The 111441-nt window shown below is 54.3% G+C and carries 112 protein-coding genes and 2 tRNA genes (2 of these 114 only partly in view); 72 read left to right on the forward strand and 42 right to left on the reverse strand.

Going from position 1 to position 111441, the window contains the following annotated elements; all coding sequences use genetic code 11:
- From Q3Y58_RS02150 to Q3Y58_RS02175, 6 genes are all read left to right on the forward strand, one after another.
- Positions 1-499: the 3' portion of an aldose epimerase family protein gene (locus Q3Y58_RS02150; RefSeq protein WP_319620804.1), read on the forward strand. It extends 446 nt beyond the left edge of the window; only the last 499 of its 945 coding nucleotides appear in the window; its start codon lies beyond the left edge, outside the window; its stop codon occupies positions 497-499.
- A gap of 59 nt (positions 500-558) precedes the next feature.
- Complete coding sequence (locus Q3Y58_RS02155) at positions 559-1593, forward strand: histone deacetylase family protein (RefSeq protein WP_319620805.1); 1035 nt, start codon at positions 559-561, stop codon at positions 1591-1593.
- Positions 1594-1690: 97 nt separating this feature from the next.
- Positions 1691-2197 (forward strand): DUF805 domain-containing protein, encoded by a 507-nt coding sequence (locus Q3Y58_RS02160; RefSeq protein ID WP_319620806.1) that lies wholly within the window; start codon positions 1691-1693, stop codon positions 2195-2197.
- Positions 2198-2286: 89 nt separating this feature from the next.
- Positions 2287-3456, forward strand: a complete 1170-nt coding sequence (dapE, locus tag Q3Y58_RS02165) for a succinyl-diaminopimelate desuccinylase (RefSeq protein WP_319620807.1) — start codon at positions 2287-2289, stop codon at positions 3454-3456.
- 28 nt (positions 3457-3484) lie between these two features.
- On the forward strand, positions 3485-4078 hold the full coding sequence (locus Q3Y58_RS02170; protein ID WP_319620808.1) for a hypothetical protein: 594 nt from the start codon (positions 3485-3487) through the stop codon (positions 4076-4078).
- Between the two features lie 92 nt (positions 4079-4170).
- Positions 4171-4998 (forward strand): DUF2189 domain-containing protein, encoded by an 828-nt coding sequence (locus Q3Y58_RS02175; RefSeq protein WP_319620809.1) that lies wholly within the window; start codon positions 4171-4173, stop codon positions 4996-4998.
- Here Q3Y58_RS02175 and truA read toward each other — a convergent pair.
- From truA to def, 5 genes are all read right to left on the reverse strand, one after another.
- A complete protein-coding gene (gene truA / locus Q3Y58_RS02180; protein ID WP_319620810.1) occupies positions 4995-5819 on the reverse strand; it encodes a tRNA pseudouridine(38-40) synthase TruA in 825 nt (274 codons plus the stop codon). The genes Q3Y58_RS02175 and truA overlap by 4 nt on opposite strands.
- Positions 5820-5964: 145 nt before the next feature.
- Positions 5965-6504, reverse strand: coding sequence for a GNAT family N-acetyltransferase (locus Q3Y58_RS02185; protein ID WP_319620811.1), 540 nt, complete (start codon positions 6502-6504; stop codon positions 5965-5967).
- Positions 6501-6842 (reverse strand): MazG-like family protein, encoded by a 342-nt coding sequence (locus Q3Y58_RS02190; RefSeq protein ID WP_319620812.1) that lies wholly within the window; start codon positions 6840-6842, stop codon positions 6501-6503. The genes Q3Y58_RS02185 and Q3Y58_RS02190 overlap by 4 nt, the downstream gene beginning before the upstream one ends.
- Positions 6843-6866: 24 nt before the next feature.
- Entirely contained in the window at positions 6867-7808 is a 942-nt protein-coding gene (gene fmt / locus Q3Y58_RS02195; RefSeq protein ID WP_319620813.1) for a methionyl-tRNA formyltransferase, read from the reverse strand.
- 168 nt (positions 7809-7976) lie between these two features.
- The gene (gene def / locus Q3Y58_RS02200) at positions 7977-8501 is read right to left on the reverse strand and encodes a peptide deformylase (RefSeq protein WP_319620918.1); all 525 of its coding nucleotides are present in this window, start codon (positions 8499-8501) and stop codon (positions 7977-7979) included.
- A 159-nt stretch (positions 8502-8660) separates the two neighbouring features.
- Between def and Q3Y58_RS02205 the strand changes: the two genes are divergently transcribed.
- The 14 genes from Q3Y58_RS02205 (at position 8661) to Q3Y58_RS02270 (ending at position 22180) form a co-directional block, all read left to right on the forward strand.
- A complete protein-coding gene (locus Q3Y58_RS02205; protein WP_274218218.1) occupies positions 8661-9410 on the forward strand; it encodes an SDR family oxidoreductase in 750 nt (249 codons plus the stop codon).
- A gap of 99 nt (positions 9411-9509) precedes the next feature.
- Positions 9510-10721 (forward strand): DNA recombination protein RmuC, encoded by a 1212-nt coding sequence (locus tag Q3Y58_RS02210; RefSeq protein WP_319620814.1) that lies wholly within the window; start codon positions 9510-9512, stop codon positions 10719-10721.
- 105 nt (positions 10722-10826) lie between these two features.
- Positions 10827-11252 carry a VOC family protein gene (locus Q3Y58_RS02215; protein WP_319620815.1) on the forward strand — a complete coding sequence of 142 codons (426 nt, stop codon included), beginning with the start codon at positions 10827-10829 and terminating at the stop codon, positions 11250-11252.
- 11 nt (positions 11253-11263) lie between these two features.
- On the forward strand, positions 11264-12256 hold the full coding sequence (locus Q3Y58_RS02220; RefSeq protein ID WP_319620816.1) for a carbon-nitrogen hydrolase family protein: 993 nt from the start codon (positions 11264-11266) through the stop codon (positions 12254-12256).
- Positions 12257-12288: 32 nt separating this feature from the next.
- A complete protein-coding gene (locus Q3Y58_RS02225; RefSeq protein WP_319620817.1) occupies positions 12289-13233 on the forward strand; it encodes a 2-hydroxyacid dehydrogenase in 945 nt (314 codons plus the stop codon).
- A gap of 88 nt (positions 13234-13321) precedes the next feature.
- A complete protein-coding gene (locus Q3Y58_RS02230) occupies positions 13322-13540 on the forward strand; it encodes a Flp family type IVb pilin (RefSeq protein ID WP_319620818.1) in 219 nt (72 codons plus the stop codon).
- Positions 13541-13644: 104 nt separating this feature from the next.
- Positions 13645-14166: an A24 family peptidase gene (locus Q3Y58_RS02235; RefSeq protein WP_274218225.1), complete on the forward strand. Its 522-nt coding sequence runs from the start codon at positions 13645-13647 to the stop codon at positions 14164-14166.
- A gap of 211 nt (positions 14167-14377) precedes the next feature.
- Entirely contained in the window at positions 14378-15154 is a 777-nt protein-coding gene (cpaB, locus tag Q3Y58_RS02240; RefSeq protein ID WP_319620819.1) for a Flp pilus assembly protein CpaB, read from the forward strand.
- Between the two features lie 4 nt (positions 15155-15158).
- Positions 15159-16607 (forward strand): type II and III secretion system protein family protein, encoded by a 1449-nt coding sequence (locus Q3Y58_RS02245; RefSeq protein WP_319620820.1) that lies wholly within the window; start codon positions 15159-15161, stop codon positions 16605-16607.
- An 11-nt stretch (positions 16608-16618) separates the two neighbouring features.
- Positions 16619-17353, forward strand: coding sequence for a CpaD family pilus assembly protein (locus tag Q3Y58_RS02250; protein ID WP_319620821.1), 735 nt, complete (start codon positions 16619-16621; stop codon positions 17351-17353).
- A 12-nt stretch (positions 17354-17365) separates the two neighbouring features.
- The gene (locus Q3Y58_RS02255) at positions 17366-18655 is read left to right on the forward strand and encodes an AAA family ATPase (protein ID WP_274218229.1); all 1290 of its coding nucleotides are present in this window, start codon (positions 17366-17368) and stop codon (positions 18653-18655) included.
- A 22-nt stretch (positions 18656-18677) separates the two neighbouring features.
- Positions 18678-20186: a CpaF family protein gene (locus tag Q3Y58_RS02260; RefSeq protein WP_274218230.1), complete on the forward strand. Its 1509-nt coding sequence runs from the start codon at positions 18678-18680 to the stop codon at positions 20184-20186.
- Positions 20179-21195, forward strand: coding sequence for a type II secretion system F family protein (locus Q3Y58_RS02265; protein WP_319620822.1), 1017 nt, complete (start codon positions 20179-20181; stop codon positions 21193-21195). The genes Q3Y58_RS02260 and Q3Y58_RS02265 overlap by 8 nt, the downstream gene beginning before the upstream one ends.
- A gap of 10 nt (positions 21196-21205) precedes the next feature.
- Positions 21206-22180 carry a type II secretion system F family protein gene (locus tag Q3Y58_RS02270; RefSeq protein WP_274218232.1) on the forward strand — a complete coding sequence of 325 codons (975 nt, stop codon included), beginning with the start codon at positions 21206-21208 and terminating at the stop codon, positions 22178-22180.
- Here the strand turns inward: Q3Y58_RS02270 and Q3Y58_RS02275 are convergent.
- Positions 22177-22983, reverse strand: a complete 807-nt coding sequence (locus Q3Y58_RS02275; protein ID WP_319620823.1) for a tetratricopeptide repeat protein — start codon at positions 22981-22983, stop codon at positions 22177-22179. The two genes, Q3Y58_RS02270 and Q3Y58_RS02275, sit on opposite strands and share 4 nt — an antisense overlap.
- A 220-nt stretch (positions 22984-23203) precedes the next feature.
- Between Q3Y58_RS02275 and Q3Y58_RS02280 the strand changes: the two genes are divergently transcribed.
- The 9 genes from Q3Y58_RS02280 to Q3Y58_RS02320 all read left to right on the forward strand — a co-directional run bounded on the left by Q3Y58_RS02280 (position 23204) and on the right by Q3Y58_RS02320 (position 31470).
- Positions 23204-24589: a leucyl aminopeptidase family protein gene (locus tag Q3Y58_RS02280; protein ID WP_319620824.1), complete on the forward strand. Its 1386-nt coding sequence runs from the start codon at positions 23204-23206 to the stop codon at positions 24587-24589.
- Between the two features lie 112 nt (positions 24590-24701).
- Positions 24702-25052, forward strand: a complete 351-nt coding sequence (locus Q3Y58_RS02285; RefSeq protein WP_274218235.1) for a MarR family transcriptional regulator — start codon at positions 24702-24704, stop codon at positions 25050-25052.
- A gap of 24 nt (positions 25053-25076) precedes the next feature.
- A complete protein-coding gene (locus Q3Y58_RS02290) occupies positions 25077-25952 on the forward strand; it encodes a C40 family peptidase (RefSeq protein ID WP_319620825.1) in 876 nt (291 codons plus the stop codon).
- Positions 25953-26033: 81 nt separating this feature from the next.
- Entirely contained in the window at positions 26034-26534 is a 501-nt protein-coding gene (locus Q3Y58_RS02295) for a pilus assembly protein N-terminal domain-containing protein (RefSeq protein ID WP_319620826.1), read from the forward strand.
- Positions 26535-26563: 29 nt separating this feature from the next.
- Positions 26564-27112: a TadE/TadG family type IV pilus assembly protein gene (locus tag Q3Y58_RS02300; RefSeq protein ID WP_319620827.1), complete on the forward strand. Its 549-nt coding sequence runs from the start codon at positions 26564-26566 to the stop codon at positions 27110-27112.
- Between the two features lie 23 nt (positions 27113-27135).
- Positions 27136-27753, forward strand: a complete 618-nt coding sequence (locus tag Q3Y58_RS02305) for a TadE/TadG family type IV pilus assembly protein (RefSeq protein ID WP_319620829.1) — start codon at positions 27136-27138, stop codon at positions 27751-27753.
- A gap of 257 nt (positions 27754-28010) precedes the next feature.
- Positions 28011-29429, forward strand: coding sequence for a bifunctional enoyl-CoA hydratase/phosphate acetyltransferase (locus Q3Y58_RS02310; protein ID WP_274218240.1), 1419 nt, complete (start codon positions 28011-28013; stop codon positions 29427-29429).
- Positions 29429-30613, forward strand: coding sequence for an acetate/propionate family kinase (locus Q3Y58_RS02315; protein WP_274218241.1), 1185 nt, complete (start codon positions 29429-29431; stop codon positions 30611-30613). Before Q3Y58_RS02310 ends, Q3Y58_RS02315 begins: the two co-directional genes overlap by 1 nt.
- Before the next feature lie 239 nt (positions 30614-30852).
- Positions 30853-31470 carry an HAD family hydrolase gene (locus Q3Y58_RS02320; RefSeq protein WP_319620831.1) on the forward strand — a complete coding sequence of 206 codons (618 nt, stop codon included), beginning with the start codon at positions 30853-30855 and terminating at the stop codon, positions 31468-31470.
- A gap of 12 nt (positions 31471-31482) precedes the next feature.
- On the opposite strand, the gene Q3Y58_RS02325 is transcribed toward Q3Y58_RS02320, so the two are convergent.
- Positions 31483-31953 (reverse strand): DUF4265 domain-containing protein, encoded by a 471-nt coding sequence (locus Q3Y58_RS02325; RefSeq protein WP_319620832.1) that lies wholly within the window; start codon positions 31951-31953, stop codon positions 31483-31485.
- Positions 31954-32162: 209 nt separating this feature from the next.
- Between Q3Y58_RS02325 and Q3Y58_RS02330 the strand changes: the two genes are divergently transcribed.
- Positions 32163-32459 carry a hypothetical protein gene (locus Q3Y58_RS02330; RefSeq protein ID WP_274218244.1) on the forward strand — a complete coding sequence of 99 codons (297 nt, stop codon included), beginning with the start codon at positions 32163-32165 and terminating at the stop codon, positions 32457-32459.
- Between the two features lie 48 nt (positions 32460-32507).
- On the opposite strand, the gene dapD is transcribed toward Q3Y58_RS02330, so the two are convergent.
- The 10 genes from dapD to rpmH form a co-directional block, all read right to left on the reverse strand.
- The gene (gene dapD / locus Q3Y58_RS02335; RefSeq protein WP_274218245.1) at positions 32508-33359 is read right to left on the reverse strand and encodes a 2,3,4,5-tetrahydropyridine-2,6-dicarboxylate N-succinyltransferase; all 852 of its coding nucleotides are present in this window, start codon (positions 33357-33359) and stop codon (positions 32508-32510) included.
- Positions 33360-33473: 114 nt separating this feature from the next.
- A complete protein-coding gene (locus Q3Y58_RS02340; RefSeq protein WP_274218246.1) occupies positions 33474-34367 on the reverse strand; it encodes a LysR substrate-binding domain-containing protein in 894 nt (297 codons plus the stop codon).
- Between the two features lie 172 nt (positions 34368-34539).
- Entirely contained in the window at positions 34540-35265 is a 726-nt protein-coding gene (locus Q3Y58_RS02345; RefSeq protein ID WP_319620833.1) for a pyrimidine 5'-nucleotidase, read from the reverse strand.
- A gap of 92 nt (positions 35266-35357) precedes the next feature.
- A complete protein-coding gene (gene argB / locus Q3Y58_RS02350; protein ID WP_413697775.1) occupies positions 35358-36188 on the reverse strand; it encodes an acetylglutamate kinase in 831 nt (276 codons plus the stop codon).
- 197 nt (positions 36189-36385) lie between these two features.
- On the reverse strand, positions 36386-37267 hold the full coding sequence (locus Q3Y58_RS02355; protein WP_319620834.1) for an EAL domain-containing protein: 882 nt from the start codon (positions 37265-37267) through the stop codon (positions 36386-36388).
- A gap of 305 nt (positions 37268-37572) precedes the next feature.
- A complete protein-coding gene (gene yihA, locus Q3Y58_RS02360; protein ID WP_274218250.1) occupies positions 37573-38220 on the reverse strand; it encodes a ribosome biogenesis GTP-binding protein YihA/YsxC in 648 nt (215 codons plus the stop codon).
- Between the two features lie 60 nt (positions 38221-38280).
- Positions 38281-38919, reverse strand: coding sequence for a CatB-related O-acetyltransferase (locus Q3Y58_RS02365; RefSeq protein WP_319620835.1), 639 nt, complete (start codon positions 38917-38919; stop codon positions 38281-38283).
- A gap of 211 nt (positions 38920-39130) precedes the next feature.
- Complete coding sequence (gene yidC, locus Q3Y58_RS02370) at positions 39131-40939, reverse strand: membrane protein insertase YidC (RefSeq protein WP_319620836.1); 1809 nt, start codon at positions 40937-40939, stop codon at positions 39131-39133.
- On the reverse strand, positions 40929-41372 hold the full coding sequence (gene rnpA / locus Q3Y58_RS02375) for a ribonuclease P protein component (RefSeq protein WP_319620837.1): 444 nt from the start codon (positions 41370-41372) through the stop codon (positions 40929-40931). Before rnpA ends, yidC begins: the two co-directional genes overlap by 11 nt.
- A 67-nt stretch (positions 41373-41439) precedes the next feature.
- Positions 41440-41574 (reverse strand): 50S ribosomal protein L34, encoded by a 135-nt coding sequence (gene rpmH, locus Q3Y58_RS02380; protein ID WP_274218254.1) that lies wholly within the window; start codon positions 41572-41574, stop codon positions 41440-41442.
- 375 nt (positions 41575-41949) lie between these two features.
- Here rpmH and Q3Y58_RS02385 point away from each other — a divergent pair, with 375 nt between their 5' ends.
- The 6 genes from Q3Y58_RS02385 (at position 41950) to Q3Y58_RS02410 (ending at position 47040) form a co-directional block, all read left to right on the forward strand.
- Positions 41950-42783, forward strand: coding sequence for a TVP38/TMEM64 family protein (locus Q3Y58_RS02385; RefSeq protein ID WP_319620838.1), 834 nt, complete (start codon positions 41950-41952; stop codon positions 42781-42783).
- 59 nt (positions 42784-42842) lie between these two features.
- Entirely contained in the window at positions 42843-44276 is a 1434-nt protein-coding gene (locus Q3Y58_RS02390) for a dihydrolipoyl dehydrogenase family protein (RefSeq protein WP_319620839.1), read from the forward strand.
- An 82-nt stretch (positions 44277-44358) separates the two neighbouring features.
- A complete protein-coding gene (locus Q3Y58_RS02395; protein WP_319620840.1) occupies positions 44359-45885 on the forward strand; it encodes a sensor histidine kinase in 1527 nt (508 codons plus the stop codon).
- Positions 45886-46089: 204 nt separating this feature from the next.
- Positions 46090-46166: transfer RNA gene (locus Q3Y58_RS02400), tRNA-Arg, on the forward strand.
- Positions 46167-46252: 86 nt separating this feature from the next.
- Positions 46253-46329: transfer RNA gene (locus tag Q3Y58_RS02405), tRNA-Arg, on the forward strand.
- Between the two features lie 120 nt (positions 46330-46449).
- Positions 46450-47040 carry a nitroreductase family protein gene (locus tag Q3Y58_RS02410; protein ID WP_319620841.1) on the forward strand — a complete coding sequence of 197 codons (591 nt, stop codon included), beginning with the start codon at positions 46450-46452 and terminating at the stop codon, positions 47038-47040.
- Positions 47041-47044: 4 nt separating this feature from the next.
- Here Q3Y58_RS02410 and mog read toward each other — a convergent pair whose 3' ends face one another.
- On the reverse strand, positions 47045-47569 hold the full coding sequence (mog, locus tag Q3Y58_RS02415; RefSeq protein WP_319620842.1) for a molybdopterin adenylyltransferase: 525 nt from the start codon (positions 47567-47569) through the stop codon (positions 47045-47047).
- Between the two features lie 174 nt (positions 47570-47743).
- Here mog and Q3Y58_RS02420 point away from each other — a divergent pair, with 174 nt between their 5' ends.
- The 7 genes from Q3Y58_RS02420 to Q3Y58_RS02450 all read left to right on the forward strand — a co-directional run bounded on the left by Q3Y58_RS02420 (position 47744) and on the right by Q3Y58_RS02450 (position 52469).
- Positions 47744-48256, forward strand: a complete 513-nt coding sequence (locus Q3Y58_RS02420; protein WP_319620843.1) for a glutamate synthase-related protein — start codon at positions 47744-47746, stop codon at positions 48254-48256.
- Entirely contained in the window at positions 48243-48464 is a 222-nt protein-coding gene (locus tag Q3Y58_RS02425) for a hypothetical protein (RefSeq protein WP_274218261.1), read from the forward strand. Before Q3Y58_RS02420 ends, Q3Y58_RS02425 begins: the two co-directional genes overlap by 14 nt.
- Before the next feature lie 2 nt (positions 48465-48466).
- Complete coding sequence (locus Q3Y58_RS02430) at positions 48467-48634, forward strand: hypothetical protein (protein WP_319620844.1); 168 nt, start codon at positions 48467-48469, stop codon at positions 48632-48634.
- On the forward strand, positions 48631-49704 hold the full coding sequence (locus Q3Y58_RS02435; protein ID WP_319620845.1) for a Rieske (2Fe-2S) protein: 1074 nt from the start codon (positions 48631-48633) through the stop codon (positions 49702-49704). Before Q3Y58_RS02430 ends, Q3Y58_RS02435 begins: the two co-directional genes overlap by 4 nt.
- A complete protein-coding gene (locus Q3Y58_RS02440; RefSeq protein ID WP_319620847.1) occupies positions 49685-50464 on the forward strand; it encodes a hypothetical protein in 780 nt (259 codons plus the stop codon). The genes Q3Y58_RS02435 and Q3Y58_RS02440 overlap by 20 nt, the downstream gene beginning before the upstream one ends.
- A gap of 112 nt (positions 50465-50576) precedes the next feature.
- Positions 50577-51125, forward strand: a complete 549-nt coding sequence (locus Q3Y58_RS02445) for a heme NO-binding domain-containing protein (protein ID WP_319620848.1) — start codon at positions 50577-50579, stop codon at positions 51123-51125.
- Positions 51126-51131: 6 nt separating this feature from the next.
- Entirely contained in the window at positions 51132-52469 is a 1338-nt protein-coding gene (locus tag Q3Y58_RS02450) for an ATP-binding protein (protein WP_319620849.1), read from the forward strand.
- A 14-nt stretch (positions 52470-52483) separates the two neighbouring features.
- On the opposite strand, the gene Q3Y58_RS02455 is transcribed toward Q3Y58_RS02450, so the two are convergent.
- Entirely contained in the window at positions 52484-52945 is a 462-nt protein-coding gene (locus Q3Y58_RS02455) for an NUDIX hydrolase (RefSeq protein ID WP_274218267.1), read from the reverse strand.
- Positions 52946-53312: 367 nt separating this feature from the next.
- Between Q3Y58_RS02455 and kynU the strand changes: the two genes are divergently transcribed.
- The 6 genes from kynU to Q3Y58_RS02485 all read left to right on the forward strand — a co-directional run bounded on the left by kynU (position 53313) and on the right by Q3Y58_RS02485 (position 59403).
- Positions 53313-54518 (forward strand): kynureninase, encoded by a 1206-nt coding sequence (gene kynU, locus Q3Y58_RS02460; protein WP_319620850.1) that lies wholly within the window; start codon positions 53313-53315, stop codon positions 54516-54518.
- Between the two features lie 251 nt (positions 54519-54769).
- Complete coding sequence (locus Q3Y58_RS02465) at positions 54770-55543, forward strand: ABC transporter ATP-binding protein (RefSeq protein ID WP_319620851.1); 774 nt, start codon at positions 54770-54772, stop codon at positions 55541-55543.
- The gene (locus Q3Y58_RS02470) at positions 55543-56265 is read left to right on the forward strand and encodes an ABC transporter ATP-binding protein (RefSeq protein WP_319620853.1); all 723 of its coding nucleotides are present in this window, start codon (positions 55543-55545) and stop codon (positions 56263-56265) included. Before Q3Y58_RS02465 ends, Q3Y58_RS02470 begins: the two co-directional genes overlap by 1 nt.
- Before the next feature lie 4 nt (positions 56266-56269).
- Positions 56270-57142, forward strand: coding sequence for a branched-chain amino acid ABC transporter permease (locus Q3Y58_RS02475; RefSeq protein ID WP_319620854.1), 873 nt, complete (start codon positions 56270-56272; stop codon positions 57140-57142).
- An 11-nt stretch (positions 57143-57153) separates the two neighbouring features.
- The gene (locus tag Q3Y58_RS02480; protein WP_319620855.1) at positions 57154-58143 is read left to right on the forward strand and encodes a branched-chain amino acid ABC transporter permease; all 990 of its coding nucleotides are present in this window, start codon (positions 57154-57156) and stop codon (positions 58141-58143) included.
- A 57-nt stretch (positions 58144-58200) separates the two neighbouring features.
- Complete coding sequence (locus Q3Y58_RS02485) at positions 58201-59403, forward strand: ABC transporter substrate-binding protein (protein WP_319620856.1); 1203 nt, start codon at positions 58201-58203, stop codon at positions 59401-59403.
- A 62-nt stretch (positions 59404-59465) separates the two neighbouring features.
- On the opposite strand, the gene hemP is transcribed toward Q3Y58_RS02485, so the two are convergent.
- Complete coding sequence (hemP, locus tag Q3Y58_RS02490; protein WP_274218274.1) at positions 59466-59624, reverse strand: hemin uptake protein HemP; 159 nt, start codon at positions 59622-59624, stop codon at positions 59466-59468.
- A 406-nt stretch (positions 59625-60030) separates the two neighbouring features.
- Here hemP and Q3Y58_RS02495 point away from each other — a divergent pair, with 406 nt between their 5' ends.
- The 4 genes from Q3Y58_RS02495 to Q3Y58_RS02510 are packed head-to-tail and all read left to right on the forward strand — an operon-like array spanning position 60031 to position 62707.
- The gene (locus tag Q3Y58_RS02495) at positions 60031-60747 is read left to right on the forward strand and encodes a MotA/TolQ/ExbB proton channel family protein (protein WP_319620858.1); all 717 of its coding nucleotides are present in this window, start codon (positions 60031-60033) and stop codon (positions 60745-60747) included.
- Positions 60748-61155 carry an ExbD/TolR family protein gene (locus tag Q3Y58_RS02500; protein ID WP_319620859.1) on the forward strand — a complete coding sequence of 136 codons (408 nt, stop codon included), beginning with the start codon at positions 60748-60750 and terminating at the stop codon, positions 61153-61155.
- Positions 61152-61544, forward strand: coding sequence for an ExbD/TolR family protein (locus Q3Y58_RS02505; RefSeq protein WP_319620861.1), 393 nt, complete (start codon positions 61152-61154; stop codon positions 61542-61544). Before Q3Y58_RS02500 ends, Q3Y58_RS02505 begins: the two co-directional genes overlap by 4 nt.
- Positions 61541-62707: an energy transducer TonB gene (locus tag Q3Y58_RS02510; protein ID WP_319620862.1), complete on the forward strand. Its 1167-nt coding sequence runs from the start codon at positions 61541-61543 to the stop codon at positions 62705-62707. The genes Q3Y58_RS02505 and Q3Y58_RS02510 overlap by 4 nt, the downstream gene beginning before the upstream one ends.
- A gap of 18 nt (positions 62708-62725) precedes the next feature.
- On the opposite strand, the gene rirA is transcribed toward Q3Y58_RS02510, so the two are convergent.
- Both rirA and zigA read right to left on the reverse strand, forming a co-directional pair.
- Positions 62726-63196 (reverse strand): iron-responsive transcriptional regulator RirA, encoded by a 471-nt coding sequence (gene rirA, locus Q3Y58_RS02515; protein ID WP_274220232.1) that lies wholly within the window; start codon positions 63194-63196, stop codon positions 62726-62728.
- Between the two features lie 209 nt (positions 63197-63405).
- Complete coding sequence (zigA, locus tag Q3Y58_RS02520; RefSeq protein ID WP_319620864.1) at positions 63406-64614, reverse strand: zinc metallochaperone GTPase ZigA; 1209 nt, start codon at positions 64612-64614, stop codon at positions 63406-63408.
- Between the two features lie 230 nt (positions 64615-64844).
- Between zigA and Q3Y58_RS02525 the strand changes: the two genes are divergently transcribed.
- From Q3Y58_RS02525 to Q3Y58_RS02535, 3 genes are all read left to right on the forward strand, one after another.
- Positions 64845-65738 (forward strand): aldo/keto reductase, encoded by an 894-nt coding sequence (locus Q3Y58_RS02525; RefSeq protein WP_319620866.1) that lies wholly within the window; start codon positions 64845-64847, stop codon positions 65736-65738.
- Positions 65739-66113: 375 nt separating this feature from the next.
- The gene (locus Q3Y58_RS02530) at positions 66114-67499 is read left to right on the forward strand and encodes a cytochrome ubiquinol oxidase subunit I (protein ID WP_319620868.1); all 1386 of its coding nucleotides are present in this window, start codon (positions 66114-66116) and stop codon (positions 67497-67499) included.
- 8 nt (positions 67500-67507) lie between these two features.
- A complete protein-coding gene (locus Q3Y58_RS02535; RefSeq protein ID WP_319620919.1) occupies positions 67508-68515 on the forward strand; it encodes a cytochrome d ubiquinol oxidase subunit II in 1008 nt (335 codons plus the stop codon).
- Between the two features lie 62 nt (positions 68516-68577).
- Here Q3Y58_RS02535 and Q3Y58_RS02540 read toward each other — a convergent pair whose 3' ends face one another.
- The 9 genes from Q3Y58_RS02540 to Q3Y58_RS02580 form a co-directional block, all read right to left on the reverse strand.
- The gene (locus Q3Y58_RS02540) at positions 68578-68910 is read right to left on the reverse strand and encodes a GYD domain-containing protein (protein WP_319620869.1); all 333 of its coding nucleotides are present in this window, start codon (positions 68908-68910) and stop codon (positions 68578-68580) included.
- Positions 68910-69344 carry an OsmC family protein gene (locus tag Q3Y58_RS02545; protein WP_319620870.1) on the reverse strand — a complete coding sequence of 145 codons (435 nt, stop codon included), beginning with the start codon at positions 69342-69344 and terminating at the stop codon, positions 68910-68912. The genes Q3Y58_RS02540 and Q3Y58_RS02545 overlap by 1 nt, the downstream gene beginning before the upstream one ends.
- A gap of 18 nt (positions 69345-69362) precedes the next feature.
- Complete coding sequence (locus tag Q3Y58_RS02550) at positions 69363-70652, reverse strand: TRAP transporter large permease (RefSeq protein WP_274220238.1); 1290 nt, start codon at positions 70650-70652, stop codon at positions 69363-69365.
- A gap of 31 nt (positions 70653-70683) precedes the next feature.
- Positions 70684-71199, reverse strand: coding sequence for a TRAP transporter small permease (locus Q3Y58_RS02555; protein WP_274220239.1), 516 nt, complete (start codon positions 71197-71199; stop codon positions 70684-70686).
- A gap of 25 nt (positions 71200-71224) precedes the next feature.
- Entirely contained in the window at positions 71225-72232 is a 1008-nt protein-coding gene (gene dctP / locus Q3Y58_RS02560) for a TRAP transporter substrate-binding protein DctP (protein ID WP_274220240.1), read from the reverse strand.
- Positions 72233-72512: 280 nt separating this feature from the next.
- On the reverse strand, positions 72513-73691 hold the full coding sequence (locus Q3Y58_RS02565) for a BaiN/RdsA family NAD(P)/FAD-dependent oxidoreductase (RefSeq protein WP_319620871.1): 1179 nt from the start codon (positions 73689-73691) through the stop codon (positions 72513-72515).
- Between the two features lie 109 nt (positions 73692-73800).
- Positions 73801-74889: a TRAP transporter substrate-binding protein gene (locus tag Q3Y58_RS02570; RefSeq protein WP_319620873.1), complete on the reverse strand. Its 1089-nt coding sequence runs from the start codon at positions 74887-74889 to the stop codon at positions 73801-73803.
- A 91-nt stretch (positions 74890-74980) separates the two neighbouring features.
- On the reverse strand, positions 74981-75559 hold the full coding sequence (locus Q3Y58_RS02575) for a TetR/AcrR family transcriptional regulator (RefSeq protein ID WP_274220243.1): 579 nt from the start codon (positions 75557-75559) through the stop codon (positions 74981-74983).
- Positions 75560-76156: 597 nt separating this feature from the next.
- Positions 76157-77365, reverse strand: a complete 1209-nt coding sequence (locus Q3Y58_RS02580; protein ID WP_319620874.1) for a TIGR03862 family flavoprotein — start codon at positions 77363-77365, stop codon at positions 76157-76159.
- 500 nt (positions 77366-77865) lie between these two features.
- Here Q3Y58_RS02580 and Q3Y58_RS02585 point away from each other — a divergent pair, with 500 nt between their 5' ends.
- Positions 77866-78870 carry a crotonase/enoyl-CoA hydratase family protein gene (locus tag Q3Y58_RS02585; protein ID WP_319620875.1) on the forward strand — a complete coding sequence of 335 codons (1005 nt, stop codon included), beginning with the start codon at positions 77866-77868 and terminating at the stop codon, positions 78868-78870.
- A 9-nt stretch (positions 78871-78879) separates the two neighbouring features.
- Here Q3Y58_RS02585 and Q3Y58_RS02590 read toward each other — a convergent pair whose 3' ends face one another.
- Together Q3Y58_RS02590 and Q3Y58_RS02595 are read right to left on the reverse strand one after the other, a co-directional pair.
- Entirely contained in the window at positions 78880-81483 is a 2604-nt protein-coding gene (locus tag Q3Y58_RS02590) for a hybrid sensor histidine kinase/response regulator (RefSeq protein ID WP_319620876.1), read from the reverse strand.
- A gap of 23 nt (positions 81484-81506) precedes the next feature.
- On the reverse strand, positions 81507-83657 hold the full coding sequence (locus Q3Y58_RS02595; RefSeq protein ID WP_274220247.1) for a GGDEF/EAL domain-containing response regulator: 2151 nt from the start codon (positions 83655-83657) through the stop codon (positions 81507-81509).
- Between the two features lie 446 nt (positions 83658-84103).
- On the opposite strand from Q3Y58_RS02595, the gene Q3Y58_RS02600 reads away from it, so the two are divergent.
- Entirely contained in the window at positions 84104-85156 is a 1053-nt protein-coding gene (locus Q3Y58_RS02600; RefSeq protein ID WP_319620877.1) for a glycosyltransferase family 4 protein, read from the forward strand.
- Here the strand turns inward: Q3Y58_RS02600 and Q3Y58_RS02605 are convergent.
- The 7 genes from Q3Y58_RS02605 to Q3Y58_RS02635 all read right to left on the reverse strand — a co-directional run bounded on the left by Q3Y58_RS02605 (position 85137) and on the right by Q3Y58_RS02635 (position 93030).
- Entirely contained in the window at positions 85137-86081 is a 945-nt protein-coding gene (locus Q3Y58_RS02605; protein ID WP_319620878.1) for a glycosyltransferase family 2 protein, read from the reverse strand. The two genes, Q3Y58_RS02600 and Q3Y58_RS02605, sit on opposite strands and share 20 nt — an antisense overlap.
- A complete protein-coding gene (locus tag Q3Y58_RS02610) occupies positions 85966-86868 on the reverse strand; it encodes a glycosyltransferase family 2 protein (RefSeq protein WP_319620879.1) in 903 nt (300 codons plus the stop codon). The genes Q3Y58_RS02605 and Q3Y58_RS02610 overlap by 116 nt, the downstream gene beginning before the upstream one ends.
- A gap of 156 nt (positions 86869-87024) precedes the next feature.
- Positions 87025-88161 carry an ABC transporter ATP-binding protein gene (locus Q3Y58_RS02615; RefSeq protein ID WP_319620880.1) on the reverse strand — a complete coding sequence of 379 codons (1137 nt, stop codon included), beginning with the start codon at positions 88159-88161 and terminating at the stop codon, positions 87025-87027.
- Positions 88162-88179: 18 nt separating this feature from the next.
- On the reverse strand, positions 88180-89844 hold the full coding sequence (locus Q3Y58_RS02620; RefSeq protein WP_319620881.1) for an alpha-glucosidase family protein: 1665 nt from the start codon (positions 89842-89844) through the stop codon (positions 88180-88182).
- Positions 89845-89848: 4 nt separating this feature from the next.
- A complete protein-coding gene (locus Q3Y58_RS02625) occupies positions 89849-90688 on the reverse strand; it encodes a carbohydrate ABC transporter permease (RefSeq protein ID WP_274220253.1) in 840 nt (279 codons plus the stop codon).
- A complete protein-coding gene (locus Q3Y58_RS02630; RefSeq protein ID WP_274220254.1) occupies positions 90688-91650 on the reverse strand; it encodes a carbohydrate ABC transporter permease in 963 nt (320 codons plus the stop codon). The genes Q3Y58_RS02625 and Q3Y58_RS02630 overlap by 1 nt, the downstream gene beginning before the upstream one ends.
- Before the next feature lie 114 nt (positions 91651-91764).
- Positions 91765-93030 carry an ABC transporter substrate-binding protein gene (locus Q3Y58_RS02635; RefSeq protein WP_319620886.1) on the reverse strand — a complete coding sequence of 422 codons (1266 nt, stop codon included), beginning with the start codon at positions 93028-93030 and terminating at the stop codon, positions 91765-91767.
- 497 nt (positions 93031-93527) lie between these two features.
- Between Q3Y58_RS02635 and Q3Y58_RS02640 the strand changes: the two genes are divergently transcribed.
- The 9 genes from Q3Y58_RS02640 (at position 93528) to Q3Y58_RS02680 (ending at position 103399) form a co-directional block, all read left to right on the forward strand.
- On the forward strand, positions 93528-94547 hold the full coding sequence (locus Q3Y58_RS02640; protein ID WP_319620888.1) for a LacI family DNA-binding transcriptional regulator: 1020 nt from the start codon (positions 93528-93530) through the stop codon (positions 94545-94547).
- Positions 94548-94826: 279 nt separating this feature from the next.
- Entirely contained in the window at positions 94827-95993 is a 1167-nt protein-coding gene (locus tag Q3Y58_RS02645; protein WP_319620889.1) for an acetyl-CoA acetyltransferase, read from the forward strand.
- 298 nt (positions 95994-96291) lie between these two features.
- Entirely contained in the window at positions 96292-97755 is a 1464-nt protein-coding gene (cysG, locus tag Q3Y58_RS02650) for a siroheme synthase CysG (protein ID WP_319620890.1), read from the forward strand.
- Positions 97756-97766: 11 nt separating this feature from the next.
- On the forward strand, positions 97767-98072 hold the full coding sequence (locus Q3Y58_RS02655; protein ID WP_319620892.1) for a DUF2849 domain-containing protein: 306 nt from the start codon (positions 97767-97769) through the stop codon (positions 98070-98072).
- 12 nt (positions 98073-98084) lie between these two features.
- On the forward strand, positions 98085-99743 hold the full coding sequence (locus Q3Y58_RS02660) for a nitrite/sulfite reductase (protein WP_319620893.1): 1659 nt from the start codon (positions 98085-98087) through the stop codon (positions 99741-99743).
- Positions 99730-100488 carry a phosphoadenylyl-sulfate reductase gene (locus Q3Y58_RS02665; RefSeq protein ID WP_319620894.1) on the forward strand — a complete coding sequence of 253 codons (759 nt, stop codon included), beginning with the start codon at positions 99730-99732 and terminating at the stop codon, positions 100486-100488. The genes Q3Y58_RS02660 and Q3Y58_RS02665 overlap by 14 nt, the downstream gene beginning before the upstream one ends.
- Positions 100489-100495: 7 nt before the next feature.
- Positions 100496-101011 (forward strand): DUF934 domain-containing protein, encoded by a 516-nt coding sequence (locus Q3Y58_RS02670; protein WP_274220262.1) that lies wholly within the window; start codon positions 100496-100498, stop codon positions 101009-101011.
- A 140-nt stretch (positions 101012-101151) separates the two neighbouring features.
- Positions 101152-102627, forward strand: a complete 1476-nt coding sequence (locus Q3Y58_RS02675) for an aldehyde dehydrogenase family protein (protein WP_319620895.1) — start codon at positions 101152-101154, stop codon at positions 102625-102627.
- Between the two features lie 19 nt (positions 102628-102646).
- The gene (locus Q3Y58_RS02680; protein ID WP_319620897.1) at positions 102647-103399 is read left to right on the forward strand and encodes an SDR family oxidoreductase; all 753 of its coding nucleotides are present in this window, start codon (positions 102647-102649) and stop codon (positions 103397-103399) included.
- Positions 103400-103406: 7 nt separating this feature from the next.
- Here Q3Y58_RS02680 and Q3Y58_RS02685 read toward each other — a convergent pair whose 3' ends face one another.
- Entirely contained in the window at positions 103407-104669 is a 1263-nt protein-coding gene (locus Q3Y58_RS02685; protein ID WP_319620898.1) for a diguanylate cyclase, read from the reverse strand.
- Between the two features lie 264 nt (positions 104670-104933).
- A complete protein-coding gene (locus Q3Y58_RS02690) occupies positions 104934-106334 on the reverse strand; it encodes a glutamine synthetase family protein (protein ID WP_274220266.1) in 1401 nt (466 codons plus the stop codon).
- 472 nt (positions 106335-106806) lie between these two features.
- Between Q3Y58_RS02690 and Q3Y58_RS02695 the strand changes: the two genes are divergently transcribed.
- The 5 genes from Q3Y58_RS02695 to Q3Y58_RS02715 all read left to right on the forward strand — a co-directional run.
- Positions 106807-107877: a polyamine ABC transporter substrate-binding protein gene (locus Q3Y58_RS02695; RefSeq protein WP_319620920.1), complete on the forward strand. Its 1071-nt coding sequence runs from the start codon at positions 106807-106809 to the stop codon at positions 107875-107877.
- A gap of 232 nt (positions 107878-108109) precedes the next feature.
- A complete protein-coding gene (locus Q3Y58_RS02700) occupies positions 108110-109201 on the forward strand; it encodes a polyamine ABC transporter substrate-binding protein (RefSeq protein ID WP_319620899.1) in 1092 nt (363 codons plus the stop codon).
- Positions 109202-109310: 109 nt separating this feature from the next.
- Positions 109311-110462, forward strand: a complete 1152-nt coding sequence (locus tag Q3Y58_RS02705) for an ABC transporter ATP-binding protein (protein ID WP_274220269.1) — start codon at positions 109311-109313, stop codon at positions 110460-110462.
- A gap of 14 nt (positions 110463-110476) precedes the next feature.
- On the forward strand, positions 110477-111406 hold the full coding sequence (locus Q3Y58_RS02710) for an ABC transporter permease subunit (RefSeq protein WP_319620900.1): 930 nt from the start codon (positions 110477-110479) through the stop codon (positions 111404-111406).
- A protein-coding gene (locus tag Q3Y58_RS02715) for an ABC transporter permease (protein WP_274220271.1) crosses the window boundary here: on the forward strand, positions 111406-111441 show its 5' portion. Its footprint extends 792 nt past the window's final position; only the first 36 of its 828 coding nucleotides appear in the window; its start codon is at positions 111406-111408; its stop codon lies beyond the right edge, outside the window. Before Q3Y58_RS02710 ends, Q3Y58_RS02715 begins: the two co-directional genes overlap by 1 nt.

Genomic DNA, 111441 nt, shown 5'->3' on the forward strand with positions numbered 1-111441 from the left:
CTTTAATCCGCGTTTTCATGGTGTTTTCAACCTCAACCCTGACAACGAACTCAGTGCTCACGAAATCTCCATCCCGGCCTGTGGCTACACCTCCCTGTCATCTGGGCGGGTTCCATTTATTCAAATCTCTGATGTAGCTGGCACGCCGTATGATCTGAGGGACATCCATAAAATGCGCCCTCACAGAGCAACGCAGTTGAACGCCAATTACTACATGCGTCTGAACCGCTTGCAGGTGCCGGAACTGTCCGCCGTGGTGCATGAGGAAACAACTGGAACCAAAATGGAAGTCTGGTCTACGGAGCCCGGCCTGTTCTACGAAGAAGGGCGCGAGGTTTTCGAAGGATCTAAAGGTAATGCTCTGTCGCGATGCACACGTCAGGGGTTTTCCATTGAACCTCAGGGTTGGCCGGAAGGTACTGAGAAGCATGATTTTTCCAATGTAATTCTCAGACCCGGTGAGATATACAAGCAAAGAACCGAGTTCAGATTTTCATAAGGCTGCTTCAGAGCGATGACCGGCTCGCCGGGGTGGCTGGTCATTAGTGGGAGCCCGATTTGAAGACAATTTTTTCTCCGGACCAAATGCTCCATGCGCCGCGCTTCGAGGTTTCTGACGGTAAGCTCGAGCCCGCAAAGGAAATTCCCTCGCGCGCGCAAATGGTGGTGGACCGTTTGAAGGCCGTATCTTTTGGTGAGATCCGCGAGCCCGACGCGTTCAGCCTGGACCCGATTTTGAAGGTACACGCGGCGGACTATATCGAGTTCCTGAGCGACTTCTGGTCCATGTGGCAAGCCGAAGGCCGCACCGAAGAAGAAGCATTTCCATTTGTTTGGCCAGTACGACAATTGCGGGCCGATATTGTCCCTGACCAGATTGATGGCAAGTTAGGCTTTTATTCCTTCGATGCCGGCACGCCGATCGGCCCATACACTTGGACCTCTGTCCGCAAAAGCGCTGAAACGGCTCTTACTGGTGCAAAAATGATATCCGGCGGCGAAAAGAGTGCTTTTGCCTTGTGCCGCCCGCCCGGGCACCACGCCCACCATCGTTTTTTCGGTGGTTACTGTTTCGTCAACAACGCAGCCGTCGCAGCTCAGTACTTACGGGACAACGGAGCGCAAAAAGTATCGGTGCTCGACGTGGATTATCACCATGGCAATGGCACGCAAGCGCTGTTCTATGACCGCCAAGACGTGCAGTTTCTTTCAATCCACGCAGACCCCAAGGTCGAGTTCCCCTATTTCCTCGGATATGCAGATGAAATTGGCGTTGGGCGAGGTGAAGGCTTCAACCACAACTATCCTTTGCCTCATGGAACGCCTTGGGACGCGTGGTCGGACGCATTGAACACCGCATGTTCCAAGATCGAGGCTTATGGGCCAGACGTGCTGGTGGTGTCGCTCGGCATGGATACCTATGAGAAGGACCCAATTTCACAGTTCAAGCTGAAGACCGACGAGTTCAATCGGATCGGCGAGAGATTGGCTCAACTGAAACTGCCGTGTTTGTTTGTCATGGAAGGTGGATATGCGGTTGAGGACCTCGGCATCAACTGTGTGAATGTGCTTACCGGCTTCGAGCAGGGCTAACGCGTTGGAGGCAAAGGCAAATGCCCGCGGGTGGGGGCGAATGTTTCTTAGGCTAACCTATTGAAAAATGCCGCAAAATGCTGCGTTTCTTTAATTCATGCCTCTTGAATACCATGGGCAGAGCGCGTACATCACCACCCATGGTGATCCAACAGTAAGTGAAGTGGCAATGGCGAAGGCGGCAGGCCGGAAACTGGGAATTCTTTGGCTTTTTTTCAGCCCGGTTGGGCGCGTGTCTCGAGAGCCGTTCTGGCTGGCGATGGCGCTCATGTGGTGCGTTATGTTTCTCGCGTTTTATGTCAGCGCGGGCACAGTGCTCAATCAGGCAGACGCTCAGACACCAACAGCTGATCTGATCAATATGGTCATGGCCTCCAACGGCATGTTGCCGATCATGGTGATGCTCTCCAAATGGTTTGAGGTGGCTTTGGTTGTAAAGCGCCTGCATGACCGTGGATGGAGTGGGCTGTTCGCGCTGCTGGTGTTTTTGCCGCTGCTCAGCATTCCCGTAGTGCTGTTCGTGGGCTTGCAACCAAGCCAGCCCGGCGCCAACCGATTTGGCCCGAGACCAAACAGTGTGCCGGAGCGCAAGGGCTCAACATAGGCAAGCATACTGTGGCAGTTGAGAATTGTTCATTCTGACCAGTGAACTATAGATTGACCGCGGGTAGGGCTGGGTCTACATGAAGGCGTATGACTGAACAGTTTTCCCCAGCGGTTGAAATCTGCCGCGACCTTATCCGTTGTCCCTCTGTAACGCCTGCTGAAGCTGGTGCATTGCAAGTTCTTGAAGACTTGCTGAAGCCTGCGGGTTTCGAAGTGCACCGCCCAGTATTTTCGCAGGAAGGTACTCCTGACGTCGAGAACCTGTTTGCAACCATTGGCAGCGGTAAACCGCATTTCGTGTTTGCCGGTCACACGGATGTTGTGCCGGTTGGGGATGAAGCTGCTTGGTCCCATGGCCCGTTTGAGGGGGCGATTGTTGATGGCATGCTCCATGGTCGTGGCACTGCAGATATGAAGGGTGGCGTTGCTGCCTTCGCTGCAGCTGCACTGGCCTATGTAAAGGCTCATCCGGAAGGCATTCCCGGTCAAATCTCATTCCTCATAACGGGTGATGAAGAAGGCCCTGCCATCAACGGCACCGTGAAGCTGCTGGAGTGGGCCAAAGAACAGGGGTATGAGTTCGATGCGTGTATCGTGGGCGAACCGACCAATCCGGACGCGCTGGGAGATGCCATAAAAGTTGGCCGCCGTGGTTCGCTTTCAGGGGCAATCACCGTTCGCGGCGTGCAAGGTCATGTGGCCTACCAGCATCTTGCGGAGAACCCGATCCCCGGCATGCTCAAGTTGCTGAGCGCACTTGCCAACATAGAGCTGGATCGTGGTAACGAGCGCTTCCAGCCTTCCAATCTCGAAATCACAAGCGTTGATGTCGGCAATGCTGCTTCCAACATTATTCCGGCCAAGGTGGAAGCAAAGTTTAACGTCCGTTTCAATGACATCTGGTCTGTAGCGAGCTTGCAAACCCACCTGCAAGACTTGCTGAAAGAAGCGGCTCCGCGTGGGCTGGACTGGGAACTGCAGTTCAAGCAAGACAATAGCGATAGTTTCCTCACACATGATACGGCTCTGATTGAGAAGCTGTCCTCCTCGGTTGAGGCGGTTACGGGGCGTCGTCCGGAGCTTTCGACAGGTGGCGGTACTTCTGACGCAAGGTTCATCAAAAACTACTGCGCTGTGGTCGAATTCGGTTTGGTAGGCAAGACCATGCACAAGGTGGATGAGCAAGTGGCCGTGAATGATCTGGAAGAGCTGGCCGTGATCTATGGCCGGTTCCTCAATGACTACTTCGCATCCTGATTTTAGAACGCCTTAGGGGGTTTGCTGCATGTTGCCATCACTGACTGAAGTCAGACACTCTGTCCAAGGCTCCTGGCTGCTGGTTAAAGGCCGCTCTGAGGGGATGAGCTATTTCGACTTGTCGGCTGATGGCTTCTGGCGCTCGTTCACGGTATTGCTGTACGTATTGCCGTTTTACATGCTTGGCAACGTAACAGAGGCTCAGCTCGGAAAAGAGCTGGGCGAGCCTTTATCGGCCAGTGGCGGCGGCTTGTTGCCGCTGCCAAAGCTTTTCACATTGGTGTTGGATTGGGTCGGCTTTCCAATCATCCTCGCGTTTCTGGCCTCCCTATTGGCCGTTCGAAATACCTACGGCGCCTATGTGACCGCGCGCAACTGGACGACCCTGGTGGTCGTGATCCCCCATGCGGCTCTGAACCTTCTCTATTTGGCGGGTGTTCTGAATGCCGACATGCTGCTGACACTTAGCCTGTTCGTGGTGGGTTGGGTTCTCTGGGTCCATTTTACTGTGGCGCGTATTGCGCTTTCAGTAGGGGCGGGCTTGGCAATTGGCCTTGTGGTCCTAGACTTTATTCTGAGCCTGTTTATCGTGCAGATTGTCGACCAACTATTTTCCTTGTGACTAAATAACTAAGAAACTTACCTTAAGTAAGCTGGAAAATGGCCTCGTTTAACGGCACTCTATGTTTGGGAGAAACGTAGAGGGAGTTAAAAATGGTCAGAGATCATATTGGCCAGGCGACGCATCTGGACGATGCCGCTGAGCGACAAATACCAGTCGTTAACAAGATCGAGATAGCCGATATTGTTGATGCGCTCAAGTTGGGTATGAAAGACTTCAGAAGGCAACCGCTCTACGGTTTGTTTTTTGGTTGTTTTTTTGCCATTGGCGGCAACGTCATCGTGCTGATGAGCTTCTTCTACAATCAAAGCCACTTGAGTTATCCGCTCGCCGTTGGTTTCTGGCTGATCGGCCCCTTCATTGCCGTAGGCCTTTACGAAGTCTCCCGGCGTCTTGAGAAGAATGAAGAACTGTCATGGCGCGGTGTACTGGGCATCATGTGGGACCAACATCGCCGAGAGCTTGCCTGGATGGCTTTTGTAGTCATCTTCATTCTGCTCATGTGGATGTTTGAAGTGCGGCTTTTGCTGGCGCTTTTCTTGGGCTTCAGCGGTTTTTCGACCTTCGGAGAGTTCTTGCAAGTAATGTTCACAACGCCCCAGGGTTTCATGTTCCTTGTGGTCGGAAATGTTGTGGGGGCGTTGATCTCCCTGATCCTGTTCTCACTAACAGTGGTGTCATTTCCCCTGTTGCTGGACCGCAATTACGATTTCATCACCGCCATGATTACGAGCGTTAAAGTGGTGCTCGCAAGCCCCGTTGTCATGATCGGTTGGGGGTGGGCCATCACGCTCATTCTGCTGGCATCAATGGCCCCAGCGTTCATCGGTTTGATCGTGACATTGCCAATACTGGGTCATACCACTTGGCACCTCTATCGAAAGGCTGTTCGGTTCGAGGACAAGCCTAAACTGAACTAGGCTTTTTCTTCAGAAGCAGGAGTGGCGCTTGCAGTAAGGCTAGCCTGATACTCGGCCAGCGATGCAGCGTCCTCCGCTGGAGACCGGTAGTCAACTTGAGTGAGGTAAAGGCCTTCCGCTACGGCGACAGGACCGCAGGCTTTACGGTCACGTGCCTCAAGGGCCTGTGTTACATCTTCCTTTGTCCATCGCCCTTCGCCAACCAGTTTTAGCGTACCCACCATGGAGCGCACCTGATTGTGCAAGAACGAGCGGGACGAGCATTCAAGAAATACGTTTTCTTCTCGGCGGTACACCGCCATGCGTTCCATGGTTTTCCATGGGCTCTTGGCCTGACAGCGCGTATGGCGGAAGGTGGTGAAGTCGTGATGGCCAACGAGCACTTGCGCTGCCTCATGCATGGCGTCTGCATCCAGCTCAGGCTTCACATGCCACGCCAAGCCTTTGTCGTAGGTCAAAGGGTAAGGCCGGTTCACAATGCGGTAGCGGTAGTAACGGCGTATTGCTGAGAAGCGGGCGTCAAACCCCACGCCGGTTTTTTCGCAGGCAAGTATGGCAACAGGGTCCGGCTGCGCATGAAAGTTCAGCGCATTCATGACTGTTTCCGCCGGCCAGTCTTTCTCAAGGTCCAGATGCGCCACCTGACCGGTAGCATGGACACCTGAATCTGTGCGCCCCGCTCCGCCAATGGTCACCGTTTCACCACAGAAAGACTTGATGGCCCGCTCGATTACACCTTGAACAGTCGGTCCATTGTCCTGCCGTTGCCAACCAACGAAAGGGCGTCCGTCATATTCAACTGTAATCTTGTAGCGAGGCATGAGTGCTGGTGAACCGTTTTTGTATTTTCAGTAGGAGCGCGTTTTTGATTGAGGCCTGTTACCCTCAATCGTGCGCGAGCGCAACCCGCTGTGCAGACTGAGCCGAGTAGTTCCCATTGGTGTAGGCGCTATAGCGCAGCTTTGGCTAACCAAGCTTTTGAAAAGGTGTTGCGTAGCTGACTTCAATTGGCAAGCCATCGCGCCCTTGAGCTGTCAAAGGCAGCGCCATGAACACTGGACCTGCGAATGGCCCGCTGACTTTCTTGGCCACCTCAGCATCAAACCCGAAGCGTGGGTAGTAGTTCGGATCTCCCAGAACGAGAACCAGATCTTCTCCCATCCCTTGCAGGTCATCAATGCTCTCGCGAATGAGATAGGCACCGATCCCGCGACCTTGAATGCCAGGTTTCACGCAGACAGGTGCGAGACAGGTGATGTTGAGGCGATGACCAGGACCGGCACCTGTCACGCGCGAATAGGCCACGTGAGCGACGATTTCGCCAGACGGGTCAACGGCAACTTTCTCAACGACAAGCATCCCACAGTTACGCAAGTCGTCGACAAGATCTGCTTCCAGATCCCGCTTGAAGCACTTTTCAACGAGCGCGCGAACAGCGCTGTGATCCTCTGGCTGAACGGTGCGCAGCGTTGCAACGTGCTCGGAACTAAAAGGTGCGTCGGTCATGTCCTGTCTTTCTGCAGTGTTGCTTCCCATTTTGCGCACTTTAGCGCAATCAGCCGTTCCAGCTCAGATAAAAACTGGGCCTCGGATTCACAAGTGTGCGCGAGTATCGCCAGTGAGACAATGAGCGCATCAACGCTTTCTTCGCGCACATCCGAGGTATCCAGCGACTTGTATTCAGTGCCGGGAGCCTTGGTGGCACTCAGGACCGCTTGGGCAACCTCGCCAACTTCTTCGCTCAGCTTCAGCGTGCGTTCCTGAAGCGTTTTGGGATCGCGTTGGGTGATCGCAAAGATGCGTTGCAGAGCGGGCCTCCAAGCCTGCTGGCTGTCCAAGGTCATGCTGGTCTCCCAAAAAGCACCGTGTCAGACCAGAGGCACTGCTGTATCCAAATGGCCGCCACGCAGAAACTCCTCTGCGCTCATGCTTTTCTTGCCAGCGCGCTGAAGCAAGGCAAGTTTTACGGCACCCTCAGCGCAGGCGACAATAAACTCATCTCCTTCAGCCTTTAAGATCGTGCCAGGCGTCCCTGAACCTTCTGCAGCAGAGGAGCGCAGAACCTTCACACGCTCTTTCTTTGTGCCGAAAGTCATTTCAGTCCACGCCCCTGGGAAAGGTGAGAGGCCGCGAATGTGATTATGAACTTCCGCAGCTGGCTTCCCCCAGTCAATGCGGGTTTCCGCCTTGTCGATCTTAGAGGCGTAAGTGACGCCTTCCTCGCTCTGAACGGTCTCGGTTAGCCCGCCGCGGGACAACGCAGAAAGTGCGCGTACCATCACATCACCGCACAATGGAGACAGGCGATCATGGAGCTCGCCCGTTGTCATGTCTGGGGTAATGGCGATGCTCTCGCTCATGCAGACGGGGCCAGTATCAAGACCAGCTTCCATCTTCATCACCTGTACGCCTGTTTCCGTGTCACCAGCCATAATGGCGCGGTTGATCGGGGCCGCGCCGCGCCAACGTGGCAGCAAGGAAGCATGGCCGTTCAGGCAGCCGTATTCTGGTGCTTCAAGAATGGCCTTCGGAAGGATCAGTCCATAGGCCACAACCACTGCAACGTCCGCTTGATGCGAGCGAAAAAACTCTTGTTCTTCAGCGCTCTTGAGGGACGTGGGTGTGTAGACCGGAATGCCAAGGCTTTCCGCAGCTTCATGTACAGCGGTCTTGTGCAGTTCCATGCCGCGCCCAGCCTTTCGTGGCGGCTGGCTGTAGCACGCGACCACGTCCCACCCTTGCCCGACGATGTCCATCAGGGTTGGAACTGAAAACTCCGGGGTGCCCATGAAAACGATACGAAGTGACATGATGATCCTGATCTCGGCTGAATGGATGTTGCAGCACTCTTATAAGCATATGCCGTTCAAGGGAACCAATCAGACCTATGAATTTGGAAGAGTACCCAAAAACGGCAACAAACAAAAATGGCGCCCGAAGGCGCCACACTGCTCGTGCTTGGATTTCAAATAGGTTCTCTAGGCCCGCATTTTCGCAGCTTTTTGAAACTTCTTCATGATGCGGTCCCGCTTGAGACGTGACAAGTAATCAATGAAGAGCACACCATCGAGGTGATCCAGCTCGTGCTGAATGCACGTTGCAAGCAAACCGTCAGCTTCCAGTTCGCAGGCTTCACCATCCCGGTTCAGGTAGCTTACTTTGATGGCTACTGGACGCTGAACTTCCTCGTAAATCTCCGGGATAGACAAACAGCCTTCCTGGTATGGCGCTGTTTCCTCTGAGCTCCAAGTGATCTCCGGATTGATAAAGACACGAGGTTCTTTCTTGTCTTCTTCACCCTCGCCACGCTCTGCAACATCAACCACAAAGATGCGCTTTAGCACACCAATCTGGCTGGCTGCCAAGCCAATACCCGGCGCAGCATACATGGTCTCCAGCATGTCATCGGCAAGCTGGCGAATTTCGTCGTTTACCTCCGTGATCGGGAGGCACTTTTGGCGCAGAACTGCGTCTGGCAGGATTACAATCTCGCGTGTCGTCATAGCTTTCAGATATGGGATTACCTTGCCCACGTCAACGAGACATTTGGAGGTGCTCAGCGGATAAATCTTCCTTCCAAGCATGGACATGCACCATATGGTTGACGCACACTGCCGCGGCCCGAAGGGCCCCCAATCAATAATACAGGAGGAAAGATACAAATGTCTTTAGGATCTGTCGTCATTACGGGTGCAAGTCGGGGAATCGGCGCCGCCACGGCCGTTCTTGCGGCAAAGCGTGGATTTAGTGTGTGTGTGAATTACACATCCAATGAAGAGGCTGCTGACCAAGTACTTGCTAAAGTAACCGAAAATGGCGGCATGGCCATAAAGGTTCAAGCGGATGTGAGCCGCGAAGATGAAGTTGCCCGCATGTTCGATCGGTGCGAGCAAGAGCTGGGCCATCTCAGCGGGCTGGTAAACTCCGCCGGTATCATGAGCCCGAACATGCGGCTGGAAACCATGGACTTCGCACGGCTTGAGCGCGTGTTCCGCATCAACGTGCTGGGTTCAATTCTGTGCGCCAAGGAAGCTGTGCGGCGCATGTCGCGTACCAACGGCGGCCACGGTGGTGCGATTGTGAACCTCAGCTCAGTTGCCTCTCAGCACGGAGCCCCCGGAGAAAACGTGGACTATGCAGCCAGCAAGGGCGCCATTGATTCCTTCACCAAGGGCCTCGCCAAGGAAGTGGCGGCAGATGGCATCCGTGTAAACTGTGTGCGTCCGGGCCTAACGGCTACCGAGCTGCACGAAAGCACCGGTGATCCAGAGCGCATTGTGAACCTGGCGCCGTATGTTCCCATCAAGCGCGTGGCGGAACCCCATGAGATTGCAGAGGCCATCATGTGGTTCCTGTCAGATCAATCCTCATACTGTGTTGGTGCAATTCTCGATGTATCTGGCGGTCGCTAGGCGTCTCGCCAGCTTGAAGGCGCTCTGAGCTGTGCGCGAGCGAGGGCTTGCCGAGATCAGTGAATGGTTCTTGCGTCAGAATCGTTCTATGTTTGTTTCATGTCGCAAGAACCACTCATTACTCTTGGATCCCTCAGTTTCTCGTTGCAGCAAGCCGTTGCCATACTTGTGTTTTTCGCTGGAATGGTGACGCTCTGGTTTGGTGTTCGCATGCGCCAAAATGCGCGGACTGCTGAAAGACAAAGAGCTTTGGCAGAGCGCCGGGCCGAAGAGATGGAGCACATGATGTCTCAGCTGGCCAAGAGCCAGTCTGAGATGACCGGCCGCATGCAAACGATGGCGGAGATCTTCGGTTCTCGGCAATCGGATCTCCTGCGCGTTGTGAACGAGCGGCTTGAGGGCGTCGGCAAATCGCTGGGCTCGTCAATGATGCAGTCCACAAAGCATACGCACGACAGCTTGCGCGCTGTGCATGAGCGGCTGGCAACTTTGGATCAGGCCCAAAAATCCATGGGAGTTTTGGCTGGCGAGGTGGTGAACCTGCGACAGGTACTCTCTGACAAGCAGTCGCGAGGTGCGTTCGGACAGGGGCGGATGGAAGCCATTATCGAGGATGCGTTGGCTCCGTCAAACTATGCCTTTCAGGCGGTGCTGAGCAACAACTCGCGACCTGATTGCCTTATCCATATGCCTTCAGGCGCGCCGCCACTGGTTGTAGACGCCAAGTTTCCATTGGAAGCTTTTGAGGCCATGCGGTCCGCAGAAACTGAGGATGAAAAGAAACAGGCAGCGACGCGTTTCCGTAGGGACATTGCACGGCACATTGACGACATCAGCAGTAAGTATCTGCTAAATGGCGAAACGCAGGAAACCGCTCTCATGTTTGTTCCCTCCGAGAGCGTCTTTGCGCACATTTATGAGCATTTCGAAGACCTCGTCCAACGTGCCTATCGGGCCCGTGTGGTGATTGTTTCTCCCTCGCTCCTGATGCTGTCGGTCCAGGTCGTGCAATCCGTCCTGCGAGATGCACGCATGCGTGAGCAGGCCCACGTCATTCAAAAAGAAGTGGCGCATCTGATGGAAGATGTAGCGCGGCTAACGGAACGAACGGGAAAGCTGCAAAGCCACTTCAGCCAAACGGCCCGCGACCTTGAACAGATCCAGACGTCCAGCGGCAAGATACAGCGCAGAGGGCAACGCATCGTTGATTTGGGATTGGGTGCTGAGCACCATGAGGGGACAGGGCAGCCCGGGCCGCGCCAAACAGCACTCGAAGATGACGAGCTGCCGCCGCTCTTTTCCGGTCGCTAAACCTCAGGTGCGACGAGTTTTTTCTTAACCGCATAATGCAATTAGCTGCTGACGGCTTGGCCATCTAACGGGTAGGGTATTACCCATAGTTGAGAGGAGATTCTCATGCGCCGGCCATTTCATCTTGCATTTCCAGTTACCGATTTGGACAGTACGAAGCGTTTTTACCACGATGTGCTGGGTTGCACCGTGGGTCGTGAAAGTCCCGGCAAATGGGTGGACTTCGACCTTTTTGGGCATCAAATGTCCGCGCATCTGCGGCCTCAATCCTTCGCGTTGAATGCGGGCTCTGGTGCGGTTGATGGAGATGCTGTGCCCATTCCCCATTTTGGCGTTGTTTTGACCATGGAACAATGGCACGCGCTTGCGGAGCGACTGAAGCAGTTTCCCGAGGTGAGCTGGATCCTTAAGCCAAAGGTACGCTTCCAAGGAGAGCCGGGCGAACAGGGTACATTCTTCATTTCCGACCCATCTGGCAACGCTCTTGAGTTCAAAGGCTTTCAGAGCGACGAACAGATATTCGCAGTTTGAAGGGCTTGGCTATGAAACTCGTAGAAGCAACTGGAACGGTCCTCTCTCCCAACAAGCAAGAACACCTCAAGGTTGGCATAGCGCAAATTGCGCCCATCTGGTTGAACCGGGCGGAGACGCTGGACAAAGTGATCGACTGCATAGATCAGGCGGCTGAGCAGGCATGTAAGCTGGTGGTGTTCGGCGAAGCAATGGTGCCGGGCTATCCATTTTGGCTTGAGCGCACTGATGGTGCGCGGTTCAATGATGCCAAGCAAAAAGCGTTGTATGCACACTATGTCGATCAAAGCGTCACCATCGAGAGAGGAGATCTGGATGGTGTTTGCGAAGCAGCCAAGGCGGGCGACATGGCTGTGTATCTCGGTGTGATGGAGCGGGCACCGGATCGAAGCGGACATAGCCTCTATTGCTCTTTGGTTTACATAAACAATCAGGGCGAAATCGGGTCCGTTCACCGAAAGCTCCAGCCGACCTATGAAGAACGCTTGGCATGGGCGCCCGGAGACGGCCACGGTCTGCGCGTTCACGAGCTTGAACCGTTCAAGGTGGGTGGTTTGAACTGCTTTGAAAACTGGATGCCGTTATCCCGTGCAGCGCTTTATGCGCAAGGCGAAGACCTGCATGTGGCGGTGTGGCCAGGAGGGCTTCACAACACGGAAGACACGACTCGTTTCATTGCCAAGGAAAGCCGCAGCTACGTCCTTTCGGCGTCCGGGCTGATGCGCCCAGAAGATTGTCCGGAGAAAACGCCCGCACGCGATGAAATCCTCTCTGAAGGCGAGCCTTATCTGGCTAACGGGGGGTCTTGTATTGCCGCACCGGATGGCAGCTGGGTTGTGCCGCCGCAAGTGGGCGATGAGGTGCTGATCACCGCCGTTCTGGACCACTCTCTGGTTCGAGGTGAGCGGCAGAATTTTGATCCAGCTGGCCACTACAGCCGCCCGGATGTGACACGGCTCCATGTCAATCGAAAGCGGCAAGCGCTGGCCGAGTTCGAAGACTGATCAGATTTTGTACTAGGAACAGGGATTGGTGAATGACGTTAGTCATAGCAGTGCGGAACTTTAATGCAGAAGAATGGGCAGAGCGCATGAGAAAGCGTCTGCCAGGTAAAGAAGTCGTCATCTGGCAAGAAGGTGCGGTCCTCCCTGAAGATGTTGCGTATGTGCTGGCTTGGAAGCCGGAAGAAGCTGTTTTTGAAACGATCAAAACGCCGAAAGCCATCTTCTCGCTTGGGGCTGGTGTCGACCATCTGATGAAACTCGATAACCTTCCAGAGGCTCCAGTCGTGCGCATCGTTGATCCTGATCTCACAGCACGAATGACTGAATGGGTGGTGTTGCAAGTGCTTTTGCACCATCGAAGTCATCTGACATATGATGCGCAGCAAGCAGACCGGCTTTGGAAGGGGCATCGCCAACCTGCCGCGAAGCACGTTCGTGTCGGCTTGCTCGGGCTTGGTGAGCTGGGCGGAGATGCAGCACGTGCTTTGTCCCGTCTCGGATTTAAAGTCTCAGGATGGTCGCGAAGGTCAAAAGTCATTGAGGGCGTAAAGTCCTATGCGGGCGAGGAGCGTCTTGATGCCTTCCTTGCGAATACAGATATCCTTGTGAATCTCCTGCCCCACACAACGGCAACAACCGGGCTGGTAGACGGAGAACTCCTCTCAAAACTTGCGCCGGACGGCGCGCTGGGCGGGCCGGTCTACATCAACGCGGGTCGCGGTGCCACGCAGGTTGAAGCTGACATTGCAAAGATGTTGCAGGAGGGAACGTTGAAAGGCGCGAGTCTGGATGTGTTTGCCGACGAACCCTTGGCAACGGAAAGCCCCCTATGGGACGCGCCGGGATGCGTGATCACGCCTCATGTGGCCGCTGAAAGTGACCCAGAAGCTCTGTCAGATTACATAGCAGAGCAGATAAAGGCATTCGAAGCCGGAAGACCGCTTCAAAATGTGGTGGACCCAAGAACCGGTTATTAGCCAAAGTGGAACGTTTCTGCTTTTGTCTGAGGCAGATTTACACCTTCGAAAATTCTCTGGCCCATGCTTCACGCTAAAAAGGTGCGGTATGGGCCAACGTTTCTCCAGATTCCTTGCAGCAAATTCCGGCGCAACCTCAGTCGAATATGGATTGATAGGCGGTATCGTCGCGTTGGCCATGATAACGATCTGTGGCCTCAATCAGGTCTATGCGCCCGCAGCACCTGAGAATGAGCAAGTTCAAAGCACTACGGCAGACGGTATTGATGCCATGTTGATGCCGACCCAATCACGGGCAACCGAGTGAGAGCCATTAGCAGGATTAACCAGTTTAAAGTGGCGGACGTTAATTCGATCTTTGCAATTTTATCCAATAAGCGATTGGAGATGCTTTCGGCTCCGGTGGATTCTATGCTTGCTACAGCGCTTCTTGTTTTCTTTCCTTTCATTATGATTTATGCCGCCATCAGTGATCTCTTCACGATGACCATCCCCAACTACATTTCCCTGGCCTTGATAGCAGGCTTTGCTGTTCTGGCTCCGCTTGCCGGCATGTCATTCGAAACCGTGGGTATTCACTTCGCAACGGCACTCATTGTGCTTGGTGCGGGCTTCGGTCTGTTCGCGCTTGGTGTGATGGGAGGCGGGGACGCGAAATTTGCGGCCTGCGTTGCCTTGTGGCTTGGTTTTTCGGTCGCGTCCGTTGAGTTTTTGCTGCTTATGGCGATTTACGGCGGTGTGCTGACAATCGCAGTTCTGCTCTTCAGAAGCTTCCCGGTCCTGCCGCTTTTCATGGAAAAGCAAACTTGGATCTCACGGTTGCACAACAAGAAGACGGGCGTGCCATATGGAATCGCAATCGCATTTGCGGCTTTGCAGGTCTACGGCACAAGTGCGTGGTTTGATCAGATCGCCGCACTGTCTGCTCTCTAATCCAATCCACTCTGTTTGTTAACAGAAAGTAAATTCCTCAAAACGCATGTGGCTTACATGTGTTGGTGGAGTTGTTTTATGGTTTTCTGAAATCTTGGCTGCACCAATTCCAAATAAATACTAGTCACAATTAACCATGTCTTGACCATTTTGCAGCAGGTTAAGGTTAACCAATTGCGAAATTTCCCTGATCGAGAGGGCTGGTCTCAAAATGAATATGGCGCGAGTTGTTGTTCTTGGTATCGCGTTGGGAGCGGGCTTGATTGCGTCCATGCTTGTCTTGAGCATGACGTCTTCAGAGCCACCGGCTCCTGTCGTTGTAGAAGCTGAGCCAATTGAAACTGGCGAGATACTTGTTGCGACAGCCGACTTGCAGCTGGGCCAACGTATAGCCTCCGAAAACATTGAGTGGGTCAAATGGCCGGAAGAGGCGATCGCTGATGGCGCTATTCGACGCGAAGCGCGCCCGGAAGCGGCGTCGGAGCTGGTTGGGCAAATCACGCGATCCGCGATTTTTGCCGGAGAGCCTATTCGCTCAGAGCGGATCATTGACACCGATAGCGGGTTCCTTTCCGCAATTCTGCCGAAAGGAAAGCGTGCGGTCGCAGTCTCCGTGGACGCGGTCAACACCGCGGGCGGTTTCATTCTTCCCGGTGACAAGGTGGACCTCATCCTGACGCGCTCCACTGAAGGCGCGGATGGGTATCTCAGCGAAACCATTCTGGAGAATATTCGCGTTCTGGCGATCGACACGACCACCGAAGGCGAGCGTGATGATAAGGCAATGACGCCGGATAACACAGCGACCTTGGAGCTTTCGCCCTATCAGGCAGAAATTGTCACGCGGGCGCAGCAGGCTGGAACCTTGTCACTCGCGCTGCGCAGTGCACGTGACGTTTATGGCGAGGGCGAGGAACCGCCCCAAAAACGTGGTGCCATTAATTTCGTGAAGTTTGGTGTTTCCTCCCAATCTTCCAGCGGGCAGTAGTCACATGAATCATTTGATTAAAAAGTTTCCTGCAATCGACCGCGTCAAAGTCGCCGCTGCTAAATTCGGGTTGGTGCTGATCTGCGCGATGCTGGTTTTAACTGGCACCCAAGGTGGTGCAAGCTTTGCGCAAACGGCGTTTCCCGCAGAAGTTAATATTGATGTGGCAGCAGCCCACCAGACACAGCGCTTGGCTGTTGGCTTGGGCCGGTCCGTCATCCTGAACTCCAGCGAAGAGGTTCGAGACGTCCTCGTCTCCAATCCAGGTATTGCCGACGCTGTCGTGCGAACCAACAAGAAGATCTACGTGTTCGGTAACGATGTTGGGCAGGCAACTCTGGTGCTTTTCGGTTCTGGTGGTCGGCAGATCGCGTCCTTCAAGATTCGGGTCGAGCAGGATGCCTCCGACCTTGCAAGCTTGATTGATCGCCTGTTGCCCAACTCGGACATTGAAGTTGAAATGCTGAATGGGACAGTTGTTTTGTCCGGCTTGGCTGTATCTGCTCAAGACGCCCAGATGGCGGCAGATATCGCATCAAAATTCGTCTCAGATGACGACAAGCTTGTTTCCGCGATCAACGTTGCTGAACGAGATCAGGTTCAGCTCAAAGTGACCGTTGCAGAAGTAGAGCGCAGTGTGGTCAAGCAGTTGGGCGTTAACCTGACAGCGAGTGTCTCCTCCGGGAACTTTGGCGCCGGTTTCAACTCGCAGCCCGGCTTTAACGTAAATCCATCTGTAGTAAATCAATCCACTACAATCGGGTCTTTCATTTCCGGTGATGCGAGCGTCACCGCCCAAGTCCGTGCCTTGCAGAAAGACGGCGTTGCCAAAACACTGGCGGAGCCCACACTTGTTGCTGTGTCTGGCGAAAACGCAAGCTTCCTTGCTGGTGGTGAGTTCCCAATTCCAGTGGCCTATGACGACAACGAGGTAAGCTTGGAGTTTAAGCCCTACGGTGTCGGGTTGGACTTCACGCCGGTTGTTTTGTCCGAAGGTCGTATCCGTCTTCGGGTTAAGACCGAGGTGAGCGAGCTGTCAAATGAAGGTGCAGTGAGCATTACGGGCGGCATTGCCGTCTCGGCGCTGAAGGTGCGCCGTGCCGAGTCTACTGTGGAGCTGCCATCAGGTGGCACGCTGGTCATGGCAGGCTTGCTGAAAGAGGATTACGCGCAGGAGATTGATGGAGTTCCCGGCCTCAGAGCACTGCCGATCTTGGGGACACTCTTCAAGAGCCGTGACTTCCGCAACCAGCAGACCGAACTTGTTGTGTTTGTAACGCCCTATGTGGTCCGGCCTGTGGCGAGCGCAAAACTGTCACGTCCTACTGACAATCTCGTGCAGCCGGATGATAGCTCGACGATTTTCCTCAATCAACTCAATCGCATCTACAACAACCGAGAGGTGCCCCTCAAAGGCAGCTACCACGGTGACATTGGCTACATTTACGAGTAGGGGTCGGAGAGATGAGTTTCAATAGACAGAGACGAGATGGCTCCAACCTGAGTTCCATGGCGACACGACTTAGTGTAGTTGGCTTGGTGTCGGCGTTGCTTGTTGGCTGCCAGAGCGCGCAGCCGCAACAGCCAGTCTCACTCGCTGATTTTGACTATCGTCAGAAGCACCCAATAATTTTGACAGAGGCCTCCGAGAACTTCGACATCCCGTTGGGCGGGAATACCCGCAACATCAACCGACAACTCAGTTCCACGATTATGGCTTTCGGCCAACAAGCGAAGGCTGAGGGAAATGGGTACGTTGAGGTGCTTGTGCCTTCGGGTTCGGCTAATGAGGCGGCTGCAAAAGCAGTCACCCCGCAAATCCGTAGCGCCTTAAAAATGGGTGGGGTTGAACCCTCTCGGATTGTGACAAGGGCCTACCCGGTAGATGACAGCTATGCTTCAGCCCCAATCCGGTTGTCCTTTGCGCGCACCAAAGCAGTGGTTCCTCACAAATGCGGCGAGTGGCCGGAAAACCTGGTCGGAGATATGGAGAACACCACACCCGACAACTTCGGCTGCTCCTATCAAGCGAACCTGGCCGCCATGATTGATAACCCCGCCGATCTGGTGCAGCCGCGGGCTGAGACACCAGTTGATGTCCAGCAGCGTCGCGACATGTTCGGCAAGTATCGCACCGGACAGCAAACTCCCTCTCAGTACAAAGAGGGCGTAGGCGCACAAGTTAGCGAAAGTCTCTAAAAAGGCAACGCAATGAACAGTAATGCATCAGATCAGCTGCATATGTCAGAGGTTGGTTCAACTCCGGCGTTTGAGCCAAACCAAAGCTACGAAACTGCCGCAGTTCCTCGCGTGTCAATCGCCGCGTTTTGTGAAACCGAGGCGGCTTATGAAACGCTGATAAAAGCGTCCTCCGATCGGCGGATGTCCAAAGCGCACACCAGTGTAAATCAAGGCTCCTTGTCGGAATGCGTTGCGTTGTATGAGAACGCACCAACACCGAACCTGTTGATCATTGAAACGACGCTGGACGGCCAAGCGCTGCTTCGCGAGCTGGATACGCTTGCAGATGTGTGTGATCCTGGCACGCGTGTCATGGTGATAGGTCAAATCAACGATGTGGAACTTTATCGCGCGTTGATGGCCCGTGGCATAAGTGAATATCTGCTCGGCCCCATAGGCATCCACCAGCTCATCGCGACAATCAGCGGCTTTTATGCAGAACCCGGAGCCGAACCCCTCGGTAAGACGATTGCTGTTATCGGAGCCAAAGGTGGCTGTGGAGCGTCCACCATCGCCCACAATCTGTCTTGGGTTATTTCCAAGCGGCTCGAAACGGATGTTGCACTTGCAGATTGTGATTTGCCGTTTGGGACTGCGGGTCTGGATTTCAATCAAGACCCGCTTCAAGGAATGTGGGAGGCCGTTTCCGCGCCAGAGCGTCTCGATCAGACGTTTCTTGATCGCTTGCTTTCCAAGTGCAATGAACGGCTAAGTTTCCTTGCTGCACCTGCTTCACTGGACAAGCCCTACGACTTCTCAGAGGAGCATTTCGATCAGCTTGTCGAGACCATGCGATCCAGCACGCCCACCGTGGTATTGGACCTTCCGCACACCTGGAACGCTTGGGTTCGGCACCTGCTGGAAACCGTGGATATCGTGATTGTTGTCGCCGAGCCGGATCTCGCAAATCTGCGCAATGCAAAGAACTTGGTGGATGCGCTGGTGCAGCTTCGACCAAATGACATTCGTCCGTATCTGGTTCTGAACAAGGTGACTATTCCAAAACGCCCGGAGATCAAGCCAGACGAGTTCAGCAAAGCTTTGGATGTTCAAAACCTTGCATCTATTCCGTTTGATCCGGGCCTGTTCGGCACAGCTTCCAATAACGGACAAATGATCGGCGAGTTCGATCAAAAACACGCAGTTGGCGGCCTGTTTGAAGACATGGCACGGGTTGTGACGGGCAGGGGAGAAGTTGGAAGAAAAAAGCAATCTGCCCTGTCTTCAATTTTCTCCAAACTCAAGAAATCCAAAGCCTAGGCAGTGTAGGGAGCGCGTATAAATGTTCGGACGCCGCGGTAACAATGGTGATCAGCCTCGTAAAGCACCGTCACAGATGTCGGGCGCACCCGAGGCCGCGCCCAGTGTGACCCCAAGTCCGACTGTTGCGCCGCCAAAGCCTGCGTATGCAGCTCCACAAGCTTCTCCGGCAAAAGTTGAGCCAGTCAAGAAGCCTGAGCCAACCCCAGAGCCGCCGAAGCAGAACAGCTCCAGAAGATCGCCCGAGTATTACGCGACCAAGTCTTCCATCTTCAACGCGTTGGTTGAGGCCATTGACCTTTCGCAGCTGTCGCGGCTTGGTCCGGAAGACGCACGCGATGAGATCCGGGATGTCGTGAACGACATTATCGCGCTAAAAAACGTGGTTATGTCGATCTCCGAGCAGGAAGATTTGCTGGATGACATTTGTAATGATGTCTTGGGTTACGGGCCTTTGGAACCGTTGCTGGCTCGGGATGATATTGCAGATATCATGGTCAATGGCGCGGAAACCGTCTTTATCGAAACCAATGGTATGGTTGAGAAAACGGGCATTCAGTTTCGCGACAACAAGCAGTTGATGAACATCTGTCAGCGCATCGTGTCACAGGTTGGGCGGCGTGTTGATGAATCCAGCCCGATCTGTGATGCGCGCTTGCCAGATGGGTCACGCGTCAATGTCATCGCTCCGCCATTGTCGCTTGATGGGCCATCTCTCACAATTCGTAAGTTCAAAAAAGACAAGCTTACTCTCGACCAGCTTGTTCAGTTTGGATCGATTTCGCCTGAAGGCGCCCGGCTTCTGGAGATTATTGGGCGCGTCAGGTGTAACGTTATCATTTCCGGCGGTACCGGTTCGGGTAAGACAACGCTTCTTAACTGTTTGACGCGCTATATCGACAGCACTGAGCGCATTATCACCTGCGAAGATAGTGCGGAACTCCAGCTGCAACAGCCTCACGTGGTTCGTCTGGAAACACGCCCTCCCAACCTGGAAGGTGAAGGGCAGATCACGATGACGGATCTGGTAAAGAACTGTCTTCGTATGCGCCCTGAACGCATCATTGTTGGTGAGGTCCGTGGCCCAGAGGTATTCGACCTGCTGCAGGCCATGAACACAGGCCACGATGGGTCGATGGGTACGATCCACTCCAACTCCCCGCGCGAATGCTTGAAGCGTATGGAATCCATGATCGCTATGGGGGGGTATACACTCCCCGCACGCACTGTCCGCGAGATGATCGTCGGGTCCGTTGATGTCATCGTGCAGGCGGCGCGTTTGCGCGATGGTTCACGTCGCATTACGCACGTCACAGAAGTCGTGGGCATGGAAGGGGATGTGATTACGACCCAAGACATCTTTGTCTACGACATTCTCGGTGAAGACGCCAATGGCAGGATCGCGGGACGCCATCGTTCTACTGGCATCGGCCGACCACAGCTATGGGAGCGTGCGCGCTACTTCAACGAAGAGCAGCGTCTCGCCCAGTGTCTTGATGCCTCAGATGTGGGAGAGGCAATGAATGGCTGACCTTCTGGCTCAACCCGCAGTATTTGGTTTCACAATCGCCTTGTTGGTGACTTTAGCTGTCGGCGGGGTGCTTTATGTCGTGCTGCTCCCGTTGTTTGGGAGCGAAAAACGCAAAGAGCAGCGGTTAAAAAGCGTCATGTCGACAGATGGACGTTCTGCTGTCGCGGCACAGGCCAAGGTCGAGGGAGCTCAGCGGCGCAAGTCCATTCAGGATCAGCTAAAGGTTCACGAAGAGAAACTGCAGCAGAAGAAAAAGAACGCGAACAAGCCAGCGTTTAGCGACTGGATGGCTCAGGCTGGGCTGAGCCTCAGCAAGAAGAAGTTTTACATCTACAGTATCGTGTTTGGCCTAGGTCTCTCCGCATTCACCTATATGTTGGGGCAGAGCCTTCTTGTGGTCTTGGCTTTGGGTTTTATCGGCACGTTTGGTATGCCTCGCTGGTACATTGGATTTTTGCGGAAACGCCGCTTGCGCATGTTTCTAGATGAGTTTCCTAATGCCGTGGATGTAATTGTGCGCGGCGTAAAAGCCGGCTTGCCTCTTGGAGATTGCATTCGATTGGTTGCAGCCGAAGGTCAGGAACCGGTGAAAACGGAGTTTGGGCGGATGGTTGATGCCCAGCAGCTGGGAGTGCCGATTTCTGAAGCGGTTCACGGTTTGGCCAAGCGCGTGCCAGTAGCTGAAGCAAATTTCTTCGCTATCGTGATCACGATCCAGTCTCAGGCCGGTGGCGGTTTATCTGAGGCATTGGGCAATCTCTCTAAGGTGCTCAGAGAACGAAAAGCCCTCAAAGGGAAAATCAAGACCATGAGCGCAGAGGCCAAATCATCGGCTGCAATCATCGGTTCGCTTCCGTTGTTTGTCAGTGGGGCAATCTTTCTGCTCAGTCCGGACTATATCAAAATTCTTTTCAATACTTTCGCGGGAAACGTCATTCTCGCTGGTAGTTTGTTCTGGATGCTTGTCGGTGTTCTTGTCATGCGCAACATGATCAATTTCGAGGCTTAGGAGCAAGCAAGTGTCACTTCATTCGTTACTCAATCAGGAAACGTTGATTGCACTTTGTGTGGCGGTTGCAGTTGCTGGCACGATTATCACCATTGCATTGCCTTTATTGGAGCGCGATCACCTGAAGTCCCGCATGAAAACCGTCGCGCTCGAGCGCGAAAACATTCGGGCGAAAGAACGTGCGCGGCTGGCGGCAGAAAAAGAAGCCCAGCGAGCAAACATACGAAACAAGCCGAAGCAAAACGTCAAAGACTTTGTCGACAAGTACAACTTGCGAGAACTTCTGTCGAACGAGCAAACCTCCGCAAAGCTGAAGATGGCCGGCTTTCGAGGAACAGGACCACTCTATACATTTCTGTTCATGCGCATTGTTATGCCAATCGTGCTCGCTTTGGCGTCTCTATTGTATACGTTGGTTCTTTTGGGCGGTTCGCTAAGCTCAATGATGGGACTGGGCATATCCGCTGCAATCGGAGCCATCGGCTTTTATGCGCCAAACATCTATGTTCAAAACAAAATATCAAAACGCCAAACATCAATCCGCAAAGCTTGGCCAGACGCACTGGATTTGATGCTGATCTGCGTTGAATCAGGCATGTCAATTGAAGCGGCCTTCAAACGTGTATCCGAAGAAATTGGCATTCAATCCATCGAGCTGTCAGAAGAGCTGGCCCTCGCCAATGCGGAGTTGTCGTTTCTTCAGGATCGGTCCGTCGCCTACAACAACTTGGCGGAGCGAACGGGCTTGGACGGCGTGAAAAACGTGGTATTGGCCCTCAATCAGGCGGAAAAATACGGTACGTCGCTTGGCTTTGCCTTGCGCGTCATGGCGGATGAAAATCGGCTTCAGCGCATGCAAGCAGCCGAGAAAAAAGCCGCGTCATTGCCGCCAAAGCTCACAGTTCCGATGATTGTGTTTTTCTTGCCAGTGCTCTTTTTTGTGATCATGGGGCCTGCAGTGATACAGGTACTTGATACTTTCTAGCCGGACTGGCGGCTCGAAATGCGCTGTTGGAGCATCGATTGCAGATAGGCGATGTTGGCTTCTGCCTGTTTTGGATCAAGCTCTGCTTCAGCCACTGATCGTGCTTGGTCGAATTTGCCCTGCAATCCCATGGCAAGAGCCAGGTTTTGGCGCACACGACTGGTGGCATTTGGGTGGTTCATGGCCAGCTTCAATGCCTGCTCAGCAGCGGGAAGTTCGTCCGTCAGGATGTATGACATGCCAAGATTGTTCAACACACTGGGCTCATTGGGGACGATTGTGAGGGCCTGTTTATAGTGCTCCCGCGCTTGTTGTGGTTGGCCCAGCTGATCATAGATCGCGCCTTTGGCGGACAGCATGCGCCAGTCCGGATTGGTGGGATCAATGGCGTTGTCCAGAACACCCAAGGCTTCTTGAAGCTTTCCGTTTTCCGCCAGCACTTTTCCGTAGGCAGAGGCGACAGTCGGATCCCCGCTGTTATCAATAACAGCTTTCCGTAGGATCGCTTCCGCCTGCCCGCCTTGATTGTTAATGCGAAGCGCCGCCGCATAGTTCATAGCGGACTGCTTGTCTTTGGGGTTTCGCTTGTAGCTATTGCCCCAATAAGACAAAGCACGTTCCAGTTCAGGAGACCCAGCAGCAAGGCTTTTCGTCGAGTGACTGGCTGCAACCGGCCCGCTCCGTGTCGTATTGCAACCACCCAAAAGCGCAAGGCTAACAACGGCTACAGCCAGCGCGCAGCCAAACTTCACCTTTGAAGATGCACTCTTGGTGCGTGCTGTCGAAAGTGGCTGCGCCATCATGTTCGCCCCTGAATTCAAGATTGTGAGAACTGCAGATAATTAGTGAAGCATTAACCCTAATTAGCGGTTAACACCCCGGAGAAGCGTTGCTCATATGAGGGTAATACAGGGTGTGCCTTGCTTCGATCTTGCTACGGTCGGCGCAGAGCGATAGGTTCTGGCAAACCCTCCATTCCATGGCCCGTTATGCGGTCAAATCTTTCAATTCAGGAGTAAGAAAGTGCAGAACGCCATATTGCCTCCCAGTGCAAATGACGACACCGTTGCAGTCGTTGCCGTTTCAACGGTCCAGCTTGCAGACCGGGTAAAGCAGCTAGGTGATGGTGCCGAAGATTGGGTTGCTCTAAACGGCTTCAACGCAGCAGAGGGGATGTTGTGTTTGGTTCCCAGCACGCAGGGCAGAAAAGCCGTCCTGTTACTGGGCTTGGGTGACGCGGAACCGAATGCCATGCACCTTGGTGCCTCAGTGGCTCGGAATGCCCCAGTGGCAACATACGAGCTGGAGAGTGGGATTGAAGACGCGGTCAGCTTTGCACTTGGCTTTGCTCTGGCGTCCTATCGCTTTTCCAGCTACCAGCAGAACAAGAAACCTGCATCACAGCTCAAGGTTTCAGAGGGTAGTGTTCAGGAGGCCCTTGCGCCGATTCTGAGCGGAGTGCAGATCGCCCGTGACCTGATCAACGCGCCTGCCAATGATATGGGTCCAGCGGAGCTTGCGGACGAAGCGAAGGTACTGTTCACCAACCACGGCGGCAGTATTGAAGTAACTGAGGGCAAGCAACTGGAAGAGGGCTTTCCGCTGATCCACGCCGTGGGCAAGGCGAGTGATCGGGCTCCCCGTCTCATAGACGCTCGATGGGGCGATGAAAGTCATCCAAAAGTTACGCTTGTTGGCAAGGGCGTCGTGTTTGATAGCGGAGGCCTGAACATCAAGCCAGCCAACGGCATGTTGCTCATGAAGAAAGACATGGGCGGAGCAGCCAACGTATTGGGGCTGGCGGCAATGATCATGGCGGCCAAACTGCCAATCAGGCTAAGGGTTCTTATCCCAGCTGTAGAGAACGCGATTTCGGGCAGTAGCTTCCGACCATCAGATGTGTTGCGCAGTCGCAAAGGACTCACGGTAGAGGTCGGCAACACGGATGCAGAAGGGCGCTTGGTTCTGGCCGATGCGTTGACTTATGCAGATGATGAAAAACCTGAACTCTTGATCGACATGGCCACATTGACCGGAGCTGCCCGTGTTGCGCTTGGGCCAGATCTGCCTCCGTATTATACGGATGATGAAGAACTGGCGGAGACGATTGCGGTTCATGGTGAAGCGGTTCAGGACCCTCTATGGCGTATGCCGCTATGGAAGCCCTATCGCGAGTACATTGGGTCGAAGACGGCAGACATTTGCAACATGAACACCATTGGATCGGGGTTCGCGGGATCCATGACCGCAGCTCTGTTCCTTCAGGAGTTTGTCGAGAACAGCGAGTCCTGGGTACATTTCGATATCTATGGCTGGACGCCGATGGAGAAAGACATCAAGGCCCAAGGTGGTGAAGCTCAGGGCATTCGTGCGCTCTTTGACATGCTGCAGGCCCGTTTCAGCCAATAGAAACAACATTGTGGTGTGAAGCCGGTTGTTGAACCGGCTTCATTTTGCAATAACGGTTCCGAAACGAGTCAATCTTAAGGTTTCGCTCTGGAATCAAACAGGGATCGTTAGCATGCCAGTAGAGATGCGCCCTTCGCATGCGCTGAGATTGTGGCAAGACGTTACGCTTTCGCTGGTGCGCAACGAGGGCGAGGACTTGTCTGCGCGGCAGATGGCCGTGCTTTTGAGTGTGTACATGGAGCCGCCGCCGCATACTGTTAGAGGTCTTGCGGACAAGCTGGGGGTGACCAAACCCGCAATCACCCGTGCACTGGATACTTTGGGGCAAAAGAAGTTACTGTCTCGGCGCCGCGATGAAGCAGATCGAAGAAACGTGATCATCACAAGGACCTTGGAAGGCGCGCTCTATCTTGAAAAGCTGGGTGATCTGGTTGTCGAGAAAGCCGCAGCCTTGCCGAGATGAAGAAACAATATTCGGATAGGTGCCATGACCCAATTTGATCGCCGTCTCCATCCCGTTCGTCCGGATCTCGCCGCTCGTGCATATGAGGGGAAATGCAGTGCAGACCGGTTTGTAGATGGTCGCCGTATGGCGATTGCAGCCGACATTGTTCCTCTTCGCGGCGAGCCTTCAGAGCTTGCTGGCATCGATACAGAGCTCCTCTACGGCGAAACTTTCACCGTTTTTGATGAAAGGGGCGGCTGGTCTTGGGGGCAGAACGACACCGATGGATATGTTGGTTGGCTTCCGACGGAGACCTTGGGTGCCCACTTCAAGCCGACACATCGCGTGAAAATGCTTCGCACCTATCGGTATCCTGAGGCAGAGCTAAAGCGCCCTCCAAAGGGTCTGATTTCTCTGGGGGCACTGGTTCACGTAGTGCGCCATGCGGAGACCAGAGGTCTGACCTATGCCGAGTTGGCGGATGGCAGCTATGTTGTTGCCGAGCATCTTGCACCCTTGGAACATCGTGTTGAGGATTGGGTAGCAACGGCAGAGGCCATGCTGGGAACGCCCTATTTGTGGGGTGGCCGCTCAACCATGGGCACCGATTGCTCCGGACTTGTTCAGCTTAGCACGCAGTCCGGTGGCTATCAGTTGCGACGCGATGCCGATATGCAAGAGGCGACAGCGGGAGAAGCCTTGTCATTGGAAGATGGCCTGCCCGCGTTGCAGCGAGGCGACTTGCTGTTTTGGAAGGGCCATGTTGGACTTATGTCTGACCCGGAAACTCTCTTGCATGCCAATGGTTACACGATGACAGTTGCCTATGAGCCGCTCAACGTTGCGTTGGAACGGATCGCAAAGAATGAGTTTGGCGCGCTGACTGCTGTTAGGCGCTTGCAAGCCCCCGCTACCTAGAAGGCGGCGTCGCCTGACGTTAGCGGTTCCTTCACTAAATACCTAATAGAATACACGGGATTTTAGGTTCGTGAGGGATCCATGCATCTCGAAGAGTTTGTAAAGCGTCTGTTTTCTGCGCTCGTGATTCCTGCCGCGCTAGCGGTGGGGAGTCTTTCCGTTTCCTCTGCTGTGTCTGCAAAAGAGGTCTCCGTCTATCTTGATCAGGCGAAGGTTTTTCGGATTGACGAACCTGCCTCCACGATAATTCTCGGGAACCCCGCCATCGCGGACGTTACTCTCCATGACCGCATGACGATTGTTGTCACAGGCAAGTCCAGTGGGGTCACAAATATCATCGTGCTCAACGAAGACTCCGAGCCGATCGTGGATGACCAGATTGTTGTTCGGGCCGCAGTTGAAGAGGTTGTTTCCGTTCAAAGAAACGCCATTCGCTCAAGCTACTCGTGCAAACCGGACTGTGATCCCGTTGTCAGACTTGGCGATGGCAAAGACCATTTCGATGAGTACACCAAGCAGATTGAAGCAAGAAATACACTTGGTAAAGGTGGCTCGCTTCCACAGGATGCTCCTCAGGAGTAAAAGTGAACGGCACCTGAGAGGGGCGTCTTATGGTAGCGCGGGCATTGGTTGGGTTTCTGTATCAGGTCGTGCGGTTCAAGCGTGCGAAAGATGGCGTGACAGCAGTTGAGTTCGCGTTGATTGCGGTGCCGCTGTTCATGATAATTTTTGCGATTGTAGAGCTTGGCTTGTTGTTCTTTGCAGAACAGGCGTTAAACAACGCCACGATGAATGCAGCCCGCATGATCCGAACCGGCCAAGCCCAAACAATGGATATAGGGGCGGATGACTTCAGGAACATGATCTGTGATGGGACCGCTGGGCTGTTGTGTAGCAAGCCGGAGCAGCTTCACATTGATGTTCGGACCTACGACTCATTCGCAAAGATCTCGGAAACGCCTCCTCTTATTGATCCAGATGACAAGACGTTTACGCCGCCGAGCAACTTCCAGATGGGGTCAAGTTCATCGGTGGTTATGGTGCGCGTCATCTATGAATGGCCGATGCTGACAAACTGGATGCAGGATGCTTTTCAGGACACCGCTGATGGTGATCGCCTGTTGGTCTCTACGGTGATTTTCAAGAATGAGCCGTTTTAAAGCAATTCCTCGGGAGCCTTTCGATGTTTAAGAGCCTCACGCATCTCCCAGCCATGTTCGCAAGGTTCCTGCGCGATCGTTCAGCAGTTGCGGCACTGGAATTTGCGATCGTGTTTCCATTCTTGCTGTTTCTCTTCGTCGCTATGACGGAAATGACCACATCGCTGAACTACGATCGCAAGGTGGACCAGGTGTCCATCACTCTGGCTGACCTTATTGCCCGTGAGAGCACCCTTACAGCAAGGCAGCTTGAGGACTTGTTCTTAGCCGCAGAACAGCTGATGAAACCGTTCGATGGGAACGGTATGAGAATTGAAGTCGGTGTCGTTAAGTTCGTGGGCACGAACCTCGATCCGGCAGTGGTCTGGAGTGTCGGTAAAACACTTGGCGAAGACACCAATCTTGATCAACAACCTTGGCCCGTTGGGCAGGCACCATCGGGTATAGATATTCCCGACGAGCTCGCCAGTTCTTCCAGCAACCTGATTGTGACGAAAACCAAGTTTGACTATCGCTTTTTGACTGGAACCTTGCTGCATCGGCTCAGCTCAGGCGACTCGTTAAGCGCCGGTAAAATGGAGTTGGGCGGTCTGTATTTCACCCGATCAAGGCAGTCAAATACAGTCGATTTTGAGCGCTGAGATACGTAACATTCCGGTAGGGCAGATTGGTCGAGTGTGGCATAATCCCGCAGAGCGGGAATTAAAAGCAAAAATCAGTTTGTAAATGACAAGGATCAATGGCAGGGCTACCCAAAAAGTAGAATAAGACTTCCAAGCCCGGCGATATGTATACACTCGAGTGCCGAATTCTAGAGATGAAAACGTGACGTCAATTCCTCCCCTGACGGAGCGTTGAGACTCTTCAGAATGAAGCACCTCACAACCAAGAGGCCCCAATGGCAACTAACCGGACATACGACCAAATTCAGGTTGGCGATACTGCAACCCGTTCTCGTATTTGTACAGCAAATGACCTTTTCGTCTTTGCTCATGCTTCCGGCAATATCAACCCTCTGCACCTGCCAAACGCTGAGTGGGAAGGTGAGAAGACCGGTGAAGGTCCATCCGCTCCATTCATGTGGGGTGGCACGCTGATTTCTGCAGTAATTGGCAACGTACTTCCTGGCCCAGGTACCGTTTACCGCGACCAGACGCTGAAGTTCCACAGCAAGGTCAAGGTTGATCAGGTTCTGGATGTTACAGTGACTGTTCTGGAAAAAATGCCAGAGCGCCACGTGCGTCTGTCCACTGTTGTAAAGCTTGACGATGGTACACTCGTTGCTGAAGGTGAGGCTGTCGTTATCGCGCCTGACAACACCATCAGCTACGATCCTGAAAAGCTGCCAAGCCTTCTGATGAAGCGCCATCAGCACTTTGACCGTCTGGTTGCCCTTGCAAAGCAGCTGCCAGCAATTCCAACCTCTGTTGTTTGCCCTGACGATGCAAACTCTTTGGGTGGTACTGTCCTCGCAGCTGAAGCTGGTCTTATCGTGCCGATCCTGTGCGGTCCCGCTGCACGTATTCAGGCTGCTGCTGAGAAGATCGGCGTTGATATCTCCAGCTACGAACTCATCGACTGTGAAGATGAAAACGCTTCTGCTTCACGCGCTGTTGCGCTGGTTCACGAAGGCCGCGTTCGCTCTGTAATGAAGGGCCACCTTCACACGGACGACCTGCTGCGCCATGTGGTGAAGCGCGAAGGTGGTCTGCGCACCAAGCGCCGCATCTCTCACGCTTTCGTAATGGATGTTCCAGGCCGCTCCACACCGGTTATCATTTCCGATGCTGCAATCAACATTGCACCGGATCTGCCAACCAAGGTGGACATCACGCAAAACGCCATCAACGTTGCGCGTTCCATCGGTATCGAACCTCCAAAGGTTGGTATTCTCTCCGCTCTGGAAACCGTAAACCCAGCAATCCCATCCACCATCGACGCAGCTGTGCTGTCCAAGATGGCTGACCGCGGTCAGATCAAGGGTGGTATCGTTGACGGTCCTTTGGCGATGGATAACGCTATCGATCTCGAAGCTGCACGCACCAAGGGCATCGATTCTCTCGTTGCTGGTCGCGCAGAAGTTCTCATCGTGCCGAACCTGGAAGCAGGTAACATGATCGCGAAAGAACTGACCTTCGTTGCTCATGCAGAAACAGCCGGCCTCGTCGTGGGTGCGCGCGTACCAGTGATCCTGACCAGCCGTGCCGACAACGATCGTGCACGTCTCGTTTCCTGTGCTCTGGCAAGCATGTACGACTACTACAACCTGAACAAGGTTGCATTTACCGGCGAAAAATCTGCTGAGGCTGCTGAATAATGACAATTGAAACAATTCTCGTACTGAATGCTGGTTCTTCCTCCATCAAGTTCCAGCTGTTCCAGGGGGACGAGTCTGTCCTGTCTGGTCAGATCGACGGTTTGGGTGCCTCCGCATGGGTTAAAGGCAAGACCGCTGAGGGCAAGGTTCTGATGGACCGCGCTCTGTCTGAAGAAGAAGCCAAGAACCACAACACTGCACTGCAGGTGATTCTGGCACTTCTGAAAGAGTTTGACGCAAACCTGGAAGTGGATGCCATTGGCCACCGCGTGGTTCATGGTTCTGCAAAGTACTCTGCGCCTGTGCTGGTTACCGACGAAGTTGGGAAGGAAATGGAAACCTTCAGCAACCTCGCACCACTGCACAACCCGCACAACCTTGCAGGTATCGACGGCGCAAAGGCAGCCTTCCCAGGCAAGCCAAACGTCGCGTGCTTTGACACAGCATTCCATCGTACGCAGGAATTCAAGAACGAAGCATACGCCATTCCTCTCAAATACTATGAGGAAGGCATCCGTCGCTACGGCATGCATGGCCAGTCTTTCCATTACATTTCTGAGGAGCTTCACAACGTTGCCCCAGAAGTTGCTAACGGCAAGATTGTTGTTGCCCACCTTGGCAATGGTGCCTCTATGTGTGCCATCGAAAATGGCAAGTGCGTGACCACCACCATGGGCTTTACCCCTCTGGATGGTCTTGCAATGGGTACCCGTAGTGGTCTGATTGATCCGGGCGTCATCTTCTATCTGGTTGAACAGAAGGGAATGACGGTTCAGGAAGTTGCCCACATGCTGAACAAAGAGTCCGGCATGAAGGGTCTTTCCGGGATCTCTCAGGATATGCGTGACCTTGAGCAGTCTGATAGCCCAGACGCACAGCGCGCTCTCGAGTACTACGACAACCGCGTAAAGCGTGAGCTTGGCGCTCTGGTTGCTGTAATGGGTGGCCTTGATGCGATCGTCTTCACCGGCGGCATCGGCGAGAACTCCAGCAAGACACGTTCCGGCGTGTGTAAGGGTCTGGAATTCCTTGGCGTTGAACTGGACGAAGAAGCGAACAAGGCACGTGCGAAGGAAGCAATCACCATCTCCAAGCCGGGTTCCCGCGTGAAGGTCATGGCAATTCCGACGAACGAAGAAGCCATGATTGCGCGTCAGACACGCGACATCTGCGAAGCTCTCTAAGCCGCAGTTGAATGCACTTTAGGAAAAGCCGCTCTCAGATGAGGGCGGCTTTTTTGTTTTGCGCTACAAAATTGGCTGGTAGTTGGTCTTTGACATGCTATCGCCATTGAGGCTGTGTAGCCTGTGAAAATGCAGCCTCTGCGCGAACAATGATGAGCCTGAAAACGGCTGCATAGTGCCATGGCGGAACCGATCTGGTTCCGACTGTTCTTCAATCAGCTATTCCTGTAGGCGTGTTCATGGTTTCACAGATCAATGCTGTTGTTTTTGATATTGGCAATGTGCTTATTCGCTGGGATCCAAACAATCTGTATCGCAAGTTGATACCTGAGGATGCCGCACGGGAACACTTCCTTTCAACCGTTTGCACGATGGATTGGAACATCGAGCAAGACCGGGGACGATCGTGGTCGGATGCGTTGGACGAGCGTATTGCCGCCTTTCCGCACCATGAAGAGCATATTCGTGCCTACTATGAACGCTGGGAAGAGATGTTGGACGGTCAAATTGACGGAACAGTTCAGCTTCTTGAAGAGCTTAAAGCTAGCGGCGCGCCTCTTTACGCAATAACGAACTTCTCTTCCGAGAAGTTTGAAGTTGCAAAGCAGCTGTTTCCGTTTCTGGCTACATCCTTTCTGGACACCGTTGTCTCTGCAGATGAAGGGCTGATCAAGCCTGATCGGCAGATCTATCAGACCCTGATACAGCGGAACGGGCTACAGCCGGAAAGCCTCGTCTTTATAGACGATAGCTACAAAAATGTCTTGGGGGCGCAAGCCGTTGGCATGCAAGCCCTCCACTTTGAAGGTGCAGAGAAGCTGCGCTCTGACCTGAAGATGCTTGGGCTGAGGTGGTAAGGCCGAGTTCCGTTACTTCGCGGCTGACTGTGGGTGGCCGATGTGGCCTTCCTCATAGGTCCAGATGCCGCGTTCATGGCCTTCATCCAGAATGGAAAGAACTTTTTCCAGCGTGACGTTCGGCGGCACATCCACGCTGAACAGTGGAATGTCGCCCTCTACGTCCTCACAGGTGCAACCAAGACGCTCAAGTTTGAGCCACTGTTGCTGGAACTCAGTTGGCGTCACGCTCTCCTCCACCAGAATGCGGAAGGTCGAGTGTCCGGAATGCTTTAGCACCTTTGAAAAAACGAGGCCACGTTTGCTGTGAACTGCGGCAACCTCGTCCCCGTTGCTGACGCCCTTGGCCAGAAATGGTGTGTTTTCAAGCCGATATCTGTTGCTGCCCAGTTCAGTGACGAACAATGTCTCTCGTACCAACCCATGCCAGTCATCTGGGTTGAGCTTGATTTCCATTTTTGTAATGGGATGATTGTTCTTCATGAGTAAGCGAGATCCGGCGCAAAGTGTTTTAGTGTGGCGGCACTATAACTGTGGGAAACTGCAGTGCAATACGCAGCATGAAATTCTGAAGAATTTCAGGTTCAAAGTAACAACTTGTTTGCCCCTTGGAAGCAAACACTTTCACCCTCCAAGTCATCAAGCGTCCTTATGATACCGCGCAAAAGCGATGGGTATTGAGAGGAGGTCGCATGGCCAATTTGAGTTGCACCATCAACGGACAGCAGGCTGACGCCATTGAAGAGGTGTGGCTGACCCCGCAAGAAGGTCATTCAATCATCTGGACAAGGTTTGGCATCACAAGCTTCGGATCGACAGCAAACATTGCTGCAGGCAGCTACGATGTTTTCGTAAGGCTTCGGGATCGCGAGCCCCAAAACGTCACCAGCATCACCATTCCCATTGGTGAGCAGGAAAGCGCGCAGGCGGACAATATTGGTGCGTACTTCGAGCCGGGTTCTTTTAGCATTACCTATCCGGCAAACTAGAAAGCCGGAGCGTTGAAGCCCCGGCTTTTCATTGTAAGATCTGTTCGATCAATCGCGCAGAAGATCGTTTACAGAGGTCTTTTCTCGGGTCTGGGCGTCTACGCGTTTTACGATAACGGCACAGGCCAGGTTTGGACCCGGTGTGCCATCTGGTAGAGGCTTGCCTGGCAGAGTACCTGGAACAACCACGGAGTATGCTGGCACTTCGCCGACGAAAACTTCGCCAGTTGTTCGGTCAACGATCTTCGTGGTTGCTGAGATGAACACACCCATTGCAAGCACGGCGCCTTCGCGGACCACAACGCCCTCAACAACTTCAGAACGTGCACCAATGAAGCAGTTGTCTTCAATGATAACCGGGCCAGCCTGAAGTGGCTCCAGAACACCGCCAATGCCGACGCCGCCTGAAAGGTGAACGTTCTTGCCAATCTGCGCGCAGGAGCCAACGGTCACCCAAGTGTCGACCATGGTTCCTTCATCAACATATGCGCCAAGGTTGACAAAGGATGGCATCAGAACTGCGGATTTGCCAATGAAAGCTGAGCGGCGAACAATGCTGCCGGGAACGGCGCGGAAGCCTGCTTCCGTGAACTGTTCTGGTCCCCAGCCAAGGAACTTGGAGGGAACCTTGTCCCACCATGTCGCCCCGTCAGGGCCACCCTTGATGATTTCCATCGGGTTCAAGCGGAATGACAGAAGAACGGCCTTCTTCGCCCACTGATTGACGACCCAGTCACCGGATGATTTTTCAGCAACACGCAAAACACCTTTGTCTAGCAGATCGAGTGTTTTCTCTACTGCTTCACGAATATCGCCAGTGGTTTCGGTGTTGATCGCATCGCGGTCGTCGAAGGCCGCGTTGATGGTTGCTTCAAGAGCGGAAAGTTCTGGTTGGCTCATGCCGGGAGGGTCCTCTCGTCGAATGAATAGCGAGTTATAACGCTCGCTAGAGGAGGTACCCAGAAGGGCAGGGCAAGTCAATACAAACCAACCCCGCGCTTTAGCTCTGCTAATTTATTCGGCAGCTTCCGACTTGAGTGTTTCACTGGACTGTTCGAGCAGCCAGTCACGGAACGCAGCTACCGGACGGGTCAGAGGGCGGTTCGCATTGCGGACGAACCAGTACCCGGTCTCAAGAGAGGTTGTTGGCCAGTCGGGAACCATAAGATGGCCAGCTTGCACTTCCTGATCCACAAAGTGGGTGTCGATGGCGATGGCGCCCATACCCGCAACCGCACCCTGAATTGCCATGTTACGGCTTTCAAACATCGCGCCTGCAGAAGGGTCAAGGTGGTCGATGCCCGCAGCCTTCAGCCAGAGCGGCCAGTCATCACGGCGGGAGGAGGTGTGAAGCATCTTGAGCTCGTCGAGGAGGCTAATGTCCGGATTGGGATTTCCCGGGCTCAGCTGTGGGGCAAAAGCGACCACAAGGTCTTCCTGCCATAGCTTTTGGTGCTCTACCTGCGGCCAGCCGCCTTTTCCAAGGCGAATGGCGCAGTCGTAAGCCTCCCGGTCAAGGTCCACAACCCGCATGCTCGTGGATATGAGCAGTTCGATATCTGGGTGCTTTTGCTGAAAGTCGGGCAGCCGTGGAATGAGCCAGCGAGTTGCTACAGTCGATAGCGTTGAGATGCGCAGCTCGGTCCGGCTTCGCCGCCTGAACGCCTCCACGGCGTGTTCAATCTGGTCAAAAGAGTTGCCAAGGTTCGACGAAAGGCGCTGGCCTTCTTCGGTCAATACCAGTCCACGCCCGTCCCGAATGACAAGCGCAGCGCCAAGTTCGCTTTCGAGAGAACGAAGGAGGTGCGTTAGCGCTGACGGCGTAACGCCCAGATCTTCAGCCGCGCGGGCAGCCCGGCCATGTTTCGCCAAAAGGGAGAAGGCATGCAACGCCCGCAAGGAAACCATTAGTTTTCACCCAGACAAGTTTTCGTTAGCTATTGAACTCACCTCAATAAACTATTGTTTTTTCCTCGTCTACTACATCAATCAAAACCCGGCCAAGTTTGCTTTGTTCTCATGCATATCTGGCCTGATTCTGGAAATGTCCGGTGGAAATTAATAATTTCCGCAGAGGCACTTAGCCTCCGCTGCTTTTCAATGAAAGTATGTGAGCGAGGAACTCGCCAAGGTTGTCGGTGACAAACTCCACATGAGGATCAGCGGCACCCTCCAGCTCCCAGTCCTCGCGGAAAACTTCACGTGTCCCTTCTGGAACGACCAACACGGTTCGCATGCCGAGGAGATGCGGTACTTCCAGATTTCTCGCGAGGTCCTCAAACATCACTGCAGAGGCAGGATCGATCCTATTTTGCGTGATGAACTTGTTGTAGGTTTCATGAGCTGGTTTTGGAACCAGATCCGCTTCCACAATCCCGAAGATATCTTCAAAATGATGGGTGATGCCGAGCTTGCTCGCCACGGCTTCAGCATGCTTCTTGGTCCCATTTGTCAGAATGAACCGCCGTCCCGGAAGGCTCTGTATGGCCTGTCCAAGACGCTCATCTGGTTCAAGACAGGAATGATCGATGTCGTGCACATACTCCAAAAACTCATCGGGAGAAATGTCATGCTCGGTCATCAACCCGCGCAAGGTTGTTCCGTATGTCTTGTAGTACTCGCGCTGCAGCTCGCGCGCCTCTTCGCTTGGCTTGCCGGTCAGCCGCTGAACATAGGTGTTGATCTTCTGGATAATCTGCGGGAACAGATCCGAATGAGCTGGATACAGCGTGTTGTCGAGATCGAAAATCCATGCATCGACCTCGTCAAACGAAGAAAAGTCTAATCGACCGTTTTGCTTAATCATGATTGGAAAGATAGGAGAGTGGGATGACAGTTTGAAGCAGTGGCAAAAGAAAAAGGCCCTAAACAGGACCTTGTTCTTGGGGCTGTGAAGAATTATGGCACGATCAATGTGCCTGCCCCGTGGTCTGTGAAGAGCTCCAGAAGCACTGCGTGAGGCACCTTCCCATCAACAATCACAACGCCCTCCACGCCGCGTTCCAGCGCTTCCATGCAGGTTTCCACCTTCGGGATCATGCCGCCCGAAATGGTGCCATCTGCAATCAAGGCGCGGGCGCCCGCTGCAGTAAGCTGCTTGATGAGCTTGCCGTCCTTGTCCAGAACACCAGGAACATCGGTCAGGAAAAGCAGGCGTTTTGCCTGCAGTGAGCCTGCTACGGCCCCCGCGAAGGTGTCGGCGTTGATGTTATATGTCTCACCGTCGCGGCCCGGTGCTACGGGCGCCACCACGGGGATGAGGTCCTTTTCAAGGATAAGTTCCAAAACCTTCGGCTTGACGACATCCGGCTCGCCAACGAAGCCTAGATCGAGAATTTCCTCAATCTTGGAGTCAGGATCGCGGTGTCTGCGGTGTAGCTTTCGCGCCAACACCATATCGCCATCCTTGCCGCTCAGCCCGATAGCGCGGCCTCCCTCGGCATTGATGTTCTGAACGATGCTCTTGTTGATTGAGCCGCAAAGAACCATTTCGACGATTTCAACAGTGGCGCGGTCTGTCACGCGCAAGCCGCCCTTGAACTCGCTTTCGATGTTCAGTCGCTTCAGCATGCCGCCAATCTGCGGGCCACCACCATGCACGACAACCGGATGCACGCCTGATTGTCGCAGGAGTGTGATGTCTCTGGCAAAGGCATGGGATAGTTCGTCATCTCCCATGGCATTGCCGCCGTACTTAACAACGACGCGGGTGTTGTCGTAGCGTTGCATGTAGGGAAGGGCTTGGGCAATAACCCGTGCGCGGGTCGCAGACTCAACAGAATTCATCGCAAACATCACCTTGTCGAGATGAGCATCACTCATCATCACATGCAGTCACGCAAATCACGGGCGCACTGCTGAGCTTGCGCTTATAGCGTGTTTCTTGAGGCACCTCAAACAGTTCAGCACACCACTTTGGGCGAGCATCATGCCGGTATCACGTTGAAACCATGCTGCAACAAGCGCTCAAACTCGGTGCGTGTAACTGGTTTGGAGAACAAAAAACCCTGAGCTTCACTGCATCCCAGTTCTTTCAGTACCTTCAGCTGCCCCTCTGTTTCCACTCCCTCAACGGTCACTTTCAAACCAAGTTTGATAGCCATCTCAACAATTGAGGTACATGTTCTCATGTGATGACTGGGCTTGTCCAAGCAGCTTACGAACGCGCGGTCGATCTTGATGCGTGAGATCGGGTAGTTCAGCAGGTGCTTGAGGGAGGCAAATCCCGTTCCAAAATCATCAACGGCGACGGAAATCGCGGCAGCCTTGAGATTCTCGAGAGTGGACTTGAGGTGGGGGATGCGGTCCAGCTCCACATCCTCGGTAATTTCCAGCTCAAGTGCGGAGGCCGGCAGTGCATGACGTTCCAGTATGGCGGAAACAAACTGTGGCATTTCCGATTCCGCGAGCTGGGGCGCACAAGTGTTCACGGCAATTTTGAAATCTTTCTCAAAGCCGCGCCGCCAACGCGCAGACGCCTCGCAGGCGCGGTCAAGGCACCAGTAGCTCACGGCTCGCCCGAGTGCGCTGCGATAGAGCGTGTTGGCGAAACCGGCAGGCGGTATCAAGCCGCGTGTGGGATGGTTCCAGCGCGTAAGAGCTTCTGCGCCAATGATCCGGTTGTCCGCTAACCGCACGATGGGCTGATAGTAGACCTCAAACTGCTCGTGTTGGAAAGCTTCCTGAAGTTCTTCATGAGCCGGCGATACGTTTTCAATCGAGGCATAAGGCACACCGTTATGGCAGGTGCCGCGAATGAATTGAAAAAGCCTGAGGAGACCACGCGGTTTCGCTCTCTTCGCGGTCACCTGGTTTCTCATGAGCGGCGGTGTATTAGTTTTCCATCGCAAGTCATTCGGATGCATCCCCCATGCCTTCCAGAAAGTAACGGTTTGAAAAAATCACCGGTGCCACACCGGTGATGGAATATCATTAATAACGTTAGGATAAGGGCACGCCTAGTCTCTCGCCGTCAAGGAGTAACGATTGGCCCGCCAGATTTGCGGGGTCTTAATTTAGCATTGGCGAATATAGAGGTTCATACGGCGCAGTGGGTTGTCTCGGCTCGCATGCGTAGAGCAGATGACAATCAAATCCCCGTGATCAGGAAGCCTTACTGATTAGCGAGTTTGTAAACCTCGGCCCGCACTTCCGGAAGACCCCAGCCCTTCTCGGAGGATGTCGAAATAACTTCCGGATAAGCGGCAGGGCGGCGCGACAGCTTTTGCAAGGTTTCTTCTTCAACGCGCTTGAGCTGGCCCGGCTTCAGCTTGTCGCCCTTGGTCAGGATGACTTGATAGGGTACAGCCGCCTTGTCTAGCACTTCCATTGCATCGAGGTCGTTCTTCTTGAGGCCATGCCGGCTATCAATAAGCGTAAACACGCGGCGCAGTGTCGCCCGGCCCCGAAGATAGTCGAAGACAAGATCAGTCCAAGCATCGACGAGGCCCTTAGGAGCCTGCGCGTAGCCATAGCCCGGCATATCAACCAGATTGATTGGACTTTCAGGAGCCGTGAAGAAGTTCAGCATCTGTGTGCGACCGGGCGTGTTTGACGTGCGCGCCAAACCCTTGCGCCCGGTGAGCGCGTTGATAAGGCTGGACTTGCCAACGTTTGATCGCCCTGCGAAGGCGATTTCAGGCAAGTTCAGCGGTGGCAATTGCTCCAGTTGGGCAACGGAAGTCAAGAAATCCCACTCACGCGCAAAGAGAAGGCGGCCTGCTTCCAGCAGTTCTTTTTGTTTTTCTTCTTCAGGTGTCATGAGAGGTCTTCCGGTTCGGTCCGTGGTCATCTTACAGCAAAAGCGTTGGTTGGAGTGCTGTTACACCGCGTTCTCCAAAGCCGCAAGGTCTGCACCGCGAATTGCGGCGAGGTTTCGCGAAATTTTATCAATCGGCCAGTCCCACCAGGCAATGTCCAGAAGCCGCTCGATGGTTTTGTCGCAAAAACGCTTCTTCATCACCTGCGCGGGGTTGCCTGCTGCAATGCAGTAGGGCGGTACATCTTTTGTGACCACGGCATAAGCGCCAATAATAGCCCCGCTTCCGATGGAAACGCCCGGCATGATTGTGGCCCCGCGTCCAATCCAGACATCATTGCCGACAACGGTGTCGCCCTTCTGGGAGGATGTAAAAGTTGAAAAATCGACACCCTCTTCCCATCCATGGCCAAAAATGTTGAAGGGATAAGTCGAAAAGCCGCCAAGGGCATGGGTCGCCCCGTTCATGATGAACTGCGTTCCCGTTGCCAGCGCACAGAACTTGCCAATCACCAACTCATCGCCAATAAAGTCAAAATGATAGAGTACGTTTCTGTTCTCAAAGTCAGAGGCGTTATCATCATCATTGTAGTAGGTGAAGTCGCCAACCTTGATGGTTGGCCGGCTGATGACGTTTTTCAGAAAAACAGTATGTGGCTCGCCATTAAGCGGAAGCCGCGTCGTAGGGTGCGGACCAGGCATGGTGCCTCCATAAATAAGCTGCAGTTGCGGGAAAAGCGTCTCGACAGAGATGCATCATTCTCGATTGTCAGCTTACTTGTCCACTGAACCTACTCCTATTGTGGTGGTGGCTTCACGTGTCGCACGCTTGAGCTGCTTGCGCAAGGCGTTGGCGCACAAAAAAAGCGCGGCTCAGCGGCCGCGCTTCTATGGGTTGCCTGAAAGGCTCGCGTTACTTTGCGTCGCCACCTTCAGAAGACTTCTTTCCGAACATGCCCTTCAAGTTGTCGAAGAGTTCCAGCTTCACTCCTTGACGGCGCATGATCACGCCCTGCTGAAGGATGGAGAGGAAGTTGTTCCATGCCCAGTAGATCACCAAGCCTGCAGGGAACGTCGCCAGCATGAAGGTGAACAGAACTGGCATCCAGTTGAAGATCATCTGTTGCGCCGGTTCGGCAGGTGCCGGGTTCATCTTCATTTGCAGGAACATGGTTACACCCATGATCAGCGGCCAGATGCCAATCATCAACATTGCTGGCGGATCCCAAGGGATCAAACCAAACAGATTGAAGATGGTGGTTGGGTCCGGTGCAGAAAGGTCCTGAATCCAGCCAAAGAATGGTGCGTGACGCATTTCGATGGTGACAAACAACACCTTGTAGAGGGAGAAGAAGACAGGGATCTGGATCAATACCGGCAAACAGCCTGCAAGCGGATTGATCTTCTCGGTCTTGTAAAGCTCCATCAGCGCCTGCTGCTGCTTTTGCTTGTCGTCCTTGTACTTCTCGCGGATCTCGTTCATCTGCGGCTGCACGAGCTTCATTTTACTCATGGAGACGTAGGACTTGTTCGCCAGCGGGAAGAAGATGGCTTTGACGATAACAGTCACGACGAGAATAGCCACGCCGAAGTTGCCAAGCACGGAATACAGCGCGTCGATAACCCAGAACATAGGCTTGGTGATGAAGTAGAACCAGCCCCAGTCGATCATGAGATCGAAACTCTGGATGCCCTTTGTTTCTTCATAACCGTCAATCAGGCTGGAGACTTTTGCGCCCGCATAGAGGTCTCCGGTCATTTCGGCGGAGCCGCCTGCAGGAACGACGGTCGCGTCTCCCAGATAGTCAGCTTGGAAGTTGTCACTAGCCTGACTGTAGGAGAAGCTAGACTGGTAGCTCGTGCCAGGTGTTGGGATCAGCGTTGCCGCCCAATACTTGTCGGTGAAGCCCAGCCAACCCTGATTTGCCTTTGCAGGACGGATCGCACCATCTTCAACGAGATCCGAGTAGTCGATTTCCTTGAGGCCTTCTTCGCCGATGACGCCGATGAGGCCTTCATGCAGAACGAAGTAACCTGTGGTTTGCGGTTCACCTGTGCGCACCACCAGACCGTAGGGGTAAAGGGTGACCGGCATATCAGTCGCGTTCTCTACAGACTGTGTGACGGTGAACATGTAGTTCTCGTCAACGCTCACAGTGCGTTTGAACGTCAGGCCTTCGCCGTTGTCCCAGGTCAGGGTCAAAGGGGTTGATGGGGTCAGCTCTCGGGAGCCTTCGACGCTCCACTCCGTGTCTGTACCCGGTAGCTTTACGTCTGCGCCCGGATCAGATACCCAGCCATACTCAGCGTAATACGGCTTTGGGCTGCCCTTTGGCGACAGCAGGATGACGGTGTCGCTGTTGGGATCTGTCGTTTGGCGGTAGTCCTTCAAGTGAAGGTCGTCAAACTTGGCGCCAATCAGGTTGATGGAGCCAGAGAGGCGAGGGGTGTTGAGCTCGATGCGTGGAGACTGGGCAATCGCAGTTTGGCGGCTGACCTGTGTCTGAGCTGCCGTCTGCGCGCCCGGGCCTTCCGGTGCGACGGAGCCATCTGGATTAACGACCGGCGCGTTGGAGCCGCTCTGCTGCTCTTGTTGTGCAAGCTGAGCCTGCTGTTCGGCCTGCTGGCGTTCCAGTTGTGGCCCGGCGTAAAAGAACTGCCATGCCAGCAGCACGCCCAGCGACAACACAATCGCCAGAATCATATTCCGATTATCGTTCATCGACTAGATCACTCGTGTTTGAACTGGTGAATGTTTGCACCCGCGTTTGTTCTTGAGAACGGCCCCCACCTGAGGCTTTACGTTCGCTGTCACTTTTGCGCGGTTTAGGTTTCTTAAATGCGTTATATATGCTGCCGGTGAGGTCTTGAACCAATTTATCGAATGGTTGTGACAACGCACCACGCCGACCAATGAGGACATAGTCCGCCCCATCCTCTGCCGCACGGGGCCCTGCGATGGCAATCGCAGCTCGCAATCGGCGTTTGATCCGATTCCGCTCAACAGCATTTCCGGTTTTCTTGGTAACCGTGTAACCGACCCGAGGGTCTCCGCAGCCGCGTGTTTTGGCTGCCTGAAGCACAAAAGCACGCCGAGATGTCCTTCCGCCTTTGGCGACGGTCAGAAACTCGGAGCGCTTTTTGAGTGTTTTCATAATTTTAACTGCGGCGGTTGTGACAAAATGTGAAAAACTGTCTCGCCGCCGCACAGCGTCGTCGTAATTATGCGCTCAGACGCTTACGACCCTTGGCGCGACGACGTGAAAGCACCTGGCGACCGCTCTTGGTGGCCATGCGTGCGCGGAACCCGTGACGCCGCTTGCGAACGAGGCGGCTTGGTTGAAAAGTACGCTTCATTTTATTCTACCCAATGTTCAAAGCTTAAGCTTTGAAGGAATTTTAAGTTGGACCGCACTGCCCAAGTGAACCTTTTCAGGTCAGGTCATAGAAATATGACGGCGAGGGATGCGCATCCTAGTCGGGGGCGCTTATATTAGCCGCAGCGGGGCAAGTCAATATAAGGCGGGCCGGAAAATGCCATTCCAAGGCACTTTAACTCTCAAGAAAACCTAAGCCACCTCCAAGGTTCTTCAGGACTCTGGCGTTTCACAAAAGCCCACGAACCTGTGATTATCCCGGATCACAGAAAACCTGTAGGTCTTAGAAGGGTATGGAGCGGCGCAAAGGATTCGCTGAGTCTCACTGGCGAGGTTCTCGCAACGCGGAAGGCAAATGTTAGAGCCAGGGGCAAAGGGCAGGTTCATGGTGACACGAGACGAACAAGAACACGCATCGCCGAAAAGCACCAGCATCGGAGCAAAGCTGAAACGCTGGGCGCCGATCCTCGTGCTTGTCGTTGTCATGCCGGTCGGGTTGTCCTTTGGCTGGCATGAGCATCTGTCGTTGAGCGAAATCATTCGCAATCAACAAGTGCTGCAGGGCTGGGTTGCATCAAACCCGGTTTTGGTGGGGCTCGCTTTTTTGTTGATCTATGTGGGTGCTGTCGCGGTGTCCTTTCCCGGAGCATCCTTCATCACCATCGCCGGTGGCTTCATGTTCGGCTGGCTTGCCGGTGGACTAATCGCGGTCGTGGGAGCAGCAACTGGAGCCACCATATTGTTTCTGGCGGCGCGCACTTCGGTTGGTGCGGCGTTGAAAGAGCGCGCAGGTCCGTTCGTCGACAAGATGGCGTCAGGTTTTAGAGAAAATGCGTTCAGCTATCTGCTGTTCTTGCGTCTCACGCCTGTATTTCCATTCTGGCTCGTGAACATCGCGCCCGCATTGTTTAACGTCTCCTTGCCAGTCTATCTGGGGGCGACACTGATCGGCATCATACCCGGCACTTTCGCCTATGCCTTTGTGGGTGCTGGCTTGGGCAGTGTGATTGAGGCGCAGGAAGCACTCAATCCAGGATGCGGTGCTGCGGGCACCTGCGAGGTGGAGCTAAGTGCGCTCGTTACACCGGAACTCATCTGGGCGCTCGTCGCACTCGGTGCGGTGGCGTTGATCGCTCCAGTTGTTGGTATCATGAGAAAGCGCCGTAGGTCCGCAAACGGTGCAAAATAGTTCCAAATCCAATTATCACTTTAAGCTTTTAGTCGTTGCTGCGTTTGAAGGTGGGATCCATGCAAAAAACAATTTTAACGCCCGACATTTGTGTGATTGGCGCGGGTTCCGCTGGATTGACTGTCGCAGCAGCTGCGGCCGCATTCGGTGTTGAAGTTGTGCTCATAGAGAAAGACAAGATGGGCGGAGACTGCCTGAACTACGGCTGTGTTCCTTCAAAGGCGCTCATCGCCGCAGGGAAGGCTGCACAGGCTCACAGGAATTCTGCCAAGTATGGCGTGAAAGCAAACGAACCCTCAATTGATTTTGCCGCTGCAAACGCGCATGTACGCAACGTAATTGCAGCAATTGAGCCGCACGACTCGGTTGAGCGCTTTGAGGGGCTTGGTGTCAACGTAATCCAATCCGCGGCGCGCTTTGTTGATGCTGAAACCGTTGAAGCTGGCCACTATCTGATCAAGGCACGCCGTTTCGTCGTCGCGACCGGCTCCTCAGCCTTCGTGCCGCCGATTGCCGGGCTGAATGAAGTCCCGTATCTGACCAACGAGACGTTGTTTGATCAAACCAATCGCCCCGATCATCTGCTGATTATTGGCGGTGGCCCAATTGGCATGGAGATGGCGCAGGCGCATCAACGTTTGGGCTCCAAGGTAACGGTCATCGAGGCGTCAAAAGCACTGTCCAACTCTGATCCCGAGTTCGCGGCGATTGTGATCGATCGTCTCAGGGCCGAAGGGGTTGATATCCGAGAGGGTGCAAACGTCGAAAAGGCCGAGAAGAGTGAAAACGGTGTTCGACTGACGCTCAAGCAGGCCAATGGCACAATTGACTACGTTGATGGAACGCACCTGCTTGTTGCCGCTGGTCGCTCGGCCAACATCACCAATCTTGGTTTGGATGAAGCAGGCATCAAAACCCACAGCAAAGGCATAGAAGTCGACAAGGGACTGCGCACAAGCAACAAGAAAGTCTATGCAATTGGCGATGTTATCGGCGGGCTGCAGTTCACCCATCTCGCCGGAGCGCATGCGTCGTTACTGGTGCGTACCTTGCTGTTTCGAATGCCGGTAAACCATCACAAACTGGTTATTCCCTTTGTCACCTACACAGAGCCGGAACTTGCGCATATCGGCATGACCGAGCAGGAAGCGCGCCAGGTTCACGGTGATGGTCTCAAGGTGCTCACGGCGGATTTCTCAGGAAATGACCGGGCGCTTGCGGAGGGCAAAACCGTCGGCAAGGTGAAGCTCATCGTGGGAAAGGGCGGCAGGCTCGTAGGGGCGGATATCGTTGGCCCTCAGGCGGGTGAGCTGTTGGCCCCTCTGGCGTTGATGATTTCAAAAAAGATGCATGTAAAGGCCCTTTTGGACCTGATGCTTCCGTACCCGACATTGACTGAGGTCTTGAAACGAGCGGCGCTGTCTTACTACGCTGGCGCGGCAGAGAGCCCATGGTTACGCCGTCTTCTGGCATTCTTGCGGAAGTTAGGTTGAATGACAAGGATTTGGCACGTTGCAGTGCCTTGGTGATCTGATAAAACTAAGGTGACTTCGGCGATCAATTAAAGTTGGCAGCGTGCAGGATCTAAAGAAGAACTCAAACACTGGTGAAGCAAAACAGGGAGCAGAGCGCCCAAGCGGGCGGCGCACTGGCTTTGGGCTGTCCAGTAAGCTGCTGGTTCTTACCATTCTTTTTGTGATGATCAGCGAGGTCTTGATCTTTGTTCCCTCGATCGCGAACTACCGCAACAACTGGCTTCAAGACAACTTGGCCGTTGCCGGTGTTGCGGCATCCCTCATTGAGGATGCAGGGTCCGTTTCAGAGAGGGTGCAGCATGAGCTGCTAGAGGCAACAGGCGCGCTGGCCATCTCATATAGCCACGACGGCATGCGGCGCCTGATTGCCATGAGCGAAAAGCCTGATGGGTTTGCCGCTACAATACGCATGGAACAAGAAACGCCATGGTCTGCAATCGCCTGCAGTTTTGAAACACTGCTCGGCTTCAAAGCTGGCAACATCCGTGTGATCGGAGATGTGCGCATGGGGGCGGGGCAGGTGGATATGGTGATCCCGGTTGCCAAGATGCGCGCGGACTTGCTGGCTTACTCCCTGAATATTCTCCAGTTGTCGCTGGTTATCTCGATAATAACCGCAACGCTGGTGTATTCCTCCCTGCGCTGGCTCTTTCTTCGCCCCATGCAGCGCCTCACCAGTTCTATGGACAGATTTGCCCGCGACCCTGAAAACAAGGGTGAAATCATATCGCCCTCCAACCGCGCCGATGAAATTGGAGAGGCGGAGCGACAGCTCGCGGCAATGGAGACGAAGCTAAATCAGGCCTTGAAGCAACAACGCAAGCTGGCGGATCTTGGGCTTGCTGTTTCCAAGATAAACCATGACCTGAGAAACATCTTGTCCTCTGCGCAGCTCTTCATCGAGCGTTTGGAAGGGTTGCCGGACCCAACCGTGCAGCGCATCGCGCCAAAGCTGCTGGCAACACTGGATCGCGCGACAAGCTACACCAAGGCGGTAATGTCCTATGGGAAGGCTCAAGAGGCGGAGCCAAACATCAGGGTAATCCGCTTGGCAGGTGTTGTGTCGGATGTGGAAGAGGTGCTCGGCCTTAGCGGCAATGATGACATCTGCTTTGAGAGCCATATCTCTGAGGATCTGGAAGTCAACGCAGACCCTGAGCAGATCTTTCGTGTGATCATGAACTTGTGTCGGAATGCGGTTCAGGCCATGCAGGAGGACAAGACTGTTGATGCATCTGTCATCAAGCGCATCACGGTCGATGCCGAAGTGCGTGGCGACAGGATAGAGCTTCTTATCTCAGATACGGGGCCGGGTGTGCCGGAAAAGATGCGTGAAAACCTGTTCCGCGCTTTCCATACTTCGGGCAAGGCCGGAGGCACGGGGCTGGGACTGGCTATCGCCGCTGAAATCGTAAAGGCCCACCAGGGAACACTTTCCTTGAAAGAAGACGGTTGCCCTGGAGCCTGCTTCGTTATTTCTCTGCCGCACCGCGAACAGCCGAAAAAGAAGGGCACAATCACTCGCCTTTTCCCGAAGGATACGCAGATTTCGGCTGGTGGCGACTGAGAGAGGTTACGTAATTCACTTTAAAAAACAGAGAATAAGCCCTGAACGAACGGTGCTGGCTTACTGTTTTTGTCCACGTTAAATTGCATCTGCATATCTTTTTCCCCAAAACATAGGGACTGACAAAAAAAAGATACAAAAGCGCTTGCCAAGTGTCAGCATCAGGGATAGATAGAGCCCCGTTCCGAACGGAACACACGGCAAGCACCGGTAGCTCAGCTGGATAGAGCACCAGACTACGAATCTGGGGGTCGGGAGTTCGAATCTTCCCCGGTGCGCCATTTCTTCAAGCCTTCCTTGAGTATTCAAGACGTCTTGTTGAAGCGCTGCATAGCCTCTATGGTTCAATGCAGGCAATGCCTCATATGCACCGGTAGCTCAGCTGGATAGAGCACCAGACTACGAATCTGGGGGTCGGGAGTTCGAATCTTCCCCGGTGCGCCATTTCTCCCCAAAACTGTATTCTCAAAGCAGGCTGGCCGTATCGGTTTTCTGCCCTTTTGTTGTGTTTTTAAGCGTTTAGCCGTAACTTGTGGTTCGTGCAACGCATTCAGAAGCCATCATATGTCCCGGACTGCGGTTACTCCTGAAAACCTTATCGAACTTCTGGAAAGCCGTGTTTCGGCTTCTTTAAAGGCAATGGACGGTAGCGGGCCATCTGACGAGGAAGTGGAGCAGCTGATTGCTGCAGCTGCTACTGCGCCGGATCATGGACGTCTCACGCCCTATCGCTTCATGAAGGTAAGCATGGAGGGACGTCGGCGTTTGGGAGATCTCTTTGAAGCCGTCGAAAAGGGACGCAACCTTCATGCCTCGCCGGAGACGTTGGAACAGGCCCGGCAAAAGGCCTATCGCGGGCCATGTCTCCTCGTCCTGATCGGCTGTTTTCGAAGTGAGTTGGAAACGGGTATTCCAGAGGATGAGCAGCTTGTAACGGCGGGTGCAGCCCTGCAGAACCTGTTGGTTGCTGCCACTGCCATGGGATATGCCAGCCGGGTCACCAGTGGGCGGGGCGCCAGATCTCCTTTGTTTCACAAAGGGTTGGGGCTGCAGGAGAACGAGCGCTTTCTCTGTTTTGTTTCTCTAGGCCACGTGGCGCTACCTAGGCCAGCGAAAGGCAGACCTGAACCTTCAAGTCTGCTCTCCGAGTTCTAACGGCCTATTTGTTCTTGGGGCGAAACACCTTGATCACGTCAGGGTTGGTTTCAATTCGTCCAGCGCCAATAAGATCAAGGCAATAGGGTACAGCCGGGAACACGGCATCAAGGCATGTCTTGATGGCGGCTGGCTTGCCCGGCAAATTGATGATCAAGCTTCTGCCCCGAATACCTGCGGTCTGACGTGAAAGAATGGCGGTTGGCACTTCCTCCAAGCTCACCTTGCGCATCAGCTCTCCAAAGCCAGCCAATTCTTTTTCCATGACGAGTGCCATGGCTTCCGGCGTCAGATCTCTGGGAGCTGGTCCAGTGCCGCCTGTTGTAAGGATCAGGTCGGCGCAAACATCGTCACAAAGCTCGATCAGGCAGTCCTTCACGCTCTCAATACCGTCAGGAATCATGCGTGTAACCGGCTCCCACGGCATGGAGAGTGCATCTCGCATATAGGCCATGATTGCTGGGCCGCTTTTATCTACATACTCTCCCGAAGTCGCCCGGTCTGAAATTGTAACGGCTGCAATCTTCACGCCTCTGCCCTCCTGCTGCAAAAGAACCTTTCCTGTTGCGTAGCATCCGACGTGGGTTGGTCAAAACACAAATTAGTAACTTAGATTTGTATCTTCCAAAAAAATAAGAGCCTGACCTTGCCGGAAAGTTGGCCTACGGTCTTCAATGACGTTACGTCAACAAAAGGTCTGCCAATGCAAAAGAAAAAAATAGCCGCGTTCAGCGAATTGGAAGATCGTAAACCCTCCCATGCCCTTGTTGCAAATGTGGATCTTGTCCTTGTCAAATATGATGATGAGATCTCCGTCATGTATGGCCGGTGCCTGCACCGAGGTGCGATAGAACCGCAACAGTTTGCCGAGTTCGCCGAGGAAGTACGTGAGGAAACCGAAGGGATCCCCATTGGTTGCAAACTCTCAGCTCAGCACATCGAAAAGGACAGTGATGCGGCGTTGGCGGTAGGCGTGGACTACATCATTCTGGACGAACGCGGCGGCGGTACTTGGGCAGCACCAAGTTTGTTTCGAGATAACATCTCCGTTCCCACCATTCCGGCACTTGCCCGGGCGCGCGGGCATCACCGCTTGTCAGAGTTCAACATCGACGACCTTTGCATTTGGAAAGAGGAAAACGCCAAACTTTCCGGGATTTCATTCAGTGGCGTGAGTTTTGATGACATGGGGAGGGAGTGGAATGGCCGTTGCTGAGATGCTGTTGGAAATATTGATCTACTACGCTCTCTTAGGCTTCATGGTTGCCATCGTCTTTCTGATCTTTGGCATCGGCAAGGTGGAACGGGCCGCCAAGGGCGCATACTTCTTCCGGCCACAATTGATCCCCGGCATCATGTTGTTGTGGCCAGTGGTGATTTATCGCTGGCGAAAGCTGGCCCAGTCACCTGAGCAGGAGGGTTAGCCATGCAACGCAGACAACGTCGCGCCCATCAAGTCATCTGGTGGTTCCTAGCCATCCTCATCCCTGTGGTGGTTGCGATCGCAGTTTTCAGCAATCCGACTGGCAATTCTCAGCAGCCTGCGGTGCCACTGGATGACCGAGCCAAACAGGTTGAGGGAGGTCAAGGGTGAGCCACAAGTACATTCCGGTCATTTGGAACCGAACCAAGATTGTTTATGACATTGTCGCGGTGGCCTGCATCGCAGCTTACCTAGGTGTCTACTTGTATGTAGCACCGCTTTTTCAGACCGTGACCCTTCCCATAGACGCGCTCATTTATCGAGCTCAAGCTTATGGCACCTGTGTTTTTTTTCTGCTCACAGTCATTTTGTGCATTGGCCCGCTGGCCCGCTTGGACACGCGCTTTTTGCCTTTGCTTTACAACAGGCGTCACCTCGGAGTGATGACTGCGTGCCTCGCGGTAGTGCATGTAAAGTACATTCTGGATTGGTACTACGCCTTCTCTCCGACAGATCGGTACGTGGCGGTTCTGGCTGCAAACACCAGCTATTTTCAGTTCCTTGGTTTTCCCTTCGAAGTGTTGGGACTTGCAGCACTGTTGATCCTCTTGGTGCTGGCCACCACAAGCCATGACTTCTGGCTCCATTTTCTGGGGCCTCCCCTTTGGAAGACGCTTCATATGGGCATCTATTTTGCCTATGCGCTTGTCGTCTTCCATGTTGCGCTTGGGGCGCTGCAAAGCGCTGCCGGTCCGGTTATGCCCCTGGTGGTTGGTGCGTCAGCGTCCCTTGTGATCACGTTGCATGTGCTAGCCGCACGCAAAGAACGGTCAACGGAAAACGACGTGCCGCTTGAAACTGACGACACACCGTGGGTGGTTGTGGGCGATCCAATGCAGATCCCCAACAAGCGAGCACAAATCGTTGCTCTGAAGGAAGATGAAAGGGTTGCCGTGTTTCGCGACGGCGACAAAGTATCCGCCATATCCAACGTGTGCGCTCACCAGAACGGACCGCTTGGGGAGGGGAAGATTGTATATGGCTGCGTAACCTGCCCTTGGCATGGCTATCAGTATCGGGTTGAAGACGGCTGTTCGCCGCCGCCTTTTACTGAAAAGGTCCCCACATATCGCCTGAAGCTGAAAGGCAATCTCCTTTTATTGGACCCCATTGCCTTGCCAGCGGGAACCTACATTGAGCCAGTTGTTGTGGGAGGCGTTCATGCAGCAGAAAAAGCCTAAGGGTAAACCGGACCCGTTTTTTATCGGGTGGGCCAAAAAGCCTCCCAAGCTGTTGCAGGGCTTTTTATTCTTTGTCTCCGCTGTTCTCGTGGGCGGGGCGGCTGGTGTTGCTTTCAGCATTGGCGCGTCTGTCCCTGATCCTGGCAACGGCACGTTCTTGTGGAGTGCCGGCTATCAGACCATGACCGGTGTTGTTGAAGCCAAACCCTATCCGGTCTTGCGCTTGCCGCCGAGTGAACCGGGAGGCGAACCGCGGGCACTGCTTTTGTCCGGGGTCGGCAAGCGAGGCGTTCAGGGATTGGCCGGGCCGCTCAATGGTAAACAAGTCGATGCAGGCGGGGTGCTGCTCAAGCGCGGCACAATCGAAATGCTGCAGGTCGGCGGCCAAGTGAAGTTACGCGCGGCAGAGACCCCTCTCAATAGCTTTGAACCGCAGCCCGCCGAAGATCTTGGAAGGTGGCGTCTTTCTGGTGAGGTTTGCGATGGCAAATGCTATGTTGGCGCCATGCGCCCCGGCGTGGGGCTTGCGCACAAGGCCTGTGCCAACCTGTGTCTCATCGGCGGGGTTCCGCCTGTCTTCGTCAGCACCAGTCCCGTCGATGGCAGCAGCTTCTTTTTGCTTGCCGATGCGCAGGGCAATCCAGTGCCTGAGGATCTGTATGACCTCACGGCTCTGTTCATATCCCTTGAAGGCGAAATAGAGCGCCGCGATGATCTGTTGATCTTCAAGGCAGATCTGACGACGGCCAAGCGCCTATAGCTTCAAACGGGTGTGCCGGTTTCTTGCGTGTTAATCACTTCTTTTCATTCTTTACCTAAGGTTAGAAATTGGATTGCAGCAACGCCTTAAAACAACAAGAACAGGGGCGAACATGCTTGGTGTCGTTTTTTCAGAATTCATGGAAATGGTGGAAGAAGAGTTTTCGCCTGACGTGGCCGATAGGGTCATGGAGCAAGTCGAGGACATGTTGCCCAGCGGCGGTGCTTACACGGCTGTAGGGGAGTACCATCACAGCGAAATTCTAACGCTGATCGGTCAACTCAGTGCAGACACCGGGGTGCCCGTGGAGGATTTGGTCGAAAAATTTGGGCGATATCTCTTTGCCCGGTTCGCCGTGCTCTACCCAGAGTTCTTCCAAGGCGCGGACGATGCATTCACCTTCCTCGGTACAATTGAAGACTACATCCACCGCGAAGTGCGGAAATTGTATCCGCATGCAGAGCTTCCAAGCTTCGATTGCGATCGACCGAGCGACGCAGTTCTTATCATGCATTACGAGTCCAAACGCCCATTTGCGCCATTGGCACATGGCCTTATTCATGGCTGTATCGATCACTTTGGACAGGAAATTATGGTTCATATGGACATGCCGGAGGAGAAGGCTGGCAGCGCCGCAACATTTACCCTCAGGCGGACGTGATGACCGATGGATGCTTTCCGACTGCAAAGGCGTTTAGAGCGCGAGCGAAAAGCCCGCAAAGAGGCTGAACGCCTATTGGAAAACAAGGCGCGTGAGCTGTACATGGCCAACCAGGCCCTTTCACAGACGCTGGAAGACCTTGAAGAACGCATTTCCTTACGTACCCAAGAGTTGAGGCAAGCAACCCGCATGGCTGAAGAGGCAAACCGGGCAAAATCCGAGTTCCTTGCCAACATGAGCCACGAAATCAGAACGCCACTGAACGGCATCATCGGCATAAGTGAACTGCTTCTCGATACCGAACTCGATGAAAAGCAAGGTCAGCTCGCCGGTATGATTCAGGACTCCTCCAACGCATTGCTTGAGATCATCAATGACATCCTGGATTTTTCCAAGATTGAAGCCGGTCATATGAATGTACACACCGGCTACTTCAACCTCGAAAGCGTGCTGCAGGCTGTTTTCAGCATCAACTACCATCGCGCCATGCGAAAAAAACTGAAGTTGGAGCTCCGCTACTCCCCCGTGCTACCTCGGACTTTCATTTCAGATCAGGCGATGGTGCGTCAGATTTTCTCCAATCTGGTGAGCAACGCGGTGAAATTTACTGAAGTGGGCAGTGTAAACATTACCGTCTCTGACAGAGCTCAACTCGTTCCGGATGGTATTCGAGTGGAGGTTGCAGACACAGGTATCGGGCTTGCCAATGAAGACCTGACAACGATCTTTGAAAAGTTCCGGCAGGTAGAAAGCGGAGCAAGCCGCAAATATGCTGGCACCGGGTTAGGCCTTGCCATCACCAAGTCACTGGTTGAACTGCTGGGTGGGCAGATCACCGTGACATCGCAGAAAGATGTCGGTACGACATTTGTGGTCGAGTTGCCTCTGAGCGCGGCAGAGGGGGACCACAGTGTGTTGGGCGCTGGTTTGCATGACGCGGGCAAAAGGCCAGAAAAGAAACTGCCTGAGGGCATGCGCATTTTGATCGTGGAAGATACTCTAACCAACCAGATGGTGATGAAAGCCTATCTGGAAACGGAGCCGCTTGACGTCGTTCTTGCCAATGATGGTCGCTCAGCAGTGGAAGAGTTCAAGAGACAAAAGCCAGACCTCATTTTCATGGATGTTTCAATGCCGGAAATGGACGGCTACGAAGCGACCGAAATGATCCGAACCAACGAATTGCAAACGGGTGCCGAGCGTACCTGCATCATAGCGCTGACCGCCAACGCAACGGAAGAGCACAAACGTAAGTGCCTGCAAGCGGGTATGGATGATTATCTCTCCAAACCGGTCACAAAGGGCAGTGTAATGGAGAAACTCATAGAGTGGTTAGGAGCCTGAGGTGAAGTTTCACCTCAGGCATGTTCCAATTCCGCTTCCCATTCTATGAGAAGCTTTTTCAGGCCGTCCTCATCAACGAGATCAGCAGCATCAGAGAAGGAGAACCATTTGCGGTTTCTTTCATCCTTTTCCGGCCAGCGCTTCATCTCGTCTTTGACTTTGAGGGGGTATACGCTTACCTCGCAAAGCACAGGGGCCTTGTCACCGCGCAGCTTTACATAATGGTATTTTCCAATTTTCTTGGACCCAATGTTACCTTTTATGCCAGCTTCTTCGTAAGCTTCTTGTTTTGCAGCTTCGGCGTCAGTTTTGCCCTTCATGGGCCAGCCCTTTGGGATAACCCAGCGCCTTGTTTCGCGCGAAGTGATAAGCATGACCTCCGGACGTCCTTTTTTGCCCAAGCGGAAAGGTAGAGCCGCGCATTGCACGCCCTCCTCAAAGAATGGGTGTTTGGAATGGACGATAGGTTTGCTCATCCTCGTGAATTCCTAGTGCTGGGCTCGAAAGAGCCCATCCTTTCATTTCATTCAGTGATATTTGTCTAGATATTTGCTCTATTATTATAATTCTCAAGTGCGGTGAAACACTGCTTTTGTCGACCAAGGGCCTATCTGCCGCAACGGCTATATGGACCAAAGATTAATTTCGTAGGCGCATAAATCCAAAAATGCCGAAGGGCAAGGTGAAAATTTCTCTCGGATCAGCGCATAAAAATCCCTTGTATCACCTCCCTTATACCGGGAAATTGCTTAGCAGTGCAAATCTCGGGGTGAACTTATTGAGTTCCTAATTGGTAATATTGCGTAAGGTAACGCATCTGGCAGAAGTTATTCAGGGGGAATGGTGCGAAAAACACACACTGACTTTGAGGCAACGAAACGCCTCTTCACGCTTCCGGGTTCTTTGATATACCTCGACGGTAATTCTTTGGGCGCAATGCCGAAAAACGTCTCCGAACGGGTTCAAAAAACAGTGGATGAACAATGGGGCGTGAGTCTTATCCGAGGCTGGAATGACCATGGTTGGGTTCATAAACCCTCAAGCATTGGGGATCGCATTGGAAAACTCATCGGGGCCGAAAACGGGACTGTGCTTTGTGGCGACAATACGTCCATCAACGTGTTTAAAGCGCTCGCCACGGCTGTGAAAATGCGGCCGGACCGGCACATCATATTGTCTGATACGGGCAACTTCCCAACGGATTTGTACATGGCTCAAGGCCTTTCAAGCTTGTTGGAGCAAGGGCATGAGTTGCGGCTCGTCGAGCCGGAGGGCGTGGAAGCGGCTTTGGATGAGACGATCGCGGTGATGATGCTCACCGAGGTGGACTACCGCACAGGTCGCCGTCACAACATGAAGAGCCTCACAGCAAAAGCGCATGAAGTGGGCGCGTTGACGCTTTGGGATCTTGCGCACTCTGCAGGTGCCTTTCCGGTACACCTCGATGCATGTGAAGCCGATTTCGCAGTTGGCTGCGGGTACAAATACCTCAACGGTGGCCCAGGGGCTCCAGCCTTCGTATATGCTGCAAAGCGTCATCACGAAGCCATGACCACGCCTCTTGCCGGGTGGTGGGGACACGAAACCCCTTTCTCATTTGATCTGGACTATCGTCCGGCTTCTGGCATCAACCAAATGCGGGTTGGAACGCCTTCCGTACTGGCCATGGCGGCCATGGAGGCCGCTCTGGATCTTTGGGATTTGGTGAGCCTTGACGATGTACGCATACGCTCTGTCGACCTGTGCGAGCTGTTCATTGCCGAGGTGGAACGCCGCTGCCCGGAGTTGACACTTGCCAGTCCTCGAAGCGCCGAAGACCGAGGATCTCAGGTCTCGTTCCATGCTGAAGAAGGTTACGCCATCATGCAGGCGCTCATTGCTGATGGGGTGATCGGCGATTTTCGAGCGCCTGATATTATTCGCTTCGGTTTCACACCTCTTTACATCGGCCCAGAGGACGTCGTTGGGGCAGCAGAGGCTTTGGAAAGAATTCTCAAGGAACGGCGTTGGGATCGGCCTGAATTTAAAGTGAAAGCTGCCGTAACCTAAATATCCGACGTATGCGCGAAAAAAAGTCATATACTTGCTGAGAAATTGTCGGGTGTTTGGTTAGGTGGTTTTACTGGTTCATCCTGCGAAAAGCTGCTAGATCTTTAAAAAGAAAAACAAAACCAGAGATTTTATCAGGCATACAAAACGATTTGGTTCGCGAAAAAGCGGGCCCATAGCGTTTACTCCAGATGGGGAACGGGGGCAGAGTTGGCGCCATAAGCTGACCTGCCCCCTATTGGGGAGAGAGAATGCTTCAGGTCGAGGGGCTGACAATGAACTTCGGCGGCTTTACTGCCGTCAACAAGTGCGCGTTTTCGATTGGTGCTGGAACAATAACAGGTCTTGTTGGGCCCAATGGCGCGGGCAAAACCACTCTGTTCAACCTGATTGCCGGGGCGTTTCAGCCCACGTCAGGCAAAATCCGCTTTCAAGGCAAAGATGTAACGAAGCTTTCGACGGATCAATTGTTCCACCAGGGGCTGGTGCGGACGTTCCAGATCCCTCACGAGTTTCACCGGCTCTCCGCCCTTGAAAACCTGATGATGGTGCCGCCAGCGCAGAAAGGGGAGACCCTGCTGTCAAACTGGCTGCAATTTGGTGCCGTCAAAGCGCAGGAAAAAGAGGTGCGCGCACGTGCATGGGAAACGCTTGAGTTCTTGGAACTCACTCAGGTGGCCTTTGAACGCGCGGGCAACCTGTCCGGAGGTCAAAAGAAACTACTTGAGCTCGGGCGCACCATGATGACGGATGCCAAGCTGGTGCTGCTTGATGAGCCTGCAGCCGGTGTAAACAGAACCCTCCTGCGCAAACTGGAACAGAAGATAGAAATCCTGAACAAGGAGCGTGGATTTACATTCATGCTCATCGAACACGACATGGAGATGATCGAGAAGCTCTGTTCTCCAGTCATTTGCATGGCTGAAGGTTCGGTTCTGATTGAGGGTGATTTCCAGACAGTACGTTCTGATCCGCGCGTCCTTGAAGCTTATCTTGGCGAAGTCGCCTACGGGGAGACAGCCTGATGCTGCAAAAGGCGACGAGCCACGTGTTTGCCATGCAAGAAGTTCGCGGAGGCTATGGAGATGCAGACATTCTCCATGGTGTTTCCATTGAGGTGGCCGAAAAAGAAATTGTTGTCATTGTCGGCCCGAATGGGGCGGGCAAATCAACGGCCATGAAAGCCATTTTTGGCCTGTTGAAAGTCCGTGGGGGCTCCATCATGGTTGATGGCACAGACATCGCCGGATGGACGCCAAACCGCATTGTTCAGCACGGAGTTTGTTACGTGCCGCAGGTCAACAACGTCTTTCGCGAGATGACTGTGCATGAAAATCTTGAGATGGGGGCGTTTCTAAACAAGGGCGACTTCACCGAGGCGTGTGATCGTGTCTACGCTTTGTTTCCAGACCTTAGAGAACGCCGCCGTGCCCTAGCTGGGAACCTGTCAGGCGGCCAACGGCAAATGGTCGCCATGGGGCGAGCCTTGATGCTGAGCCCCAAACTGTTGCTGCTGGACGAGCCGACTGCGGGCTTGTCGCCAAAGTACATGGAGCAGATTTTCGAGATCACCCGCGGTGTGCGGGATTCCGGCGTTTCCATTTTGTTGGTTGAACAGCACGCCAAACAGGCCCTGGCGTTTGCGGACCGTGGTTATGTGTTGGCTGCGGGGCAAAACCGCCATGAGGGCCGGGCCGCTGATCTGCTTGCAGATCAGGAGGTCGCTGAAATGTTCTTGGGCGGGTAGGGCAATGACACTGCTGGAACTGATAAACTTTTATCTCATACCGGGTGTTGTGCTCGGTTCAATTTACGCACTGGGCGCTGTTGGCATCACATTGGTCTTCGGCATTTTGCGGTTCGCGCACCTGGCCCACGGGGACCTTGCGACTTTCGGGGCGTTTGCCGCCTTGGCATTGGTTGCTGCAGGGGGCGTCAATGTCTGGGTTGCCTTGCCACTTGCCATGGCCATCTGCGGCGTGGCGGCGATTGGCATCGACAAGTATTTCTACGACTACCTCAAAGAACGGCCGAAGATTCTGACCGTGATGGCCTCTCTCGGTATTGCCTTGATGCTGCGTGCCGTGGTGCAGGTGGTGTGGGGCGTTGATACGGAAACATACACCCGCGGAATTGTGCGCCCGGAGACCTACTGGGGTATCCGTATTCGCGATCGAGAGCTGTATACGGTTATTGCCATGCTCGGCATTGTGGCGGTGCTCTGGTTCTTCTTAAAGAACACCAAATGGGGCAAAGCCATGCGGGCGATGTCTGACAACCCTGATCTGGCTTTGCTTTCTGGCGTCGACAACCGCAAGGTTACCATGCTCACCTGGATGATCGTTGGCATGCTGTGTGCTGCCGCTGGTTTCTTCCTCGGCCTCAACACCGAGCTCAAGGCGCTGATGGGGTGGACCATGCTGTTGCCCATGTTCGCTGCAGCCATTCTGGGCGGCGTGGGCCGCGTCGAAGGGGCTGTCATTGGCGGGTTGATCATCGGCATCGTTGAAGAGACGTCTGTGCTGTTCATCCCGACAGAATACAAGGCCGCACTCGCCTTCGCCATTTTGTTGATCATCCTGCTTGTACGTCCTACCGGGCTGCTCAAGGGCAAGGTTCTGTAAGGAGGTCGCTCATGGAACTTATCGGACTTGCCAACTACGCTGTTTACATGGCGATTTTCATTGGCATCTACGCCATTCTTGCGCTGGGCCTGAACATCCAGTGGGGCTTTACAGGCTTGTTCAACGCGGGTATCGCGGGTTTCTTCGCTGTCGGCGCTTACGTTTCGGCAATCCTGACGTCGGCCGATGTTGCAGACCGAATTGGTGGATTTGATCTGCCCATCGTTGTGGGATGGATCGGCGCCATGGTTGCCGCAGGCCTGATTGCCTGGCCCATTGGCAAAATTTGTTTGCGTTTTCGCTCGGACTATCTGGCCATCGCCACCATCGGTATCGCCGAAATCATTCGATTGGTCGTGAAGTCAGAAGGCTGGATGACGGGCGGTGCCCGTGGCGTCAACAATGTGCCGCGCCCATTTGGAGACCTGGAGTATTTTCAATCTCAGCTCGCCTACATGCTCATGGTCTTCTTAATCCTCGGCATCGTTTACTTCCTCGTCGAGCGGCAGATCCATGCGCCATGGGGCCGCATGATGCGCGCTATCAGGGACAATGAAGCCGCCGCTGCGGCCATGGGTAAAAACATCGAGCGCCGTCGCCTCGAAGCCTTCATTTTCGGTGCTGCCATCATGGGGCTTGGGGGGGCTCTGTTCGCCCACTTCAACCGGTCCATCACACCCGAGGCGGTTGATCCAATGGTCGCCACATTCCTTATCTGGATCATGCTGATCCTCGGTGGGTCGGGGAATAATCGCGGTGCGATCCTCGGCGTTGCAGTGGTCTGGATCATCTGGTCCATGTCGGAGATGATTACCGATCAGCTGCCGCAGGAATACGCGATCAAAGCCAAGTACATGCGAGTGTTCATCATTGGCTTGATGTTGCAGCTTGTGCTGCGGTTCCGTCCGGAGGGGATTTTGCCGGAACCGCAATACACCGATGAAACAAACAAGGAGAAGGTGCAAAGGGGAAGCCCAGCTTCCGATGCACCCACCACTTAGCGATCGAGTGGCCCGATGCTGGCCAAAACAACAAGATCCAACCGGAGGTTTGTGAACATGAAGCTTACTTCACTTGCATTCACGGCAGCTCTTGCAGGAGCTACCGCACTTACGTCACACACTGCACTGGCAGACGTTAAAGTTGGCCTGCTTGGCGGTGTTTCTGGGCCGATTGCAGCAATGGCTCCGCCAATGCTTGATGCCGCGCAGCTTGCCTTCCAGCAGGTCAATGAACAAGGTGGCGTTGCTGGTGGCCAGATGATTGAGGCTGTCGTTGGCGATAGTGGCTGTAATCCGCAAAACGGCGTGGACAGCGCAACCAAGCTGGTAAACGTAGAGCAGGTTGTTGGCCTGGTTGGTCCGCATTGCTCCGGCGCGGTTATTGCGGTCGCCAACTCTGTTTCCGTGCCTGCTGGCATTGCTTTGTTGACGCCATCTGGCACATCTCCGGAAATCACCAGCATCGAGGACAAAGACACCGTTATGCGTACCGTGCCATCTGATGACTATCAGGGCCGGGCGCTTGCGCGGGCGCTTTTGGAACGGGGAACCAAGAAGGTTGCTGTCGCCTATTTGAACAACGACTATGGTACTGGCCTGGCTGAATCTTTTAAGGCTGAGTTTGAAGCCAATGGTGGCGAGCTTGCTGGATATGCCGCGCACGAGGAAGGCAAGGCGTCCTACCGCTCAAACCTTGCAGCGTTGGCACGTGATGGCGCCGACACCCTTGTAATCTTTGATTATGGTGACGGCACAGGTCTAACCATTCTGCGTCAAGCGCTTGAGAACGGCTTCTTTGAAAACTTTGTTGGCGGCGACGGCATGAAGTCTGAAGCCATCATCAACGAACTTGGGGCCGAGAACCTGACGACATTTGTTGCGTCCTCACCGGTAGGTACAGCATCCAGCAGTCTCGATCTGTTCAATGATGCTTTTGCCGGTATCGGCGGAGACCCGAACGCAATTTTTGTGACCACGTCATATGATGCAGCCTTCCTCATGGCGTTGGCTATTGAGAAAGCTGGCGGCGACAAGGCCGCAGTCGCTGCAGCTCTGCGTGAAGTTTCAAATGGTGAAGGTGAACCGATTCTTCCGGGTGAATGGAAGAAGGCAACAGGCCTCATCGCAGAAGGTAAGGCAATTGATTACAAGGGTGCCTCAGGTGACCTGGACTTTGACGAAAACGGAGATGTCCCCGGTGCCTACGCCATGTTCAAGGTTTCAAATGACACTTTCGAATCTATTGGTGAGATGAAGTAAGCAGTCCTACGCTGTGGAAGAACGCGCGCCGGTCCTGATAAACAGGGCCGGCGTTTTTATGCCTACTTGGTCAGAATCAATTTGCCGAGTTTGGTGATGGTAAGGCGGTACTCATCATCGTTGTGCGAGATCTTGATCTCACGCGTGCCTTTGAAAAGTGCCTTACTATCAATCTTCTGAGTGCTTTCGCTATCAGTTCCTTGATGAGCGATCCTAGTCATTTCTCAGCCCCGTTTCTTCGACAAGTTAGCATCCTCCGGTTGTTGCCGGATATTTATAACTTGACTTTCATACTCATATTTAAGTAAGAAAGCAACGACTGTTTGCCAATGAGTGTCATTCGCGTCTGACACTGGCAGGCAAAGTCATGCCCGAACTCAGTAGCCAGCCACCCGCTCCTCCCTCGTCGGCAAGCCAGCTACACTTTTCTGAATGTCGGGGTCATCTCCGTAGAGGCCTGCACAAAACCCCAATAAATGATAGGGGTGTTGTCTGCGGGCATCTTGGTGTTGAACGTGAAGTCTTGCGCTGCTCTAGCTGGGTCTGTCAGGAGCTAGACAATTTTGGATAGTTGATCAGCGGGTGGTTAAAGCATCCGCTTTCCGGGGATTTGAAAAGGAATATTCCGTGCTGTCATCTGTCGCTACGTCGGGGTACGGCGAGTTTTTGGGGCCTCTGGTTTCCTTGCTGGAAAAAGGTGGCTCGGTTGTCGGATTGTTGCTTGTGCTCAGTCTGGCCGCCTCGACTCTCGTTGTGGCGAAACTCATTCAGTTCGTCCGGGCCGGTATCGGTCGGCACGCCCGGGCGAAGACGGCGGTAGAGCTTTGGCGCAAGGGATACATGGATGATGCGTATCGTATGGTAGCGCTCCACCGGTCTCCGGTGTCTGATGCCGCTGCTCACACCATGCGCGGTCTCCGCAACCCTTCGCTCGATAAGGCTCTCATCCGCGAAGATGTTGAGCGTATTTGCCTGACGCATTTGAACAGCCTGCGCAGTCACTTTCGTGCGCTGGAAATGATTGCACAAATCGCACCTCTTCTTGGCCTGTTCGGAACGGTGCTCGGCATGATCAATGCATTTCAGGCCATGGCAGATGCCGGAGCGCAGGTAAACCCCGCCGACCTTGCCAGTGGTATTTGGGTTGCGCTTTTGACCACGGCGGTTGGCTTGGCTGTTGCAATTCCGTCTTCTGTCTTGCTCACCTTTTTTGAAAGCCGGGTCGAGCGGGAACAGGCTGCAATGGAATTGGTTGTGACACACCTGTTTACTGGAGCCGCAACGGAAGACGATCATGCGGTTGTTTCTGTGCGCGAACGTAAGGCGAAGCTTGAGGTCGCCTAGATGCAGCTCGGAAACACCCGTCGCCGCAGTCGTGCGCCGTCGCTCACATCGCTCATTGACGTCATTTTTCTGCTCCTCATGTTTTTCATGTTGGCCTCAACATTCTCCATCTATCAGCGGCTGGATGTGTCCTCCGGTGCCTCGGGCGAGAGTGAACACGCGCAAAAACCGGTGATCATCAGGGTGCAAAATGCAGAGCTCGTAGTTGTTGATGGCATAGAAGTCTCCGCCGAAGGTCTTGGCGCGCATCTGGCCGAGATGGACCTTGCCACGACGCAGTTGATTGCCGTTCTGCCGGAGAGCGAGTCGGTTGTTCAGGACGTCGTCAGCGTTCTTGAGCTGGTTACAAATGCAGGCTTCAAGCCGACGCTGGTCGGAAGCTCCAGCACGTCGGAGGCGGCGCAATGAGGCTCAAAACCACAAAGAAGAAAAGTGCCTTTGAGAGCACCATCCCGCTTATAAATATTGTCTTCCTCATGCTCATCTTCTTCATGGTGGCAGGCACCATTGATACGGATGTCGCCCGCGATATTCATCCGCCTCAGGTATCTGGTGAGGATGAGCGGGACCGTGTGGCCAACGCTCTGGTGATTGATGAAGAGGGCATTTTTCATTTTCAGGACGCGGTGATCGCACCGGAGGACCTTGCTGCCGTCGTGGATCAGGGAGAGGAGCAATCTCTACTGATCATTGCGGATAAAAACCTGAAGGGCACCGAACTCACAGCGATGCTCAAAGATTTAAAGACCGCGGGCATTCAGAAGATTGAACTGGTTACGGTGAGAGCAACCCAATGAACAAAAAGGGGAGTGGGCTCGGCTGGGGTGTGCTGACCGTTAGTCTGATGGTGTCTGTTGGTGCGCATGCGCTCCTTCTTTCGCGCTGGAAAGTTGAGAGTGATGAAGTTTTGATGCGCGGGGGATCCGGCATCACCATCGCGCTTGCCGGTTCGCTGGAGGACCTGATCGCGGGCCAGGATGAGACAGTGGCCCCTTTAGATGGCCAGTCGGAGCCTGATCCGAAGCCCGAACCCGTTGAAAAAGAGGTTCAGCAAGAACCAGTTGAGCAGGCCGAACGGGAAGCTCCTGTCGAACTTGACAGACCCGAGCCAGAGCCGGTGGAAAAGGCAGAGAAGGTTGAGATCGAGCAGCCCGTAGAGCAGGCTGCAGAGCCTCCGCTGCCGGTTGAGGTTGCGCAGGCTCAAGAGATCGAAGCGCTGCAGCTTGGCGACGAAGTCGCGGAAATGGTGCTGCCTGAAGCCGTTCTTGAACAGAAAAATGAACCCGAAGACCAGACAGAACCCGAGCAAACGAACACAATTCCAGAGCCAGAGCCAGAGCCAGAGCCAGAGCCAGAGCCAGAGCCAGAGCCAGAGCCAGAGCCAGAGCCAGAGCCAGAGCCAGAGCCAGAGCCAGAGCCAGAGCCAGAGCCAGAGCCAGAGCCAGAGGTTCAAGTCATAGAGCAGGAGGCGCCAGTCGAGATAGTGCAGGCGGTGCCGCGTCCTGCACCTCCGCGCCCGGAAAAGCCGGTTGAGCGTCGTTCTCAGGCTGCCAAGCAGGCGGGGGCCGAGTTCAACTCACGCCGTGGGTCGATCAGCTCTCAGGCTTCGGAAAACACGGGAACCGTGTCAGGACGGGGCGATGTGAGTTCTGAAGAAGGCAACGCGGCCCGAGAAAATTATCTGGGCAAGGTGGTGCGCAAGCTCTACCGTGAAGCGCAACGCAGCTATCCGTCGTCAGCACGCCGCAAGCGCATTGAAGGCGCGCCGCAAGTGTCCTTCGTGATTGGCCAGAGCGGCCAGATTCAAAGCTTGCGCATCTCGAAGAGCAGTGGCCACAAAGAGTTGGATGAAGCCGCTTTGAAAGCTGTCAGGCGGGCAGCGCCATTCGCCAGATTGCCAAGTGTCATGGGCAGAAAAACTCTGCCAATCCGTGTGCCTATCAGATTTTCTTTGAGGTGAGGATCGTAGAACGGCTGCTCAGGCGTGAGCAGCCGCGCTCGGTTGCAGCGCAATATCTTCCATTTGCAGAAGATAGCGAATGTTGGAGCGGTTTTCTGCCAGCTCAGCGATCGTGCATTTGTCCAAAACAGCCAAAAAGGCTTGAAGGGCTTCGTGCAGAACACTGTTAAACCCGCAGTGATTGACCAGGGGGCAATCTTGCCGACCGCTGTCAAAACACTCTGCCAATACAAACGACTCTTCAGTTGCTCGTACGACCTGACCGACAGTGATTTCCTCGGCTGGGCGTGGCAAGACAATGCCACCATTCCGGCCGCGAATGGTCTTCATGAGGTCGGCATCGACCAGCACCTTCATGATTTTGAAGAGGTGTGTCTCCGACATGGAGTAGGCGGCTGCAATGTCAGCGACTTTGCTTGGCTTGTCCGGATTAGCCGCGCAGTACATAAGAGCGCGCACCGCGTAATTGGTCTGTTGCGTCAGTCTCATAGTTAAATCTATGTGCCCTCAATGAGGTATCGTCAACATAAAAGTTGCAGGTGAAACTCAACAATAGACGATTGATAGTTTAGAGTCATTAAAAAAATGGGCTAGAACGGCCCTGTGTGCAACTATTTAATTTCGAGGCAGAGCGTAAAGGCCAATCTCATTCGCCGTCAGGCCTTGCCACCAAGGCCTGAGGCTATCTCGAATGGATGCTAGGCAGCTTGTCGGTCCCAAGAAGGGAATGGGTCAGGCAGATCGGTCCAGAGATCGGGGGTGAATGCGGCTGATGACACAAGGCAGGCGTCGAGTGTGGCTCTGATACGGGCCTCATCCATGGGGTCACATCCGATGAACACCAGTTCCTGTCGGCGGTCACCCCACATCGGATCCCAGTTCGCTTCCATGGTCTTACGGAATTCCGGGTTTTCTGGCCAGTACTCTTTCGGAGCGGCTGCCCACCAGAGCCCGCACTTCTCAGTGCGCACCAACGCACCCGCTTGGCTCAGTTCGCCTACATACTGTGGCCGTGTTGCTAACCAGAAAAACCCCTTGGCTCGAACAACGCCGGGCCAAGAAGTGTTGATGAAACGCTGCAGTTTGGCAGGCTCAAATGGTCTCCGCGCGCGATAAACAAAGGAGCGGATGCCGTACTCTTCTGTTTCCGGAACATGGTCCTTAAATCCATAGAGCTCCTTGTACCAAAGCGGATGCTCATGGGCTTTTTCAAAATTAAAACGGCCGGTTCCAAGGACCTCGGTTATCGGTACCTGCGCAAAGTCTGCTTCAATGATATGAGCTGAAGGGTTCAGGGATGCGATGATTTTGCGCGCCGCATCCAGATTACCCGGGCCAGCTGAAGAGACCTTGTTGAGTACGATCGTATCCGCGAATTCCATCTGATCAACCAGAAGGTCGACCAGTGTGCGCTCATCGTGGTCTCCCAAGGATTCACCGCGGTCTTGCAGAAAGTCGGCAGAACTGAAGTCTTTGAGCAAACTGGCCGCATCCACAACGGTAACCATGCTATCCAAGACAGAGACATCAGAAAGGCTCTGGCCATCTTCATCAACGAAGTCGAAGGTCGCAGCCACAGGCAGCGGCTCAGAAATGCCCGTGGATTCGATCAGCAAATGATCAAAGCGACCCGCTTCGGCCAGCTTTCGAACTTCTTGCAACAGGTCATCGCGCAAGGTGCAGCAGATGCAACCGTTTGTCATCTCAACCAGTTTTTCGTCGGTTCGGGACAGATTGGCGCCGCCTTCCCGCACCAAGCTGGCATCAATGTTCACCTCGCTCATGTCGTTTACAATGACCGCTACGCGTATGCCCTCTCTATTGTTGAGGATATGATTGAGGAGGGTTGTCTTGCCTGCTCCAAGGAACCCGGAGAGAACGGTTACCGGTAATTTATCTGGCTTCACGTCTGCGCTCCACTTCGTAAGTGTGATACGTAATAACATAACGCTATAAAGACCATGCTATTCGCCCCTGTCAATCCAAACTGTGAAGAAGTGGGCCTGATTGCTCTGTGTAACGCCCGTCACATACCGGTGATCGGGCTTTTGTTATGAGCTAGCCTACCTAAACGGAAGCCATGATCAATGGCGGATCGCCGCACATCTATCTCACTCACCCGCATAGGATGAAATGCATGGAACGTATTGAGTTGAAGGAAGGCTTGGGTTTGAGCCGGCTTGTCTATGGCATGTGGCGACTGGGAGACGACGCGGATCGAAGTCCCGCACACGTGCAAAGGAAGATCGAGTTATGTCTAGAACAGGGCATCACCACGTTCGATCAGGCCGATATCTATGGAGACTATGAAAGCGAGCCGGTTTTCGGTGAAGCGCTCAAAGCGTCCCCCTCTCTGCGCAAAGAGATTGAGATCGTCACAAAGTGCGATATCAAGCTGCTGAGCAGCAAGTATCCTGAACGCCGTGTCAAATACTACGACACCTCTGCAGAGCACATCCGTGCTTCCGTCGACACCTCTTTAGAGCGCATGAAGACAGATTATGTGGATGTGCTGCTGATCCACCGTCCTGACCCGCTCATGGACCACAGGGAGACGGGAGCCGTTCTTGACGAACTGATTGCATCCGGCAAGATCCGCGCTGCGGGTGTTTCGAACTTCAAGCTGCACGATTGGACGCTGCTCCAGTCTGCCATGTCCAACAAGCTGGTCACAAACCAGATCGAAGCCAGTCTTGTTTGCACCGAGCCGTTTGTGAATGGCGATATCGCCTATCTCCAGGAGCGCGGCATTCCTCCAATGGCATGGTCACCTCTTGGTGGAGGGCGGTTGGTGCCAGGCCAAGAAACGCCGTTGGGCCGGGCCCTTGCTCGTGTGGGGGCGGAGTTTGGCGTTGATGCCAGTGCTGTTGCGGTTGCATGGCTTTTGAAACACCCAGCAAACATTTTACCTGTGCTTGGCACCAATGCGCTGGAACGCATTGCCAAGATCTCCGATGCCCTGAAAGTGGAGATGGACCGGGAAACGTGGTTCGAACTCTACACACTTGCGAACGGCCACGACGTTCCTTGAAACCGGCGCTCGCTAGGCAGGTTGGAGCAGGTCAGGTGTTGGCCTGCTTTGGCCCCGCAAACTGGAGTGCTCCTGATCAAAGCTTGAAACTTGTTTAGCCAGATCAGACGAGCCAATTTATTGATATATTACATGACCTTGGCAATGTGTGGGGCTTAACGATACCGGCCTGACCGCAAAGCCTCCGCCAAAGTGCCCTAGGGGATTCAAAGGTGAAACAGAATGCTCTGCGGTGCCTTGTCGCAGAACTCTGTTTCGGTTCGGAATGCTACCTATAATCATTCTCAAAAGCACATAACCCAAGACGGGAAACAATGGTAATGCCGACGCTAGAAATCGGCAGTTTCGCGTCACAACAGTGTTTGAGGAAGGTACATGGACACCCTGATCCTCTCGCGTATTCAGTTTGGCGCGAACATCTCGTTTCACATCTTGTTCCCGACCATCACAATTGCGCTCGGTTGGCTACTGCTGTTCTTCAAGCTGCGGTTCAACTCGACGCAAGACGGCAAGTGGATGGAGGCCTATCAGTTTTGGGTCAAAATCTTCGCCTTGACCTTTGCGCTGGGCGTGGTGTCAGGCATTACGATGTCGTTTCAGTTCGGCACCAACTGGCCTGGCTTTATGGAGAAGGTCGGAAACATCGCGGGGCCATTGCTTGCCTACGAAATCCTGACGGCTTTCTTTCTGGAAGCTGTGTTTCTGGGCATAATGCTCTTCGGCTTTTCAAAGGTTCCGAACTGGCTGCATACCGGAGCAACCGTCTTGGTGGCTTTCGGAACGACCATGTCTGCGTTCTGGATCTTGGTGCTGAACAGTTGGATGCACACACCCGCAGGCTTTGAGTTGCGCGACGGCGTTGTACACGCGACTGACTGGATGGCCATCATCTTCAACCCTTCCATGCCATACCGTCTAGGTCACAAACTTCTGGCCTCTGGTTTGACTGTTGCGTTCCTGGTCGCAGGTATCTCCGCATTCCGCATGCTCATCGGTGATCGCGGCGCGTCCGTACGGGCCACGTTCAAAACCGCTGTTGTTCTCGCTGCTGTCCTTATGCCACTTCAGATTTTGATGGGCGATAAGCATGGCTTGAACACCCTCGAGTATCAGCCGCAAAAGGTCGCGGCCATGGAAGGCAATTGGGAAACGCAAGGAAACGTACCTCTGGTACTCTTTGCAATTCCGAATGAAGAGACCCGGGAGAACCATTTTGAGGTTGCAATTCCAAACGTTGCTTCGCTCATTCTCACGCACTCGTTTGACGGTGTCGTGCCGGGTCTTAATGACTTCGTGGCTGAGGACGGTACGAAGATGCATCCTCCGGTCGCTCCTGTGTTCTACAGCTTCCGCATCATGGTAGGCATCGGCTTCCTGATGTTGGCGGTCAGCTGGGCGGCGGTCTACTTCATGCTGCGCAAGCGCCGCGGCGTTGAAGGTGTTCCCAAGCTCATGCTCTGGGGTTTCCTTGGCATGACCTTCTCAGGTTGGGTTGCAACACTGGCCGGTTGGTACACGACCGAGATTGGGCGCCAGCCTTGGCTCGTGGAAGGTGTGCTCACCACCGCAGCCGCAGTTGGGGACGTGCCGCCGTCAATGGTTCTTAGCTCGTTGATCGGTTACTTGGTCATCTATGCGGTGCTTCTGGTCGCCTACATCAGCGTGATCTTCTATCTGGCCCGCAAGGCGTCCAATAAAACCGGTGAAACCCTCTGGGCGCAGCTGAAGCCAACCGCCCCAATCAACCAGCCTGCGGAGTAGTGGCCATGATGATCTTTGGCGACCCGACCATCTCATTGCCCATCATCTTTGCGGTGCTATTGGGTTTCTCCATCTTGGTCTACGTGGTCTTGGATGGCTTTGACCTCGGAGTGGGCTTGCTGAGCCCACTCACAGAAGAAGTGCATCGGGACAAAATGATTGCATCCATTGGACCGTTCTGGGATGCAAACGAAACCTGGCTGGTACTCGCTGTGGGTTTGTTGCTTGTCGCGTTCCCCGCCGCCCATGGCACCATTCTCACTGCACTCTATGCCCCGGTGTTCATCCTGTTGCTGGGGTTGACCTTGCGTGGTGTGGCCTTTGAGTTTCGGGCCAAGGCGCCTGCTCACAAGAAGAAGGCGTGGGACGCAGCCTTCTTTGCCGGTAGTTTGATGGCCTCGTTGTCTCAGGGCTTCATGTTGGGTCTTTACATCATGGGCCTTCAGTTCACTCAGGTGTCGCTGGCGTTCGCGTGCTTGACCGCGGTGTTTCTCACCGTTGGATACAGTTTCATCGGCGCGACTTGGCTCATCATGAAAACAGCGGGGGAGCTGCAGCTGAAAGCAATCCGCTGGGCGCGTCAAGGTTTGTGGGGCGTTGGCTTGGGGCTGATTGCAATCTCGTTTGCAACTCCTTTCGCGAGCGAGCGTATCTTCTCAAAGTGGCTGGAGTTTCCGGAGGCAATTTTGCTAGCACCGCTTCCGCTCATGTCGCTGGCGCTTCTTGCCATGTTGTGGCTTGCCCTGCAGCGTCTGCCAACCAGTAATGACAGTTGGGCTTGGGCACCATTTGCGTTTGCAACCACGTTGTTTTTCTTGGCTTTCTGTGGGCTGGCATATTCCTTCTACCCTTATGTCGTCCCAGAGAAGCTGACCATCTATGAAGCTGCTGCTGCACCTGAAAGCCTCTTCATAATCTTGGTGGGTGCCTGCGTGGTGATGCCGATCATCTTTGCCTACTCGGCACTGTCCTTCTTCATTTTCCGAGGCAAGGCAACCGAGCTAAGATACGATTGATGCAATAAAAAAGCGCGGAGACAGGCTCTCCGCGCTTTTTACCGGGTGTTCGGTTTGCCGGTCTATTCCCCGTCACCAAATTTCTGATAGGTGTGCTTGCCCGCAAGGCGCATCGCTTCCACCCCATCTTCAAAACTCATAAGTGGTGTGCATTCGAATGCGCGAAGCCCACCGCCCGCCATGCACATCATCTCAAAGGCCTTCATGGTCACATTATCGGGCATTTCAATGATCGCCGTTGAGTTGAACTTCCCGAAACTCAACCATGACCCAACAAAACGGCCGCCCATTTGTTCAACCAGCGGAATCATTGTCGAAAGACGGTTCTCGGGTTTGTCGACCAACGCCTTCATGGAGTCTGCGGTAAAGGCAACTTGGATCAGATAGTGCGCCATTATTCGCCTCCCTTGTCGGCATCGCGGTGCAGAGAAAGTGTTATCTCCGCATTAAGGGTGTTGCTGACCGTACACATTTCCTTGGCGAGCTTCAAAAGGCCAAGGGCGACCTCGTCATCCTCAATACCGTCCAGTGCGACCGTTACGTCAAACCTGCCGAACCGGCTTGGCAGGTCTTCAGCCTTGGCCGCATTCACGGTGATGTCGATGTTCCCCGGTTCCAGCTTCTTTTGCTTTGCAGCCATTTCAAACGAAACACCAATACATGAGCCGAGCGCAGCCATGATCAGGTCGTAGGGCGCGCTTACCTCGGCCGTTGCTGGCGCGCCGCTCAGCGAGACATTGCCAGCATCCGTGGTTGTCGTATAAGAGCCGTCGCCATTTGAACTGAGTGTCAGTGGGCCAAAGGACTTTGGTTTGATTTTGATTGCCATTTGGCTTCAAGCCTCCGGTTAGAAGAAGTGCGCCGGCAACACCAGCGCGATTTGTGGGAACAGGGTCAAGATTACCAGGGCCATCAGGAAGATCAGCCAATACGGTATGGCCGAGATCGCTGCGGAGCCCAGTGGAACTTCATTTTTCGTCAGAGAAGAAAGAACGGAGAGGTTCAGGCCTACCGGTGGAGTAATCTGCCCGATTTCGATCATGATCGTTATCATCACGCCAAGCCAGATCGGATGGAAGCCAAGGCCTGTCAGCAGTGGGAACACGATGGGTAGGGTCATGATCATCAAGGACAAGCCGTCGAAAATGCACCCAAGGAGGAGATAGACAAGGACCACCAGCAGAAGGATGCCGTACTTGTTGAGGCCGCTGCTGGTCGCCAGCTCCAGAATGTCCTGAGGCACGCCCAGAAGAGCAACGGACTGCGCCAGAATGGTTGCGCCAATGAGCACCAAGCCGATTGCTGCATAAAGCTGAACAGCTCGATAAAGCGCTTCCCATAGCTTGCCCAATGTGAAATCGCCCCAAATGAAGGCGATGAGGATTGCCGCGCCTACACCCACGGCAGCAGCTTCGGTCGGAGTAGCCCAGCCGAATGTGATACTTCCCATGATTGCAAAGATCAGCAGCAGGATCGGCCAGATGCGCAATGTCCCGATGAGAATCTGCAATGGCGATAGACGCAGCTCCTCGCGGGGATAAAGTGATGGGTTGTGCAGGCAGCGCAGCAAGATGTATCCCATAAACATCAGGGAGACGAGCAGTCCGGGCAAAATGCCAGCGACAAACAACTGTCCAATAGAGGTCTCTGTGAGGGCGCCAAAGATGAGGAAAGACAGGCTGGGCGGAATGAGGAGCCCCAGTGTGCCACCTCCGGCCAGACTGCCAACAACCATGTGCTTGTTGTAGCCGCGTCGCGTCATCTCGGGATAGGCAACAGAGCCAATCGCCGCTGCCGTTGACAGGCTTGATCCGCTGACTGCGCCAAACAGAGTGCACACAGCAATATTGGTGTGCAGCAAGCCGCCCGGAACCTTTGTGAAGGCAGGGCTGAGTGCCGAATAGACCCGTTCGCTCAAGCCGCTGCGCAGCAGGATTTCCCCCAAAACGATGAACAGAGGAATTGCGCTCAGCGTGAAGGAGTTAAACACGTTCCATACAGCATCCAGAGCAAGAGAGGTGGCTCCACCCACGAAGAAGTGCAGAATGATCAGGCCGGTTAGACCCAGTGCCGCACCAAGAGCCGCCCCCGTAGCCGCGCTCAGGGTAAGGGCCGAAAACAGTGTTGTCCAAAACATGCGGTTTGGTCTCGTCTCGGTTGAGACGCCTTTATTGTTGCTGCGAAGTCGAAGTGCTTTTCAAGAGCAGATTAAAAAACTGAACCGTCAAAATCAGAGCGGTCAGACTGAACGAGACTGGTACCACCATCATCCATGGCACCATGGGGATGTGAGTGGCCTCGGTTTTCAGATCCAGGCGAATGGCAAACTCCATCCATGGAATGGCTTCCCAGATCAGCCAGCAGAAGAAGCTCAAGGCAACGATGGCAGACAGCGCACCCATGACTGCTCGTCCCCGCTCCGTCAAACGGTTCACCACGAGGGTCACCTGAATGTGGCTGTTGCGGGAGGTCACGAGAGGGAGCGCACACATCATGGTGACGCATAGCAGCAAACCCACCAGTTCCTCGGCGAAGAACAAAGGCGAGTTTGCAACTCGGCGCATGATGACGCTGACGCAGATTATGATGGTGATCGCAGCTGCGGCAATGGCGGAAATACAAGCAAGAAAGCGGGCCAGATAGTCCAGCCCGCATTCCAGCTTCTCTAGTGTTTTGATGATCACGAGGATCTAACCCCTTAGCCCAAAATCAGTCGCGGCCCAAAGCTTCAAGAACACGGATGCGGTACTCAGGTGCCTTGCCTCCGGCTTCCTCAGTAATTTCTTTCCAGGTTTCGGAAACTGTTTCAAGAAACAGTGCCCGGTCTTCCTCTGGGAAATCCTCAAGGAAGGTCACACCCTGTTCCCCAAGCTTTTCGCGGGCCGCGAGTTCACGCTCATAGTCGCTGGAGTATTCGTTGGTCCGCTCCCAAAGGTCATCTGCGGCTTTTGTCAATGCAGCCTTTTCTTCGTCAGAGAGGGCATTCCATTTGCGGGTTGACATGCCCAGTGTGTAAGGACCTGCGGCGATTGGGTACAGATAAGCGGCATATCCCGCCGTCTCCTGCAACGAGGCTGTGTGGGCGTATAAAGCTGGGTAAAGAGCGCAGTCAACAACGCCCGTTTTCATTGAGATGTACATCTCATTCTGATTGATGATCTGTGCAGAGACCCCAAGCTTTGTGAAGGTCATCACCTGATCGCGGGTCCAAACACGCAGCTTTTTGCTGCGAAGGTCCGCAAGGGTGCGTACAGGGTCATCGCGGCAGAACACGGAGGCATAGAGCATCGGGATGGCGAGGTTGCCGACCGTTTTAACGCCCCACTCGTCGAACTCGCTTTCAAAAATGTCCTGCACAACTGGCAGCGACGCATTCAGTTCTTCAACATTGCCAATGGAGCCCTGCACGAGAACAGCACTCAGCGCTGGCGCATCGCGGCCAAGGTAGTTCGCCCAAAGCAGGCTCATGTCAACCACACCCTTCGGCAGGGTGCGAAGCAAGTCAGCATTTTCAAGTGTCATGGAGCCGCCGTTGAACAGGCGGATGGAGAGCTCGCCATTGGAGTACTCTTCCACGTCCTTGGCAAACTTGATGAGTTCCTGCGTTTCCGGACGGCTTTCCGGAAGCGGATTGTTAAAGCGAAGCTCTTTGGCGTTTGCCGAAAAAGCGATAAGACCTGCCGCTGCTGCGGCAAAAAGATACCCGCGTACACGCATTTTAGTTTTCTCTCCAACCCCTTTAGAAACCTGACTCGCCTAACGTAAGTCTCTGACAATAAATAAAGTTTGCCCAAGAGCGGCTAGTGCGAACGAGTATTCTTAGTATAGTTTTTTTCAGCTATTGGGTACGCATGGCATTCTAAAAACTCAGGCGATTATAGTTTGCTTTTCTATTTTGTGACTTGCAAATAAAACTAGATGCTAAAATGGGAATTGAGCGGGTATTATATTCTAGATGGAGGCCTTTTGGTGTGCTGAGCTGAGAAAAGTTTTCTTCTCAGACGAACTGGCCTGCCGCATGTCCGGAGGACCAAGCCCACTGGAAATTGAAGCCACCAAGGTGGCCGGTGATGTCGACCACTTCGCCGATGAAGAACAGGCCGGGCACGTCTTTAGCCTCCATGGTTTTAGAGGAAAGGGCCTTCGTGTTGACACCGCCCAGTGTCACTTCTGCAGTGCGATACCCTTCGGTGCCGATGGGCTTTACCCGCCAATTGTGAATGGCCTCCGCTACTTTATTGAACACCTTGTCAGACTGGTCGGCCAAGCGGCCTGTAAAGCCGTGATGATCGCCGATGAATGTTGCAAGGCGTTTGGGCAGCACATCGCCAAGCAGGGTGCGGATGTCTTGTTTGGGGCTGTTCTGGCGACCGAGCTTGAGGGTTTCAAGCATATTGCCATCAGGCAGCATGTTGACGCCAATTTCCTGCCCTTCTTGCCAGTATGAGGAGATTTGTAGGATGGATGGACCGGAAAGGCCGCGATGGGTAAAGAGCATCCCCTCGCGAAACCTTGTCTTGCCGAAAGAGACCACTGCATCAACTGCAATGCCAGCAAGCTCACTGGTACGCTGTTTGAGCGCTTCGTCAAAGGTGAGAGGCACCAAAGCGGCCCGAGGTGTCACCAGCGGCAGGTCGAAGCGTTTGGCAAGGTCATAGCCAAAGCTGGTTGCCCCGATCTTGGGGATTGACGGACCACCCGTTGCAACCACCAAGGATTGGCAGCGTAACGCACCCTTGTCCGTGGCTACGCTGAAAAGTTCATCGGGTTTGTTGATTTCGCCGATCTTGGTGGAGAGTTGCACCTTCACACCCGCTCGCTCGCATTCTGAGAGCAGCATGGAGATGATGTCTTTGGCGCTGGTATCGCAAAACAATTGGCCCAGTGTCTTCTCGTGCCATGGGATGCGATAGGAATCGACCAACGCAATAAAGTCTTGCTGGGTGTAACGCTTCAGTGCGGAAACGCAAAACCTGGGGTTCTCGCCCAAGAAGTTGGCTGGCGAGGTGTGCAGGTTGGTAAAGTTGCAACGCCCGCCGCCTGAAATGCGAATTTTCTCTGCTGGCTTGCTGGAATGGTCAAGGACCAGCGTCTTGCGGCCGCGTTTTCCGGCCTCAATGGCACACATCAGGCCAGCAGCACCGGCACCCAGAACGATCACGTCAAAGTCTTGCATCTGCGCGTTATGACAGGTTTTGCAAACAGGTCAAACGCAAATACTGAGCTCTAAACAAGCTGGAGGAAGAAACCGTATCTCCCTCCAGCTGTCTTGAGCAGGCGATGTTTTAGACACCCCATACCGTGGCGCGGTCAGTGTACAGGCGGCCTTCCATGCCTTTGGTGTAAAGGGCGCAGGCTTTCATGTATTCCAGATAGGCCTCGTGGATCTTCAGGGACATGGCATCATTACCTGGGTAGTCGGCAATCACCTCTTTTGCGGCTGCGCCAAGAGCGCTGACCACATCATCAGGGAACGCAGAAATGATGGCACCTTGTTCAATCAGGGCGGGCAGCAACTTGGTGTTGTTGTACCGAAACTCTGAGGTGGTGGATTCTGCTTGTGCAGTTGCCGCATTGTCCAACACCGTTTTCAAATGCGGGCTCATGTTTTCATATAGATTCTGGTTCACGATCATCTCAAGGCCCGGCCCTGGCTCGTGAAAAGCTGGCAGATAATAGTAGGGGGCAACCTTCGCAAAGCCCAGTGCCATGTCATTCCATGGTCCCACGAACTCTGCAGCGTCAACCACACCAGACTGCAGTGCGGAGTAGATTTCCGGCGGTGGCGTCAGGACCGTGGTCACGCCCAGTTTGCGCATGATGTCGCCGCCAAGGCCTGCAATGCGCATCTTCAGGCCCACCAGATCGTCTAGGGTGGTAATTTCCTTCTTGAACCAACCAGCTGCCTGCACGCCAGAGGACCCTGCATAGAACGGCTTTACGCCGTGCGGCGCATATGCTTCGTCCCAGAGCGCTTGGCCCCCGCCGAAGCGAACCCATGCGGACAGCTCTTCCGCGTCGAGGCCGTAAGGCATGGAAGTGAAGTACATGGTGGAGCGCACCTGTCCCACCTGGTAGTAGGGCGCATTGTGGCCAATATCTGCAGCGCCACTGGCGACGGCTGAGAAAACTTCGAATGGGGGCACAAGTTCCCCACCGCCGTAGTAGGTGATTTCAATCTTGCCGTCGGACAGTGCTTCAATGCGTTTGGCAAGTTGTTCGGCAGAGGTGCCTACACCCGGAAAGCCTTTTGGGAAGGCACCCACCAGCTTCAGTTTTAGCGTGGCATTGGCAAGTGCCGGTGCGGCCAAGCTTCCCGCACCCAACACAGCACCGGTTGCGCCTGCAGTTTTCAGAAAGTCGCGACGTTTCATGGTCTCCCCCCACGTTGATCTCTGACGGCCTTTGATGGCCTTGAGGGGAGAGTAGCACAGCCTTCGAAAACTGCGAGATTATACCTATAACCTATAGGGGTTTTTCGGGAAGCTCGTTGACTTCCAAGATCGTCAAAAGCGTATCCAGATGTTCCAGGATCTCCGCCGTGTCGAACTCGATGATGTTGAAAATCTGCATGCAACGTATGCCTTCCGTTGAGAAAAACACGAGTGCTGCAAGCTCGGGATTGTCAGAGTCTTTCAGAATTCGCTCGTAGAGATCCCGATTGTACTGTCGCACCGGGTCGAGCATTGACGGATCTTCACCAATCGCTGCAAGGATGCCAAAGTTGGGTTTGTGCCCCTTGGAGAGCTTTGCTTTCAGGCCCATCAAGTGGGCCCGGATCAGCTTGTTGGGCAGTTGGTCCTTGGCAACGACCTGTTCCGCCTCGCTGACGCGCTGTTTTAGTTCCTCTGTGAAATGAGAGACCATTGCAGCAATCAATGCATTTTTGGAGGGAAAGTTGTAAAGCAGGCCGCCTTTTGAAATCCCGGCGCGTTTTGCTACCTCTTCCAGAGAAAAGACCCCGTTTCCTTGTTCAGAAACCAGCTCGATGGCAGCATCCAGTATCATACGGCGGGTATTTTGTGTTCTTGGTGGGCGCCCCACGTAAATCTCCGACAGCTATGGTGAATCGACTTCTTCACGATAACGAGGTCCATGAACCACTGTAAACACAACAGTTCGAAGCGAAGCTGGATAACAAAGCGCAGGGGGCAGAATGGTGTGCACACTAGTTTCCTAGAGGAAGTGGGATATCAGCCTTTCAGGCGCATAATATCATCGGCGATTTGCCGCAAATTTCACTGGCTCTGATCATGGCCTACGAAAGTCGATGCGACACTTTGGAGGTCCTGGACACATTTTAGCCTCATTGTTTGCACGCAAAAGCCCAGATTTAAATTTAGCCATGTAACTGTCTTCGGGAAAATGCTCCGGCCTTACTTTAAGGACGGGGGGTAGTCCCGTTGATAATAAGTCAGCGCGGCAACGCGTCATCAATAACAGTCCCAAACAAGGGGCGGGCCGGCTCGATCGGCGCAAAATGAGGCTTGAAGGAAGTGGTTCTCCTTCGATGTCTCGCTGCGGGCAAGAGTTGCCCTCCACACAGCAGATCACATGCCTCCCAAGTGATCTGCCTTGTTCGCAGACCATGGCACCGGAAACTCCCGTCCGGTGCTTTTTCTTTTTCCGGATCGGCTTATCTCACTGTGTTCTCAAATAGGCTTCTATGCCAGACGCAGCAGCCGCTGCGGTGGCGAATGCGCCTTGCAGCAAGTAGCCGCCGGTCGGGGCTTCCCAGTTCAACATTTCACCACATGCGAACACGCCAGGCTTCTTTTTCAGCATGAAGGCGGCGTTGATCTCATCAAAATGAAGACCTCCTCCGGATGAGATCGCGCGATCTATCGGGCGAGGGGCTGCGAGTGTCAGCGGTAACGCCTTTATGCGCTTGGCAAGCAGGTGTGGGTCTGATGGCACCTCTCCCGCTTCGCGCAACAGCGCTACAGCCAAAGATGAAAGATTGACCGACTTTCGCAAATGGTTTGAAAAGCTGTTTTTCCCGCGCGGCTTCTGCAGTTTTGCGACCATAGCTTCTTCGGTCAGGTCTGGCTTCAGGTCCAGCAACAGCTCCGTGTTGCCGCTCAGCGAAATAGCTTCCCTGATCTCGGCGGAAAGCGCATAGATCCCGCCTCCTTCAACACCAGTAGCGTCAATCATGATCTCGCCGGTGATCCTCCGTCCCTGATGGGTCAGGCCGATCTTTTTCAAGGGATGACCAGAGAACTTTGCTTGAAAATACTCGGAGAATTGAACCTCAAAGCCGCAATTCGACGGAACGAGCGGCGCGCTCTGAATCCCTTCTCTGGCGAAAGCCTCCAGCCAGTCACCTTTCGAGCCGAGGCGCGCCCAAGAGCCACCGCCCAATGCCAGTAGCGTCGCGTCGCTGGAAACAACATGTTCAGTGCCATCAGCGTCGGTCGCTAGAAATGAGATACCTTCAGCAAAACTTTTCCAAGTCCAACCAAGTTTGAAGTTCACACCCTGCGCATTGAGGCGTCTTAGCCACAAACGCAACAAGGGAGAGGCCTTGAAACTGACGGGAAATACCCGGCCACTTGAGCCGATAAACGTCTCCTCGCCAAGCTCAGTACACCATTGCTGTAGCGCAGCCGGAGGGAAAGCTTCAATCGAGTGAAGCAGTTGAGGCTCCTGCGGCCGGTAGCGGGTGAGGAACTGCTCCAACGGTTCGCTGTGGGTAATGTTCAAGCCGCCGCGTCCGGCAAGCAAAAACTTGCGAGCGACAGATGGCATGCGGTCATAGACCACGACGTTAAAGCCTTTGGCGCTCAGTTGCTCGGCAGCAAACAGGCCGCCGGGACCCGCTCCGATGATGGATATGGTTTGTGGCACAGGTCACTCATCTTCTCAGGAGGTTGTCTTGGCCTACTGCGCTAGTTTGTTTTGGATGGAAAATCAACAGCGTGTAAGGCGCATGAACTGGCAAAGCCTAAAGGCAGACAAAGAAGATCCTCCCGTTTTTTTACGAGGCAACCAGTTTCTCCTGCAACTTACCCGAGATGTTTGTGATGAAGTTGTATGCATATTGCAAAAAATCTAGTCAGAAAAGTGTCCTATAATGAGAAAATTAGACCTTTGGTCAAATTCAACTCAAAAGTAAAGCTATATTTTTTGATGTTATGGTTAATGGATATTAATAGTATCACTCGACATGGTGAACAAATTCTTTATACTTACTGGAAAATTGGATGAGTTATTTAATAGTGTGCTGCATCCAGATACATGAGCAACAGCGAAGGTGTTGAGCGGGGACCGTGACATGCGGATGTGTTCAGCAACATTTCGGGCATCAGAAGTTTAGTGGTGTTTGACGCGAAACAGTGAGGGCGTTGATGTCTGATAAAGTTGAATGGAAAACAACAGAAACCGGTGTGAACTTTGCCAGTGCGTCTGGCCTGACCGCGCCGGGAAAAACGGAAACGGAGTTTTCCCGTAAGGAGAACGCTTCGGTGGCCGAAGTTTCACTCTCCAAGAAGTTCGCGTCGGTCCATCTCGAAAGCTTGGACCTTGAGTATGACGAGGATACCAAGGCGCTATGGGTGTTTATGAAGGGACGCGGTCGCCCTTGTTTTTCACCGGAGTTGCTCGGTGATCTCGCAGGCGCTCAAGTGGTCATCAAGCGATTGTATGAGACCTACAAGCGCGCAATGCCAGAGCCAATTCGCTACAACGTAATCGCATCCCGGAACCCTCACATTTACAACCTGGGTGGCGATCTCGGTCTTTTCATTGATCTCATCAAGAGGGGAGATCGCTCTGCCCTTGAAAAGTATGCCGTTGACTGCATCGATGTGGTCTATGGCAATGCTGTATCGCTTGATCTGCCGTACATCACGATTGGTCTTGTACAGGGTGATGCACTTGGTGGCGGGTTTGAAACGGCTCTGTCCTGCGATGTTATCATCGCAGAGCGACAGGCAAAGTTCGGCCTTCCGGAAGTACTGTTCAACCTGTTCCCGGGAATGGGGGCCTACAGCTTTTTGTGCCGAAAGGTTGATGGCCATCGCGCGGAAGAGATGATGTTGAGCGGCCGTCTTTACAGCGCCGAAGAGCTTCAGGAGCTGGGTCTGGTCGACCTCGTGGTAGACGAGGGGCAGGGCGTCGCCGCCACGCAGGATTACATCCAGAAAAACGGGCGCAAATACAATGCCCACTCCGCGATCTATCGCAGTGGTCGCGCCGTTCAGCCGATTACCTACAAAGAGCTGCGCCAAGTGGTCGACATCTGGGTTGAAGCCGCCATGCAGCTGTCGCCCTCAGACCTTCGCAAGATGGAGCGTCTCACCAAGGCGCAAAATCGTTTCGAAAGCGGTGGCCGTGGGACTCTGGCGCTTTAAAGCGCCAGTTTAGCTGCCGAGCCGGATGGCTTCCAGATCTTCCGGCTGGGCAACACTAACAACGTAAGCGCTCAGCCCGTCTCTTGCCTGGTCCAGCGCCTTGGTCAGTTTTGACAGGTTGCCCGCGCCGTTTTCCAGCAGGTCTTGAGCACGCGCGGTTTCCCAGCTCTGGCACAGGCGTGAAACCTCAAGCGCGCCAATGTTGGCAGAGGCCGAGTTCATGGCGTGGGCCTTGTCACGTATCTCGGTAACATCGCCCGCCTCCACGGCCTTGCAAATCTCGCTGTAGAGAACGCGTGCATCCTCCAGATAGTCACTGATAAGGCCGACAACGAACTCTTCGCCGCCCAGATTGGCGAGGTTGTCGAGGCAGGCGTAGTCTATCGTGGCGCCTTTAAGAGCCATTTTCTTGCCCAAGGGAGCCACGTTGACTGACTGCGCATCTTGGCGTTCCGGACCGGATGGCGCAACGGTTCTGCGACCAAACTCCGTTACTGTCCTATCGATCATCTTGAGAAGGACATCCGGTTCGATAGGCTTGGTTGCGCAGGCGTTTGCTCCCGCTTCTATGGCGTTCCGTGCCGCCGCTGGTGTTGCGTCGGCTGTAAGGGCGATGATTGGAATGTGGTCCTCACCATGCTCCGTCAAGCGGTGCAGTTTGATGGCTTCAATCCCATTCACCACGGGCATGTTCAAATCCATGATCGCCAGATCATAAAGACCTTCTTCCAGCGCATCCAACGCTTGCTCACCATCGCTGACGATGTGGCATTTGTGACCGCCGCGTTCCAAGATCTTTTCGATCACACGCTGATTGGTCTTGTTGTCTTCAGCAATCAACAAAGACAACGCCTTGTGCTGTTGGTGGACCCGGTCTTCAAGCTTTGTTGGCGCTGCTTGTGAAGGCAACCGGGCACCTGCAATCTGCATCACCCTGAAGAGTTCATCATCCAGCTTGTCGTAGTGCAGGATTGTCCGGCAGCGGCTGTAGACGCTTTCGGGAGCTTCAAGCTCGCTGTCAGTTGTCTTGAGCAGCACCATGTGAGTGTCAATCAACCGATCCGGGGACTGGATCGCGTGCCCCAGAACTTCAATCGGGCCGTAGATGCAGCGTTCGTCGACGATCAGAATAGCTTCGCGCACGCCGAGTGTCGTAAGTTCGCCCAGCATCGCCACGGCATTGCTTGGCGTGTCAACGGTGCGCACTTTCAAGCCAAGGCTTTCGAGGCGCTTGCCCATTACATCTAAGGTCTGCGGATCCTCGGAGACAACGAAGGTAACTGCCTCGGCAAAGTTGAGGCGTTCACTGCGGGTGTAAACAGCGCGTTGAACCGGCACTTCTAACCGGAAAGTGCTGCCCGAGCCGACCTCACTATGCACCGAAACCGAGCCGCCCATACCTTCGATAACTTGCTTGACGATGGTCAGCCCCAGCCCCGTACCGCCAAATCGATCTACAATGGTTTCATCGGCTTGGGTAAAGCGCTCAAAGATCCGGTCTTGTGCTTCTTTGGAAATGCCAATGCCGGTGTCCGCTACCTCCAACACCAGCTTTGCGCTGCCGTCTTGGGCGGTCCTTTGGAATGCCCGCACCGCGATGTACCCGGAATGGGTGAATTTCACAGCATTGCCGGTCAGGTTGATCAGGACTTCCTGCAGATGACGGCTGTCGCCAATCAGTTCCGGTTCTACTTCCGGGCTGATGAACTGACAGAAGCGTAGTCGCTTTGATCGAGCCTGACTGCCAACAATCTGCGCCGTGTCACTAAACAGGGTATCAACGCTGAACAGGTTGGTCTTGATGTCCAGCGCCCCTGCTTCAATGCGGGAGAAGTCGAGAATGCCATTAATAAGCGATAGAAGGGAGCGGGCAGAGCTTTTGATGGTGGTCGTCATGTCCCGCTGCTCACCATCCAGCTTTGTATCTTTCAGCATGTCGCCCATGCCGATGATGGCGTTGAGCGGCGTGCGCAATTCATGGCTCACAGCGGTAAGGAACTGTGTCTTTGCCTGACTGGCCGCTTCCGCCGCACGTTTCGCCTCTGACAGGTCGCGGATCAGCTTGGCCGAATAAATCGGAACAATGATGAGGCACGCCAGCAATCCCCAGCCGAGCTGCGCCTGCTCGCGCCAATAGGGCGTGGTCAGCACAAGAGAGAACCCGATGACGGAGATCACACAGGAGATTACAAGGTATTTGATTCCAAACCGGAAACCATTGCCAAAGATCACCCATAGATAGATGGGGAACGTGATCGCCACGAACTGGCCGCCCGCATACATTGCGAAAGTCAGCATGCCCAAATCCATGAGCATGGCAAACAAACGGCGCATGAAGTTTGGCTTCTTTGCCCGCACTACGAAGAAGAACAGCACTGCGGTACCGAAGGCAAATGCAGCGAGGATCTTAGTGATCAGCGCATGGCCATCTATGAGGTAGCGAGCATCGGAAAGCGCATAGGGAAGCAACACCATCGCTATGATCACGCGGTTGAGGCTCATCTCCGTCTCGCCGCCGGTCATAGTGTTGGAGCGCTTGAAGGCAGCGCCAAGGTTCCGTAACCCTTCGCCCATAGCAGCAACTACGGTGTCCAGGGTTTTGTTCAGTCGCATGGGCGAACGTCCGTCTGTGGTTGTCAGGTGCTTGCTACAAGCCAGCGGTGTTTTGTCTGGACCAGATCACGGAACTCATCAGCTGGCATCGGTCTGCCATAGTAATAGCCCTGGCCATACCGACATCCCGCCTCGCGCAGATATGCGGCCTGCTCTGGCGTCTCGATGCCTTCGGCAACCACGTCCAGTTCCAAACTCTTGCCCAGTCCGATAATCGCGTTTGCAATCGCCGCATCGTTCGGATCCGTTTCCAGATTCTGAATGAAACAGCGATCAATTTTCAAACCGTTAATGGAGAACCGGCTAAGGTATGAAAGTGATGAATACCCAGTGCCGAAGTCGTCAATAAACACGCGGGTGCCCAGATCCTGTATCTGCTTCAGGTCCTTTGCGACTGCCTCCGAGCCGTGCATCACGATGTGTTCGGTAATCTCGATTTCCAACCCATCAGCTTTCAGCCCGGTGTCGTTCAGTGCATCGGTGACCAGTTGCGGCACGTCGCCTTTTCGAAACTGGGTCGGAGACAAGTTCACTGCAACGCGCAGGTCGTCGTACCCCATTTCATGCCAGCGCTGGGCTTCTTGGCACGCAGCGGTGATCACCCATTCGCTGATCGGGATGATCAGCCCGGTTTCTTCGGCAAGAGGCAAAAAGACAAGCGGTGAAACCACGCCATGTCCTGGACGATTCCAGCGCAACAGCGCTTCCGCCCCCACAATGCTGTTATCGTTCAGCCGAACCTGAGGCTGGTAGTAGAGTTCGAACTGGTTGCCAAGGATAGCTTGGCGGAGCTCGCCCTCCAGCGCCATACTCTCGCGTGCATCATGGTCCATTGTGGTTGAGAACAGGCGATAAACGTTGCCGCCTTCGGCTTTGGCTTGATACATCGCCATGTCAGCGTGGCGCAAAAGTTCTTCGCTTCCAACACCATCTTCCGGGTAGCGAGTAATGCCGATACTGGCTCCGGTTCGAAGCTCTTGCCCGTCGATGTAGAAGGGTTCTTCCAGCGTTTCAACAATGCGGCGCGCCAGTGCCAGAGTGTCATCCGAGCCGCGAATGTCAGTCTGCAGGATCGCAAACTCATCCCCGCCAAGGCGGGCGACGAGATCCGTTTGTTTAACACAACTTTGGAGGCGTTCACCCACCATCTCGAGCAACCGGTCGCCAGATCGGTGCCCCAGCGCATCGTTGATTGGCTTAAAGCGGTCCAGATCCAGAAAATGAAGCGCAAACGTCTTGCCGTTCTTGCGGCAGGCATTGATCTGCTCTTCAATTCTCAGGGTCAGCAATGTCCGATTTGGCAGGTCTGTAAGGCTGTCGTGGTGTGCAATATGCAGCAAATGCGCTTCTGCGCGTTTGCGATCTGTGATCTCCGTCGATGTGGTGACAACGTGCGTGGTGTTGCCATAGGGGTCCAAGAGCGGGCTTTTGGTCACCAGAAAGTAACGGATGTGGCCCTGAGGATCTGTAATCTCAACCTCATATGGGGGCAGGGCACGCCCGGTAGAAAAAATCTTGGCGTCGAGTCGCTTGTTGCGCTCATGGGCTGTTTCTTGCAGTTCATTGTAAAAGTCCAAGCCGACCCACTCGTGGGACGGCTTGTTCATGAACGCGCCCCAAGCGGCATTGGCAAAAGCGCAGCGGCCGGAGGTATCTACGGCGGTGACCATGGACGGCAAACTGTCAATAACCTGCCCCAGCCGCTCGATTGAGCTACGCAGCTCTTCCTCATGCTGACGCTCGACGTTGATCAGCTCGCGCTCCAGCGTGGAAGCACGAGATTTCGCAGCGATCTGCTCTTTTCGCAGTGCCAGCAGGTTGCGTGCGCGGCTCAGAAACTCGTTGTGGTCAACCGGGCTCTGCAGAAAATCCGTGGCACCCGCTTCAAGTGCCTTGATGCGAAAGGTGCGGTCAGAAAACGCCGTGATAACCATGATTGGGACATCCTGACAGTCCTCAATCGCTCTGATGTGAGTGGTCAGGTCTGCCCCGTCCATCTCCGGCATGCTGTAATCTGTGACAACCAGATCCGGGACCTGCTGCTCCATAAACCCAAGTGCTTCGGATGGCGATGCAAAGCAATGGGTTTTTACATCTCCCGCGACCGCTAATGCCAGCCGGTTCAAGATGTTACGGTTAATAGCACGGTCATCGATGATAACGATGATCGACATACACCTCACCAAATTTTTTTGTTGGGAAGACGCTACGGCAGCATTTTAATCTGCTTCTAACTGCGCCCTCCTTGGAAACTCAAGTACGGCTTTTGAAGCTAGATGAAAACTCTTAATGAATATAAAAGTGATATATAAAAGTTTATCTAGTGCTATCCAGAGTATGTCTCCGGCGTTCATCCATAATACTCAACGCTACCCATAAAGTATTATACCTCTGAAATTACTTTATTGATTTGTATGGATTTATATCCCGAGATAAAGTGGATATAAATTATTGAAATAATTAAGTAAAATAATTATCTGGCAAGTAATTGCTATATGTTCATGCTGCACATTTAGAGGGCCTTGCGGGGCTTTCACTTGAAACAAAAAATGCAGGCAAAAGTGCCCTTTACGTAATTGGGAGGTTGCTGTTGAGAGTTGCGGTGGTGCTGCCACGTCATATGAACTTTAGTTCAACGGGTGCCACCTCGATTGATTTGTGCGCCCATGATCTGGGGGTCTTCAGTCGCTTCAGACAATCCACCTGCTTTTTCGGCTGCGAGGTAACCAGTCCTTTCTCGGGGGTTGAGTTCCGTGCTGTTGGGGCTGGTCACCAGGTTGATCGTTTTCATTTGAACACAGCGCTGCGCGAGTTTCGGCCGAACATCATCGTCGTTCATCAGCATTTGAGAACTGCAGCAAAGACTGCGCGGGACCTGCGAGATACCAAACTACTACTTTTCCGTCATGGCCGAACACGTGAAGACAGCTCACTGCGACGCTTCTTGAACCAGCGGGACTATAATGTTCTGGCTGGCACCGTTTGGGTGAGCCAAACTGCGCGCGCTCACTTTCTGAAACAATATCCGCAATGCAAGGCTTCAAGCTGGGTCATCCATAATGGCATCGACTGTGATCTCTGGAGGCCGGCCAGAAAACAGCGCCGTGTGCTGTTTGTCGGGCGGGCGCGACAAGACAAGGGCGTGTTCGACGCTCTACGCGCTTTTGAAAGGGCGAACCTCCAAGACTGGGAAATGGAGTTCGTACTGGCCGTAACCAACTACGAGGAGCGGCAAACCTTCAATCGTTTGAAGGAACTTGCTGCTGAAATGGAAGCGGCTACACCAACCTTCCACGTAAACCTGAGTGCAGAGCAAGTCCGCGCCAAAACAGCTTCAGCAACCATTTCACTTGTGCCCTCGATTGTGCAGGAGGGTTTTGGCCGTACCGCCATTGAAGCGCTGGCCTGCGGAAACGCGTTGGTTGCCACGCGTTCTGGCGGATTGGTCGAGGCGGCTGGGGACGCGGCGCTGTTCGTCCTCCCTCAAGCACCGGAGGATTTGGCTCGGGCCTTGAATGAGCTGGTGGCTGATCCGGATCGTATGAGAAAGCTTGGTGAGGATGGCCGACAGCATGTCATGCAAAATTTTGATATTCGCGCTGTGGCGCAAAAGTTTGATGGCCTTTTAGAGCAAGTGGTGGCCGGGGAGACTGCTACAGAGCCAGCGCTTTGAGCGTCTCTTGAAAGTTTCGGTGTGACAAGGCAGATCGCACAAGAGATTGTTTGGCAAGCCCTATTTCCGCACCTGCTTTCTTGCAGCGCGCAAGCATGTGGCGGGCAACACGCGGAGACAGCGGCGTTTCCGGTCGGCTTAGTGTCGCCATCACTTCCGAGGCCAGAAACAGACCCAGCTCCTTTGGAAGTTCACTGAATTCGGCAAGCCCGGCGCGCTTTCGCAAGGCGTTCAGAAGCACCGCATCTGCGATTTGGCGGTACTGCCTGTTGGGATCTTGTGTCACTTGACCAGAATGGATGCGGTAAGCGGTCAACATCTCTGGCAACGAAGCCAGTTCGCCAATCTCACAGAGGCGCAAGTAAAGGTCATAGTCTTCAGCGCCATCATAAAGGCTGCGATAACCGCCAACCCTCATCACAGCCTCGCGGCGGAACATGATTGAGGGATGATAGAGGCAGTTCTTCTCCCATAGCCGGTGCGCAATGGCCTCGGGTGTTGTGGGCGAAGTCATGCCGCCGAGCGGTGCGCCAGCTTCGTCGATGCGGCTCACATCACTCCCGCACAACACCCAGTTTGGATTGTCTTCCAAAGCGGCAAGTTGCTTGCCAAGCCGTGTGGGGTCGGCCAAGTCATCCGCATCAAGACGCGCTACAAAAGGGCTGCTGATTTGCTGCAAACCTTGGTTCAATGCAGCAGAAATGCCCTTGGCTGGCCCGTCAATCATCTGTAGGCGGCGCATCTTGCGTTGAAACGCGGTTACAACTTGCGCTGTCCGGTCGCTCGATCCGTCATTGACAACAAGAACCTCAAATCTTCGAAACGTCTGCGTTTTCAAGCTTTCTAGCGTTTGCGCCAGGGTGGCTTCGGCGTTTCGGGCCGGAATGAGGACGGTTACCGGATGAGCGGAGTTGGATGTTGTCATGGTGGGCTCCCGTTTCAGCCAGAAGCTCGGCTTCATAAGCTTTTGCAATGCGCAGAAAGCGGGAGAACGCATAGGTCATCGAGCTGACAATGCCCCACCATCCGTAGCGCCAATACCCGCGAAGGAAATAGGCTTTGAAAAACGCCATCGGCATCTCGGTCAAAAGGCGGAGTTTTTGGAGGCGTCTACCGCTGCTGCGCAGATCCTTGACCTGCGCATTGGAGTACCGGTTCATTTTCTCAACCTGAAACGCGATTGAGCGGATGCTTCGGTGCTCAACACAGTGCTTCAAAAGGCCCAGAGAAACGCCCTCTGGTGGACGCACCGTGTCATGCACAGATGATGCTGAGAACCGGCCTGCCTCCACACGGTAAAGGCGGATCTGTCGATGGCTGTAGGCATGCGCTGCGGGGCTCTGCTCGTGGGCCCAAACGTCCTTGATGTCGACGCGCCAAAAGTCAAAGCGCGCAATGTTTCCGCTCGCGAATAGGCCTTTGATCTCATCGCGAAGAGCAGGCGAAATGGCCTCGTCTGCATCAAGGTTCAAGATCCAGCTGTTGCGGCACTTGTCTTCGCCAAAGCGCTTCTGCAGGCCATAACCCGGCCACGGGTTGTAAATGACCTGTGCGCCATGTTGCTCTGCCACCGTCACGGTTTCATCATCTGACCCGCTGTCGATGACGATAACCTCATCAACCCAGTCAGCAACGCTCTGAATGCAAGTGCCGATGCGATCAGCTTCATTGCAGGCGATGATGAACACGGAAACTGGCAGCTTGTTCGACATCCCCCCTCCACGTCACAGGTTCCTCTCTGTTCAGTGGTAGCGGGTTTCGGGAAGCGGGCCTATTTCCGGATTGTTGCCCCCGAATTTCAAGTGTCAGCTGATGCTCAAGACAAAGGGCCCCGTGTGGGGCCCCTCAACGTTCTGCTTTTTGTGCCTTCAAGCCAGTTCGGATGTCACCATTGTCGCGGTAGTGTTGCCCATGTCCGCATGGTGACCTCGCATGAGTGCTTTGCCATCTTTCCGGAAGACATGACACAAGGTGCCGGGCACATTAAGCCTCACGCTTTGACCGTTCTTGATCTGGGTATCGCCTTTGCCCTGAACGGTGACAAGATTGCGATTGGCATCGCGCACGTAGAGGAAATGGCTCTCCCCAAGGGACTCGATTACCTCCACGTTGCCTGCCAGAACGCCCTCGCTGCTAACGGTGATGTGTTCTGGACGAATGCCAATTTGAACCTGATCTCCCACGCTGACGCCATCGGTATGGACGCTGGCCAGAACAGATGTCCCGCCGGGAAGAGCCACCTCAAGTCCCTGATCTTGAATGCTGACCACTCGAGAGTCGATGAAATTCATTTTCGGCGAGCCGATAAAGCCGCCCACAAACGCGTTCTGCGGTCGGTGATAGAGCTCCAGCGGCGTCCCAACCTGTTCAACCCGGCCAGCATTCAGCACCACGATCCGGTCCGCGAGGGTCATCGCCTCGGTCTGGTCGTGGGTCACGTAGACCATGGTGGCGTTCATCTCGCGGTGCAGCTTGGCAATCTCGATACGCATCTGCACGCGGAGCGCGGCATCAAGATTGGACAGGGGTTCATCAAACAAGAACACCTTCGGGTTGCGCACAATCGCCCGGCCGATGGCAACGCGCTGGCGCTGGCCGCCAGAAAGCTGTTTCGGCTTGCGTTCAAGCAGGGGCGTCAGTTCCAGAATTTCAGCGGTGTCGCGAACCTTCTTTTCAATTTCAGCGCGGGAAACTTTTGAAAGCTCAAGTCCAAAAGCCATGTTCTCAAACACGCTCATATGCGGGTAAAGCGCATAGGACTGGAACACCATGGCAATCTTGCGCTCTTTGGGAGAACGCTGATTGACCAGCTGCTCGTCGATGAAAAGTTCACCGTCGCTGATGTCTTCGAGACCGGCAATCAGCCGCAAGAGAGTGGATTTGCCGCAACCCGAAGGTCCAACGAACACAATGAACTCGCCTTGCTTGATATCCAGATCCACGCCGTGAATGACGCGGGTGGGACCGAAGTCCTTATAGACCCCTTTAAGGGTTACATCTGCCATCGTCGGTTCCTCCCCCAATCAGGCGTCGAGTTTCAGGAAGCCAGCTTGCCATGCTGGAAGGGTAATGACTTTGCCGTCCATGGCAAACTCAAAACCATGCCCCTCGAGCGCTTCCGTCACGCCTTGCCCGGTCAGGCTTACTGTTTTTTCCTGGTCGCTCAGGTTGAACACACAAAGCACGCTGTCCTCGCCAAGTGTCCGGGTAAAACCAAGCACATCTGACTCCAATTGCAGGAACTTCATGTCGCCTTTGATCAAGGCAGGGTGCTGGCGGCGCCATTTCAAGAAAGTACGTGCCCTGTGCAAAGCAGAGGCAGGGTCGTTCTCCTGAACGCTCACGGCGTTCGCCAAGTGGCGCGCATCAACTGGCAACCAGGGCTTGCCAGTGGAGAAGCCACCATTGGGAGCGGTTGTCTCCCACGCCATCGGCGTGCGGCACCCATCGCGGCCCTTGAAATTCGGCCAGAACTCAATGCCATAAGGGTCCTGCAGGTCTTCAAAGGCCACGTTTGCCTCCTCAAAGCCCAGCTCCTCGCCTTGATAGAGGCAAGGGCTGCCACGAAGGGAGGCCACCACGGCCAGCAAAACCGAGCTTGCTTCACGCTTTTCGAAACCAGCACCTAGACGGGAGACCACGCGGATCACGTCGTGGTTGGACATGGCCCAACTCGCCCATCCATCGTTGATGGTCGCTTCCAGGTTGCTCACCTTTTCGCGAATGTGTGCAGCGGTCTGGTCTCCTGCAAGAAGGTCAAAGCTGTAGGCCATGTGCAGGCGGTCATGTCCGGCTGTGTAGTCGGCGATGATCTGGTGAGGGTCTTCATCCGCGCCAATCTCACCCACCATTGTCGTGTCTTTATATTCGTCCATCACCGCACGCAGTTTCGTCAAGAACGCTATGTTCTCTGGGCGGGTCTTGTCATAGACGTGAACCTGATAGCCATAAGGGTTGGTTTTGGGCGTAGAAACAGACTCTTCTTCCGGCTTGCGCCCCGGATTGCTGCGCAGTTCCTTGTCGTGGAAGTAGAAGTTTGCAGTATCTAGGCGGAAGCCATCCACGCCAATGTCCAGCCAGAAGCGGGCGGCATTCAGCACGGCCTCCTGAACTTCTTCATTGTGGAAGTTCAGGTCTGGCTGGGAACGCAGGAAATTGTGCAGGTAGTATTGGTTGCGGCGCGTATCCCACTGCCAGGAAGAACCGCCAAACACGGAGAGCCAGTTGTTGGGGGGATTGCCGTCGTCTTTCGCATCGGCCCACACGTACCAGTCTGCTTTCGGGTTGGTGCGGTCCTGCCGGCTCTCCTTGAACCATGCATGCTGGTCAGATGTGTGCGAAATCACCAGGTCGATCAGCACACGCAGCCCCTGTGCGTGCGCCTTTTCAACCAGTTCCTTGAAGTCGTCCAATGTACCAAACATTGGGTCGACGTCCTCGTAATCGGAAACGTCATAACCAAAGTCATCCATGGGCGACTTCATGAAAGGCGAGATCCAGATTGCATCTGCACCAAGCTCAGCGATGTACGGAAGCTTTGTGGTTATGCCCGGAAGGTCGCCAATGCCGTCACCATTGCTGTCGAGGTAGGAGCGTGGGTAGATCTGGTAGATCACGGCACCACGCCACCAGTCAGGATCAGCTGCGAGGACTGCGGGATTTTTGTTGCTAGAGGTTGAAGCAGTCATTTTTTTACCCTTTGACAGCACCAGCGGTCAGGCCGGCGACGATTTTTCTTTGGAACACGAGAACAAGCACAACGATCGGCACAGTCACGATCACGGAGGCAGCCATGATGTTGCCCCAAGGCAGTTCAAACTCACTGGCCCCAGACATTAGCGCGATGGCCACTGGCACCGTGCGAACTTCATTGGAGAGCGTAAAGGTCAGCGCGAACAGGAACTCATTCCATGCCGCGATAAAAGCGAGAAGCCCTGTGGTTACCAATGCAGGCCACATCAGGGGCAGGAACACCCGCCGCACGATGACCCATGATGACGCGCCATCGACAAGAGCGGCTTCTTCCAGCTCCTTGGGCAGCTCACGCATGAACGTGGTCAGCACCCACACGGTGAAGGGCAACGTCAGCACCGTGTTCGGAATGATCAGGCCGAGCAGGGAGTTATAAACGCCAAGCGCGCGGATCAATTCGAACATCCCAGAGAGAATGGCAACTTGCGGGAACATGGAGACCGACAGGATTGTCATCAGCAACAGGCCGCGCCCACGGAAAGAGATGCGGGCCAGCGCGTAGGAGGCGGTTACTGCGATAAACAGCGACAGGCACACTACGGCTGTGGCAACAAGAACGGAGTTCAAGATATTGGTGCCGAACGGTCCTTCCGTGAACACGGAAACGTAGTTACCCAATGTACCAATCTCGGGAAGGATGGAAGAGCTGAACAGCGCCGTTCCTTCTCGGAAAGACGACAGTATCGCGTAGTAGAACGGAAAGACCGAGAGGATCACGACACAGGCGATCAGGGCATACAGAACAGTCTGCTGGATGATGCGTTTGGTGCGCTGGTTCATCACCGTGGATCCTCCGAGAGTTTCACGTTGCCAGCCATGAGCGTAAGCGTGGTCATGACGGCGACGATCAGGAACAAGAGGGTTGCGGCAGCCGACCCGTATCCAACTTCCTGGAAATCGACCAGCTGTTGCCGGGCATAAACCGACATGGACATGGTGTCTGAGGAGTTGGATGTCAGCACGTAGATCAGATCGAAGATGCGAAGCGCATCAAGGGCACGGAACACGATGGCCACCATCAGGGCTGGCTTGATCAGCGGCAGTGTGACCTTGAAGAAAACACGCACCGGATGGACGCCATCCACCCGCGCCGCCTCGTAGATGTCGCCCGGCAGCATCTGCAGGCCAGCAAGGATCAACAGCGCCATGAAAGGTGTCGTCTTCCAGACGTCCACCATGATCACCGCCCACATTGCCGTATCCGGGTCAGCGGTCCAGGCGATGGGCTGAGAGATCAAGCCAATGGTCAGGAGAATTTCATTGAGCACGCCAAACTGGTCGTGCAGCATCCAGCCCCACATTTGCGCGGAAACAACCGTTGGGATTGCCCATGGGATCAGCACGGCAGCGCGCACAAATCCACGGCCTTTGAACTCAGCATTCAGCACCAGTGCGATGAACAGGCCGAATATGGTTTCAAGACTTACGGACACCACGGTGAACCAAAGCGTGTTCCAGACGGCGTTCCACCAATCTGGGTCAACGAGCACGCCATAGGCCTCGCCATCAAACGTCACATAGTAGTTTTCAAGGCCGATAAAGGTCGTTTGGGAAAGGTCGGTTAGGTTGGCGTCGGTAAAGCCGAGCCAGATCGTACGCAACAGCGGCCAGCCAGCAACCACAGCCAGTACGATCAGCATGGGAGATAGAAACAGCCAGGCCGAGCGGATGCGGGCGGACGTAAGATCGGATTTTTGCATCCTCTTATTGCCAGCGCCATTTGCGGACAGAGCAAGTGTCATCTGTCAAACCCTCAAGAGAGAATTGGGTGCTCTGATGCCGGTCACTTGCAGCACCGGAGGCGGATCCCGCCGCAACACGTTGGTTGCGGCGGGTGCTCAGTCATTGAGATGAGCCTACCAGCTTCTGCGCTTGATGCGCTTCAGGTCGCGCTCAAGGTCTTCGAGGGAGGTCGCAGCGTCTTTCTTGCCACTCAGCACTTCATGAACGGCGTTGTAGAAGGCGTTGGAAACCTTGTTGTAGTTGGCACCGGTGGCGCGGGATGGGCGGGCCACTGCATTGGTAAAGGTATCCTGCAGCTGACCGATAAATGGTGTTGCCGCCAGAATTTCCTCATCCGTGTAAAGAGAAGAGATTGTTGGGTTGTAGGACCCTTCAATTGCGCGACGCTTTTGCTCTTCCTTGCGGGTCAGCCACATGACGAGGTCAGCCGCTGCATCCGGGCTTTCGGTATACTTGGAAACAGCCAGCTGCCAGCCACCCAATGCGCCGGTTTGCTTTCCTTCTTCACCGCCCTTAGGCAGAGCCATCACGCCGACCTTGCCCTTGATTGGGGAGTCGTCGCTTTGGGACAGTGCCCAGGCATAAGGCCAGTTGCGCATGAAGACAGCGTTGCCAGACTGGAACACGCCGCGGGAATCCTCTTCCTGATAGTTCAACACACCTTCAGGCGCGATGGTTCCAACCCAGCTCGCCGCCATTGTCAGTGCTTCTGCGGCCTGGGGGTTGTTGATGGTGATGTCCCCTTCGGCAGATACGATAGAGCCACCGTTGAAGCTGTCGACCCATTCGATTGCGTCACAGGTCAGGCCTTCATATGCCTTGGCCTGAAAAACGAAGCCCCACATTTTCTCGTTGCCAGCTTCGCGCTCGGCATCCTGGATTTTTTGTGCTGTCGAGGTCAGCTCCTGCCAGGTGGCTGGCTTGTCCTCGCCATACTTTTCAAGCAAGTCTTTTCGGTAGTAAAGCAGGCCCGCGTCGGTGTAGGACGGCATGGCCACCAGCTTGCCCTTGTAGGTGTTGTTTTCGATGATCGCCGGGAAGTGATCTTTTTCCGCGCCATTCGTGTATGGCGAAAGATCGAGCAGATGGCTGCCAAGAATACCCGGCCAGATCACGTCAACCTCGAACACGTCGATGTCGCTGGAGCCTGAGCCCAGGATCTGTTGATACAGAGCCAGCTGATCGTTGGTGGAAGTTGGAACGGAAATTACATTCACGGTGTGGCCGGTTTTTTCTTCCCACTCAGCAACAGCTTCCTTGCAGAGCTGCTGGCCTTTGCCAACCGTGCCGCACGCGATGTTGAGTTCGGCAGCAGAAACAGAGCCTGCGGCCGCAAAAGTAAGAACAGCACCTGCGAGAAGTGTTTGACGTAATGTCATTGGGACGTCCTCCATTTCGTCCTTGGCGCAGAGCAATCGGAAAATCCCCCATCCGAACTCTGCTGTACCCATCTCCCCGAAATTTGAGGAGAGCGAAAAGCGCTGATTTAATCTGGTCATATCCAAAGCGCTTTGGGTGCTTAGCGTGGCTCAGAGATTTCACAGTGTCAACCGTCAAAAAATGAAAAAATATCACTGATTGGCATGTTGCATGGCAGAAATGCAGAGTTTTCGCGCTCTACCTGTCTTTGGTAGGCTCTACTACCTATGGCGTGATCAGGTAGGGGTGAGGCGTATTGGCTCGCCTTGTGCATCAGGTTCAAGGTTGCATATCCAAAGCGCTTTGGTAAACTCGTTTGCCTTGATATGCCCATTCGGCTATTCAGCAAATAACCTTTGCCGGGTCATGATGCGGTTCGTTGGACCCAACCATTTGAAAGAAATGAAAAAGTGCAGCTTGGGATCTCGAATTCATCGCAGCATTTCTGGAGGGAAAGATGAATCTTAAAGCGCTCTCCGAGCATTTGGGCCTTTCCCAAACAACGGTAAGCAGAGCCTTGAATGGTTATTCGGACGTAGCCCAGGAAACCCGTGAGCGCGTTGCAAGAGCAGCGCAGGAGCTGGGTTATCGTCCCAATGCCAATGCAAAGCGTCTGGCGACCGGTCGTTCTTCCATCATCGGTGTCTCGTTTCCAACCGGGCGCAATATGCTGGTTGACCCACACTTTATCGACTTTCTCGCGGGGCTGTCTCATCAGGCGTCTGAGCTGGACCATGACATTCTCATTTCTGCGATCAAGAACGACCCTCGCGAGGCCTACGAGCGTATGGCAAACAAAGGCACTGTCGACGCCATGGTGCTGCTGGGACTCCATTTCAACAATGAGATTATGGAGTTGATGCATAGCCTGAAGCTGCCCTTCATTGTGCATGGCCGCATCCCCTCAGACGCCAGTTATGCCTACATGGATATTGATAATTATGGTGCGCTGTATCAGGCCACCAAGCTCATGCTGCAGCTGGGGCACAAGCGCATTGCAAATCTAGGTGGGCCTGCAAACCATTCATTCTCCAGAGACCGCGCAAGAGGCTGGAGTGATGCACTTGGTGAGGCGGGCATAAAGCCTTGCGTGGAATACTTGCGCCACGGCTACATGACAGACGAGAACGGTTATCTGTTTGCAAAGCAGGTTCTTGCCTTGGAGGAGCCGCCCACCGCGCTCATTTGTTCTAGTGTCATCATGGCCGCTGGCGCCTATCGCGCTTGCGCAGAGTTGGGCTTGAAGGTTGGTGAGAACGTGTCGATCATGGCTCATGACGACGATCTTCCGATGTATTTCCCGGAGAAAATGGATCCGCCGCTCACTGTAACACGCTCGCCCATTCGTGCCGCGGGGGTTGAGATTGCCAAAATGGCCGTAGACCTGATCAACGGTGCCCCCATCGAGAGCTGTCAGAAGGTTTGGCCAGTGGATCTTATTTTCCGAAGCTCAACAGCCCCGCCCAAGAGCGCCTGAGAACTATTTGATCTTGAGTGCAAAGATATTTCACAGGCAGGCGATTAGGAAAACAATCTCCCGGCACTCCCAGCTTCGCGTCTTGGTTAAGAACAGGCTTTTCTCCCAAAGCGCCGTTACAGTCTCTCTGCATTGAATGGGAGGGACGTTCGGCACCGCACACCTGAGCAGTTTTAAACCTACGTATTATTGCGCCTGCGAGGAAGGGGTGAAACCATCCCGCCATACCGCAGCGGTCCGTGGGAGTTCAGGGGTGCTGCCGACAATTTCAGGGAGAACATGATGGCCGCTATCATTGGCTGGTCCCACTCGCCGTTTGGCAAGTTGGCTGACGAAACCGTCGAAACGCTCATTACCAAGGTTGCAACCGAGGCAATTGCAGATGCGGGTCTGCAGCCAGAGGACATCGATGAGATTGTTCTCGGTCACTTCAATGCCGGTTTTTCCGCGCAGGATTTTACAGCAAGTCTGGTTCTGCAGGCCAGCGACAAGCTGCGCTTCAAGCCAACCACCCGAGTTGAGAACGCCTGTGCCACCGGTTCTGCTGCCGTGCATCAAGGTGTGAGAGCCATTGCTGCCAAACAGGCGAAGTTCGTTCTCGTGGTTGGGGTGGAGCAGATGACCACCACACCAGGGCCTGAAATCGGTAAAAATCTTCTCAAAGCCTCCTATTTGCCAGAGGATGGCGATACGCCAGCGGGCTTTGCAGGCGTCTTTGGCAAGATTGCTGGAATGTATTTCCAAAAGTACGGCGATCAAAGCGAGGCGCTCGCCCATATTGCAGCTAAGAACCACAAGAACGGCGTTGAGAACCCCTATGCGCAGATGCGCAAGGATTTGGGCGTGGAGTTCTGCCTCAACGAATCTGAGAAGAACCCATTCGTGGCTGGTCCTTTGAAACGTACTGATTGTTCCCTTGTGTCTGATGGTGCAGCGGCCCTCGTCCTCACCGACACCACGACAGCGCTTTCCGCTAAAAAAGCTGTCGCCTTCCGCGGTATGGCTCATGTTCAGGACTTTCTGCCCATGTCCAAGCGCGACATCCTGAAGTTTGAAGGATGCGCAGAGGGCTGGCGCAAGGCGCTTGGTTCCGCTGGCCTTTCCTTGGAAGACCTTGACTTCGTTGAGACCCACGATTGTTTCACAATCGCCGAGCTTATTGAGTATGAGGCCATGGGATTGGTGCCAGAAGGACAAGGCGCAACGGCCATACTTGAAGGTTGGACCCAGAAGGACGGCAAGCTTCCAGTCAACCCGTCAGGTGGGTTGAAGGCCAAAGGTCACCCAATTGGCGCAACGGGCGTGTCCATGCATGCACTCACTGCCATGCAGCTCACCGGTACTGCGGGCGGCATCCAGGTGGAAGGTGCGGAGATCGGCGGCATCTTCAACATGGGCGGTGCAGCAGTTGCAAACTACGTCTCAATTATGCAGCGTTTGAAATAACCTTCTCTTTTGGGCCTGCATGGTAGGCGCAAACCACTGCAATTCCGGCACTCAAAAGAATGAGAGCACCAAACGGGCCCGCAATCGCGCTGGGCCCGTTTTCCTTTATGTCCGATTGAGGGCAGTGCGTTTTCCTCAAAGCCAGCTTGTTGGATTCATTTCGCCGTGCTGTGCCATGCGGCGCAATGAAAATCCTTTTCTAACATCGTTCGCGCCTTTGAAACGACATGCCCCGCCAAAAATCGCGGAAACCCGTAGTCTCCCAGCAAATGGAAATCATGCACCCTAGGAGAGCGGGATGCGGGCTGACACAAACAAAACAGTTGCCAATGAGCGCAAGCTTGCGGTCTTCCCAACCTTTCAAAAGGTGGCGGGCCGGACCGTCGTTATCGTCGGTTCAGGGGGCGAAGCGGCACCAAAGGTAAGACTGCTGGCCCAAACTCAGGCCAACATCCTCATCATTGCCGAGGAGGAGCCAGAGGAAGAACTCTTGGCTGCCGCAAGCGGTGCTGGTGCAGAAGTACGCCGGGAACGGTTCCATCCAGATCATGTAAAGGGCGCTGCGCTCGTCTTTGGGGCCTCTGGTGACGAGGACAAGGACCGTGCCGTGGTTGAAGCCGGTCGTGCTGCGGGCATTCTTTCCAACGCTGTTGACAGGCCGGAGCTTTGCGACTTTTACGTTGGCGCTCTGGTGAACCGGGCGCCCGTAGCTGTCGCGATTACCTCAACCGGCGTTGGCCCGGTCTATGCCCGCCATATCCGCGCGGCCATCGAAGCCATGCTGCCCATGGAAGCGGGCCGTCTTGCAAAGCTGGCCGAGAACCTTCGTGACGTGGTCTCCACGGTCATCAAGTCTGGGCGTTTGCGCCGTCGCTTCTGGGCGCAGTTCTTCTCTGGCAGCATCGCAGCAAACGTCTTTAAGGGCGATGAGCAAAAAGCACGACTGCAGATCCAGCGTCTCCTGAGCGATGTTCAGGACGAAGCTGGCTATGTATGGCTCGTGGGCGCAGGCCCGGGTGCTGAAGACCTTCTCACCTTGCGCGCCCAGCGGGTGCTTCAGGAAGCGGATGTGATTTTCTACGACGCTTTGGTGCCAGAAGCCGTGGTGTCCATGGGCCGCAGAGATGCAGAGCGCATCAGCGTTGGCAAGCGCAAGGGGCAGCACTCGGTTTCTCAAAAAGAGATCAATGCACATCTTGTGGAAGCTGCCAGGCAGGGCAAGCGCGTTGTGCGTCTCAAGGCTGGCGATCCGCTCATCTTCGGCCGGGCAGGGGAAGAAATGGAAGCGCTCCGCGAAGCCCAGATCGACTTTGAGGTGGTGCCCGGTGTCACCGCCGCGTTCGCAGCCGCTGCTTCCACCCAATTGCCGCTCACGCTTCGTGGTGTTGCGTCTTCTCTGGTCTTTGCGACTGGGCACGATCAGGACGGCAAGACCTTGCCGGGGTGGGCGCAGTTGGCTCTGTCCGGCAGCACCACGGCCGTTTACATGGGCCGAACTGTTGCGGGCAAGATTGCAGCCCGCCTTCTGGCTGCTGGCCTGAAATCAAGCACACCGGTCATGGCCGTGGAAAATGCCGCCCATCCGGACGAGCGCGTTTTTGCAGGCACCCTTCGCGAGATGACCGACCTCGCAGCACGGGATGATATCGCAGGCCCTGTTCTCATCGTGATTGGCGATGTGGTGGCCCATGCTAATTTGTCTTCCGCACTGCCGCTTGGTCAGACCGAAAATCAGGAATTGCTGGCCTCTGAGGCCGCTTGAGGAGACCCCCTATGAAAATCATAACCGCAAATCGCCTTTTAGACGGTGAAGTGGTCTGGCTTGGTCCGCAGGACACATGGGTGGAAACGGTGGGCGAGGCCCGCGTTTTTGAGGACACCGAAGAGCTGAAAGCCGTACTCGGTTCCAAAGTGGTTTCTGAAGAACGTCAGGAAGTCGTGGGCGTTTATGAGATCGAAGTGGAGCCAAAGGACGGCAGCATTGTCCCAACCAAACTAAGAGAAGCCATTCGCGCGTTAGGCCCCACAACGCACCCTGCATTTGGCAAACAGGCAAGGGCAGGCGGCCAAGCCGCGTAAGGAGCACCAAGAATGTACCGTTACGACGAGTTTGATCAGGAATTTGTGAATGAGCGTGTGGCCCAGTTCAAGGATCAGGTGCGCCGCCGTCTTTCCGGCGACCTGACCGAGGAACAGTTCAAGCCGCTGCGTCTCATGAACGGCCTCTATCTGCAGCTCCACGCTTACATGCTCAGGGTGGCCATTCCCTATGGCACTTTGAACTCAAAGCAGATGCGCAAGCTGGCCCATGTGGCGCGCACTTACGACCGTGGCTATGGGCACTTCACGACGCGTCAAAACATCCAGTTCAACTGGCCCACTTTGTCTGACACGCCGAAAATCCTGGAGGAACTTGCGGAGGTGCAAATGCACGCCATCCAGACCTCCGGTAACTGCATCAGAAACGTGACCTCTGACCAATTCGCAGGTGCGGCGGATGATGAGTTCGCTGACCCGCGCGTTTATGCAGAAATCCTGCGCCAGTGGTCTTCATTGCACCCGGAGTTCCTGTTCCTGCCGCGCAAGTTCAAGATCGCGATCACCGGTGCACCACAGGACCGCGCCGCCGTTCAGGTGCACGACATTGGCCTTCAGCTGACACAAAATGAGCAGGGCGAAGTCGGCTTCGTTGTGTTTGTGGGTGGCGGTCTTGGGCGCACGCCGATGGTAGGCCGCAAGGTGCGTGACTTTGTGCCGGAGAAGGACCTTCTGTCTTACTGCGAGGCAATCCTGCGCGTTTACAACCGCTATGGTCGGCGCGACAACAAGTACAAGGCGCGCATCAAGATCCTGATGCATGAAACCGGTCTGGACGATTTGAAGCAGGAAATCGAAACCGAGTTCGAAGCCGTAAAGCACACTTTCCTTGATCTGCCGAGGGAAGAGGTCGAGCGCATCAACGCATATTTTGCCCCGCCTGAGTTTGCGGCTCTGCCTGCGGTCAGCGACGTGTTTGAGGCAGAAAAGGCGACAAACCCCGCCTTCGCGAACTTCGCCAAGCGAAATTTGAACGGGCACCGGGCGCCGGGCTATACCAGCGTGACGATTTCGCTGAAGCCAATCGGTGGCGCCCCAGGTGACGCAACCGACGAGCAGATGGAAGTGGTGGCGGATCTGGCCGAGCGCTTCGGTTCAGATGAAATCCGCGTCTCTCACGAGCAAAACCTTGTGCTGCCGCATGTAAAGCTGGACGATCTGCCAACAGTCTTCAAGATTCTGCAGGCCAACGGGTTGGGCACGGCAAACGCTGGGCTTGTTACCGATATGATTGCCTGCCCGGGCATGGATTATTGTGCGCTGGCCAATGCCCGTTCCATTCCGATCGCCCAGGAGATTTCAGAGCGGTTCGAAGACATCAAGCGCCAGCAAAACATTGGTGACTTGAAGATCAAAATCTCGGGCTGCATCAATGCCTGTGGCCACCACCACGTTGGGCACATCGGGATTTTGGGGGTGGACCGGAAGGGGGAAGAACTCTACCAGATCACACTGGGCGGCTCAGCAGATGAAAACACATCCATCGGCAAGATCATTGGTCGCGGTTTCCCCGCTGACGAGATCGCAGATGCCGTGGAGAAGGTCGTGGAAGCTTACCTTCAGCACCGGGAAAGTGCTGAAGAGCCGTTCATCGAAACCTATCGCAGACTGGGGGACGCTCCCTTCAAGGAGGCACTTTATGGCACAGCCTAATGTTGCCGAGGCTCACGGCAAGGAAGAACTGCTCGCTGTTGAGGCCGCAAGCTACGATCGTCGGTTCGGGGGTCGTGGGGCCAAGGAGATCTTGCGTATCGCGATCAACGACCTGTTCAAGGGACAGATTACGTTGGTGTCCAGCTTCGGCGCGGACTCCTCTGTGCTCTTGCACCTCGTCTCTGAGATTGATCGCGATATCCCGGTCGTATTTGTCGACACAGGCAAGCTGTTTGGCGAAACGAAGCGCTACCGCGACGAGTTGATCGAGAAGCTCGGCCTGCGCAACGTGGTTTCTGTCAAACCGGCCCCGGAAGATCTGGCGGTCTATGATCCGAAGGGCAACCTCTGGCTCAGTGACAACGATCAGTGCTGCCACATCCGCAAGGTTCTGCCGCTGAAGCGTGCGTTGAGTGACTTTGATGCCTGGATATCCGGGCGCAAGCGTCATCAGTCGGCAACCCGCACCAGCCTCCCCTTCTTTGAGGTGGATGAAGGACGCATCAAGGTCAATCCACTGGCGGATTGGACCGCGACCGAGATCCTGCAATATGCCAAGGACCACGACTTGCCACCGCATCCACTGGTTGCAGAAGGGTATCCATCCATCGGCTGCATGCCGTGCACCGATAAGGTCGCGCCGGGTGAAGATCCGCGCTCTGGCCGTTGGCGTGGCATGAACAAGATCGAGTGTGGCATCCACTTGCCATCACATGGCCAACAGGTTGATGGCAGCGGAATTTGAGGGTGACATGGCTGTAGACGTCTATAAGAACGGAACGATCCAAGAAGATCACTGGGAATATCTGCTGGACGAAGATCCTGTGCCAGAACACGGTCAGTGGATCGTGCCACTAGAGCGTTTCCTTGAAGATGCTGATGCCTTTAAGTCGGATGGCCTGCGCCTCGGCGTTGTGATCCGTGCAGGAGAGGATGTCAATCGCCTGGCGGGCCTGCTTGACAGGCTTGAGTTGGTGGCAGTTGAGTTTCCCTCTTTTGCAGATGGACGTGGCTTTTCAGCTGCACGCCTTCTGGCTGAACGCTATGAGTTCTCAGGTGAAATTCGCGCCGTCGGCCCGTTCATTCTGGACCAGATCGGTTTCATGCAGCGTTGTGGCATCAACGCCTTCGCGCTGGATAATCCGAAGCTGCGAAAGGACTTGGAGGCAGGCAACCTGAACACCGTGGACGTGTTTACACAACCTGTTGGGACCCGGCAGGAAGCCCCGGCAGGCACCCGTCCATGGATCCGCCGCATCGCGACCTAGCTAAAACACCCCCTCGAATTTAAAAGCCCTTGCCCGCAAACCGCGGCAAGGGCTTTGCTGTTCGTTGCCCTTCTTGAAAGCTTCCTCTAAGGTTAATCACATATCTTTGAGTTTTCGCGGCAATTGGGGAGGGTGCTGTGATGGCCTTCAAGACACTCGACACCAACGAGCAATTGGCAGCCTGCAAGGCACTGATCAATGGGGCAGCCTGTGATGGCTCATCCGGCGAGATGTTGGAGGTTGTCTGTCCGTCCGATGGAAAGCCCTTTGCAACCATTCCGCGTTGCACCGGGGCTGATGTGGGTCGCGCCGTAACGGCTGCCCGTCAGGCCTACGAGGCGCAGAGTTGGGCCAAGCTAACTGCCGCAGAACGCGGTCGCATTTTGCTTGGTCTGTCCAATCTGATTGCCGAAAACCAAGACAACCTTGCTGCAATTGAATCCCGCGACACCGGAAAGCCACTCACGCAAGGGCGGGCTGATGTGGCTGCCGCCATTCGCTATTTCGAGTTTTATGGCGGGGCGGCTGACAAGATCAGCGGCGAAACCTTGCCGGTGGCGGATGGGTACCTCGCCATGACACTGCGAGAGCCCCACGGTGTGGTCGGTGCCGTCATTCCATGGAACTACCCCACCCAGATTTTCTCCCGTGTGGCCGGGGCCGCCTTGGCCATGGGAAACGCTCTGGTCATCAAACCTGCTGAGCATGCGTGCCTTTCAGTGCTTAGGGTGGCTGAGTTGGCCCATGAAGCCGGGCTGCCGAAAGGCATTTTAAACGTTGTTACCGGGTTTGGAGACGAAGTCGGCGCGGCTCTTGCGCACCATCCGGGCATCGATTTCATCACCTTCACAGGCTCACCGCAGGTCGGTACCACCATTCAGGCTGCTGCCGCACGCAACCATATTGGCTGTACGCTGGAGCTGGGCGGCAAGTCACCGCAGATCCTGTTTGAAGATGCTGATCTGGATAAGGCGTTGCCAACGGTGCGCAACGCCATCATTCAGAACGGTGGGCAGACCTGCTCCGCTGGCAGCCGTGTTCTGGTGCAAGAGACCATCTACGAAGAAGTCGTAGAACGGTTGCGCAACAAGTTCCGCGCATTGGTGGCAGGGCCCCATGATCAGGATCTGGACATCGGTCCTTTGATCAACGCGGCGCAAGCCCGCCGGGTCGCAGCGTTCTGCGAGCGCGCCAAGAATGAGCGCATCCCTCTGATTGCCGAGGGGACGATTGCGCCTGATACGCCGGAGGCAGGGTTCTACACCACGCCCAAGCTGTTTGGTCCCGTGCCCATGACCAGCTCACTGGCGCAGGAAGAAATCTTTGGGCCCGTTCTGGCGGTGATCCCATTCAAGGACGAAGAAGAGGCCATTCGTATCGCCAATGACACGCCCTATGGCCTTGTGGCTGGCGTTTGGACACGAGATGGTGCTCGCGCCATCAGGGTCGCCCGCCGCGTGCGCTCTGGTCAGGTCTTCATCAATGCCTATGGCGCAGGTGGCGGGGTGGAGCTGCCGTTCGGCGGCGTCAAGAAATCGGGCCATGGCCGCGAGAAGGGTTTTGAGGCACTGCGGGAGTTTTCAGTGCTCAAAACCGTGATCATCAATCACGGCTGATTATAAAACGGGAGGAAGCATGTCAGGCAGACTGGCGGGAAAGTGCGCGGTCGTCACCGGCGCTGGATCCGGTTTTGGTGAGGGCATAGCAAAGCGATTTGCCGAAGAGGGTGCTACCGTCATCATCGCGGATTTAAACACAGAAGCCGCGCAACGTGTGGCCGGAGAGATTGGCAAGGACGCTGTTGCGGTAACCGCAGACGTCACCATGGCAACCGATGTTGAGGCCATGCTCAATGCTGCTGTCTCCGCGGCAGGCAAGCTGGACATCCTTGTAAACAACGCAGGCTATACTCATCGCAATGGATCACTTCTGGATGTGGATGAGGAGACTTTTGACCGCATCTTTGCGGTCAACGCCAAGGCCATCTATCTGGCGGCACTCAAGGCGGTGCCGCTGATGGAAAAAAATGGTGGCGGCAGCATCATCACCACTGCCTCCACTGCAGGCCTGCGCCCGCGTCCCGGCCTCACCTGGTACAACGCTTCCAAAGGATGGGCCATCACCGCCACGAAGTCCATGGCGGTAGAGCTTGCGCCAAAGAACATCCGCGTCAATGCGCTGTGTCCGGTAGCCGGTCAAACCGGCATGCTTGGCCTGTTTATGGGAGAGGACACGCCGGAGAAGCGGGAGCAGTTCAAGGCCTCGATACCGCTTGGTCGCTTGTCTACGCCGCTCGACATCGCCAATGCGGCCTTGTGGCTGGCCTCTGATGAAGCCGAGTTCATTACTGGGGTGGCGCTGGAAGTCGACGGAGGTCGCTGCGTCTAAAACAGCATTAAGCCGCTATAATGCGATTGCGGCCTGACTCTTTGGCCTCATAAAGACACCGATCCGCCGACCGCAATGCCTCAGATAAGGTCGCATCATTGCCCGAAGACAATCCAACGCTGATGGTGGAATTGAACAATTGGTCATCATGCCCCGGCAGCGTGATCGGCATGGACGTTCTCAGCTCTGACAAAAACGCCCGGCAACTCGTTTCATCAAGTTCCGGAAAGGCCACGCAAAACTCATCTCCGCCAATGCGCACAGCAACAGCGCCTTTAGGCAGGAAGTCGCGAATACGGTCGGCAATGGCAATGATCAGCTGGTCGCCGGTTTCGTGGCCAAAGCGGTCGTTGATCTGCTTGAACTTGTCGATGTCAATCATCGCATAGCGAATGCTCTTGTTGGACTGCGCCAATACTCTGTGTTTTTGCTCAATCTGATCATGCAGATACCTGCGGTTGAACAGCCCTGTCATCGGGTCCTTGTTGGCCAGCTCGGTCAGCTCCTTGATGCGTTCAAGGCTTTCAAGGTTCTGTGAGATCCGCAGGATCAGCTCTTCCGGCGTGCAGCTTTTTGCGACGAAGTCGCTGGCACCGCTTTTCAGGAACTTCGCCGTCAGTTCGGCACTCGGGGTTGCCGAAATGCCTACAATGGCAAGATCGTGGAAATGGCGGAACTGGCGCACCTTTTTCAGCGTTTCAAACCCACTGATGTCGGGCAGGCCATGGTCCAGAATGAGCAACTGGATCTGCGGATTCTGACGGAGAACCTCAATCCCCTCCAGCCCGCAACAGGCGGTATGTACCTGAAGGCAATAGCGTTCCAAGCGCTCTTTGAGTATTGCCCGCTGGGTATGAGCGTCTTCAACAATAAGCACATGGGTGCGTTGGTTTTTTTCGATGCGCCGCACCAGATCCGCAAGATAGCTCAAGCTCGCTGGCGAGTCCTTTACCACGTAGTCGACAATGCCTTTGTTCAAGATGGAGCTTCGGGTCTTTTCGTCAAAACGAGCTGAAAACACAATCGTTGGAAGGCCTGCGCCAACAGCCAGATCAACAACTTCGCCATCCTGAGCATCTGGCAATGTCAAATCAACCAGAGCAAGAAAAGGATGGTAGTTTGGATCTTCGATTTTTTCTCTGGCCTCTGTATATGTGCGGGCAATCGTCACTTCAAATGAACCGGCTTTGCTTAGTTCACTTTGAATGATACGCGCAAAGAAGTTGGCATCTTCAACTAGCAATACCTGCTTCATCTGCGTCGTCTTCATAGCGACTACCTGACTTTGCATTTCAAGATCAAAGATTTAGAGGAGTTCAAGTGCGCGGCACCACAACTTAAGGTAATACAAGTTTTATTAAATAATCCATAAAATTCTTTTCAAATTGCGCAAAAAATTGTCGGCGCTACCAGGTTATAGATGAAAAAAAGTAATCCTTTTTGATTGGTGGTAGGCTCTAAAAAGAAAACCCCTGTGAGTATAATTAAATACTCACAGGGGTTGTATAAAACTAAAGTTCAACGCTTAGAAATATTAAACGTTCAAAAGCAGGTATTCCCTTTCCCAAGGGCTAATTACTGACATGAAGATCTCATGTTCTTCCAGTTTTATTGCCCTGTAGGTAGAAACGAACTTTTCGCCGAAGATTTCAATGATGTCTTCGTTGTTCTCAAATGCCGCTACGGCGTCGAGAAGGGATCGCGGCAAGCTGCTGATCTGATTTGAGCTGTCGTCCGTTTTGGGGTCGCTCGGGTTGATTTGCTTCTTGATGCCCAGATAGCCTGCGGCCATTGTGGCTGCAATGGCGAGATAAGGGTTCGCATCCGATCCCGGCAACCTGTTCTCAATACGGCGTGCCGCCGGGTTGGAGTTCGGCATGCGCAGACCAACTGTCCGGTTGTCCTGACCCCAGTAAACGTTTGTAGGCGCGGTGCTGTTGCGCATGAAACGCCGATAGGAGTTCACGTAGGGGGCCATGATGGGCATCAAGGCGGGCAAGAAGGTTTGCAGCCCGCCCACAAAGTGGCGGAAGGTATCGGTCATCTCGCCATCAGCGTTGGAGAAGATGTTCTGCCCCGTTTCCTTGTCCTGTATGGACTGGTGAATGTGCATCGCAGAACCTGGCTGAGATGACATCGGCTTTGCCATGAAGGTGGCATACATTTCATGGCGCAGAGCGGCTTCGCGGATTGTGCGTTTGAAGAGAAAAACCTGGTCTGATAGCTCCAGCGGGTCGCCATGACGCAGATTGATCTCCATCTGCGCCGCCCCTTCCTCGTGGATCAGCGTGTCGATCTCAAGGCCCTGAGCCTCAGAGAGGTCGTAGATGTCGTCGATGAGCTCGTCAAACTCGTTGAGTGCCGAGATGGAATAGCTTTGTCGCCCAACTTCCGGCCGGCCAGAGCGGCCGATTGGCGGTTCCAAAGGGTAGTCTGGATCGGTGTTCGGCTTGATCAGATAGAACTCGACCTCCGGCGCAACGACAGCGTCCCAGCCCTCTCTCTCATACATAGAAATTATGTTTTTCAAGAGGTTTCGGGGGGCAACCACATAGGGGTCGCCATCCTTTGTGGTTGTGTCGTGGATGATCTGCGCTGTTGGGTCAGATTCCCATGGCACCACGGTCAGCGTGCGATAGTCCGGGTAGAACGCCAGATCCCCATCCGTTGGATGGTGCTGAAAGCGGTGGTCGTCCTCAGGGTAATCGCCAGAAATGGTCTGCGCGAAAATGGAGGAAGGCATGGTCAGGGTCGACCCTGCGAAGAACTTTTCAGTGGGCATCATCTTGCCACGGGCAACGCCAGCGATATCGGGCACAATGCACTCGATATCTTGCACATTGCGTTCCCGGAGCCATGCGCGTGCTTCATGCACGTCACAGACGCCACGTTTGAGGGGGTCTTCGGAGTCTGGGGTATGAGCCTTCTGGTCCATCTTGCTCTCATATGGCTGAGTGTGAGCCTAAGTTAATACTGCAAAGTTTGCGCCGCGCAAACAAAACCCGATGCCCAACGTTGGTAGTCATTGGCGCAGGGCGCGGAAAACTGCTGTCATTGCCGGGCGGACACTCTCATAAGTAACCGAGCCATGCAATATAATAAATTGAACGCAACCAAGTCCCTATAAATTTGCATTGATTGCGTTGATTCTCTGTAAATCCAATGATGTCTGCCGAGCAGAATTGAATATAGAAAACTGTCTAACCTTTCACGCCAGTGCTTTCCATCATGATGGGCACTCTAACTTGGCGGCAAATTGCATTGGCTTTGACGAGAATTTGGTTGCAACTTCAAGATTTTTCATTTTTTACGCAAGTAAAGGTTGACGTCGGCGGTAATACCTAGAACTCTTGAGCCTCCCGAAAACCAGAAACTGGAGGAAGAACCCATTGAAAAACATAATCGCGATGGCTGCCACGAGTGTACTGATGACGGCCTCCCTGGTGCATGCACAAGAGCGCACTGTCTATGTTTACAATTGGTCAGACTACATCGACGAACAGATCCTTGAAGATTTTACCAAGGAAACAGGCATTGAAGTCGTTTATGACGTGTTCGACTCCAATGAGCTGCTAGAGACGAAGCTCCTCACCGGGGGAAGCGGTTATGACGTGGTGTCGCCGACAGCTTCTTTCCTCGCCCGCCAGATCGAAGCCGGCGTGTTCCAGAAACTTGATATGGCGCAGCTGCCCAACGCAAAGCACCTGTGGGATGTGGTTCTTGAGCGCACTGAAAAGTATGATCCGGGCAATGCCTATTCCATAAATTACATGTGGGGCACGACAGGTTTTGGCCTGAACAAGGCGAAAATCGCCGAGGTATTCCCGGACGCGCCAACAGACAGCTGGTCCTTGCTGTTTGAACCGGAAAACATCGAGAAGGTGTCCGCCTGCGGTGTGTACATCCTCAATGCACCTGCAGAAATGTTCCCTGCAGCGCTGAACTATCTAGGGTATGACGCCAACTCCAAGGATACGGATGAGCTGCGTGAGGCCGGAGCGCTGCTTGAAAAGATGCGTCCGCATGTGCGCAAGTTCCATTCCTCCGAATACATCAATGCGCTTGCAAACGGTGACATCTGCGTAGCGGTAGGGTGGTCCGGTGACATTCTGCAAGCACGGGATCGTGCCGCAGAAGCTGGCAATGATGTGGCGGTCGATTATGTGGTGCCCAAGGAAGGGTCCATGATGTGGTTCGACCAGATGGCGATCCCGGCAGATGCACCCAACAAGAAAGAGGCTCACGCCTTCCTGAACTACCTGATGCGCCCGGATGTGATGGCCAAGGCTTCCAACTACATCTACTACGCAAACGGTGTTGAGGGATCTAAGGAATTTCTGCTCGATGAGATCAGGAATGACCCTGCAATCTACCCGGATGATGCGACCATCGAAAAGCTGTATACAACTACCGCCTATCCGGCAAATGTGCAGCGATTGGTCACTCGCCTATGGACACAAGTCACAACTGGGCAGTAAGGGAGGCCATCGGCTCGCACCGGATTCGGGAGCGGGCCGATTTTCGTATAATCCTGAATGAATAACCGGGTCTGTAACACATTGATTTATCAGATCGGGGGACTGGCGGCGCTGGTTAAAATGTTTCCGTCACAAGAAGGATACCGCATGGTTGTATTGCGTTGGTAGGCGTTGCCCGAGCTTTGGAAGCCTCGCCGCCTCACCACGTTTGTTCTCTATGGAGTGCTTGACAATGATAAAGAAGATCTTGCTCACGGGTGTTGCTGTGTTCGCCGTTGGCCTTGGTGCTGCTGCCGCTCAGGACCGTGTAGTCAACGTCTACAACTGGTCAGACTATGTGGACGATGAAGTCCTCAAGCAGTTTGAAGAAGAGACCGGTATCTCTGTCAATTACGATGTTTTTGACTCCAACGAAGTTCTGGAAACCAAACTTCTGACCGGCAGCACTGGTTATGACGTCGTTGCGCCAACCGCACAGTTCCTGAACCGCCAGGTCCAGGCAGGCGTGTTCCAGAAGCTGGATCGCGACAAGCTGCCAAATCTGAAGCACATGGACAAAACGCTGATGGAGCGCCTGTCCAAGCTGGATCCGGAAAACGCGTACTCCATTAACTACATGTGGGGCACCTCCGGTATGGGCATCAACCGTGAGAAAATCCTCGCGCTTGCGCCAGAGGCTCCGCTCAACAGCTGGGAGCTGCTCTTCAATCCGGAAATCCTGAAGCAGTTCTCCGAGTGCGGCGTGCACGTGATGGACGAGCCGGATGAGATGTTCCCGGCCGCGCTTCACTACCTCGGTATGGACCCGGACTCCAACAATCCGGATGACATCCGCAAGGCGGGCGAGCTTCTCAAGTCTATCCGTCCATACGTGCTCAAGTTCCACAATTCGGAATTTGTGAACGCGCTGGCCAATGGCGACATCTGCCTGGCTTACGGCTGGTCCGGTGATGTGCTGCAAGCGTCCGACCGCGCCGCAGAAGCGGGCAATGGCGTGGAGCTGGAATACATCCTGCCTGTTGAAGGCGGTCAGATGTGGTTCGATCAGTTTGCGATCCCGGCTGATGCGCCTAATGCGGATGAAGCTCATGAGTTCCTCAACTTCATCATGCGTCCTGAGATTGCTGGCAAGCTGTCCAACTACGTCTATTACGCAAACGGTAATGCGGATTCTGTGCCTTTCATCGACGAAGAGGTCACCTCTAATCCGGGCATCTACCCGCCGCAGGAAGTAAAAGAGAAGCTTTACACTGTCACGGCAAAGCCGCTGAAGACACAGCGTGTCATGACCCGTGAATGGACCGCGATCAAGTCCGGTCAGTAAGCAGGTCTGAAGGCATTTTGGTCCCAGCAGGAGGCGGCGTGTCTGCCTCCTGCTGATTGCTCTGAACACTACCCTCCTCAGAGGGACTGGCAGGAAAAGGATTTCGGTCTTGGCTAAGAAACCGATTGGTCCAGTTCGCCGTGCTTTCGCGCCATGGGAAGACCCCAGCGCGATACCGTTTATCGAATTCAGGAATGTTACCAAGCGCTTTGGTGATTTTGTTGCGGTCGACAATCTGTCGCTGAGCATCTACGAGCGCGAGTTCCACGCGCTGCTCGGTGGGTCCGGCTGCGGCAAGACCACCATGATGCGCATGTTGGCGGGGTTTGAAACGCCAACCGAGGGGCAGATCTTTCTGGATGGTCAGGATTTGGCTGGCATTCCGCCCTATCGCCGTCCGGTAAACATGATGTTCCAGTCCTATGCACTGTTCCCGCATATGACGGTGGAAGCCAACATCGCATTCGGCCTGAAGCAGGATGGCATGCCTGCGGCAGAGATCAGCTCCCGCGTTCAGGAAATGTTGCGTCTGGTAAAGCTTGAGCAGTTTGCAAAGCGCAAGCCCCATCAGCTCTCAGGCGGTCAGCGTCAGCGCGTGGCTTTGGCCCGCTCTCTTGCCAAACGGCCCAAGGTGCTGTTGCTGGATGAGCCGATGGCAGCGCTCGACAAGAAACTGCGCGAGGAAACCCAGCTCGAGCTGATGACCTTGCAGGAAGACCTGCGCATGACCTTCCTCATCGTGACCCACGATCAGGAAGAGGCCATGACTGTTGCCGACCGCATCTCCGTCATGGACCGTGGGCACATCCGTCAGGTGGCAACTCCGGGTGAAATCTACGAGATGCCGAACTCCCGTTTCGTGGCTGAGTTCATTGGCGACATCAACCTGTTCCATGGCAAGGTCACGCAGAAGCAAAGCGAAGACGCCCAGCTTTACTGCGACCTCACCGATAGCACCATCAACATTCAAGGCGCAGGAGATGTGCGTGTTGGCGACGAGGTTACGTTTGCCATCCGTCCTGAAAAGGTCCGCATCTCGCTGGACAAGCCAGCAGAAAGCAATGCCAACGTCATTCAGGCCGAGGTGTGGGACATCGCCTACATGGGGGACGTCTCCATCTACCATATCAAACTGGCCGAAGATGAGTTCATTCGCTCCGTGGTCGCCAACACCACGCGTCTGGTGGAGCGGCCAATCACGTGGGACGACAAGATCTGGTTGTCCTGGGACCGAGATGCAGGCGTGATCCTGACCAACTGATGGGGGAATGCGTGATGGACCGCGAGGTATCCTCACAATCCTACAGCAAGAACAGGTTGGGGCGCTGGGCACTCATCATGGTGCCGTATGCATGGCTGCTCCTGTTCTTTCTTGCACCGTTTGTCATCGTCTTCAAGATATCGCTCTCTGAAGTCGTTGTGGCGATCCCGCCTTACAAGCCGGTTATTGACTGGGCGCAAGGTCTGGCCGGTTTCATGGAGGCCGCTCAGCAATGGTCGCTGGACAATTACATCTGGCTCACCGAAGACGCCATTTATCTCAACGCGTATCTGTCGAGCCTCCAGATTGCTTTCATCGCAACGGTTATAACGCTGCTGGTGGGGTATCCCATTGCCTATGGCATGGCGCGCGCGCCAAAGGCATGGCAGCCAACCTTGCTGATGCTGATCATCCTGCCGTTTTGGACCAGCTTTCTGATCCGCGTGTATGCTTGGATCGGCATTTTGAAAAACGAAGGCTTGTTGAACCAGTTCCTCATGATGCTGGGGATCATTGATGATCCGTTGGTCATTTTGAACACCAACGCCGCCGTCTACATCGGTATCGTTTATTCGTACCTGCCGTTCATGGTGCTTCCGCTTTACTCCTCCCTTGAGAAGATGGATTCATCGCTCATCGAGGCGGCGGAAGATTTGGGCTGTCCGCCCATGCAGGCCTTTTGGAAGGTGACCATACCACTATCACTTCCTGGCATCATTGCGGGCTGCTTCCTCGTGTTCATTCCGGCGGTGGGCGAGTTCGTGATCCCGGACCTTCTTGGCGGATCGGAAACCTTGATGATTGGTAAGACCTTGTGGGTGGAGTTCTTCTCCAACCGTGATTGGCCGGTCGCTTCAGCGGTCGCTGTGGTGCTGCTGCTCATTCTGGTCATCCCGATTGTGCTGTTCCAGCGCCAGCAGGAAAAGCAGAAGGAGGCGCAATAATGGAACACCGCAAGCCTTCCTGGTTCAATATCACC

Source organism: Nesiotobacter zosterae, assembly GCF_033843645.1.
GTDB classification, from domain to species: Bacteria; Pseudomonadota; Alphaproteobacteria; order Rhizobiales; family Stappiaceae; genus Pseudovibrio; species Pseudovibrio zosterae.

What these genes read in the sequence shown, in the direction of transcription:
- Q3Y58_RS02500 (WP_319620859.1), top strand. Translation starts at nt 60,748, where the DNA reads ATGCAGCTCGGAAACACCCGTCGCCGCAGTCGTGCGCCGTCGCTCACA.
- Q3Y58_RS02285 (WP_274218235.1), top strand. Translation starts at nt 24,702, where the DNA reads ATGCCAGTAGAGATGCGCCCTTCGCATGCGCTGAGATTGTGGCAAGAC.
- Q3Y58_RS02660 (WP_319620893.1), top strand. Translation starts at nt 98,085, where the DNA reads ATGTACCGTTACGACGAGTTTGATCAGGAATTTGTGAATGAGCGTGTG.
- Q3Y58_RS02670 (WP_274220262.1), top strand. Translation starts at nt 100,496, where the DNA reads ATGGCTGTAGACGTCTATAAGAACGGAACGATCCAAGAAGATCACTGG.
- Q3Y58_RS02690 (WP_274220266.1), bottom strand. Translation starts at nt 106,334, where the DNA reads ATGGACCAGAAGGCTCATACCCCAGACTCCGAAGACCCCCTCAAACGT.
- Q3Y58_RS02530 (WP_319620868.1), top strand. Translation starts at nt 66,114, where the DNA reads ATGGACACCCTGATCCTCTCGCGTATTCAGTTTGGCGCGAACATCTCG.
- Q3Y58_RS02590 (WP_319620876.1), bottom strand. Translation starts at nt 81,483, where the DNA reads ATGCGACTGAACAAAACCCTGGACACCGTAGTTGCTGCTATGGGCGAA.
- Q3Y58_RS02615 (WP_319620880.1), bottom strand. Translation starts at nt 88,161, where the DNA reads ATGGCAGATGTAACCCTTAAAGGGGTCTATAAGGACTTCGGTCCCACC.
- Q3Y58_RS02465 (WP_319620851.1), top strand. Translation starts at nt 54,770, where the DNA reads ATGCTTCAGGTCGAGGGGCTGACAATGAACTTCGGCGGCTTTACTGCC.
- Q3Y58_RS02425 (WP_274218261.1), top strand. Translation starts at nt 48,243, where the DNA reads ATGGCCGTTGCTGAGATGCTGTTGGAAATATTGATCTACTACGCTCTC.
- Q3Y58_RS02655 (WP_319620892.1), top strand. Translation starts at nt 97,767, where the DNA reads ATGAAAATCATAACCGCAAATCGCCTTTTAGACGGTGAAGTGGTCTGG.
- Q3Y58_RS02570 (WP_319620873.1), bottom strand. Translation starts at nt 74,889, where the DNA reads ATGAAACGTCGCGACTTTCTGAAAACTGCAGGCGCAACCGGTGCTGTG.
- Q3Y58_RS02680 (WP_319620897.1), top strand. Translation starts at nt 102,647, where the DNA reads ATGTCAGGCAGACTGGCGGGAAAGTGCGCGGTCGTCACCGGCGCTGGA.
- Q3Y58_RS02290 (WP_319620825.1), top strand. Translation starts at nt 25,077, where the DNA reads ATGACCCAATTTGATCGCCGTCTCCATCCCGTTCGTCCGGATCTCGCC.
- rirA (WP_274220232.1), bottom strand. Translation starts at nt 63,196, where the DNA reads ATGAGACTGACGCAACAGACCAATTACGCGGTGCGCGCTCTTATGTAC.
- dctP (WP_274220240.1), bottom strand. Translation starts at nt 72,232, where the DNA reads ATGCGTGTACGCGGGTATCTTTTTGCCGCAGCAGCGGCAGGTCTTATC.
- Q3Y58_RS02630 (WP_274220254.1), bottom strand. Translation starts at nt 91,650, where the DNA reads ATGACACTTGCTCTGTCCGCAAATGGCGCTGGCAATAAGAGGATGCAA.
- Q3Y58_RS02320 (WP_319620831.1), top strand. Translation starts at nt 30,853, where the DNA reads ATGGTTTCACAGATCAATGCTGTTGTTTTTGATATTGGCAATGTGCTT.
- Q3Y58_RS02675 (WP_319620895.1), top strand. Translation starts at nt 101,152, where the DNA reads ATGGCCTTCAAGACACTCGACACCAACGAGCAATTGGCAGCCTGCAAG.
- Q3Y58_RS02295 (WP_319620826.1), top strand. Translation starts at nt 26,034, where the DNA reads ATGCATCTCGAAGAGTTTGTAAAGCGTCTGTTTTCTGCGCTCGTGATT.
- Q3Y58_RS02255 (WP_274218229.1), top strand. Translation starts at nt 17,366, where the DNA reads ATGAACAGTAATGCATCAGATCAGCTGCATATGTCAGAGGTTGGTTCA.
- def (WP_319620918.1), bottom strand. Translation starts at nt 8,501, where the DNA reads ATGACGACACGCGAGATTGTAATCCTGCCAGACGCAGTTCTGCGCCAA.
- Q3Y58_RS02600 (WP_319620877.1), top strand. Translation starts at nt 84,104, where the DNA reads ATGAACTTTAGTTCAACGGGTGCCACCTCGATTGATTTGTGCGCCCAT.
- Q3Y58_RS02685 (WP_319620898.1), bottom strand. Translation starts at nt 104,669, where the DNA reads ATGAAGACGACGCAGATGAAGCAGGTATTGCTAGTTGAAGATGCCAAC.
- Q3Y58_RS02160 (WP_319620806.1), top strand. Translation starts at nt 1,691, where the DNA reads ATGCCTCTTGAATACCATGGGCAGAGCGCGTACATCACCACCCATGGT.
- yihA (WP_274218250.1), bottom strand. Translation starts at nt 38,220, where the DNA reads ATGACACCTGAAGAAGAAAAACAAAAAGAACTGCTGGAAGCAGGCCGC.
- Q3Y58_RS02310 (WP_274218240.1), top strand. Translation starts at nt 28,011, where the DNA reads ATGGCAACTAACCGGACATACGACCAAATTCAGGTTGGCGATACTGCA.
- Q3Y58_RS02300 (WP_319620827.1), top strand. Translation starts at nt 26,564, where the DNA reads ATGGTAGCGCGGGCATTGGTTGGGTTTCTGTATCAGGTCGTGCGGTTC.
- Q3Y58_RS02330 (WP_274218244.1), top strand. Translation starts at nt 32,163, where the DNA reads ATGGCCAATTTGAGTTGCACCATCAACGGACAGCAGGCTGACGCCATT.
- Q3Y58_RS02340 (WP_274218246.1), bottom strand. Translation starts at nt 34,367, where the DNA reads ATGGTTTCCTTGCGGGCGTTGCATGCCTTCTCCCTTTTGGCGAAACAT.
- Q3Y58_RS02385 (WP_319620838.1), top strand. Translation starts at nt 41,950, where the DNA reads ATGTTAGAGCCAGGGGCAAAGGGCAGGTTCATGGTGACACGAGACGAA.
- Q3Y58_RS02485 (WP_319620856.1), top strand. Translation starts at nt 58,201, where the DNA reads ATGAAGCTTACTTCACTTGCATTCACGGCAGCTCTTGCAGGAGCTACC.
- Q3Y58_RS02585 (WP_319620875.1), top strand. Translation starts at nt 77,866, where the DNA reads ATGTCTGATAAAGTTGAATGGAAAACAACAGAAACCGGTGTGAACTTT.
- rnpA (WP_319620837.1), bottom strand. Translation starts at nt 41,372, where the DNA reads ATGAAAACACTCAAAAAGCGCTCCGAGTTTCTGACCGTCGCCAAAGGC.
- Q3Y58_RS02190 (WP_319620812.1), bottom strand. Translation starts at nt 6,842, where the DNA reads ATGACCTTGGACAGCCAGCAGGCTTGGAGGCCCGCTCTGCAACGCATC.
- Q3Y58_RS02625 (WP_274220253.1), bottom strand. Translation starts at nt 90,688, where the DNA reads ATGAACCAGCGCACCAAACGCATCATCCAGCAGACTGTTCTGTATGCC.
- Q3Y58_RS02220 (WP_319620816.1), top strand. Translation starts at nt 11,264, where the DNA reads ATGAAACTCGTAGAAGCAACTGGAACGGTCCTCTCTCCCAACAAGCAA.
- rpmH (WP_274218254.1), bottom strand. Translation starts at nt 41,574, where the DNA reads ATGAAGCGTACTTTTCAACCAAGCCGCCTCGTTCGCAAGCGGCGTCAC.
- Q3Y58_RS02620 (WP_319620881.1), bottom strand. Translation starts at nt 89,844, where the DNA reads ATGACTGCTTCAACCTCTAGCAACAAAAATCCCGCAGTCCTCGCAGCT.
- Q3Y58_RS02325 (WP_319620832.1), bottom strand. Translation starts at nt 31,953, where the DNA reads ATGAAGAACAATCATCCCATTACAAAAATGGAAATCAAGCTCAACCCA.
- Q3Y58_RS02410 (WP_319620841.1), top strand. Translation starts at nt 46,450, where the DNA reads ATGTCCCGGACTGCGGTTACTCCTGAAAACCTTATCGAACTTCTGGAA.
- Q3Y58_RS02260 (WP_274218230.1), top strand. Translation starts at nt 18,678, where the DNA reads ATGTTCGGACGCCGCGGTAACAATGGTGATCAGCCTCGTAAAGCACCG.
- Q3Y58_RS02305 (WP_319620829.1), top strand. Translation starts at nt 27,136, where the DNA reads ATGTTTAAGAGCCTCACGCATCTCCCAGCCATGTTCGCAAGGTTCCTG.
- Q3Y58_RS02170 (WP_319620808.1), top strand. Translation starts at nt 3,485, where the DNA reads ATGTTGCCATCACTGACTGAAGTCAGACACTCTGTCCAAGGCTCCTGG.
- cysG (WP_319620890.1), top strand. Translation starts at nt 96,292, where the DNA reads ATGCGGGCTGACACAAACAAAACAGTTGCCAATGAGCGCAAGCTTGCG.
- Q3Y58_RS02700 (WP_319620899.1), top strand. Translation starts at nt 108,110, where the DNA reads ATGATAAAGAAGATCTTGCTCACGGGTGTTGCTGTGTTCGCCGTTGGC.
- yidC (WP_319620836.1), bottom strand. Translation starts at nt 40,939, where the DNA reads ATGAACGATAATCGGAATATGATTCTGGCGATTGTGTTGTCGCTGGGC.
- Q3Y58_RS02205 (WP_274218218.1), top strand. Translation starts at nt 8,661, where the DNA reads ATGTCTTTAGGATCTGTCGTCATTACGGGTGCAAGTCGGGGAATCGGC.
- Q3Y58_RS02175 (WP_319620809.1), top strand. Translation starts at nt 4,171, where the DNA reads ATGGTCAGAGATCATATTGGCCAGGCGACGCATCTGGACGATGCCGCT.
- Q3Y58_RS02550 (WP_274220238.1), bottom strand. Translation starts at nt 70,652, where the DNA reads ATGTTTTGGACAACACTGTTTTCGGCCCTTACCCTGAGCGCGGCTACG.
- Q3Y58_RS02215 (WP_319620815.1), top strand. Translation starts at nt 10,827, where the DNA reads ATGCGCCGGCCATTTCATCTTGCATTTCCAGTTACCGATTTGGACAGT.
- dapE (WP_319620807.1), top strand. Translation starts at nt 2,287, where the DNA reads ATGACTGAACAGTTTTCCCCAGCGGTTGAAATCTGCCGCGACCTTATC.
- Q3Y58_RS02245 (WP_319620820.1), top strand. Translation starts at nt 15,159, where the DNA reads ATGAATCATTTGATTAAAAAGTTTCCTGCAATCGACCGCGTCAAAGTC.
- Q3Y58_RS02250 (WP_319620821.1), top strand. Translation starts at nt 16,619, where the DNA reads ATGAGTTTCAATAGACAGAGACGAGATGGCTCCAACCTGAGTTCCATG.
- argB (WP_413697775.1), bottom strand. Translation starts at nt 36,188, where the DNA reads ATGCAACGCTACGACAACACCCGCGTCGTTGTTAAGTACGGCGGCAAT.
- Q3Y58_RS02275 (WP_319620823.1), bottom strand. Translation starts at nt 22,983, where the DNA reads ATGATGGCGCAGCCACTTTCGACAGCACGCACCAAGAGTGCATCTTCA.
- Q3Y58_RS02635 (WP_319620886.1), bottom strand. Translation starts at nt 93,030, where the DNA reads ATGACATTACGTCAAACACTTCTCGCAGGTGCTGTTCTTACTTTTGCG.
- Q3Y58_RS02510 (WP_319620862.1), top strand. Translation starts at nt 61,541, where the DNA reads ATGAACAAAAAGGGGAGTGGGCTCGGCTGGGGTGTGCTGACCGTTAGT.
- truA (WP_319620810.1), bottom strand. Translation starts at nt 5,819, where the DNA reads ATGCCTCGCTACAAGATTACAGTTGAATATGACGGACGCCCTTTCGTT.
- Q3Y58_RS02390 (WP_319620839.1), top strand. Translation starts at nt 42,843, where the DNA reads ATGCAAAAAACAATTTTAACGCCCGACATTTGTGTGATTGGCGCGGGT.
- Q3Y58_RS02695 (WP_319620920.1), top strand. Translation starts at nt 106,807, where the DNA reads ATGGCTGCCACGAGTGTACTGATGACGGCCTCCCTGGTGCATGCACAA.
- Q3Y58_RS02185 (WP_319620811.1), bottom strand. Translation starts at nt 6,504, where the DNA reads ATGACCGACGCACCTTTTAGTTCCGAGCACGTTGCAACGCTGCGCACC.
- Q3Y58_RS02470 (WP_319620853.1), top strand. Translation starts at nt 55,543, where the DNA reads ATGCTGCAAAAGGCGACGAGCCACGTGTTTGCCATGCAAGAAGTTCGC.
- Q3Y58_RS02610 (WP_319620879.1), bottom strand. Translation starts at nt 86,868, where the DNA reads ATGTCGAACAAGCTGCCAGTTTCCGTGTTCATCATCGCCTGCAATGAA.
- Q3Y58_RS02645 (WP_319620889.1), top strand. Translation starts at nt 94,827, where the DNA reads ATGATGGCCGCTATCATTGGCTGGTCCCACTCGCCGTTTGGCAAGTTG.
- Q3Y58_RS02505 (WP_319620861.1), top strand. Translation starts at nt 61,152, where the DNA reads ATGAGGCTCAAAACCACAAAGAAGAAAAGTGCCTTTGAGAGCACCATC.
- Q3Y58_RS02235 (WP_274218225.1), top strand. Translation starts at nt 13,645, where the DNA reads ATGCTTGCTACAGCGCTTCTTGTTTTCTTTCCTTTCATTATGATTTAT.
- Q3Y58_RS02525 (WP_319620866.1), top strand. Translation starts at nt 64,845, where the DNA reads ATGGAACGTATTGAGTTGAAGGAAGGCTTGGGTTTGAGCCGGCTTGTC.
- Q3Y58_RS02265 (WP_319620822.1), top strand. Translation starts at nt 20,179, where the DNA reads ATGGCTGACCTTCTGGCTCAACCCGCAGTATTTGGTTTCACAATCGCC.
- Q3Y58_RS02230 (WP_319620818.1), top strand. Translation starts at nt 13,322, where the DNA reads ATGGGCCAACGTTTCTCCAGATTCCTTGCAGCAAATTCCGGCGCAACC.
- hemP (WP_274218274.1), bottom strand. Translation starts at nt 59,624, where the DNA reads ATGACTAGGATCGCTCATCAAGGAACTGATAGCGAAAGCACTCAGAAG.
- Q3Y58_RS02345 (WP_319620833.1), bottom strand. Translation starts at nt 35,265, where the DNA reads ATGATTAAGCAAAACGGTCGATTAGACTTTTCTTCGTTTGACGAGGTC.
- Q3Y58_RS02430 (WP_319620844.1), top strand. Translation starts at nt 48,467, where the DNA reads ATGCAACGCAGACAACGTCGCGCCCATCAAGTCATCTGGTGGTTCCTA.
- Q3Y58_RS02535 (WP_319620919.1), top strand. Translation starts at nt 67,508, where the DNA reads ATGATCTTTGGCGACCCGACCATCTCATTGCCCATCATCTTTGCGGTG.
- Q3Y58_RS02450 (WP_319620849.1), top strand. Translation starts at nt 51,132, where the DNA reads ATGGATGCTTTCCGACTGCAAAGGCGTTTAGAGCGCGAGCGAAAAGCC.
- Q3Y58_RS02480 (WP_319620855.1), top strand. Translation starts at nt 57,154, where the DNA reads ATGGAACTTATCGGACTTGCCAACTACGCTGTTTACATGGCGATTTTC.
- dapD (WP_274218245.1), bottom strand. Translation starts at nt 33,359, where the DNA reads ATGAGCCAACCAGAACTTTCCGCTCTTGAAGCAACCATCAACGCGGCC.
- Q3Y58_RS02365 (WP_319620835.1), bottom strand. Translation starts at nt 38,919, where the DNA reads ATGCCTGGTCCGCACCCTACGACGCGGCTTCCGCTTAATGGCGAGCCA.
- Q3Y58_RS02315 (WP_274218241.1), top strand. Translation starts at nt 29,429, where the DNA reads ATGACAATTGAAACAATTCTCGTACTGAATGCTGGTTCTTCCTCCATC.
- Q3Y58_RS02640 (WP_319620888.1), top strand. Translation starts at nt 93,528, where the DNA reads ATGAATCTTAAAGCGCTCTCCGAGCATTTGGGCCTTTCCCAAACAACG.
- Q3Y58_RS02595 (WP_274220247.1), bottom strand. Translation starts at nt 83,657, where the DNA reads ATGTCGATCATCGTTATCATCGATGACCGTGCTATTAACCGTAACATC.
- Q3Y58_RS02565 (WP_319620871.1), bottom strand. Translation starts at nt 73,691, where the DNA reads ATGCAAGACTTTGACGTGATCGTTCTGGGTGCCGGTGCTGCTGGCCTG.
- Q3Y58_RS02210 (WP_319620814.1), top strand. Translation starts at nt 9,510, where the DNA reads ATGTCGCAAGAACCACTCATTACTCTTGGATCCCTCAGTTTCTCGTTG.
- fmt (WP_319620813.1), bottom strand. Translation starts at nt 7,808, where the DNA reads ATGTCACTTCGTATCGTTTTCATGGGCACCCCGGAGTTTTCAGTTCCA.
- Q3Y58_RS02455 (WP_274218267.1), bottom strand. Translation starts at nt 52,945, where the DNA reads ATGAGCAAACCTATCGTCCATTCCAAACACCCATTCTTTGAGGAGGGC.
- Q3Y58_RS02420 (WP_319620843.1), top strand. Translation starts at nt 47,744, where the DNA reads ATGCAAAAGAAAAAAATAGCCGCGTTCAGCGAATTGGAAGATCGTAAA.
- Q3Y58_RS02445 (WP_319620848.1), top strand. Translation starts at nt 50,577, where the DNA reads ATGCTTGGTGTCGTTTTTTCAGAATTCATGGAAATGGTGGAAGAAGAG.
- Q3Y58_RS02475 (WP_319620854.1), top strand. Translation starts at nt 56,270, where the DNA reads ATGACACTGCTGGAACTGATAAACTTTTATCTCATACCGGGTGTTGTG.
- Q3Y58_RS02665 (WP_319620894.1), top strand. Translation starts at nt 99,730, where the DNA reads ATGGCACAGCCTAATGTTGCCGAGGCTCACGGCAAGGAAGAACTGCTC.
- Q3Y58_RS02440 (WP_319620847.1), top strand. Translation starts at nt 49,685, where the DNA reads ATGCAGCAGAAAAAGCCTAAGGGTAAACCGGACCCGTTTTTTATCGGG.
- Q3Y58_RS02605 (WP_319620878.1), bottom strand. Translation starts at nt 86,081, where the DNA reads ATGACAACATCCAACTCCGCTCATCCGGTAACCGTCCTCATTCCGGCC.
- Q3Y58_RS02545 (WP_319620870.1), bottom strand. Translation starts at nt 69,344, where the DNA reads ATGGCAATCAAAATCAAACCAAAGTCCTTTGGCCCACTGACACTCAGT.
- cpaB (WP_319620819.1), top strand. Translation starts at nt 14,378, where the DNA reads ATGAATATGGCGCGAGTTGTTGTTCTTGGTATCGCGTTGGGAGCGGGC.
- Q3Y58_RS02710 (WP_319620900.1), top strand. Translation starts at nt 110,477, where the DNA reads ATGGACCGCGAGGTATCCTCACAATCCTACAGCAAGAACAGGTTGGGG.
- Q3Y58_RS02540 (WP_319620869.1), bottom strand. Translation starts at nt 68,910, where the DNA reads ATGGCGCACTATCTGATCCAAGTTGCCTTTACCGCAGACTCCATGAAG.
- Q3Y58_RS02225 (WP_319620817.1), top strand. Translation starts at nt 12,289, where the DNA reads ATGACGTTAGTCATAGCAGTGCGGAACTTTAATGCAGAAGAATGGGCA.